The organism is Nocardia sp. CA-120079 (genome assembly GCF_050955745.1).
Classification (GTDB): domain Bacteria; phylum Actinomycetota; class Actinomycetes; order Mycobacteriales; family Mycobacteriaceae; genus Nocardia.
Window position 1 is genome coordinate 3,089,702 of record NZ_CP192088.1, and the last position, 110,373, is coordinate 3,200,074.

The following is a 110,373-nucleotide window of genomic DNA, read 5'->3' on the forward strand; positions in this document are numbered from 1 at the left end:
GATCTTGCGGCTGGTGATCACCACGTCCGCGCCCGCGGCGGCGAAGGCGCGCACCATTTCCAGGCCGAGGCCCCGGCTGCCACCGGTGACCAGTGCGACCTTGCCGGTCAGATCGAAAAGCTGCGCCGTCATCCGTTCACCCCGCCGCTGAGGCTGTCGTCATTGATGATGTGCGCGTAGCGCTTTCGCGCCTCCTCCAGCTTCGGCGGAATGTGCTCGCTGGGGAACAGCCCCTCGGCGGGCCGGTATTTCTTCAACATCTGCTTCGCGACCGTGGTGCGGTGCACCTCGGTCGGACCATCGGCCAGGGCGAGGTTCGGGGCGGCCATCCACCACTTCGCCAGCGGCAGTTCATTGGTGGTGCCGAGCGAGCCGTGCAGGTGCAGCGCGCGCTGGATGATGTCGTGCAGCACCTTGGCCATGGCGACCTTGCACATCGCGATCTGCGTGCGGGCGGCGCCGTGCGGCTGGGTGTCGATGATCCAAGCGGTGTTCAGCACCAGCAATCGGTACTGCTGCAATTCGATCCAGGAGTCCGCGATGAACTGCTGGACGGCCTGCTTGTCGGCGAGCAGGGTGCCCTGGGTGCGGCGGGAGATCGCGCGCTCGCACATCATGTCGAAGGCGCGGGTGCATTTGCCCACGGTGCGCATGGCGTGATGGACGCGGCCACCACCGAGGCGGGCCTGGGCGACCTTGAAACCCTCGCCGGGTGCGCCGAGCATGGCGTCGAGCGGGACGCGGACCTGGTGGTAGCGGATGTAGCCGTGGATGCCCTCGTCCAGGGAGTCGCGTTCATCCATGGTGCCGACATTGCGCTTGATCTCGATGCCGGGGGTCTCGGCGGGCACGATCAGCATCGACATGCGGGCGTGCGGCGGCGCGTCCGGATCGGTGACGGCCATGACGATGAGGAATGACGCGTACCGAGCGTTGGACGAGAACCACTTCTCGCCCTCGATTACCCATTCGTCCCCGTCGCGCCATGCGCGACAGACGAACTCCTTCGGGTCGGCGCCCGCCTGCGGTTCGGTCATCGAGAAGGTGGAGACGATCTCGCCGTCGAGCAGCGGCTGCAGGTAGCGGGCCTTCTGCTCCTCGGTGCCGAACATCGCCAGGATCTCCGCATTACCGGTATCCGGTGCGGCGGTGCCGAAAACCGTTGGCGCCCAATAGGACCGGCCGAGGATCTCGTTGAGGTAGGCGAGCTTGACCTGACCGTAGCCCGGCCCGCCCAGTTCGGGGCCGAGGTGACAGGCCCACAGGCCCTGCGCCCGGACCTGCTCCTGCAACGGCCGCAGGATCGCGCGGGCCTTCTCGTTACCGGTGTCGTACGGGTCGCCGCCGTGCGGGAACAGCAGGTCGAGCGGCTCGACCTCCTTGCGCACGAACTCCGCGGCCCAGTCCAGCTTGGCCTGGAACTCGGGTTCGATCGTGAAATCCAGCATCGGTCCTCCGAAAGGGATCAGTGGGTGAGGTAGGTGCGGGCGGCCATGAGCAACGGCGGGATGCCGTGGCGCATCCGTTCCACCCGCTCGGTGACCTGGCCGCGGCGTTCGGCGTTCTTGACCAGCAGCGCCGATGCGGCGGCCTGTTTGTAGCGGACCAGGGCGTCGAACCAGCCGAGATCCGCGACCGGTGCGCCGCTCGCCGTCTCGTACACCGCGAGCAGTTCGCCGGGTTCGAGCGTCGGAGCAGCGGGCGCGACGGCCGTCGGATGGGCGGGATCGGACATCAGTCGCAGCCACGCCAGGTCCAGGCGCGGATCGCCGACCGACCAGATCTCCCAGTCGATCACCGCCCGGATCTCGGCTCCGACGCACTGCATATTGCCCAGCCGCCAGTCGCCGTGCAGGAGCGCGGGCGGCAGCGGCTTCGGAATCGCCGCGGTGAGCAGAGTCCGGCACTTGAGCTCGTCGAGCGCCGCGTCCGGTTCGAGCGCGCAGGTGGCGAAGGCCCGCTGCCACCGCTCGACCTCGGCGTCGAGGGTGACCGCGGGTTCGTCGATACCCAATTCGGCGGGACCGACAGTGTGCAGGGCCGCCAGCATGCGGGCAGCCGCCGCAGCACGCGCGCGCACCTCGTCCGGAGCGGGACGACGTTCGAGCGCGATATGGCGGGGCTCATAACCTTCGCCGTCCGCGAAGGACATGACGAACAGCGGCGGGATCTCCGGCGGTGCGCCGCCGTCGGAACCGAGCACCTTCGGCACGGCCACATCGGGCACCTCGGCGAGTGCGGTGAGTGCGCGGGCTTGGCGAAGCACATCCCGGTTGCGGACGGGCTCGAGACCCGGCGGGGCGACCTTGACCACGACGCGAACCCGCTCGTCGGTCACCGCCGAGTAGGTGAGGCTCGAGGTCCCGCCGGTCAGCTGCGTCAGGTCGTGCAGTGGACGGCCGATCGCCGCGGCCGCGCGACGCGCGATATCGGCGGGATCGGCAATGCCGACCTTCGGTCCTACCACCTGTGACCCGTCGGCCATACCCACTCCGTTCGACAGAACGCCATACCACTGTGCAAGAAAACGATTCTGGTGAATCGGTATTCGAACAGTACACTCTTTTACATGACGAGTCCACACGTCGGGGACGACCCGGTCGGCGGCGAATCCCTGGTGGCCCGCGCGGTGCGGCGGCGTACGGGGGATCGGTACGCGACCGCGCGGGATGAAGTGCGCCGCCTGCTCGACGCGGGCATGGAGCTGATGCGGGCCGATCCGAACGGGAACCCGCGAATCGTCGAGATCGTCCGCCGGGCAAGGGTTTCCAACGACGCCTTCTACCGGGCATTCCGGAGCAAGGACGATCTCATGGCCGCGATCGCCGATGACGGGGCAAGGCGGTTGCTCGGCCATATCCGTCGCCGCTGCGCTCGGCACACCGACCCGGTCGACCAGGTCAGGGCCTGTGTTCAGGTGGTTTTCAAACAGGCGGCCGATCCCGAGGTGGCCGCGACGACCCGTGCGGTGCTGCGGAATACCTCCCGTGACGGCCGGTCGGCCTTCGGTGGTGTCGAGTTGCGCCGCCGGATCGCTGAACTGCTCGCGGCGCCACTCGGCGCGGGTGGCAGCCCGGATCCGGACCGTGACGCCATGGTCGCCGCCTGTGCGATCTTCGCCGTGATGGAGCAGTTCCTGTGGACCGAACAGGTGCCGACGGCCGCGGATGTCGAGCATCTCGTTGCGTGGATAGTGCCACCGAAACCAGGGGCGACCGATGCGGTCTGACCCTGCACAGCCTTGTGATGTCCGTTGAATAGCGGATACTCTTCTTCAAATACCGACGCTAAGAGGAGCTGGTTCGATGCACAAACCGATGCAGGGCGTGCGCGTACTCGAGGTCGCGCAATTCACCTTCGTCCCGGCGGCGGGTGCAGTGCTCGCGGACTGGGGCGCCGACGTGATCAAGATCGAGCACGCGGAACGCGGTGATGCCCAGCGCGGACTGGTCCGGGTGCTCGGTTACGAGGCGAACAGCGCCGGGTCGTCGTTCTTCCCGATCATGGAGGGACCGAACCGAGGCAAACGCAGTGTCGGTCTCGCACTGGAGAAGCCGTCCGCGCGCCGGGTGCTGGAGGAATTGATCCGCAGCAGCGACGTATTCCTCACGAACTTCCTGCCGGAGGCGCGAGCGAAACTGCGGATCGATCTCGAGGACGTGCGCGCGATCAATCCGGACATCATCTACGTGCGGGGCAGCGGCTTCGGTGTGCGCGGCGCGGAGGCGACCAAGGGCGGCTACGACAGCACGGCATTCTGGGCGCGCGGCGGCAGCGCGGCCGGGGTGACCCCGCCTGGCGCCGACCGGATGACCCGGATGCCCGCGGGCGCCTACGGCGATTCGATCGGCGGCATGACCATTGCCGGTGGCATCGCGGCCGCGCTCTACTCGCGAAAAATGACGGGGGAGCCGTCGGTGGTGGACGTCTCGCTGCTCGGCGTCGGCGCCTGGGCCACGCAGTTCACGGTCAATCTGGCATTGATGAACGGTGGTCCGCTGCCGGTGAATCCGCCGCCGCGGCATGGTTCGGCCACGAATCCGCTCATCGGGGCGTACCGCACCTCGGACCAGCGGTGGCTCGAATTGTCGATGCTGCAGCCCGGCCGCTACTGGCCCGAGTTCTGCAGGCTGGCCGGTCGCGAGGAACTGGCCGCCGACGAGCGCTTCGACAACACCGAGAAGCTGATGGCCAATGCGGCGCAGGCCGCCGAGCTCGTCGCCGAGATCATCGCGGCGCGTCCGTTCGCCGAGTGGGTCGAGATCCTCGGCAGCGGCGAGGGGCAGTGGGCGGCGGTGCAGAACGCGTGGGAGGTCGGTCAGGATCCATCGCTGCGTGCCAACGATCTGATCGCCTCGGTCGTCGATGCCGACGGCGTCGACCGTGAACTGGTCGCCAACCCGGTCCAGTTCGACGAAACGCCGGTAACTCTCACGCGGGCACCGCAATTCGCCGAACACACCGACGAGGTCCTGCTCGAGATCGGTCTCACCGAGGAGGAGCTGATCGCGCTGAAGATCGACGGCGCGGTCACCTGATCGCTTCCGCATCGCGAGCATGCGGAAGGAAAGTGTCCTCTTTCAAGCCGAACGTCCATCCCATGGGATGGCGCCCCGACGCGCATCCTCCGTCAAATAGGCTGCTAATTGCGGCTTATTCCGGAGAATGGACAGCGGCAAATTCGTCAACGCGAGGGTAAAAGAGGTTACGAAATAAGAGCTGGCCGGTATATTGGACCAGCACGACGAGTTGAGGCATGCCAGGTCATGGCATGCGCATGACGTACTACGAGGCTGCGACGCGGCACGGGTGCGGCCGCAACGCCCACCGGCCCGCGGAGACGCGAATACAGCGCCCGGCGCGGCGGCCTTCCAGAGAGGATCAGCGATGAGCGAGCGTAGCGAGCGAGCAATAGGCACAGCCACCTCAGTGGTCATGACGGAGCCGAGCGACAGCGAGGCGCAGTCCGACAGCGAGGCGCAGTCATGAGCACTGCGCTCGAGCCCGAGGGTACATACGAGGGTGTGCCCGCGTATCACTTCGACAACCGGCTCGGCGGTCCGGTCCTGAGTCATCAGCTGCGATGGGATGAAATCGCCCGCACCCATTCCGGATTCCGCAGCACCATCGCGCGCGGGTACTGGGTCGTCACGGACGGCCGGGCGGTGCAGGAGGCGCTGCAGGACTGGCGAACCTTCTCGAACACCTCGGTGACCGCGCTCGAGCCGAATCCCCGTTTCCTGTGGATTCCGGAGATGCTCGATCCGCCCGTGCACACGAAATGGCGGCGACTGCTCGGCAACGACTTCTCCCCGAAGACCATCGCCGCCCGTGAGGAGGAGATCCGGCAGGTCGCGATCGAGCTGATCGACCAGCTGAAGGACAGCGGCAGTGCTGATGTCCTGGACGAATTCGCCCGCCGGTTCCCGACCATCATCTTCATGCGGCTGGTCGGCCTGCCCGAGGCGGATCTGCCCATCTTCCTGGACTGGGTGCACGACATGCTGCACCTGACCTACGACGAGGATCCGGAGGGAACCCGGCAGCTCGCCGCGATGCGTGCCGTGTCGGACTACTTCGACGAGCAGATCGCGCTGCGGCGCGAGGCCCCGCGTGACGATCTGCTCTCGCGGGCAATGAATTACGAGATCGATGGCGAGCCGATCAGCGATGCGGATATGCACGCATTCTGCATTCTGCTGTTCCAGGCGGGCTTCGATACGGTCCCGATCTCCATCGGCTGGGCTCTCTATCACTTCGCCACCCATCCCGAGCAGCGTGCGGCGATCATCGCCGACCCGTCGCTGATCGCGACGAGCGTCGAGGAGATCCTGCGCGTCTACTCGTTCGTGGTGCCCGCGCGGAAAGCTATGCAGGACACCGAGATCGGCGGCTGCCCGGTCAAGGCGGGCGAGATGGTGATGCTGCCGCTTGCGGTCACCAATCGCGATCCCGAGCGGTTCGAGAATCCGCTGGAAGTGGATCTGCACCGCACCGCGACCAACCACATCGCCTTCGGCTCCGGCCCGCATCGTTGCCTCGGCTCGCACCTGGCCCGCCTGGAGCTGAATGTCGCGGTCGAGGAGTGGCACAAGCGGATTCCGGAGTATCGGATCGTGGCCGGACAGGAGCTGTCGCAGCACGGCAACATGTACGGCATCCAGTCGCTGCGATTGGAGTGGTGACCGCCATGACGAATTCTCCTGTGACACAAACACTCCGCGCCGCAGATCTGTACCACACCGGGATCGTGGTGCCGGACATCGAGGCATGGAAAGTGCGGATGACCGAGCTCGCGGGCTACCGGTGGACCGCGACCCAAACCGCCGAAGTGCCGGTCCGGCTGGCCGACGGCGAGCGGGTGATGCAGCTGAGCTTCACGTATTCGCTCGACGCCCCGCACATCGAACTGGTGCAGGAGATTCCGGGAACACCGTGGACGGCGGCGCCGCCGCACGTCGCGACGCACCATCTCGGTTACTTCTGCGATGACGTCGCGACCACATCGAAGCGGTTGGCGGCGTCGGGTTTCGCCCTCGAGGCCTGTGCGGTGGTCGACGGTGAGCCGTCGATCTTCGCCTATCACCTGTCGCCCTCGGGGGTGCGGCTCGAGATCGTGGACCGGTCGCGGATGCCGGATTTCGACGTCTACCTGGGCTCGAAGTTGCAGTGATGGCTTTCTCTTTCACAGCGGAGCAGGAAGAACTCCGCGCTACCGTGCGCCGATTCCTGACGGATAAATCGCCGAGTGCGGCGGTGCGGCACTGGATGGAAACCGAACCCGGTCACGATCGCGCGGTGTGGCAGCAGATGGCCGAGCAACTGGGCCTGCACGGGCTGGCGCTGCCGGAGGAGTACGGCGGTTCCGGCGGTGGACCGGTCGAGCTGGGCATCGTGCTCGAGGAGATGGGGCGAGCGCTGCTGCCGTCGCCGTATTTCGCGACGGTCGCACTCGCTGGTCAGGCGCTCGCCACTTGCGGTGACGAGGCGGCCAAGGCGCGTTGGCTGCCCGAACTCGCCGAAGGGTCGCTGACCGCGACACTGGCGCTGGCCGAGGAGAGCGGCTCGTGGCGGCTCGCGGACGTCACCACCGTGGCGACGCGGGTCGGCGCGGCGTGGACCCTGTCCGGCACCAAAATGTTCGTCGTCGACGGTGATACCGCCGATCTGCTGCTCGTCGTGGCAGGCGGCGAGGCCGGAGTCGGACTGTTCGCCGTGCACGGAACTGCGGCCGAAGTGACCAGAACCCGGTTGGAGACGCTCGATCCGACCCGCCGGCTGGCCAGGATCGACCTGAACGACGCTGTGGCGCAACGGATCAGCCCACCCACCGATGCGTCGGCATACCTGCAGAACGTGCTCGATCTCGCGGTCGTCGCGCTGGCCGCCGAGCAGGTCGGTGTGGCGCAGGCATGTCTGGACGCCGCGGTCGAATACGCCAAGATCCGGGTTCAGTTCGACCGGCCGATCGGCTCGTTCCAGGCCGTCAAACACAAGTGCGCGGACATGTTGCTCGAGGTCGAGGCCGCACGCTCGGCCGCCTACCATGCCGCGACCGTGGCGGCCGCCGGTTCGACCGAGTTGCCGACGGCCGCGGCATTGGCGGCGGCCTACTGCTCGCAGGTCGGCACCCATGCGGCCAAGGAGAACATCCAGATTCACGGCGGTATCGGATACACCTGGGAGCATGACGCGCACCTTTATCTGAAGCGCGCGAAGTCTTCCGAGCAGCTGTTCGGCGGCCCCGCTTCGCATCGCGCGCGGCTGGCCGATCTGGTCGGAATTTGAGCGGTCCGGGCCGGGCCGGGGACGTCGACGGCGTTCGCCCGGCCCGGAATCCGCACTGCGCCAGGTCTTCTCGTAGCGACTCGCAGGTAGACATCGGCGCATTGATCGATAGCCTGTCATATCGGTGCCCTGAAATAGATCGCTGAGCGTTGGCGTGTTGGCGCATCGCATCAGTTCGCCACTTGCGTCGCAATCGCATGGACGATGCTCGAATCGTGTGGCAGAGGGGGAATTATGGAGCAGACATCCGCACGTTCACGCCAAGGATGTGATCTATCAGGCTCCATGGTTGTCTGTTAGATCCAATAAATCAGTGTACTCTTATCTCGACGGTGAGCTCGTGGGCTCGATCTTCGCGCATACGGAGCGGTCCGAGCAGCGGCCCGATGCGGCGTTATCGCACGGAGTCGAACACCGTGACCAATGTTCTCGCCGAGCAGGTGCTCGGCCTTCCGAAAGGCTGATCACATGGGAATTCGCGACCGACTGTCCCTGTTGCTCGCCGAGGCGCCCGCCGATGCCGAGGCCATCGAGCACGAGGAGCGCTGGTGGACCTGGGGCATGGTCCAGCAGACGGCGCGGGCGGTGAACGCCGCGCTCGATGCCGCGGGTCTGCATGCCGACGCGCGCGTGGGCGTGGTGCTGGAGAACCGGCCCGAACACGTCGCGGTGGTCGCCGCCGTGATCACCTCCGGGCGCTGTGTGGTGATGCTCAGCCCGCTGCAGCCCCCCGCCCGGCTCGCGGCCGATATCGCCCGCTGCGAGCTCCCGATCGTAATCGCCGGGGCGCAGGCGCTGGCCCGTGCGGGCGTACTCGCCGCGGTGACCGTGCACGGTCTCGCCCTCGAACTCGGTACCGACGGTGGCCTGCGCCCAGCAGGTGGCGCCGCCCCATTCGACGCGCCGACCAATCCTGGTGTTGCCGTCGAAATGCTCACCTCCGGCACGACCGGTCCGCCGAAGCGGGTGCACCTACGGGTCGGACAACTCGACCAGGCGCTCGCCTCCGGCGGGCAGACGCCGAAGCCGGGACGGTTGCTGACGCGGTCGGCGGCACTCGTATCCGCACCGCTGGTGCATATCGGCGGACTGTGGCGGGCACTTGCCTGCCTGGCCACCGGGCGTCGCATGATCCTCATGCCCAAATTCGCCCTCGAGCCGTGGCTGCGCGCGGTGGAACGCCACGAACTGCGAGCGGTGAGCTTGGTGCCCGCGGCCCTGCGCACCGTGCTGGAGGCCGATGTGCCGAAGCAGCGGTTGGCCAGCCTGCAGGTGGTCACCTCCGGCACTGCGCCCTGCCCGCCCGAACTCGCCGACGCGTTCTTTCAGAAATATGGTCTGCGCGTCCTGATGACCTATGGCGCAACGGAATTCGCCGGTGCGGTCGCCGGGTGGACGCTGCCGATGCACGAGCAGTGGTGGGATCGCAAGGTCGGCAGTACCGGACGCGCCCTGGACGGCGTCGAGCTCCGGGTGACCGACGAGAACGGCGCCGAACTGCCGACCGGGAAGACCGGACGGCTCGAGGTGCGCACCGAGCAGACCGCACAGGGCGGCACGGTGTGGGTGCGCACCAGTGATCTGGCGAGGATCGACGCGGACGGCTTCCTGTGGATCGAGGGTCGCGCCGATGACGCCATCATCCGCGGCGGCTTCAAGGTGCAGCCGGAGACGGTTCAGCGCGTGCTCGAAGCGCACGACGCGGTGCGGGAGGCGGCGGTCGCCGGTCTGCCCGATCCGCGACTCGGCGCGGTGCCGGTGGCGGCGGTCGAAGTCGAACCCGGACGCACACCGCCCGCCGTCGCCGAACTGGTCGCCCTCTGCCGTACTCAGCTGATGCCCTACGAAGTGCCCGCGCACATCCTCGTGCTCGACCAATTGCCGCGCACACCGTCGAGCAAGGTGAGTCGCGTGGAGCTACTGGACATCGTGCGAGCCCGGCTCGCCGAACGCACGACGGCCTGACCGCAAAGATCGAGGAGGATCTGTGACGAGCACCGAGGACAAGCCCGCCGAACAGTTCGGCGTGCTCACCGACCAGGCGATCGAGCGGTCCCGCCGCCGTCTCGGCATACCGAATCCGCAGCGCAATCCGCCGCACAACTACCAGGTGACCTGGGACGGCGTGCGCCACTTCGCATTCGGCTACGGCGACGACAATCCGCTGTACTGCGATCCGGACTACGCGGCGCAGACCCGCTGGGGTGCCCTGATCGCGCCGCCGACCTTCCTCTACACGATGGGCGAGGACGCCGCACCGAAGCCGGACGCCGAAACCAAGGCACTGCTGAAGGGCGACCCCTTCGCCGGGCTCGGCTCCTATCAGGCGGTAATGGAATTCGAGTGGTGGCAGCCGCTGCGCCTCGGTGACCGCAGCCGGGTGCTGCAGACTCAGGTCGGCGTTCAGCCCAAGCGCAGTAGCTTCGGCGGCCGCACCGCGCACGTCACCCAGGATTACCTGTACACCAACGGATCCGGTCAGATGCACGCTGTGCGGCGCGGTACCTGGATCAATGCCGAGCGGCACACCTCGAGTAAGCGGGCCAAAGAGAAACTGGAGCAAACCCCCTACACCCCGGCACAACTCGCCGAAATCGACGCGGCGTACGCGGCCGAGACCAGGCGCGGTGCCGAACCGCGCTACTGGGAGGACGTGGCGGTCGGCGAGGTGCTGCAGCCCAAGGTGAAAGGGCCGCTGACCACCACCGACGTGGTCGTCTGGCATCTGGGCTGGGGTATGCAGCTCACCCCGCCGGGCGCATTCAAGATCGCCGCGAATATCCGGCGTAAAGCTCCTGGCCTGTACCCGGCCAATGGGTTGAACATTCCGGATACCGTGCAGCGCTTGCACTGGGAACCCGCGCGGGCGCAGGAACTCGGGCTGCCGAACTCCTACGACTACGGCGGCATGCGCGAGACCTGGTTGTGCCATCTGCTCACCGACTGGGTCGGCGACGACGGCTGGCTGTGGAAACTGCGCTGCGAGCACCGCAAATTCAATTACATCGGCGACACCACCTGGGTGCGTGGCACGGTCGTCGACAAGCGACAGGTGGACGGACGCAACGAGATTCACCTCGAGGTGCGCTGCGAGAACCAGCGGGGTGAGATCACCACACCCGGTACCGCCGTCGTGCTGTTGCCGACACGGGACCACGCCGTCGAACTGCCCGCACCACCCGCCCCGGATCTGGACGGCATGGTGGCCCACGAGCTGGCCAGGTTCAGCGTCAGCGGCTGACCCCGCCGACCGGGACGTGCCGTCGCAGATCTATTGACGGCCTCGCACACGGCGAGACACGGTGTAGCTTGTGCGAGGCCGTCGGTGGCTATACCGCAACGCTCCGATCGCCGAAGCGTCCAGTGGCACAGAGGAGTTCGGTTCCGTGCCGCGCATGTCCCAGCGTGAGGCGCGCGGGTTTGCTCGGCGAATTGGTACGCGGCGTGCGAATACGGGCGTGGCATGATCACGTCGCGCCGAGGTGGTGGCCGACGGGGGTTCAGTGCCACCAGGGGGCGAGTGCGTCGAGGTGGCGGCGCATGCGGTGCCTGGCGATTCCGGCATCGCCCTGGACGATCGCGTCGAGGATGAGCTGGTGCACGTGCTCCACCTCTTCGGCGGCGGTGTCACCGGGCAGCGGCTGATCGTGTCCGGCCGCGTGGCGGCGGAACAGTTCGGTGATGATCGACAGGAACAGCGAAAGCACCGGATTGCCAGCCAAATCGGCCAATTCGGTGTGGAACAGGTCGGCCTTGCGTGGGTCGTCGGCCGGGCCCTCGCTCGGCCAGCGGACCGCCGCCGAAAGGCGCTGCGCAATCTCGTTGTCGCCGTCGGTGTATCGTGCGGTTACCCGGGCGACGATGCCGAGTTCGATGGCATTGCGGACGATTCGCAGATCGTCGGCGGTGACGCCCTCGTATTCCAGGAATAGCGCCATCGTGTCGATACTGGCCTGTGGTTCGGGTTGGGTGACGACAAGTCCACCGCCCGGACCGCGGCGCATCTGGGCGACCGCGTGGTATTCGAGGAGCCGGACCGCCTCGCGCAGCACCGCGCGGCTGATCCCGTAGCGGGCGAGCATATCGGTCTCCGAGCCGAGCACCATGCCGACCTGCCAGCCGCGCGCGGCGATATCGTCGTGGATCCTGGCGGCGACCACCTCGGCCAGCTTCGCCCTTGGCCCCTCGACCATTTCGGGTTCGATCACATTGCCCGCGACCCGCGGCCCGCGACGCACCCGGTGCTTCTCGATCCAGGCGGCCACCGACTCCAGATGTGCGGTCAGATCCGTCTGCGCCCGCGCGCCGTCGCCGTCGATGACGGCCTCGATGATGGCGCGATGCGCGACACGTGAAGTTTCTTTGGAGTCGAGTATCTCGGCTTTCGAGAGTCTGCGTGAGGTGTGCGCGTATCGAGCGGTCAGGCGGGTCAGCACATCGATGAACAAGTGCAGCACCGGATTTCCGGATAATTCGCCGAGCATCGGATGCAGCGGATCCTGCGACTGAACCTCTGTCTCGTCGGCGTGGCGCGACTCGTATTCGAGGGCGGTGCGCAGGGTGTCGATACCCTCCTCGGTGATCCGCTCGGCGGCCAGACCCGCGGCGATCGGCTCGAGCAGCAGCCTGGCCTGGAGCAAGTCCGACACGCTCGTGCCCACGTACTCGAGGTAGATGACCATGGCTCGCGTCGCCGGTCCGGCATCGGGAGCGCAGACGAACAGACCGCCATTGGGACCGCGCCGCATCTTGGCGACCTGGTGATGTTCGACCAGCCGCACCGCCTCGCGCAGCACCGCGCGGCTGACCCCGAAGCGCTCGCGCAGATCCACCTCGGATCCAAGGGACTCGCCGACCGGCCAGCCGCGGCGCATCACATCCGCCTCGATACGATGGGCGATCTGGGCCGCGAGTTTGCCGACCGGTGCGCCGGTCTCGACGGTGGGGAGGTCGGAGTCCTGCTCGCTGTCGGCGGGCTCGACGTCGACGGCAGTCACTATGGGCCAACTCCTCAATGCGGACTTTGCGGATCCTCAGTCTACTGGCCGGTTGGCCAAGAGTGCGTGCGACGTGCGGGGGAAAGTGGTGAGTGACGGGATTAGGGCCACTGTTTATCACTCACTCACCGGGCGTCAAGCGCCCAGCATCTGCAATCCACCGCTGACCGCGATCAACTGGCCGGTCATATAACGCGATCCCGGACCGGCCAGAAATACCATGACGGGCCCCAGGTCCGCGTACGGATCACCGAGTTCGCCACGCAGTGGGATGGTCTGCCGTAGGCGTTCGGCGAGCGCGGCCGAACCCGCGGGGCCGAGATGCTCCCGAAACCGCTCGGTGCCTGGCGTCTCGACCGCGGGTGCGAGTGCGTTCACCGTGACGTCGAATCTTCCCCACGCCGCGGCCGCGGACCTGGTCCACGCCTGCACGCCCGCCTTCGCGGCCGCGTAGTGCGGCGCGAGCGGATTTCCGCGAATCGCCTCGCCCGAACCGAGATTGATGATTCGCCCGCCGGTACCGCGCATGCGCTCGAACGCCGCCTGGTTGGTGACGATCGTGGTCCGGAGATTGGCGTCGAGGACGAAATCGAACTCGTCGTCGGTCAGCGCCTCCGGGGTGCTCGGCTGCCAGACGCCCGCCGCGTTGAGCAGGATGTCGAGTCCGCCGAGGATCGCGGTTGCCGATTCGAAGGCGGCGGCGACCGAAGCGCGGTCGCGTGCATCGCAGGACAACCAGTCGCAGCGCCCCTTCAACTCGTCCGGCGGCGGCGTGTGATGGAACAGGCCGACGACACTGGCGCCGGCATCCAGGAATGCGGCAACTGCCGCGGCGCCGACTCCGGTGGCCGCACCGGTCACCACGGCGCGGCGGCCGGTGAGTTGGCGGCCCGCCGATACCTGCTCGGGCTCGAGGGTCGTGCTCATCGAGGATCCTCTCATTTAAGAAGGAGTATACTCTTTTGAGTGTTCGATCAAGATGTATAGCGGAGAATGGCGCGAATCCTGGGTTGAGCAGTGGGTTAGAGTGGCCCCATCGCGAGGTCGTGGTGCCCGACGATGAGGAGTAGATAGCGATGCAGCTGGAGTCGACGCCGGAACTCGAAGCGTTCCGGAAGAAGGTGCGGGCATTCGTCGCCGAGCACGCGCCGGGAATCAAGACCCACACCGGTGTGCGCGCACCCGAGCCCGAACTCATGCCCGCGATCCGCGAGTGGACCGCGAAGCTGTTCGACGCGGGCTTCCTCGGCATCAACTGGCCCGCCGAATACGGTGGACGGCCCGACGCGCATCCGCTCGAACCGTTCATCGTCGTCGAAGAGATCACCCGTGCCCGCACCTGGCAGCCCATCGGTGCGGCCGCGCTCGCCTCGGCCGCGGTGATCGACTTCGGCACCGACGAGCAGCGGGCGCGCTTCCTGCCCCGCATCCGCACCTGCGAAGACGTGTGGTGCCAGCTGTTCAGTGAGCCGGGTGCGGGCAGTGATCTGGCGGCATTGCAGACACGGGCGCGGCTCGAGGGCGAAGGCGATGACGCGGTATTCGTCATCGACGGCCAGAAGGTCTGGACCACCAACGGACAGCACGCCGATATGGGATATCTGCTCGCGCGCACCGACCGCGATGCGCCGAAACACAAGGGCATCACGGCATTTGCGCTCGATATGCGCAGTCCGGGCGTCGATATCCGGCCGCTGCGCGAGATCACCGGGACCACCGACTTCAACGAGGTATTCCTCGACGGTGTCCGGATTCCGGTGGCGAATGTGATCGGTCGGGTGGACGACGGCTGGCGGGTGGCGATGAGCAGCCTCGGACACGAGCGCTCCGGCGTGGCCGCGCGCGGGGTGGAGTTGTTCGCCGCGCTCGACGATCTGTTGCGGCTGGCCGGTGCGACATCGGTCGGCGGCAGGCCCGCACTGGAGGATTCCGCCACGCGGCAGGCGATCGGTGAGCTCGCCACGCGGGTGTACGTCAACGCGGCAATGGTCGGCCTCGCCCAGTCCCGGATGCTGCACCACACCGAGCAGCCCGCCGACGCACCGATCGGGAAGATCTTCTTCAGCGAACTCAATTACGACCTGGTCGAATTCGGGATGCGGCTGCAGGGCACGGACGGGCTGCTGACCGAGGCCGACCAGGATGCGGTGGCGGCGGGCTGGTGGCAGGACGCGCACCTGTATTCGCGCGCCTACACGATCGCCGGTGGCGCGAACGAGATCCTGCGGACTCAGGTCGCGGAGCGGGGGCTGGGGCTACCCCGGGAATCCCTGTGACAACCGGCGAGATCCGGACGCTGATTTCGGAGATCGAGCGCGGCGCCGCCGAGCAAGGGGGAGTGCCGGTGGTTTTCGCCGGGGCTGAGCAGACGGTTTCGACGACGCTCGGGTACCGGATGAGCGCTACGGCGAGCGCGTCTGTGCCGTGTCGTGCTGCGCGCGGACTGCGCGCTGGATCTCGACGAAATCGGAAAGCACTTCGCCCGAACCGGTTCGACGCGGCAGAAGACGCCCGAGCGGCTCGTCATCGTCGACCAACTGCCCCGAACGGCGGCGGGCAAGGTGCAGAAGTTCGTGCTGCGCGAGCGGATGCGCGGCCAGCGGTAGCCGCGCATTCGCCCGCGATCGGCTGGTGCTGTCAGAACGAGTAGGGGCCGAACCGGCCCCACGCGATCACGGCGGCAAGTACGAACAGCACCACGCTGGGCGCGATTTCGCCCCATTCGCTGCGGCGCGCGTGCGTCAGGGCGGCGCCGATCATGATTATCGCGACGCCGACCGCGGCGATCGGGGTGAGTACCGGGACGATTCCGGTGAGCGCGGGCAGCACGAGGCCGAGTCCGCCCACCACCTCGACCGCGCCGATCGCCTTCACCTGCTGGTCGGTGAAGCTCTCCACCCAGGACATTTTGGCGGCGAGTTTTTCGCGCGGCTGGGCGAGTTTCGTGGCCCCGGCGGCCACCAAGACCACGGCCAACAGGCCCTGGAGGATCCAGAGGAAGACGTTCATCGAGAACTCCTAGTCAATCGCTCGACCAGAGGGGCGGTGAGCGGGCAAACACGAACAGAATCGAAAACGGACTTTACCCCGCTTTCATTCCCGGCGGTAACTTGGAACTCGTGGAACCGACCGCGCTACACCTCGGCCTGCCGCGCAACGAACGCGGCGATGCCGCACGTAATCGACGACATCTGCTGGATGTGGCGCGCCAGTTGGTCGACGAACTCGGCGTCGAAAAAGTCACCATGGACGGACTGGCCGAACGTGCCAGCCTCGGCAAGGGCACGGTGTTCCGCCGATTCCGGACCAGGGCGGGAATCTTCCATGCCCTGATGGACGAGGACGAGAAGGCCTTCCAGCAGTCGGTACTGTCGGGTCCGCCACCACTGGGCCCTGGTGCCGACCCGATCCAGCGATTGATCGCCTACGGCCGAGCTCGCCTGGACTTCCTGTTCGACCACATCGCGATCGCCCGCGCAGCCCTGGATGCCACTCAGCCGATCCCCGTCGGGGCGGCCACCATCTCCCAATTCCACATCGGGATGCTGTTGAACCAGGCACACGTCGATTTTCCGGACACCGACATCCTGGCCATCCAACTGACCGCAGCCCTGGAAGCCCCCGTCTTGCTCTACCTGCACACCGCGACCGCGGCGGATACCGCCGACGCGCGCCGGCAATTGGCCGACGGCTGGCAGCGGCTGGTCGAACGAATCGTCACCCGCAAGATCGCGCGCCGCGAACCGATGAAGGCGTACGAGGACCAGGCGAAGCCCTAGCCTCGACGCTGCTCCAGCGCGGCGCTGATCAGCGTGCGGGCGTGTTCGCCGTAGGCGGCTTGTGCGGCAAGGATCGCGAACGCTTTTTCATAGGTTTTCAGCTCCCGCGGTTGCGTGATGGTCAACTCCGCAGTAGCGGTCTCGACCTGCACCATGCGCTGGTCGTACATGAGAAAACTCGTTGTCGGACAACGAAAATCAGCGGTCAATGGAACGATGCCGACCGACAGTTCAGGGTTGCCCATGACGGTCAGCAGATGCTGGAGCTGACCGGCCATGACTGCGGTGTCGCCAACGGTCCGGTAGAGGCATTGTTCGCTGAGCAGAAATGCGAACCGCTGTGCACTGTTGCCTGGGGCGAGCACGTGTTGCCGAGCCATGCGTGTCGAAACTGCGCTGTCGAGATCGTCGGGTATTTCGCTGAAGTCGATGCAGACCGACAGCACGGCGCGCGCGTAGGACTCGGTCTGGAGTAGACCGGGAACGATCTCGTTCTCCCATCCTCGCACCAGCCGCGTGGCTTCCTCGATCTCCAGGGATTGTTGCTGTCGGCGCGTGAGGCCGCTGGCGGCGATTCGCTGCCATTCCAGATAGGCGGCCCGAACGTTGCGGACACTGGCTATCAAATCCGGGATATGCAGAACCGCGCCGGTGAGTTCACACCACGCGCGGATGTCGTCCTCGGACGGGATTTGGTGACCGCGCTCGATGCGGCTGACCTTCGCCGGATGCCAAGCGGCGAGCCCGGCGAGCTGCTGGCCGTTCAGCCGCGCAGCTCGCCGGAGTTCGCGCAGACGTGCGCCGAGATCACGCTTGGCCTCGTTTACCGCGGTCACCGCTGTGATACGAACTCGCTGCGAACATACTCTGCGTGCGGGATGGCTTTGGGCCACAGTCGATCTCGGACTGTGCGGCACCGTTCGACCAGCACCTCGTCTTGGGTGACGGCGGTTCCGGCAAATCTGCCGTTCGGCTCGAAGATCGTGAATCCGAGCAGATCGTCATCCCACAGCCACCAGTCATCGAGCGTGTACTCGTCAGGTGATACGAGATGCCTTGGCAGCCAGCGGATATCCTCGCCGGCCGCGACGTTCGAGTCGGATACCGCACACAGCCATCGCGTGTAGTCGCTGTTCGGTACGGTGACGATCCGAACACGCTGCACCGCGATGCCACGGCCGGTGGTCTGGGACATGAGGTCGTCCCAGTCCGAATACCATTCGCTGTCCGGTTCGGGTTCACCGGCCAACCATCGCCGTAGGGGCTCGGCTTCCTCGGGTGTGTTGTACACATCCTGGGTCTCCAGATGGAACGCCCGCGTTCGCGCTTCCCGGAACAACTGGTTGAACTCGTCGTCATGCAGGTACTGCATCTGGCCTCTGTTCCTCACCGATATCGACGATCACCGCAGTCTCATGAGCGGGTATGCGCAACTGCTCCAATGCTTCTGAGTCGGTCAATGGCTCACCCGTGAGCAGGAACGTGCCATGGCCGGTGTCGTGCAGACGAGCACCCAAGCACGTATCCGGTTCGAGGAATCCGAGGAGCGGGTGCGGGATCTCGATTTGTCTGGGCTCGTCGGTGCGCCATCCCTGCACGACGTATCGCCGTTCCTCGTCGCTGCTGTACAGCTTCGGCGAACCGTCCTGCTTGGTGTTGGTGCCGAGGTGTCGAAGTTGCATGAAGACCATCCCCCTTGCGATGAAAATTGCGATTGCGGTGTCGATTTTCACGTACTTCTTGGTGCTATGTCGAGCCTTTCGCAATTTGCCGCAAGAATATTGTAGCTGCGAATGGTGTGACTCTAACGTCCGAGGTGGCGCTCGGGATGGGTGCCAACCGTCCCCGTCCCGAGTTGCCTCACCATCAACGACGGAGGGCAAGAGATGGCGCTCACGGAGCCACAGGTCAAAGTGCTTGTCGCGCTCGCGATTGTGGATCCCGCACAGGTGCTCACGGTCCGCGAACTGTGCGGGCACGCGGACCGCAAGGAGTCGGCCACGCGTGCCGCAGTCCAGCGACTCGCCAATGCTGGTCTCGCGCAGGCTTCCCGGAGCGCACCAGTCGGCTGGCGAATCACTGCTCGGGGGCGTTCACTCCTACAAGCGCCGCCCTATCGCGGATACGCACCGAGAAACGATGGCCGGGATGCAAACGGAGCTCACCCATGAGACCGACACCGACAGCCATCGGGATTACTACTTCGCCCGAAAACACTTATGCGCGTTGGGCGATCCCATCGCCGTCGTTACGTGTGGACGGCATGTGAACCCTGCACCGAGACGCCGCGAGGACCGACGCGGCGGCGTAATCGAATGAGACCGCTGATGGCCAGCACGGAGCTTCGGCATGGTGTCGGTTACTGCTACGCCCTCTTCAGCAGCATCGCTCCGGAGGGCACACCCCCGCCTGCGGTAACCACCGCAACTCGCGCGTCTTCGACCTGACGCCCATGGGCATCCCCGCGCAATTGCAGCATTGCCTCGCGGACGAAGCCGTAGCCGTGGAGACGGCCGGCCGAAAGTTGTCCGCCGTGGGGGTTGAGGGGGAGGCGGCCGTCGAGGGCGATGGTTTTGCCGCCTGCGATGAAATCTGTTGCCTCGCCGGGGCCGCAGAAGCCGAGACCTTCGATCCAGGACAGGGCGTTGAAGGTGAAGCCGTCGTAGAGGAGGGCGACGTCTACGTCGGCGGGGGTGAGGTCGGTGCGGGTCCAGAGGTGGGCCGACGGGCCGCGGGACTGCGGTGTGTGCGTCAGGGTGTCCTGGTCCCAGCTGAGCCGTTCCAGGATCGCGGTGCCGACGGCCTCGACGAATACCGGTGGGTGCGGGCGGTCGTCGGCGGTCTCGATCGCCGAGACCACGACCGCGATGGCGCCGTCGCACGGCACATCACAGTCGTAGAGCCCGAAGGGGGTGGTGACCATGCGGGCGTTGAAGTAGTCGTCGATGGTCAGCGGGTCGCGGTAGAGGGCTTCCGGATTGCGGACCGCGCCCGCGCGTGCGGTGACCGCGATAGCACCGAGCGCTTCGCGCCCGACACCGTAGCGGTACAGGTAGTGCGAGGCGTTGCAGCCGATCCACTGCGCGGCCGACATGGCACCGAACGGAGCCCGGAACTCCATCATTCCGGTTGCGCGGCCACCGTCGGGATGCCACTGCCCGGACCGCAGCAGCGCGCTGTGCGACGCCTCCCAAACCGTGCGGAAGCAAAGCACATGCCGACACAGCCCGGCCGCGACCGCGAGCATGGCGGCGGTAATCGAGCCGATCTGCCCCGGCACCTCGCGCGCACCGTTGACCCAGGTCGGAGTCAACTGCAGCGCCTCGGTGAGTGCCGTGATGCCGCCTTCACTCAAACCGCCGGGGACCGTTCCCGGATAGGTGGACAGCCCGTCGATCTCGTTCAGGTCGAGTCCGGCGTCGGCCACCGCGGCCAGGCAGGCGTCGACGGTCAGCGAGATCGGGTCGACCATGAGCCGTCGGCCCACTTGCGACTGCCCGACGCCGGTGAGCGCGACCTTGTCCTCGTACTTGTGTGGGGAAGCCATGGGCCGCAGCGCATTTCGGACTTCGCGCGGCTCGGGTAACGGCCCGGTCCCCTCGGTCTCCGGGTCCGGCTCGAACAGGGGAAGGTACAGATCATCGACCTGTTCGAAACGCACCCGCACCCGCATCCCGATGTGCACGTCGTCGGGCTCGCACCCGACGATATTGGTGGTCAGTCGCGCCCGATCGTCCTCGGCGAGCGCGACCACCGCTACGACGTACGGCGGCGGGAACTTCGGCAACCACGCCTGATGGTTCACGCTCAACCCGACGACCACCGCCTTACCGGAAGTCGGCGCGAGCGACACCGCCCGCCCGCGGCACGACGGACACACCGGCATCGGCGGATGGAAGAACCGCCCGCAGCCGGCGCAATGCGAAATCCTGAGCACGCCGTCGGCACCGGATCGCCAGAACTCGGCGCTCGCGAGTGTCGGTTGCGGAAGCGGGCGATCCGGGGCGGACGACGTCATGATGTGGGATTCCTCGAATTTCAGTGCAGCAGTTCGATAATGGTCGCGTTGGCGGTGCCGCCGCCCTCGCACATGGTCTGCAATCCGTACTGCAGATTCTCGCGCCGCAGCTGTGCCAGCAGTCGCGTCATCAGAATGGCACCCGAACCGCCGAGCGGGTGGCCGACACCGATCGCACCGCCGAGCGGATTGAGCTTTTCGGCATCGGCACCGGTTTCGGCCAGCCAGGCCAGCGGCACCGGCGCGAACGCCTCGTTGACCTCGAACGCACCGATATCGCCGATGGACAGTCCGGCCTTGCGCAGCACCTTCTCCGTCGCCGGGATCGGCCCGGTCAGCATCAGGATCGGGTCCGCCCCGCTCACCGCCCCGGAGTGATAGCGCGCGATCGGCGTGAGACCGAGTTCGCGTGCCCGTTCCGTGGTCGTGATGAGCAGTGCGGCCGCGCCATCGGCGATCTGGGAGGAATTGCCCGCGTGGATCGCGCCGTCGGGCTTGAACGACGGCTTCAGCCCCGCCAGCTTTTCTGCCGTGGTGCCGCGGCGCAGTCCCTCGTCCACGGTGAACTTGGTCCCGTCGACCTCGATCGGCACGATGTGGTCGTCGAAGACGCCTTCGTCTATCGCCGCGGCCGCCTTGGCGTGCGAGCTCGCCGCGAACTCGTCGAGCTGGGTGCGGGTGAAGCCCCACCGTTCCACCATCAACTCGGCGCCGATGCCCTGGTTGAAGTCGAAGTTGTCGTAGCGGGCCAGCACGGCGGGACCGTAGGGCTGCCCCGTGGTCCGGTGCGACCCGAGTGGAACGCGAGTCATCGTTTCCACACCACCGGCGACCACGAGGTCGTATTGCCCGGCCATGACCGCGTGCGCCGCGGAGTCGATGGCCTGCTGGCTGGAGCCGCAGGCCCGGTTGATCGTCACGCCGGGCACATGTTCCGGCCAGCCGGCCGCGAGTACGGCGAATCGGCCGATATTGCTCGACTGGTCGCCGATCTGGGTGACACAGCCCCACATCACGTCGTCCACGATGGCGGGATCGATCCCGTTGCGCTCCACCAGCGCATTGAGCACCTTCGCGGACAGATCGGCCGCGTGTACCGGCCCGAGCGTGCCGTTGCGCTTCCCGATCGGGGTGCGGACCGCATCGACGATGACGGCGTCTCTCATATGGACCTCCTTAGTCCTGCGGGTCGGCACGGTGGCGACCCGGTCTGGTGTTGGTTGCCTCTCGGCTCGACTGCCTGGCGGCACCGCTGTGGACGAGTTCGTCGCCGCTGCCGATGCCCCAATCCTGGAATACCGCACGGGTATCGGCGCCGATGGCCGGTGCGGTCGCGCCGGGTCGCGCCGGGGTGGCCGAAAACCGCGGTGCCGCAGCGGGTTGGACCACACCGTCTCGGGTGATCACACTGCCGCGTGCGGCCAGGTGCGGATGGGCTGCCGCCTCGGTGAGGCCGAGGACGGGGGCGACGCAGGCGTCGGTCCCCTCGAACAGCTGAGCCCATTCGTCGCGGGTGCGCTGGGCGAATCGTTCGGCCAAGATATTTCGCAGCTTCGGCCAGGTTGCCCGATCGTGCTGTTGTTCCGGGTCGACGTCGACGTCGAGCAGTTCGATCAGCTGCCGGTAGAACTTCGCCTCCAGCGCCCCGACCGCCATGTGCCGACCGTCTTTGGTCTCGTAGACGGAATAGAACGGCCAGCCGCCGTCCAATTGATTGACCCCGCGCTCGTCGGTCCACGCGCCACGCGCGAGTTTGGCGAAGGTGCTCGCGAGCAGATGCGCGGTGCCGTCCACGATGGCCGCGTCGACGACCTGGCCGCGGCCGGTCCGCTCGACGGCATACAGCGCGGCAAGCACTCCGATCACCAGATAGCAACCGCCGCCTCCGAAATCGCCGACCAGATTGAGTGGGATCTGCGGTGGCCCGCCCGCGGACCCGATCGCACCCAGCGCCCCCGTAAGGGCGATATAACCGATATCGTGCCCGGCCGCGGCGGCCAGCGGGCCTTCCTGACCCCAACCGGTCATCCGGCCGTAGACCAGCCGGGGGTTGCGAGCCAGGCATTCGTGCGGCCCGATACCGAGACGCTCGGTGACGCCGGGACGAAATCCTTCGATCAATACGTCGGCACGCTCGATCAGGTCGAGCAGTGCGGCCGGACCCGACGGGTGCTTGAGATCGAGCACCACCGATCGCTTCCCGCGATCGGTCACATTGGCCGGGCCGCTCGCGTCCGGCTCATCGGCGCGTTCCGGTCGATCCACTCGGACGACCTCGGCACCGAGATCGGCGAGGAACATCCCGGCGAAGGGACCGGGGCCGATGCCGCCGAGCTCGACCACCCGGCAGCCCGCCAGCGGTCCGCCGGACATCAGCGACCTTTCCAGATCGGTGCCCTCTTTTCCGCAAAGGCGGTGGCACCTTCGACGGCGTCGGCGGAGGAGAACACCGGCTGTGCGATGTCGACCTGCTTGGCCCAGCCCTCCTCCAGGGTCCAGTCGGAGCTGGAACGGGCGATCTCTTTGGTCGCCGCGATCGCCAAAGGTCCGTTCGCCGTAATCGTTTCGGCGAGCGCCAAGGCACCCTCGAGCGCGCCGCCCTCCTCTGTGAGCCGATTGACCAGGCCGATCTCGGCCGCCCGCTCGGCGCCGATCGGATCACCGGTCAGCAGCAACTCCAATGCGATCGCGTACGGCACCCGCCGCGGCAGCAGCAGCGCGGCGCCGCCACGCGCGACCAGCGACCGCTTCACCTCGGGCACACCGACGCGCGCGGTGCGGGCCGCGACCACGAGATCGCAGGCCAGCAGCAGTTCGAAGCCGCCGGCGACGGCCCAGCCCTCGACCGCGGCGATCAGCGGTTTGCGCGGTGGCGTCATCGTGATTCCGCACAGGCCACGGCCTTCGATCGCGGGGCTCTCACCGCGCAGCCACGCCTTCAAATCCATTCCGGACGAGAACGTCCCGCCTGCGCCGGTGAGCACGCCCGCCCATAACTCGTCCGACTGGTCGAGCTCGTCGACCGCGGCGGCCACCCCGGCCGCGACGCCGGCATTGAGCGCGTTCTTCGCCGTCGGGCGATTGATCGTTATGACCTGGACCGCGCCGCGGCGCTCCACAAGCACTTCGTCCGACACATCTTCTCCTTCGCACTGGCCGTCGATCGGCGCCGCTCTCGGGCCGCTCGATTCAGAACAGTATACTTAATTTGGCTAATTTTACGAATGAATGCGTATACTGAATTCGGCGCGGCGGCCCTTGGCGGCCATCGCGACGCGCTTGCCACGAGGAGGTAACCGGATGCGCCGGACGCTGTTCACCCAGGATCATGAGGACTTCCGCCTCCTGGTCCGCGACTACCTCGCCCGCGAGGTGGTCCCGGAGTACGAGCAGTGGCGCGAGGCGGGCCTCGTTCCCCGCGAGCTGTTCACCTCGCTGGGCAAGCTCGGCATCATCGGCACCGCCATCGCGGAGGAATACGGCGGCGGGGGTCAGGACGACTACCGCTACAACGTGGTGCTCCAGGAGGAGTGCGCACGGGCGGGCGTGACGCTCGGTGGCCTGCGCACCCACCTCGACATCGTCGTTCCGTACTTCCTCGGCCTGGCCGACGACGCCCAGCGGTCCCGCTGGTTCCCGGGCCTTGCCTCGGGTGAGCTCTACACCGCGATCGCGATGAGCGAACCGGGTACGGGCTCGGATCTGGCGGGCGTCGCGACCAAGGCGGTTCGCGACGGCGACCACTACGTGCTCAACGGAGCCAAGACCTTCATCACCGGTGGCTACCACGCCGACCTGGTCATCGTCGTCGCGCGGACCAGCACCGATCCGGACAATCGCCGCGCGGGCCTTTCCCTGCTGGTAGTGGAGAAGGGGATGCCGGGCTTCACCGTCGGACGCAAACTCGACAAGCTCGGTCTCACCGTGCAGGACACCGTCGAGCTGTCCTTCGCCGATGTGCGCGTCCCCGTCGCCAATCTGCTCGGCGCCGAAGGCGAGGCGTTCTCCTACCTCGGCCGCAATCTGGCACAGGAGCGGCTGGCCATCTCGGTCGGCGCGGTCGCGCAGGCCAGGGCCGCGCTCGAGATGACTATCACCTACGTCCGTGACCGGACCGTATTCGGTAAACCGGTCGCGCACTTCCAGAACACCAAATTCGAACTCGCGGCCATCGCCGCCGAGGTCGAGGCCGCCCAGACCATGCTCGACGCGGCCATCACAGCATTGGTCGCCGGCGACCTGAGTCCCGTCGACGCGGCCAAGACCAAGCTGTTCTGCACCGAGATGCAGGGCCGTGTGGTCGACCGCTGCCTGCAACTGCACGGCGGCTACGGCTACATCCTCGAATCCCCGATCGCCCGGCTCTACGCCGACGCGCGGGTGAGCCGCATCTACGGCGGCACCAGCGAGGTCATGAAGACCATCATCAGTAAATCCCTTGGCTTATAAGGAGTTTGGTATGTACATCGACGGTTCCTCGGCGCTGGTCACCGGTGGCGCCTCCGGGCTCGGCCTGGCCACCGCGCGTCGGATCATCGACCGCGGCGGCCGCGTCGTCCTCGCCGACATCTCCGAGGAGCAGGGCGCCAAGGCCGTCGCCGAACTCGGCGACGCGGCACAGTTCGTGCGCGCGGATGTGACCGACGAGGCCGAGATCTCCGCCGCCCTCGATGCCGCCGAAAAGAGCGGTCCGCTGCGTTTCGTCGTGCACTGCGCGGGCCGCGGCGGCGACCGGGTCCGGATCATCGACCGCGATCGCAACCCCGGTGACCTGGCGACCTTCGCCGAGGTCGTGCGGATCAATCTGATCGGCACCTACAACGTGCTGCGCCTGGCCGCCGCCCGCATGGCGGCGAACGAGATCGTCGACGGCGACCGCGGTGCCATCGTCCTCACCGCATCGGTCGCCGCATTCGACGGCCAGATCGGACAGACCTCCTACACCGCCTCCAAGGCGGGCGTGCACGGTATCACCTTGGTCGGAGCCCGGGATCTGGCCAGCTGGCAGATTCGGGTGAACACCATCGCGCCGGGCATCATGGACACCCCCATGCTCGCCCGGCTGCGCGATGACATCCGCGAAGGTCTGGCCGCCACGGTGCCGCATCCCAAGCGCCTCGGTGACGGTGACGACTACGCCCGTCTCGCCGTCGAGATGCTGGAGAACCCCTACCTCAACGGCCAGACCATCCGGCTCGACGGCGCCATCCGCATGGCACCGCGCTGACCGCCGCATCGATCGCAACCATGGAGGAGCCAGGTGACTCTCACGTTCACCGAGGAACAGGTCGAGACCGATGAGCAGTTCCGGGCGCGGCTGCGGGCATTCCTGACCGACCATCATCCCGGCCGTCGGCCCAAGGATCCGGCCGAGCGGCTGGCCTGGCAGAAGGCTTGGCTGGCAACGCTTTTCGACGCCGGATACGCCGGTCCGAGCTGGCCGCGGGAATACGGCGGGATGGGCCTGAGCTTCGGCCGCCAGGTGATCTACCAGGAGGAGTACGCGCGGGCCCGGGTCCCGGGTCCGCTGGGGACCGGGCTCGGCATCGCCGCACCGACGATCATCAAATACGGCACGGCCGAGCAGAAGCAGCGCTTCCTGGCTCCGATGTTGCGCGGCGACATGGTTTGGGCGCAGGGCTATTCCGAGCCGGGCGCCGGATCGGATCTGCCCGCGCTGCGCACCTCGGCGCGGCTCGAGGGCGGTGGTCCCGATGATCCCGACGCGGAATATGTGGTCAACGGGCAGAAGGTGTGGAACAGCGCGGCCGATATCGCCGACATCATCTTCACCCTGGTCCGCACCGGCCCGCCGGGATCGCGGCAGGAGGGAATCAGCTATCTGCTGATCGATGCGCACGCGCCCGGGGTGAGCGTGCGGCCGCTGCGCGACCTGACCGGCGACGCGCATTTCTGCGAGATCTTCTTCAGCGATGTGCGGGTGCCGGTCGCCAATCGGATCGGCACGGAAAGCGGCGGGTGGCCGCTGGTGCGCACCAGCCTGGGGCATGAGCGCGCGGCCGGGGCGATGAACCAGGCCGCGATGTACCGTCGCGTACTCGACGAGCTGATCGAGCTGGCGCACGAGCGTGGGGCGACCGCGGATCCACTGGTGCGTGATCGATTGGCGGACTTCGACATCCGGGTATCGATCATGCGGTTGACCGGGATGCGCACAATCGCCGACATCATGGCCAAGGGGGAGCCTGGGCCCGCATCGTCCACATCGCGGCTGTTCATCGTGACCTTCGAACAGGACCTGCACGAATTCGCCGTCGATATGCTCGGCGCCTACGGTGTGCTCGGCCGCCGCGATCCGCACGCCGTGCAGCGCGGACGCTGGGTGTGGGGCTTCCTGCGCACCCGGGCCTCGACGATCGGTGCGGGAACCGCGGAGATCCAACGCAATACGATCGCCGAACAGGTGCTCGGCTTGCCGCGCGATCCGGCGATGCCATCTGTCGGGAGGACCCGATGAGGGCGGCGCGCTGCACCGAATACGGTGCGCCAGGCGGACTCTCGGTCGTCGAGCTCGACGATCCTCAGCCCGGTCCCGGCGAAGTGTTGATCCGGGTGCATGCCGCTGCGGTCAACTACCCGGATGTACTGCTCATCGCGAACAAATATCAGGTATCCCTACCGCTGCCCTTCACCCCCGGAAGTGAATTCGCCGGTGTTGTAACAGCTTTGGGTCCAGGCGTGTCCGGCCCGCCGGTGGGTTCGTCGGTGGCCGGAGCGGTGATGGGCGGTGCGTTCGCAGAACAGGTCGTGGCGCCCGCCGCGGGTTTGCGCCCGATTCCGGACGGTCTCGATATGGTCCATGCCGCCGCGTTCCACGTCACCTACGCCACCGCCTACCACTCGCTGGTCACCATCGGCGAGGCAAAAGCGGGGGAGTGGGCGGTCGTGCTCGGTGCCGCGGGCGGAGTCGGCACGGCCACCGTCGATGTCGGCACCCGGCTGGGGTTGCATATGGTCGCGGCCGCGTCGAGCGAGGATCGGCTCGTGGTCGCGCGCAAGCTCGGTGCCGAGGCCGGAATCGATTATGTCCGTGCGGATCTGAAGAAGCGGTTGCGCGAAGTGACCGGCGGCGAAGGTGTCCACCTGGTGATCGACCCGGTCGGCGGTGACTACTCGGAGGCCGCCCTGCGCGGACTGCGGCGCGGTGGCCGGTTCGTCACGGTCGGTTACGCCGACGGGAAGATTCCCAGCATTCCGCTGAATCTCGTACTGCTCAAAGAAGCGACCGTGCGGGGCTTCGAGATCCGGATGTTGCGCCAGTACGCCAAAGAAGCTGTGGCAGTGGGTGATCGCGCGCTCGCCGCGATGGTTCGCGACGGGATGCGCCCGCTCGTATCCCAGGTCCATTCGCTCGCCGATATCGCTACCGCGTTGACCGATGTGGCCGAACGCCGCACCACCGGAAAGATCGTGCTCGATTTAACCGCGGGCTGAACCGCATCGCACAGGGGTGGCACCACTGGTGCCACCCCTGTGCGAAGCGGGTCACGCCGTGAGGGCGTTGGCGCGGGATTCCACGATATCGGCGAGGGCATTCATCGCCTGGCCCGCGACGATGCCGCCGTCGACCGGCAATATCGTGCCGGTGATGTAGCCGGATCGGTCACCGGCCAAGAACACGGTCGCCTCGGCGATATCGGTCGCCGAGCCCTCGCGCCGCAGCGGTCGGATGGTCTTGATGACCTCGCGCAGTTGCTGCGTCATATCTTCGCCGTCGGTGAGATGGGCGAGGGTGCTGCGCATGATCGGGGTCGGAATCGCGCCCGGCGCAATGCAATTGACCCGAATGCCGTGGGCTGCGAGGTCGATGGCGGCACATTTGGTGAAGTGGATGACACCGGCCTTCGCCGCGCGATAGGTCGCCTCGCCGGCGCCCGCCTGGATGCCGCCGATGGAAGTCGTGTTGATGATCGAGCCGCCGCCGTTGGCGGCCATATACCGGGCCGCGTGCTGGGTGCCGAGCATGACGCCGAGCAGATCGACGGCCATCACCCGCTGGAAGTCGTCGAGCGGATCGTCGAGGAAGTGGGGGTACATCACGGTCGGAATACCCGCGTTGTTCAACATGATGTCCAGTCCGCCGAACTGCGCCACCGTGTAGGCGATCAGCTCTTCGATCTGCGCGGAATCCGCGACATCGGTCTGCTTGAACAGCACCTCGGGCCCGTACTCGGCGGCGACGGCGGCACCCTGTTCGGAGTTGATATCCGCGATGACGACGCGAGCGCCCTCTTCGACGAATTTGTCGACGGTCGTGCGCCCGATTCCCGATGCGCCGCCGGTGACGATGGCAACCTTGCCCATCAGTTCCTTTGTCATGGTGATCAATACCTTTCGTGTGCTACCAGGTGACCGGTAGAGCATGGACGCCGTGGGCGAAGTGGTCTTCTTTGAATTCGATGTCATCGAAGGTGGTGGCCAGCCGGAGGGTGGGAATGCGGCGGTAGAGCGTGCCGTAGACGACCTGCAGTTCCACCCGGGCCAACTGCTGACCGACGCACTGATGGATGCCGAACCCGAAGGCGTGATGTTGGCGCGCCTGTCGGTGCAGATCGAGCGATTCGGGTTCGGGGAAGACATCCGGATCCCAATTGGCAACGGGCAGCGGCACAACGATGCCGTCGCCCGCGCTGATGACCTCTCCGCCGACCTCGATATCTTCCACCGCGATTCGGCGTAGTCCGTGCTGGGCGATGGACAGATAGCGCAGCATCTCCTCGACGCCGCCCGCGATGACCTTCGGATCGTCGCTGTCGCGAAATACCGCGAGCTGCTCCGGATTCCGCAACAGCGCGAGGGTGCCGAGGGCGATCATATTCGCGCTGGTGTCGTGTCCGGCGATGAGCAATACGACGCCCATCTGCGCGGCCTCGTGCACGGTGACCTCCCCGGCCGCGACCCGCTCGGCGAGTTCGGAGATCCAGCCCTCGCCAGGAGAATCCATGCGTGCGGTGACGAGCGCGGCGAGGTAATCCAGAATTTCGGTGGACGAGCGAGCGTTCTCTTCCGGCGTGGCATTCCGGTCGACGGCGACGCCCGCGTGCCGGTGGAAGAACTCCTTGTCTTCATAAGGGACGCCGAGCAATTCGCAGATCATCAGCGACGGCAGGGGCAGCGCCAGCGCGGTGACCAGGTCGGTCGGGTTCGGGCCCGCCAACATATCGTCGATCAGGTCATCGGTGATCTGCTGGATCGCCGGCCGCAGCGCCTCGACTCGCTTGACGGTGAAGGGAAATGTCATCAGCCTGCGGAACCGGCTGTGTTCCGGTGCATCCGAGTTGAAGATGGTCAGCGGGCGACGGTCGACGGTTTCGGCCATGCCCAGGTTCTGATGGGGGAATCCTGGACGACGTTCGTCGGCGCTGAACCGCGGGTCGGACAGGACCACCCGCTGTTCGGCGTGGCCGGTGACGAACCAGTGTGTGCTCCCGTCCCAGATCCGCACGCGGGACAGCGGTTTCGCGGCCTGCAGTTCGCGCTGCCGCTGCGGCGGCCCGAACGGGCAGCCCGCGGTGCGTGCCATCGGGAATTCGGGCAGGTCCGCGGAAATTATGGACTCGGACATGGGTTTTCCTCTCGCGGACGGTTATTCCTGGATGGTGATGACCAGCGCCGGGCAGACCGCGGTGGCCTCCCGGACGTCGGCGGCCAGTTCCGCGGGCGGGTTCGCGTCGAGCAGGATGACGATGCCGTCCTCGTCGCGCTGGTCGAAGACATCGGGGGCGACGGCGACGCACTGCCCGCAGGCGACGCACTTGTCTTCGTCGATGGTGACCTTCATGGGATGCTCCTCGCTGTCAGTGCCGGCTGGTCGCGACCGACCGGGCGTCGATGATTTCCTGCCCGCGCAGGCGGGTCTGTTTGGGCATGTTCCAGCCGACGACGCCGGTGACCCGGCCGTCGAGGGTGTAGCGGGCGACGAATCTGCGCGCTTCGGTGGAACCGTCCACGATCTCCACGGCCGCTCCGGTCGGGAGGGTGCCGTGGACCTGGATCTTGGTGTCGAACTGATCTGTCCAGAAGTAGGGGACCGGGGTGTAGCGCTGTTCGGCGCCGAGCAGATTGGCGGCGACCGCGGCGGCCTGTTCGGTGGCGTTGGTGCGGTTTTCCATCCGGACCAGGCCGCCCGCGTGGTCGTCGTGCCAGCGGGCGACGTCGCCTGCGGCGTAAATGCCTTGGGCCGCACGGCAATAGGAGTCGCACACCACGCCGTTGTCCAGCGTCAGTCCGCTGTCGGCCAGCCAATCGGTCGCCGGGACCGCGCCGACCGCGACCACCACGACATCGGCGGGCAGTTCCGCACCGGTGTCCAGCCGCACGCCACCGACGCGGCCGCCGTCGTCGATGAACTCACCGACTCCGGTGCCGAGCCGCAACCGCACCCCGCGTTCGGTGTGCAGGTCGCCGAGCAGCGGTGCGATCACCGGGCCGAGCTGTCCGGCCATGGGGGCCAACAGTGGACCGACCACGGTCACGTCCAGACCCATAGTCCTTGCGGTGGCGGCGATTTCGGAGCCCAGCACGCCTTCGCCGACGACCACGAGCCGAGTGGCGCGCAGCAGGTCCGCACGCAGGGCGACGGCGTCTTCGAGGGTGCGCAGCACGTGCACGCCGGCCAGGGCGTCCGCGCCGGGCAGGGTGCGGGCGCGCACCCCGGTGGCGATCACGACGGCGTCGGCCTGTACGGACAGTCCGGATTCGGCGTGCACGATGTGGTTCACCGGGTCGAGTGCCACCGCGGTCTCGCCGAGGACCAGGTCCATCGGCATCGCGGCCAGATGCGTGGTGGGGCGCAGTTGCGCCTTCTCGGCTTCCCAGGCGCCGGCCAGGATCTGCTTCGACAGCGGCGGCCGGTCGTAGGGGAGTTCGGGTTCGGCGCCGAGGACGGTGATACTGCCCTGATATCCGTTGCGCAGCAAGGCTTCCGCCGTGGACAGTCCGGCCGCCGAGGCGCCGACTACCAGTACGCTCTCGGGTACATACATGGCTGACTCCCTTTCGTAGTTCTCGTGGTTCGGCTCAGACGAGCTGCAGGCGCCTGCGCAGCAGGGCAGCGCCCGCACCCAGCGAGACCAGACCCATGCCGACGCAGGTGACTGTCTGCTGGACACCCTCGAGGCCGAGGCCCTCGGCCACCGGTTCGAAGCCGGCCGCCAGCGCGATGGCGAGGTTGAACAAGAACAGGAACCAGAGGGTGGGCTTCGCGGAGAGCAGCGTCTGTACGGACTTCATGGCGATTCCTTCGAGATCGGAGCCGGTTAACGTCTGGCGTAAACGATTCCGTCTGCCGCTCGTCGCAACGAGGGAGCGCGGTCCCGAAGTAGGGGTGTACCTGGCTACACCCGTCGGCGGTACCGCGCTACACCGTCAGCGCGGACCGCGTCGCATAGCCTGGTCACATGCGGAAAACGGTGCGACAGGCGGCGCGGGCAACCGTGCAGCTGGCCAACGCCGCGGCGCTGGCCTTCGGCTCGTACCTGTTCATCTCGATGCTGTTGCTGACGCTGGCCGGTGCGCTGTCACTGATCGGTATCGGGATGGTGCCGGTGACGGTCCAGCTGGTGCGCCAGTTCGCGGGCAGCAAGCGGCGCCAGGTGGCGGTATGGACCGGCCGCCCCGTCCCGGAGGCGTATTCGCCGATCAGCGGCCCGCTACGGCAGAGCCTGCGCGCGGTCGTGCGCGACCCGACGACGCTCGCCGACCTGCGCTGGATGCTGGCCTACTACTTCTACGGCGCCCTGGCCTACCTGGCGATACCGCTGTGGCTGATCGGCCTACCCATCGACGGCGTGTGGTGCGGTCTGCTCGGCCGAAAAGCATTGGTACTCCCACTGATCGGTCGACTGGCCGATTTGGACGCCGAATGGTCGCGGTCGTTGCTGCGACCCCCGCCCAAGGCGTGGCTCGCGGCCCGGGTCGACGAGCTGACGCAGACCCGAGCCAGTGCGATCGCCGCGCACGGCGCCGAACTGCGCCGGATCGAACGCGATCTGCACGACGGCACGCAGGCGCGGTTGGTATCGCTGTCCATGCGGATCGGTCTGGCGAAACGCGCGCTGGACCGCGATCCCGCGAACGCGCGCAAGCTGCTCGACGAGGCACAGCAGCTGACCGAGGAAGCGATGACCGAACTGCGCCACATCGTGCGGGTGATCCATCCGCCGATCCTCACCGATCGCGGCCTGGCCGGAGCCATCCTGGCACTCGCGACCGATAGCGGTCTCGACGTCACCGTGGACGTGGACGAGGTGTCGCAGGGGCCGCGCGCTCCGGCGGCGGTGGAGGCCGCGGCATATTTCGTCGTCGCCGAGGCATTGACCAATGTGGCCAAACACAGCGGGTCCGAGCGCGCCGAGGTCCGAATCATCCGGATACACCACGGTTTACGCGTGTCGGTCTGCGACGAGGGTCGGGGCGGAGTCGAGGATATGCTGCGGGGCAACGGTGCTGAGGCGACAGGGTCCGGTGTGCTCGGCATGCAGCGTCGGGTCGCCGCGCTCGACGGAACCTTTTCTGTGACAAGCCCCGTCGGGGGCCCTACCGAAATCGAGGTGGAATTGCCGTGCGCGTGGTGATGGCCGAGGACAATGCCCTGTTACGGGAAGGACTCGTCCTGTTACTGACCTCGGCCGGACACGAGGTCGTGGCCGTGGCGGGCAGCGGACCGGAGATTCTGCCCGCATTGCTCACCCACCGCCCGGATATCGCGGTACTCGATGTCCGGCTGCCACCGGCCTTCCGGGACGAGGGTCTGCGCGCCGCACTGGCCGCGCGCAAGGAATTGCCCGGATTGCCGGTGCTCGTGCTCTCGCAGTACGTCGAGGAGTCCTATGCCGCCGAATTGCTCGGCGGCGGGGCCAGCGGGGTCGGCTATCTGCTCAAGGATCGGGTGGGGCGCGTCGACGAATTCCTGGAGGCACTGGACCGGGTCGCGGCGGGCGGCACCGCACTCGACCCGGAAGTGGTGAGCCAACTGCTCACCCGCCGCCGGAATTCGCCCCTGGACTCGCTGACTCCGCGGGAGCGCGAGGTGCTCGAATTGATGGCGGCCGGACACGACAACGCGACCATCGCCGAGACACTCGTCGTCACCGAACGCGCGGTGAGCAAGCACATCGGCAATGTCTTCCAGAAGCTCGGCCTGCCGACGACAGATAGCGGGCATCGTCGGGTGCTCGCGGTACTCGCGTACCTCAACAACGCCTAGCGGGAGCACGAGCGCCCCGTCCAGAGACCTGCGGCAGGTTCTCGACGGGGCGCCGAGTCTGGCAACGTTGTCACTCGATGGTGATGGCGCGCTCCGGACAGGCCATTTCGCCCTCGCGCGTCGCGTTCTCGAGATCCGCGGGTACCTCACCCGCGAAAGGCAGTGCGTAACCGTCGTCATCGAGTTCGAACAACTCCGGTGCCGCGGCCGCGCACCGGGCGTGTCCGGAACACAGCGAACTGTCGATCGTGATCTTCATCGAACAACTCCGTTCTCGAAAGGAGAGATTTCGCTGAGATCCATCGGCCCGGCATAGGCGATGGCCAGCAGTTCCGAGAGGTCGACGCCCACTTCGGCCGCGACCTCCCGGCAGGCCGCCAGATCCTTGCGCAGGAAAGGACTGACGGTTTCGGCATACTGGTCGGGACTGCCGACGGCGGCGATATGACGCCCCGCATTGCTGCCACCGGCGCTGACCGCGAGGACTTCGAGCAAGGCGCTGTCCTCGATACCCACCGATCGACCCGCCGCGAGACCACGCAATGTCACCTGCGAGATCGTCGCGAACAGCAGATTGTTGAGCAGCTTCACCAGCAACGCCGTACCACGCGCACCCGTCGTGATGACGGGATCGGCATAGGCGCCCACCACCTGACGTGCCGTCGCCACATGGTCGGGGTCGCCGCCGAGGTAGACCACGAGCCGTCCGGCGCGCGCCGAATCCGCTGTCCCACTGAACGGTCCGTCCACGATCGCGGCCTTGCCGGTATGTGCGAACTCGTCGAGGCGACTCAGCGTCGCCGGCGTCCCGGTGGTGTGCGATATGAGAATCGCGTCCGCGCGCATGGCTCCCACGACTTCGGGCAGCACCTCGAGCACCTGGGCATCACTGAACAGACAGCTGACGACGACGTCGGCGTCCGCGATATCACGAACCCGGTCGACGAGTCCGGCTCCCACGAATGTGGCTGCGTCTATTGTTCGCTCGCTCACGGTTTGGTGGTCGACCCCGCGTCGACGGTGAACTGCAGTCCCGTCACGTACCGCGCTTCGTCGGAAGCGAGGAACAGCACGGCATTCGAGATATCCCGCGGCTCGACGTGCGTGTGCAGCGTATTCATCGCGGCCAGCGCGAACAGTGGCTCGCGTTCCTTCAGCTCCTCCATCGGCACGCCCACCGTGATGCCGGTGTCGCTGACGCCGGTGGGATGCACGGTGTTCACCCGGATCCGGTGCTTGGCAAGCTCATTGGACAGCGCCTTCATCAGGCCGACCACACCGTGCTTGCTCGCCACATAATGGGCGTAGGGCACATGGCCCCGGATACCCGCGGCCGAGCTGGTGATGATGATCGATCCGCCCGCATCGGCGGCGATCATGCCGGGCACCGCGGCACGCACGGTGTTCCAGACACCTTTGAGGTTGACGTCCATGGTGACGTCCCACTCCTCCTCGGACAATTCCCACGCGCGACCGGCACTCATCACCCCGGCATTGGCGACAATCGTGTCGAGGTGACCGAATTCGGCCGTCGCCGCGTCGACCGCGGCCCGCATATCGCTGAGCGAGCGCACGTCGGCCTGCAGGGTGACGCACCGGCCGCCGACGGCCTCGACCAGCTTCGCGGTCTCCTCGAGCTGTTCCTTCGTCGCCAGCGGATAGGGCAGCGCCTGGCTGATCTCCTGGCAGACATCGGTGATCACGACGGCGGCCCCCTCTTCCGCCAGCCGCACCGCATGCGAGCGCCCCTGGCCGCGCCCAGCTCCGGTGATGAGTGCGACCTTGCCCTCTACACGCCCCATACCAACCTCAGTTCCTTTGTTGTGCAATGCTTTCCGCGTACCTGACCGATGTGGCCGGTCAGGAGCCGAGTAGATCGGCTGCGGCCTCGCGCAGCGCGCGCAGCCGGGTCTCGAGCAGTTCACGCTCGGCGGCGTCGGCCGCACCGAGTTCGGGCAGCCGCGCCTGCACCTCGCCGATCTCCTCCTGCAGGCGGCCGTAAGCCTCCTCGCGGGTGAGCAGATCCAGTTCCGTCCAGTCGGAGCGCTCCGACTCGGGCTTGCGACTCATGCGGGCAGGTTGTAGAGCCGACGGGTGTTGAGCTCGACCATCGCGTGCACTTCGTCATCCGGTACGTCGGCGAGCACTTCGGCCGCGTAGGCACGGCTCTTGGGCCAGTACGAGTCCGAGTGCGGGTAGTCGCATTCCCAGGTGATGCGCTCGACGCCGATGTGGTGGCGCACCTCGATGCCGAACCGGTCGTCGATGAAGCAGCCGTGGAAATGCTTCTTGAACAGGTCCGAGGGCCGCACTTCCTGATTGATGTTCTGGTAGAAGCGGTGCCGCTCCCACGTTCCGTCCATCCGCTCCAACATGTAGGGCATCCACCCGATGCCGCCTTCGGACAGACCGACCTTCAGCCTGGGGTGCCGGTGGAACACCGGCGAGAACAACAGGTCCGCGGTCGCGAACATGGAGTTGCAGCCGAACAGCGAGATAGTCACCGCGAACGGGGCATCCTCGGAGGTTTTCGGTGGTTTGCCCGAGGTGCCGAAGTGCAGGCATAGCGGCATATCGGTTTCCTCGAGCGCGGAGAACATCGGATCCCAGTAATCGCTGTAGAAGGACGGCAATCCCAATGGCGCCGGATTCTCCGGGAAAGAGATCGCCTTCGAGCCCTTGGCCGCGACGCGGTGGATCTCCGCGACGCACGCCTGCACATCCCACAGCGGCAGAATGCTCAGTGGGATGAGGCGGTCGGCCGGACCGGCCGTGCACCACTCGTCGAGCACGAAGTCGTTCCACGCCTGTACACACAGCAGCGCGAGTGCTTTGTCCTGGCCCTCCAGGAATACCGTGCCCGCGAAGCGCGGGAATGATGGGAAGCACAGCGCGCCCCAGACGCCGTCGAGGTCCATATCGCGCAGCCGGGCCTTCGGGTCGTAGCAGCCCGGGATCATCTCGTCGTAGCGCGTCGGCTCGGTGCCGAATTCCTCGGGGTTCTTGCCCGACACGGCATTCAGGCCGATGTAGGGGTAGATGCGACCCTCATAGGTCCACACCTCCGCCGGTGCGGCGTTGCCCTCTCGAGTCTGCTCCACGATCCGCGGACCGGCCTCCCGGTACTTCGCGGGCAACCGGTCCACCCACAGCCGCGGGGGCTCGATCAGGTGGTCATCGGTCGACAGCAGCTTCATCCATGGCTGCAATGGCATCGTTGTGCTCCCTCGTCCAGATCGCCGCGCGCCGGGGAACCGCCTCCCGCAGGGGGCTTGCTCCGCCCTCGACACACGCAGTGCAGAGCCGCAAGCCAGCTGTGTGCTGGCCCACAAACTCTATATCACTCGGTTTATTGTGTACACCTGATTACTTCTCACTCAGCGGAAACTGTGCCTTAGTCAACTAGTCAGTCAATATTCAGTCTACCCATTTCCGGTGGAACTCACTATGCTCATGGCACCGGCTCGCCGGGATCGTGCGGCCGCGCCGTGTCCACGGCAGCGCCGGAGTAGCGCCGCGCCCATATTCGAGGAGTCCCGCCGCGCCGCGAGAGTCGATGGAAGGAAAACCCACGATGGGTCGAGTACAGGACAAAGTCGTCTTCATTACCGGAGCCGCCCGCGGCCAGGGGCGCGCGCACGCGCTGCGGCTTGCGGAAGAGGGCGCCGACATCATCGCCGTAGATCTGTGCGAGAACATCGCCACCAACGGCTATGCATTGGCGAGTCAGGACGATCTCGACGAAACCGCCCGCCTGGTGGACAAACTCGGGCGACGCATTGTCGCCCGCAAGGCCGATGTGCGCGATCCCGCCGCGCTGAAGGCGGCGGTGGCCGAGGGCGTGGCCGAGTTCGGTCGGCTCGACGGCGTGGTCGCACAAGCCGGCATCGCCCCGCTGGGGCCGCAGGACAGTGCGCTGGCCTTCATCGATGCCATCACCGTCGACTTCAACGGCGTGGTCCATGCCGTCGAGGCCGCCCTGCCGCATCTGCGGGCCGGTGCCTCGATCGTCGCGACCGGATCGCTCGCGGCACTGATTCCCGCGAGCGTCGACAATCCGGCCAACGGTCCCGGGGGTCTCGGTTACTCCTTCGCCAAGCGCACCGTCGCCGCCTTCATCCACGATCTCGCGACCGTGCTGGCATCCCGGCAGATCAGGGCCAATGCGGTACACCCGACGAACGTCAATACCGACATGCTCAACAACGAGCTGATGTACCGCTCGTTCCGGCCCGATCTGGAGAATCCGACGCGCGAGGACGCCTTGGTTTCCTTCCCCGCGACCACCGGCATGGGTAACCCCTACGTCGAGCCGGAGGACATCGCCGACGCCGTGCTCTTTCTGATTTCCGAGGAATCCCGCTGGGTCACCGGCATGCAGATGCGCGTCGACGCGGGTGGTTACGTCAAGAAGCGTCCCCAGTTGCCGACCTTCTGACCGGGTGGGTGGGCAGTGGTCGGCTGCCCACCCGCCGCTTTCAGGCTCGCGCCGAGCGCGCCACATATCGCGCGATCACATTGCGCTGAATCTCGTTGGTGCCCTCGCCGATTTCGAGGATCTTGGCATCGGCATAGAAGCGCGAGATCTTCGACTCGCGCATGTAGCCGTACCCGCCGTGGATCTGCACGCTGGCGCTGGCCACGCGATTGGCCACCTCGGAGGCGTACAACTTGGCCATGGCCGCCGCCTGGCCGAACGGCCTGCCCTGGTCGGCGAGCCATGCGGCGCGGTAGACGAGGGCGCGGGCCGCTTCGACCTCGGTGGCCATATCGGCGAGCTTGTGCTGTACCGCCTGGAACGCGGAGAGTGTCTTGCCGAACTGCTCGCGCTGGGACGCGTGGGTCGCCGCGAGATCGAGCGCCTCTTGGGCCAGTGACAGTGCCAATGCGGCGACGCTGATGCGGCCACCGTCGAGCACATCGAGGAACTGCCGCAGCCCGTTGCCCTCGTCGCCGATCAGGTTCTCGCCCGGGATCCAGCAATCGTCGAAGATCAGTTCCCGCGAATCCATCGCATGCCAGCCGAGCTTCTTCATCGGATGGCCGAGGCTGTAGCCCGGCGTGCCGGTGGGCACGAAAAACGTTCCGTACCTTCTGGTTCCGTCGTCGTCGGTACCGGTCACCGCGAGAATCGTGACACCGAGGCTGATCTCGGTGCCCGCATTGGTGATGAACATTTTGGTGCCGTTGACGAGCCATCCGTCGCCGTCACGCTTTGCAGTGGTCCGGATGCCTGCCGCATCCGAACCCGCGGTCGGTTCCGTCAGTCCGAAGGCGCCGATATGGGTACCGCTCGCGAGCGGCGTCAGCCATTCGGCCTTCTGTTGCGCGGTGCCGAAAGTGGCCAGGGGGAGTGAGGCGATGGTGGAGTGGGCGTTCCAGCAGGCGGCCAGTGACTGATCCGCCGCGCCGATCATCTCCATCGCGGCCACGTAGGAGACGAACCCGGCATCGGTGCCGCCGTACTCCGGTGCGACGAGCAGCCCGGTCAGGTCCAACTCGCCCATTTTCAAAAAGACCTCGGACGGGAATCGTTCCTGCTCCGACCAGGACTCGGCGTGCGGCTCGATCTCCCGTTCGGCGAAGTCACGGCACAGCTTCTGTAGCTCGATCGCCTCGACGGGCAGGTCTAGATCCATAGCGAGTCCGTCCTGTCATCTGGTCGCCAACAGCGACTCTTGTTTTTTCGAACACTCGGTATAATATTGACTGTCGGTGCCGCACGTCAACAGTCGCACCGAGTGCGAGGCCGTCGAGCGATCGGTGAGAAACCATGACAATGACTGAATCCAACTTGCGGACAACGGACTTGGGGAATGCGGCGACGCTGACCGAGATGTACCGGAGAATGCTGACGATTCGGCGGTTCGAAGAGCACGCCGCCCGGCTTTACCGCGACAGCCGGATACCTGGATTCCTGCACCTTTCCATCGGTCAGGAGGCCTCCGCGGTCGGCGCCTGCTGGCCACTCGACGACCGTGACGTGGTGACCTCGACCCATCGCGGCCACGGCCACTGCATCGCCAAGGGCCTCGATGTCGACGGCATGTTCGCCGAGCTGATGGGCAAGGAGACCGGAACCTGTAAGGGCCGCGGCGGCTCCATGCACATCGCGGATCCGCGCAAGGGCATCTTCGGTGCGAACGGCATTGTGGGCGCGGGCCTCCCGATCGCCGTCGGCGCCGGTACCGCCGCCCAGCTGCGCCGGGACGGCGGCGTGGTGGTCGCCTTCTTCGGCGACGGCGCCATCGCACAAGGCGTGTTCCACGAATCGGTCAACCTGGCCGCGGTGTGGGACCTGCCCGTCATCTTCTTCTGCGAGAACAACGGCTACTCCGAATTCTCCGCGGCGGCCGACCAGCACCGGGCGACCCTGCGCGAGCGCGCGGCGGGCTACGGCGTCGAATACCACGGGGTGGACGGCAACGATGTGGTGCAGGTCGCGGCGCTACAGCGCGAGCTCGTCGCTCGGCTGCGCGCAGGCGCGGGCCCGATGATCGTCGAGGCCACCACCTACCGCTGGCACGGGCACTACGAGGGCGATCCCGAAAGCTACCGGGACGCCGAAGAACTCGCCGAATGGAAGAAGCGCGACCCGCTGATCCTGCTCGGCGACACCATGCGCGGGCGCGGGCCGGCCGAGCAACTGGCGGTCGTCGAGCGCGAGGTCGATGCTGTGATCGAGCACGCGATCGAGCAGGCCACCGCCGCACCGTATCCCGCCGCCGAGACGGTCGGCGATTTCGTCACCACGCCGCGTGCCGAAATCCCGGAACCGCCCACCCCGGCCGGCGGAACGCTGAAGATCATGCATGCGATCACCAATGCGCTGACCCGCGAGCTCGACGACGATCCGACCGTCTTCCTGGCGGGTATCGATGTCGGAAAAGGCGGCAATGTATACGGTTTGACTCGCGGTCTGGCCGAGAAATTCCCGGGCCGCGTCCGCGACACCCCGATTTCCGAAAGCGCGATCATGGGGACCGCGGTGGGCGCGGCGATGGCGGGCTACCGCCCGGTCGTCGAACTGATGTATTTCGACTTCGTCGGCGTCTGCCTGGATCAATTGATGAACCAGGCGGCCAAATTGCGCTTCATGACCGGCGGTGCGGTGACCATGCCCCTGGTCGTGCGCACCCAGTTCGGCGCGGGCAAGTCCTCCGGCAGTCAGCATTCCCAGAGCCTGGAGGGTCTGCTCGCGCATATCCCCGGGTTGACGGTGGTGATGCCGTCGACTCCGGCCGACACCTATGGTTTATTGCGGGCCGCGATCCAGGATCCCAATCCGGTGATCTTCATCGAGAACCGCCTCCTGTACGGCAAGAAGGGGCCCGAGCCGTCGGCGGATCATCTTGTGCCACTCGGCAAGGCGATCGTGCGACGTCCGGGTGTGGATGCGACCGTGGTGTCGTATTCGAAGATGATGTACGACTGCATCGCCGTCGCCGATCGCCTGTCCGCCGAGGGCATCGAGGTCGAGGTCATCGACCTGCGGACCATCAGTCCACTGGACTTCGATACCGTCCTGACTTCGCTGAAAAAGACGAATCGTCTGGTGGTCGTCCATCAGGCCGTCGGCGAATTCGGTGTCGGCGCCGAACTGGCTGCCCGCGCGGTCCGCGAGGGATTCTGGTACCTGGACGCGCCGGTGATCCGGGTGACCGCCGGTGCGACACCCGCGCCGTACACTCCGGCGCTGGAGCAGATCTGGCTGCCCGACGAGGCGCGCATCGAGGCCGCGATTCGCGAATCGCTGGACGCCCACCCGTGACAGACACCCACACGGTAGTTTCTACCGACCGTTCACTCTGCGTATACTCGGTTCGCACGCGACCGCGGGAGGGATGAGATGGCTCGACCACCAGGACACGGACCCGCCTACGAGGTCAAGCGACAGGAAATCATCGATACGGCCGCGGCGCTGTTCGCCAAAAAGGGCTATGCCGCGACCGGGATCATCGAGATCGGTGACACGGTCGGCTTGGCCAAGGGTGCGCTGTACTACTACATCGGCTCCAAGGAAAATCTGCTCGTCGAAATCCAGGGCCGGGTTCTCGATCCGTTGCTGGCGGTCGCCGCGCGTATCCAGGAGTTGGATGCGCGGCCACTGGTCAAACTTCGGCTGTTGTCCGAGGAATTGCTGAACGTCATCTTCGAACGCTTGGACCACATCTGGGTGTACGAACACGACTATCGCCAACTGACCGGCGAAAATCTGTCTCGCATGCTCGAGAAGCGCAAAGAAGTCGAGCATGTCGTGCGGTCGCTGCTGGTCGACGCGATGGACGACGGATCGCTGCGCAAGGCCGACCCGACCCTGGCCATGCTGCAATTTCTGAATATGCACAACCGCACCTATCAGTGGCTGGACCCGGATAAGCGCTGGGATGCGAAATTCCTGTCGAAGTCCTACTGCCACACGCTCTTCAATGGCTTCGCCGACGGCAAATGCGATCTCGATGCGCTGGAAGCGCAGGTCGAGGCGCAGACAGCAGCGAGTACCGCCTAGCACCTCACCGACAGAACGCCGCGTTCGGCAACCACGTGTTGTCCGACGCGGCGTTCGGCATTTCCGGGCCGGCACGCGAAACCTTGACAGATTTGCGGTTTTGGTTTTGTATACCGAGTGTTCTAATTAATTCACTGTCCCGACTTGGGAGGCCGACATGGGTTCGAGGCTCGAAGGCAAGACCGCGGTGGTGACCGGCGCGGGTGGCGCGCTCGGCTCGGCGGTCGCGCTGCGCTGCGCCGAGGAGGGGGTTCGCGATCTCGTCCTCGCCGATCTCGATGTCGATGCCATGGCATCGCTGGCGGATACATTGCACGACAAGGGAATTGCCGTGGCAACCGAACGGCTCGACGTCGCCGACGGTGACGAGTTCGACGCGCTCATCCGGTCCGCAGTCGAGCGCAGCGGCACCGTCGATGTGCTGGTGAATACCGCGGGCATCGTGTCGCCGAACGCTCGCATCCACCATCTGTCCACCGAGGACTGGCAGCGCACGATGTCGGTCAACTTGACCGGCACCTTCCATGGCATCCGCGCCGTCGCCCGTGCGCTGCGCAAGAAGGCGAATGTCTCCATCGTCAATATCGCCTCGGTCAGCGGGCTGACCGCTTGGGCGTATGCCGCGCCCTACTGCGCCTCGAAGGCTGGAGTGATCCACCTGACCCGGGTCGCCGCACTCGAGTACGCCAAGGAGGGAATTCGGGTCAACGCCGTATGTCCCGGCACCTTCCCGACGGCTGTGCACGACGGCCTGCCCGCCGAGGCGATGAATGCGATCGAGGCCAAGCATCCGCTCGGATTCGGCGCACCTGCCGACATCACCGGCGCGGTCGTCTATCTCGCCGGCGATGAATCCCGTTGGGTAACCGGGCATTCCCTGGTCGTCGACGGCGGCTACTCATTGCCGTGATGCGGCGGAACCGTCGCCGGTGGTTGTCTGTCGCGCCACAGTTGATTAGTCTGACCGGTACAGAAAACTTACAGCTTCCTCTTCACAGCGAAGGCCCTGAATGTTCAACTTCGCCGCCGTGTTCGACCGGAACGCGCAACAATACGCAGCCGAAATCGCATTGTCCGAAGGCGATCGGGCCCTGACCTACGCCGAGTTGCGCAGCCGAGTGCATGCGCTTGCCCTCGCGCTGCGTGAACTGGGCGTCGACGCGGGCGATATCGTCGCCGTGCTGTTGTACAACCGGGTCGAATTCGTGGAAACCATGCTCGCGGCCAATCAGATCGGCGCCGCGATCATGCCGCTGAACTATCGGTTGTCTCCGGCGGAATGGCAGTACATTCTCGAGCATTCGAACGCCGGCGCCATCGTGACGGAGTCGGAGTTCACGACGGGGATCGATGCATTGGCGCCATCGCTGCCGCTGTTGCGACACCGCGTGACGCTGGATGCCGCACCGGATCCGTCGTGGCTGGAATACGACGCGCTGGTCGGGCCGAATATCGGCCGGACGATCGAGGTCGTCGATGTGGAACCAGATGCGCTGCAACGACTTATGTACACCTCGGGCACGACCTCGCGCCCGAAGGGTGTGATGATCTCGCATCAGAATCTGACCTGGAAGAACCTCGCGCACATCCTCGAGTTCTCGCTGACCGCCGCGGACAACACTCTGGTGTGCGGCCCCCTCTACCACGTGGGCGGTATGGATCTGCCGGGTCTGGCCACCTTCCACGCCGGCGGCCGGCTGAGCCTGATCCGCCGGTTCGACGCCGCCGAGGTGATGGACGCGATCGAACGGCTGCGCCCGACCAATGTCTGGCTGGCGCCGTCGATGATGAACGGCCTGCTGCAGCTGCCCGATATCGCCGATCGCGACACCTCATCGATCCGCTTCATCACCGGCGGTGGTGAGAAGATGCCCATTCCGCTGCTCGACCGGATCGCCGATGCGTTTCCGGGTGTCTGGTTCGCCGACGCCTACGGCCTCACCGAAACCGTTTCCGGTGACACCGTCAACGATGCCGAGCACATGCGATCGAAGGTCGGCTCGGTCGGGCGGCCGGTGGCCGATGTCGAGGTCGCCGTCGTCGACGAGCGCGATACCCATGTTCCGGCAGGACAACTGGGTGAGATCGTCATCCGCGGGCCCAAGGTGACCTCCGGCTACTGGCGGGACGAGGCGGCCACCCGCTCGGCCCTGCGCAACGGGTGGTTCCACACCGGCGATATCGGCCGTCTCGACGAAGACGGCTACCTCTACATCGAGGACCGCAAGAAGGACATGATCGTCTCGGGCGGGGAGAATATCGCCACCCCGGAGGTCGAGCGGGTGCTGTACGAGAACCCGGACGTCGTCGAGGCGGCGGTCGTCGGCATGCCGCATCCGCGCTGGGGTGAGGTACCGAAGGCATTCGTCGTGCTGCGTGCGGGCAGCCACTTCGACGCCGAGGCGCTGAAGGATTTCTGTCGCACCCGCTTGGCCAAGTACAAAGTGCCCGCGGAGATCGAATGCATCGACACCTTGCCGAGAACCCCTTCCGGGAAGGTGCTCAAGCGCGTATTGCGCGACGGTACCGCCTGATTGGCAATTCGTGTGCCCAGCGCATGGTCGATTCGGTGGACGTGCTGCTGCTCGTCGACCGGGACGAAGCGACGGTGACCGCAGCGGCCGAGGAACTGGACCAGGCCGGGCGCGCCAGCGTCGAACCGTTCGTCCTCGATATCACCGATGTCGACGGTTTGGCCCGGCTCGCGGCGCACACAGGCGAACTCGGCACTCTGCGTGCGGTGGCGCACGCGGCGGGCATCTCGCCGACGATGGGGGATTGGCGCCGGATCTTCGAGGTCGACTTGATCGGCACGGCTCGGCTGGCCGAGGCGCTGCGGCCGCTCGCCACGACGGGGACGGCGCTGGTGTGCTTCGCGTCGATGTCGCCGATGCTCGATCCCAGCGTGCCCGACCCGGCGGCATTGGCGATCCTGGATGATCCGCTCGACGAGAGGTTCCTGGAGCGCATGCGCGAGACACTCGGCGTGTCCGTCGAGAATTCGGGCATCGCGTACAGCTGGGCCAAGCGCGGCGTGCACCGGTTCGTGCGGCAGGAGGCACTGCGCCTCGGTCCGGCCGGCGCGCGCATCTGCTCGGTATCGCCGGGTGTCATCGCAACGCCCCAGGGCAAACAGGAAGCCGAAGCGCATCCGATCATGGGCAAGCTGGTCGAGGGCACGCCGCTGCGGCGAATGGGTAAATCGGGTGAGGTTGCCGCCGTGGTCGCCTTCGCGCTGTCGGATCAGGCGAGTTTCCTCAATGGCATCGACCTGCTCGTCGATGGCGGCGCGTATGCCGCCGTGCAGGTCGCGGCCGGGAATTAGGTCCACTCTTTGGCGGGCTCGGCCGAGCCCGCTCTGTTGCGGGGACAGACGACAGTTGATTGTACCGACCGATAGGTCTAACATTTGATTGTTGCCTGGCACGAGGCAGTCGAACGGGAGTCGCAGATGAGGTATGTTCGCGAGGCAGTCGCGTGACCGCGCCGGATCGGGTGCTGGTGGTCGGTGCGTCGGCGGCTGGACTGTCGACGGTGGAATCACTGCGGCGCAAGGGTTTTCAAGGGCGGATCACGGTGCTCGGCGATGAGCCGCATGTGCCCTATGATCGGCCGCCGCTGTCCAAGCAGGTGCTTTCGGGTGCGTGGGAGCCGGATCGGGCCGCACTGCGCAAGCAGGAGATGCTGGCGGCATTGGATGCCGATTTCGTACTCGGGGCCGAGGCGACGGGGCTGGATCCGAGCACCCGAACCGTGCGCACTGCTGCCGGGCACGAATTGCAGGCGGAGGCGGTCGTCCTCGCCACGGGTGTGCGGGCGCGTACATTGCCCGGTCAGGGTGACCTGATCGGTGTGCACGTATTGCGTACCCTCGACGACGCGCTGGCGCTACGGGCGGACCTACTGATCAGCTCGCGGTTGGTCGTCGTCGGCGAGGGTGTCCTCGGTGCCGAAATCGCCGCCACCGCACGCACACTCGGGCTGGATGTGACGATGACCGGTCCGCAGTCGGCCCCCATGGCTCTGCAGGTCGGCCCGATGGTGTCGAAACGGTTGGCGGACTTGCACAGCGAGCGTGGTGTGCGGCTGCGGCTGGGCACCGGTGTCGTCGGCTTGGACGGCGTGGACGGTCGGGTCACCGGCGTGCGGCTCAATACCGGCGAAGTACTGCCCGCCGACGTGGTGGTCGTCGCGATCGGCGCGGCCCCCGCGACCGAGTGGCTGAAAGACAGTGGGCTGCAGCTCGATAACGGTGTGGTCTGCGATTCCCGCTGCCGCGCCGCCGAGGGAATCTACGCCGTCGGCGACCTGGCCCGGTGGCATCACGAGCAGTTGGGCGGGCTGATCCGCGTGGAGAACCGGACCAATGCCACCGAGCAGGCCGCGGCCGTCGCCGGAGTGATCATGGGGGAGGACCACCCCTATGTGCCGGTGCCCTACTTCTGGACCGATCAATTCGACGTGAAGATCCAGGTGCACGGCAGGCTCCCCATCGGCGCCGAGGTCGACATCGTCGACGGTGACCCGGCGGCCGGGAGGTTCGTGGCGCGGTACCGCGACGCGGGTGTTGTCACCGGAGTCCTCGGCTGGAATATGCCCAAGCAGACTCGCCTGCGCCGACAGGAGATCGTCGATGCGCTCCCGAGTCTCGCGGCCACCAGCCCTCGCCGCTGATCGCCTTCAGCCCCAGCCCAATTCACCGAAAGACCCAGGAGAGACCCCCGATGAAGGTTGTTATCGACGAAGACAAGTGCGTCGCGGCCGGGAATTGTGTTGCCGCCGCTATCGAGGTGTTCGATCAGCGCGACGAGGACGGCATCGTGGTGCTGCTGAACGAACACCCATCGGCCGAACAGGCCGAGGACGTCCGTCAGGCGGCGGCCGTCTGTCCCGCGATGGCGATCTCCATCGAGGAATGAAATGTCGACCCAAGGAGAGCCGATCATGACCGAGACCGTGGATATCCCGGAATACCCGACGCCGCGAGATGCCAAGTGCCCGTTCCTGCCCTCACCGGAACTGCGTGAGCTGCACGCCGCCGGTGTCCCGCTGTCGCGAGTGCGCACCTGGGATGGTCTGACCCCGTGGCTCATTTCATCGCACGCCGTCCAGCGACAGGTAATGGCCGATCCGCGGGTCAGCGCCAATGATCATCTGCCCGGGTTCCCGTATATGACCCGTGCCATCGCCGAGACGATCCACGAACGGCCGAAGACCCTCTTCGACACCGACGGCCCCGAGCACGCGCGATTGCGCCGGATGCTGACGAATTCGTTCACGCGCGGGCGGATGGAGAAGGTTCGCCCGGCGATCCAGCGGGTCACCGATGACCTCATCGATAAGATGCTGGCGGGCCCGAACCCGGCCGACCTGGTGGAGGCGCTCTCGCTACCGCTGCCGTCGCTGATGATCTGCGAACTCCTCGGCGTGCCGTACGAGGATCACGACTTCTTCGAGGCGCACGCCAAGATCACCAATGGTCGGGAGGTGACCCCGGAGGAGAGCAACGCTTCGAATGCGGAACTCGGCGCCTACCTGGGCAAGCTGATCGTGGCCAAGATGGAAAAGCCCGAAGAGGATGTGGTCTCCGACCTCGCGGCGCGGGTCAAGGCGGGCGAGCTGGATATGCCCGGCGCCACCATCATGAGCATGATCATGCTCATCGCCGGTCACGAGACCAGCGCGAATATGATCACGCTCGCGACCGCGCTGCTGCTGCAGATTCCGGACCAGCTGGCACTGCTGCGCGAAACCGAGGACAAGAAGGTCATCGCGGGCGCGGTCGAGGAACTGCTGCGCTATCTGACCATCCCGCATCTGCTTCAGCGGCGTATCGCCACCGAAGATATCGAGGTCGAAGGACACACGATCCGTGCGGGGGAGGGCATCATCAGTTCGTTGCCCTCGGCCAACTTCGACCCGGCGGCCTTCCCCGAGCCCGAGAAGCTGGATCTCCTGCGCGAGGCGCGCCACCATCATGCGTTCGGCTGGGGCCCGCACCAGTGCATCGGCCAGCAGCTCGCGCGCATCGAACTCGAGGTCGTATTCGGCACCCTCTACCGTCGGATCCCGACGCTGCGGTTGGGCGTCGACTTCGATCAGTTGCGGTTCAAGGGTGATTCACTCGCGTACGGCATCTACGAACTGCCCGTTGCCTGGTAACGAACAGTATCCTCATTTCTAAGACTAGACCGACCGGTACAAGTAACCTTGGGTGCGGATCCCTGAACCGATTGCCACCCGCGCATCGAGGGACAAGAGAGGTACCGCATGTTCAAGGAGTTCGTCGCCTCCGGTGACTCGCACATCATCGAACCGGTCGATCTGTTCAAACCCGGCTGCCGTCAAGGCCCGGCACATCACCGGATTGACGACCATCATGTGGGGCAACGATTACGCGCATGCGGAGGGAACTTTCCGCGGCAGCGCCGAATGCATCGCCGAGAATTTCGACGGGGTTCCCGATGAGGATCGCGCGGCCATCCTGGGCGGCACCCTCGCCGACATCGTCGGTTTCGACAAGTCCGAGAAGCTCGCCGAGGTCCCCGAGGGCGTCTGACCCACACCTGCCGTCGGCCGGATTCGCCTCCAGATCCACATCATCGGGGACCAGCACCGGCGCCGTTGCCGGGAAGCGGGAGTGTCGAGCACTCCCACCAGGCGAATCCATCCGGCCGCGCGGCTTCGGCGGATCGAGTTGTCAGAACAGGTAGCGTCCGCCGTTCACGCTGAGCGTCTGACCCGTGACGTAACCGGCTTCGTCGGAGGCGAGATAGGCGACCGCGTGGCCGATCTCTTCCGGCTGCCCGGCCCGCTTCATCGGCATATGCGCCGCCGCCGCTTCCACGTCGATGGTCTGGCGGGTCAGCGGGGTGTCGATGAATCCGGGCGGAACATGGTTGACGGTGATTCCCTGTTCGATGAACTCGACCGCCAACGCCTTCGTCAGGCCGATCACGCCGCCCTTGGAAGCCGCGTAGTGGGCCATGCCCGGTGCTCCGGTCTGTGCGGAGGATGAGGAGATATTGATGATCCGGCCCCAACCAGCCGCGAGCATATCGGGGACCAGCGCCTTGGTGACCAGGAAGGGGCCCTTGAGATTGATCCCGATCATGCGATCCCAGGAATCCTCGGACAGGCTCGTGAAGGGCTCGTACGTGGTGATTCCGGCATTGTTGACCAGCACGGTGACGGGTCCGAGCTCGGCGTGGGTGCGGGCCGTCGACGCCGCGATGGCATCGGCATCGGCCGCGTCGCCGACGATCGCGATGGCGGTGCCGCCCGCTTCGCGGATCGAGGCGACGGTCTTTTCGGCGTTGTCCAGGTTCAGATCCCAGATCGCGACCGCGGCGCCCTTGGCCGCGAGTACGGTCGCGATGGACTGGCCGATCCCGCTACCGCCGCCGGTGACGACGGCGATCTTGCCTGCGAGTGACATATTCGTTCCTTTGCGTCGAAATCGGTTGCCGGGCAGGTTATTCGCCCGGTGCCGATTCGCCCAGCGCGGCACGGGCGGCGGTGCGTGCCGCGGTCGCGCGCGGGAATCCGGCATAGCCGCTGGCGTGGTAGATGACCTCGGCGATCTCGTCCTTGGTCAGTCCGTTGGTCAAGCCGATGCGGACGTGGTGGCCGAATTCGGTCTCGGACCCGAGCGCGATCAGGATGCCGAGCGTGACCAGGCTGCGATCGCGTGGGGTGAGTCCCTCCCGGCCCCACAGCTGGGCCCACACGCTGACCAGGCCGATCTCGACGAGGTCCTCACCGAGTTGACCGTCGCGCAGGTCGATATCGCCCTCGGGAAAGACGCCGGGCAGGGCCGCGCGCATCACCGCGAGACCCTCGGTGCGCAAGTCGGTGTCCTTGGTTGTCATCAGCGACTCCCATCGCATTCCGTTGTGCTACTGGCTGGCCGTAATGTTAGAACAATCGGTCGGTACAATCAATGAGTTGGCGGCGTTCCCGCGTGCGAAATGTTCGGGCGAGGACGCTGTTGATTCCGATCGGATTCGGCTCTAGTCTCGTGACCAACGTCATAGACCGACCGGTCGAAACATCTTTGGCGTCGTGCAGCAGGCGACCCATTCGAGATTGGAGAACGCATGAGTGGATCGGCGAACGCCGCTGGTACGAAGGCTGACGCGGTCGACGTCCTGGTGGTCGGCGCGGGCGTGACGGGCATCTATCAGCTGTACCGGGCCCGCGAGGAGGGCTTCTCGGTGCAGCTGCTCGAGGCGGGCGACGGCGTCGGCGGGACGTGGTACTGGAACCGCTATCCCGAGGCGCGTTTCGACTCCGAGAGCTATACCTACGGCTACCTGTTCTCGAAGGAACTGTGGGAAGAGTGGGAGTGGTCGGAGCGGTTCACGGGCCAGCCGGAGAACGAGCGCTACTTCAACTTCGTGGTCGACCGATTCGATCTGCGCCGCCATATCCGGTTCGGCGTCCGGGTGACCGCCGCGGAATTCGACGAGTCGGCCGGGATCTGGACGGTGCGCACGGATGACGGTGCGGAGCATCGCGCACGCTTCCTGGTCGCCGCGACCGGCGTGCTCTCGGTGCCGTTCATCCCGGAGGTACCCGGACGCGAGGCCTTCGGCGGCCAACAGCACCACACCGGTCGCTGGCCGAAGACGCCGGTCGACTTCACCGGCAAGCGCGTCGCCATTATCGGCACCGGATCCAGTGGTGTGCAGATTGTTCCGGCCATCGCCGACCAGGTCGCCTCGTTGACGGTGTACCAGCGGACTCCCGACTGGTGCACACCGCTGAACAATGCGCCGCTCACCCCGCAGGAGCGGGCCGAGATCAAGGCCGACTTCGAACGGATCCGCGAGACCCTGAACACCTCGCCGAGTGGGTTCCTGCATGCGCTGCCCAGCCGCTTCTCGACCGACGATACGGCCGAACAGCGGCAGGCTTTCTTCGAAAAGATGTGGAACAGCCCGGGTTTCACGAAGTTGACCGAAAACTACATCGACTTCACCACCAATCCCGAAGTGAACAAAGAGTTCTGCGAATTCATCGCGGACAAGATCCGCGGCATCGTCACCGATCCTGCGACGGCCGATAAGCTCATCCCGAAGGACCACAGCTACGCCGGTCGGCGTCCACCCTTCGTGACCGGATACTTCGAGGCCTACAACAAGCCGAACGTTTCGCTCGTCGCGCTCAAAGAGACCCCGATCGTTCGTATCACCGAGACTGGGATCGAGACGGCCGAAGGCCTGCGTGAGTTCGACATCATCATCTGGGCGACCGGCTACGACTTCGGCACCGGTGCGCTCAATCGGCTCGGCGTCCGCGGCCGCAATGGCCTTGCGCTCGAGGAGTATTGGGCGGATGGGCCCAACACGTACCTCGGCGTCGCGGCGGCCGGTTTCCCGAACTTCTTCTTTCCCGGCGGGCCGCACGGCGCACTCGGCAACAATCCGCGCTATGCCGGCGACCAGGTCGACTGCGTCATCGGGGCGTTGGTGCACGCGCGCGACAACGGCTACGAGGTCATCGAGGTGGACCGGGCCGCGGAAGCGGAGTGGACCGAAACGGTCAACGGCAGTGGCTCGCTGTTCTTGGAGAGCAGCTATTTCTACGGGTCGAACATTCCCGGCAAGGCGGTCAAGCAGCTGCTGAATCCGACCGGGCGGCCCAACCTGCAGCGGCTGATCGCCGAACTCGCCACTAGCGAGTACTCGGCATTCATCCTGTCCAAGGTCGAGGAAGCGGCCGCGTAATAAGCGCTCGAGCAGGTTATTCCGTTCAATGAGAGAGAAGAAAATGAGCGAATCCAACGAAGCCCGCATCGCGGCAGGCGTGCGTGCGGCGATCGGTGCCCACACCCAGGCGCAGGACGCCGGGCAGGCCGATGAAATCGTCGCCCTGTACGCGCCCGACGGGGTGCTCGAGATTCCGGGCATGGACCCGATCAGCGGTCACGACGCGCTGCGCGCGGCATTCGAGGGCTGGGCGCCGACGGCGCCGCAGCGTCACTTCGTCGCCAACACCCTGATCACCGCGCTGACCGCGGAGGAGGCGACGGCCGTGAGCGACGTCGCCTTCTTCCAGCGCGGCGAGGCGGGCTGGGCGGTGCAGGTCGTCGGTCGATACGAGGACACGCTGCGCCAAAACGACGGAGCCTGGCTGTTCCAGCACCGCAAGACGACGTACCTGACCTAGCAGCGTCGAATCCGCCTTAACCAGAACATCTTTGGAGAATAAGTGAGCGAGTCCACCCAGGCGCAGGTCGCGCACGGTGTCCACACCGCCATCGCCGCGTACGCGCATGCGCTCGACGACGGACGAACCGACGATATCGTCGCGCTGTTCAGCCCCGATGGCGTCAGCGAGATCATGGGCGTCGGCACCTTCGAGGGCCACGAAGCCATCCGCCAGGTCTATGCCGGATTGCTGCCGACCCAACCGCAGCGACACCTGGTGGCCAACACCGTCATCACCTCCTGGACCGAGGACGAGGCGACCGCCAACAGCGACCTGGTCTTCCTGCAGCGCGGCGAATCGGGCTGGGCCGTACTGATCGCGGGCCGCTACGAGGACACCCTGCGCCGGGATGACGGCGCATGGCACTTCCAGTACCGCAAAACCACCTACGTGATGTGAGAGAGATCAGGAGCAACCCGTGACCAAACGGTGGAAGCAACGCCCGCCCGGCTCGAACTGGGGCGATTTCGGCGACGACGATGAGTTGGGGCGGGTCAATCTGCTCACCCCGGAGAAGGTTCTGCAGGGGGTGCGCGAGGTCGAACACGGCATCACCTTCAGCCTGAGCCTGCCGCTGGACTACCCGGGCGGTAGCGCGATGAACCAGCGCCGGTATCCGCCGATCCTTCGGCCGACCGAGGATCTGGCGCACAACCAGGACACCTTCTACAACGTCGTCGCCCGCGACAAGATCGCCCCCAGCTTCATCGATCTGTGGAGCGACGATGTCGTGACGCTCTGGCTGCAGTACTCCACGCAGTGGGACTCGCTGGCGCATCAGGGCGCGTTGTTCGACGCGGACGGTGACGGTGTCGCGGAACCGGTGTACTACAACGGATTTCGCCCCGGGACCGATATCGTCGGTCCCCAGGAGGACGCCAAGGGTGATGGCAGCGGAAGTGTCTCCTTCGCCAAGCACCTCGGTTGCGAGCACATGGCAGCGCACGGCATGCAGGGCCGCGGTGTCCTGATCGACGTATCGCACCTCGGAAGCGACTGGCAGCCGGTCGATTTCAAGATGCTCAAAGACATCATGGCCAAGGACAATGTCGTCGTGGAACCGGGCGACATGCTCCTGCTGCACACCGGCTTCGCCACTCAGGTGCTCGCCTGGGAGAAGAACCCCGGTCCCGAGATCCAGGCAATGTACCCCTACCTCGACGCGACGGATGAGTCGCTGCTGGAGTGGATCGCCGAATCGCAGATCTCGGCGCTCGTCTCGGACAACTACGCGGTCGAAGGCTGGGCCCCCGACAGCGAGACGCCGCACACGCTGCTGCCGATCCACAACCTGTGCCTGTTCAAGCTCGGCATCCCGCTGGGTGAGCTCTGGTACACCGAGGAACTGGCGACCTGGCTGCGCGAACACGAGCGCAGCCGCTTCCTGCTGACGGCGCCGCCGCTGCGCCTGCCCGGGACGATGGGCAGCCCGCTGACCCCGGTCGCGACCGTCTGACGCGGGTCGGCCGGATTCCAGATTCGGTTCGGTGCAGGTGAGGCGCTAGGCCTGACCTGCACCGAGCTGTTTTCGCTCGAAGGAAGGGAGCGCCGCGATGCCTGCAACGCGCACGGAACGCGCGAAAACCGCCCGCTACTACCGCAAGCGGGAGCAAGTGGTGGATGTCGCCGTCGAGCTCTTCTCGAAGAACGGCTACGCGAGCACCGGGGTCGCCGATATCGGCACCGCCGCCGGACTTGCCCGGGGTGCGCTGTACTACTACATCGGTTCCAAAGAAGAGCTGCTGGCCGAGATCCACGACCGCGTAATGGATCCACTGCTCACCGAGGCCTCGGCGATCGTCCGGCTGGATATCGGCTTCCAGACCCGTCTGCGATTGCTCTCGGAATCGCTACTGCGCCAGATCGTGCACCGGCAAGATCATGTGTGGGTCTTTCTGCACGAGCACCATCAACTGCAGGGTGAATACCGCATCCGATTCCGGGCCAAGCGCCAGCGTTTCGAGTCGCAGATCCGCGACGTGCTCGCCGACGGGCATCGGCAGGGCAAGCTGCGGGTACGGGATCTGGAACTCACCACACTCGCGTACCTGAACCTGCACAACTACACATATCAGTGGGTGGGCCGGCGCGCGGATCTGCAGGTGGACGAGCTCGCTCGCTTCTATTGCGAGATCTTCTCGAGCGGAATTCTGATCGAGCGGATCGACGAGGCGGCGGCCGAAGCCGAACTGGCGCACGGCCGTTCCGTGCTCGGTGTGCTGCTCGCGAAGGGGGTCGAACACTAGTGAGCCCGTCGCTCGCCGCACCTGTCCCACCAGGTGCGGCAAGCGACGGGCTGCTGCCGGTCGTCGCTATGACGTCGCGTCTGTGCTCATCTGAGCGAACTGATGCTTCAGGAATGTGGCGGACCAATTCATCAGATCCGTCGGCACGTAATACCCGGTCTCGTCATTGATCGCCGTCCAGTGCGCGGCGACATCCTCGATCGTGGCCGGGCCCTGTGCCAGATAGCCTTCCGTCGAGGCCAGGAACAGTCGCGCGAAGCGGCCCGCTCCCGCGGTGTAGATCTCGCCGTTGACCGGGCAGCTCTCGTGGGCCAGGAAGGCGGCCATCGGCGCCACCGACTCCGATGGCATGGCCGCGGCGGCGGCCGCGGCATTCTCGTCGCTGTCGGGATCGCCACCGGCCATGCGGGTATAGGCCGCCGGCGCAAGCAGATTCACCTTGATGCCGTGCGGTTCACCGGCCAGCTTCGCACTGCGCGCCAGGCCGATGAGGCCCGCCTTCGCCGTCGCGTACGGCAGGTTGACGTCCATGCCGAAGATTCCGCTCGAGGTGGTCAGCACGACTCGGCCATAGCTCTGGTTCAGGAAGTGCGGCCAGGCGGCCTTCATGGTGTTGAACGAGCCGAGCAGATGTACGGCGAGGTGCCGCTCGACATTGCCCAGTTCGACGTCGGGCAGGCCCGCATATCTGACGATGCCCGCGTTGTTGATCAGGATGTCGATGCGGCCGAACCGGTTCACCGCGGCGTCGATGATCGCCTGGGCTCCGGCCGGTGTCGAGACGTCGTTGCCGTCGGCGACGGCCGAACCACCGGCCGCGGTGATGCCGTCGACGACCGCCTGGGCGGGTGTGGTGTCGGCGCCGTCGCCCTCGATCGATCCACCGAGGTCGTTGACGACGACGCTCGCCCCGCGTTCGGCCAGGAGCCGGGCGTGGGCCCGCCCGATGCCGCGACCCGCGCCGGTAACCACCGCGACGCGGCCCTGGAAACTCAACTCACTCATTCGCGACTCCTGTCGTACTTCATTGTCGATCCGTGGCCCCGGTCACCGTATTTTAGACCAATCGGTCAGTACATACAATGAAGTTACCGGCCCTGGAAGGTCGCTTTTCGCGGGCCGTCCTGGACGAAGCTGCGCAGACCGTGCTGTCCGTCCTCGCTTGCGAAGCATCGGGTGATCAGATCGGCTTCCAGCGCCAGCCCGTCCTCGATCGGCATGTCGAACCCGTTGTCGATCGCCTGCTTGGCATACCTGAGTGCGAGCGGGCCGCGGGCGTAGTAGAGGCCTCGCTCGACGGCGGCGTCGAACACGTCGGCGTCGTCGAGCAGTTGATCGATGAGGCCGATGCGCAGGGCCTCCTCCGCGCGCACAGGGCGTCCGGTGAGGATCAGATCCTTTGCTCCGGCGAGTCCGACGATCCGCGAAAGACGTTGCGTCCCACCGGATCCGGGCATGATTCCGAGTGTGATCTCGGGCAGGCCGAGTACGGCGCCGCGACCGCCGATGCGGAAGTCGGCGGCCAGCGCCAGCTCGCAGCCGCCGCCGAGCGCGTAGCCGTTGATCGCCGCGATCGTGATCTGCGGAGCCGTAGCCAAGGCGTGAAATGCTTTTTGCAACACCCGGTTTCGCTGTCCGAATGCCTCGGGGGACAGGCCGAGCATCTCCTTCACGTCGGCGCCTGCCGCGAAGTGTTCGCCGCCGGTGATCACGACCGCCCGATAGGTGGTGCTGCTGTGCAGTTCCGTCGCAACGGTTTCGAGTAGATCCCACATCTGCTGGTCGAGCGCGTTCACCGGATGGCGCTGGATGCGCAGAATGGCCAGTCGCTCGTCGCCGGGATGCGGCTCGAGCTCGACCTTGGCGGGCGCTGGATTGCTGGTCACTATTCGATGCCTCCGTTTGTGTGCTACGTTCGCGGTACAGTGTACCGACCGGTCGAAGAATTTATCGGTGGATGGACGGTGAGATGCAATGGGTATGGGGCATGCCGACGTATCGGGGCGACGCGTAGTCATTACCGGCGCCGGACGCGGCTTGGGACGGGTGCTCGCGACCGCCTTCGACGCCGCGGGGGCGCAGCTGGGATTGGTCGCGCGGTCGGAGCACGCGCTGCGCGAGGTGGCCGACTCCGTGCACGGTGACCCGGTGGTGTGCGCGGGTGATGTGCGCGACGACGAGTTCAACGACACCGTGGCCGAACGCATGGTCGAGCGCTTCGGTGGCGTGGACGTGTGGATCTGCAATGCCGGTGTGTCACCGGAGGTTTCGACGGTGACGCAGACCAAGCCCGCGGTGTGGCGCGACATCATCGACGTGAACCTGACCGGAACCTTCCTAGGCGCGCGTGCGGCGGCGTCGGTGATGGGGGAGGGCGGTCGGATCATCGTCACGGGTTCGGTCATCGGTCAGCGACCGCGTGCCGGACTTTCCGCGTACGCGGCCTCCAAGAGCGGTGCCCACGCCCTGGTTCAGGCCCTCGCGCAAGAACTCGGACCACGTGCGATCACCGTCAACGCGGTCGCGCTCGGCTGGTTCGACACCGGGATGGGAGCGCACTGGCACCGAGATGCCGAGCGCGAGAACGATATCGTCGGCCATACCGCCCTCGGGCGCTGGGGAACTCCCGCCGACCTGCCCGGCATCTATCTGTTCCTGGCCGCCGAATCCTCGGCCTATGTCACGGGTACGACGATCACGGTCGACGGCGGATATTCACTGCTGTGACCGCTGCCCCGCGCTACACCGCCGCCCAGGCCGCGGCCGCCGCCGGGGTACCGCTCGCGCGGGCTCGCCGGTACTGGTGCGCGCTCGGTTATCCGGCCGCGGATGCGGCCGATCTCGAATTCACCGAATCCGATATCGAGATGCTGCGCACGATGATCGGGTTCGTCGCCGAAGGTGCGGTGGCCGAACCCGATTCGCTGCGGTTGGCCCGGGTATTGAGTCGCTCCATCGCACATCTGGCGCAGTTGCAGGTGGAGATCGTCACCAGCCGGTCGGGAGCCAACGGTATCGGGCGCGCCGAGGCGGTCCGAGTCCTGACGGACCGGACTTCGGAGGTGCAGTGGTTGCTCGGGCAGATCTGGCGTCGCCAGTTGAGCGTCGCGGTGGCCATGCCCGAGGCCGACGAGTCCACGTCGGCTGTCTCGGGCGTGGGCTTCGCCGATATCGTCGACTTCACGGAACTGAGCCGGGATCGCTCCGATATCGCGCTGACGCGCCTCATCGCGCGATTCGAATATCGCGTCACCGAGATCGTCATCGACTGCGGTGGTGACGTCGTCAAGGCGCTCGCCGGACATCCCGGCTTCGACCTCACAGCGCTGGAACCTGCGGATATTCGAGGATTCGGCCTGATGACACCGATCCTATTGCGCAATAAAGTATCCTGATTTCCGTCGCGGCCGTCACCATCAGCGCATTCCCGACCTCCGGCCGCGTTCGAGGAGATTCCATGAGCGTGTCGCCCGTCCTGCGCGACCGACTGCGCCTGCCCGTTATCGCGTCCCCGATGTTCATCGTGTCGAATCCGGAGTTGGTCATCGCCCAGTCGATCTCGGGCATAGTCGGATCGTTCCCCTCACTCAATGCGCGCCCGGAATCCGAACTGCGGCACTGGCTCACCCGGATCACCGAGGCGCTTGCCGAATTCGATGCCCGAAATCCGCAGACGCCGAGCGCGCCGTACGCCGTGAACCTGATCGTGCACAAGACCAACGATCGGCTCGATCACGATCTTGCGGTGGTCGAGGAATTCCGCGTCCCCATCGTGATCACCTCGCTGGGCGCACGGCCTGAGGTCAACGAACGCATCCACGCCTACGGCGGCATCGTGCTGCACGACGTGATCAACAATGTCTTCGCCCGCAAGGCCGTCGACAAGGGCGCCGACGGACTCATCGCCGTGGCGGCGGGCGCGGGCGGTCACGCGGGAACGCAGTCGCCGTTCGCATTGGTCCAGGAGATCCGGAGTTGGTTCGACGGACCGCTGGTGCTGTCCGGATCGATCGCGCACGGCAACTCGGTATTGGCCGCCCAGGCGGCGGGTGCCGACTTCGCCTACATCGGGTCGATGTTCATCGCCACCGACGAGGCGAACGCGGAACCCGACTACAAGCAGATGATCGTCGATTCGACCGCCTCGGACATCGTCTACAGCAACCTCTTCACCGGCGTGCACGGCAACTATCTGCGCGGCAGCATCATCGCCGCCGGACTCGACCCCGAAGCGCTACCCAGATCCGACTCCGCGGCAATGGATTTCGCCGGCGGCAGCGCCAAGGACGCGAAGGCTTGGCGCGATGTTTGGGGTGCCGGTCATGGCATCGGCAACGTCGATGCGGTACGTCCGGCCGCCGCCGTCATCGACCGCCTCATCGAGGAGTACGAGACGGCTCGGGCCCGTCTGTCGGCCGTACCCGTCCGTACGTGACGTTGGTGCCAGGGAACCCGCACCGATGCTGCGGCGGCCGAGCGGTGGTTGGTGAGTCGCTGCGTAACTGTCATATCGCTGGGTATGGCGGGTTATGACGGCTACTTGCGAAGAAGGTGAGTCTCTGATGTTGATGGATATGTTCTGGATGAGCGTGAACTTCTTGCGTTCCATGCTCGGCATGTGATCACCGACCACATCCACGGCCGGTGCCTGTCGCAATGCGGCAAGGACCGGCCGCTTCATATCCGGTCAGAGTGTCAGCACTCCGTGTGATCTGAGGAGTTTTGTGAGATTGGTGCTGACCAATCCAGCCGCCCGCTTTACCGCTTCGGCCACGGCCGGGATTCGCTGGACTTCGGCCACGGTCGCCGCCAGCGCCGCGACGATCTCACCTGCGGGGCCGTGCACCGGCGCAGCCACACAGGCGAGTCGGAATCGGCTCATATCGGTGTCGTAGGCAAGTTCGGTGTCACTGCTCATGGTGACTCGGCGACGCCACTCTCGCGCCGAAAAACCCTCTGGCGGTGTGGGATTCGGATGACCGAAGGCCAATGCCTGTTCGGCGGCCGTGCCCGGAGGTAGCAGTACTCCCGGCCGCAGGGGAAAGATCTCGTCGATCTCGCGTCCGATGCCGCCGATGAGCATGGTGTGTCCCCGGTCGGTCACCGCGAGGCTGAAGCCGCCGCGATCTGATGTCGCGGTCAGCTGTCGCAGCGGCTGTGCCGAGGCCGCCCGGAGCAGCCGCGCTGGTTGCCAGGTCTGGCCGAGCCGGAACACCCGGGGGCCGATCTGATAGCGGCCCCCACGCCGCTGCACCGCACCCTCGGCCACCAACTGGTTGAGCAGCCGGTACGCCGTTGCCTTCGGTAATCCCGCTGCCACCGCCAACCGGGTCAAACCCATTTCGTTGCCGTGTGCGAGCACCTCGAGCAAGGCGAATGCCCCCTCGAGCACGCTGCGCCCGCCAATGGTCCCCGTGTTGTGCGTGATTGCTTCGCTCACTGTCTGTCCTCCCGTTCAGATAGTGAGAAGCCTCCGACTTCCAGCTCTCATCCGCGTTTCACAGACGTCTCACGGCGCTGCGGGAACCTCGGGCGATCACGAACCAGGTGGTTGATCGACCCGAACGTGCACGGCGGGAGGGACTTCGGGGTTTTCCATGATTGGCATCGACTCACTCCTCGGGGGTGTCGGTGGCTTGTCCACACTGTCGCGGCAGGTAAGTAGGCGTCCAGGGCATAGTCCGCTGGACGAACCGGGCCTTCCGGCGATAACGGTGCAGGTTCGCTCAGCGGACCCGGCCCTCGACGCTCGCTCGCCTGTCGGCGCAGCATTGGCGGCAGCAATCACGCAATCGCCGCGATCGCTCGAATAGTGCCGAGAGGCTATTGACAGGAATCGGGATGGGGGTGCTATACATTAGGGGAGGCTTACCTCTTTAGATGAGGCTAACCTCGTGAAGTGTCCCGCTCGCACAATGAGGCATCCGTGTACGTCTGTATCTGCAACGCCGTCTCCGAATCGGACGTGCACAGCTGTGTCGCCGCAGGCGCCAGCTCGACCGCGCAGGTCAAAAAGGCGTGCGGTTGGAAGCCCGGCTGTGGGAGCTGCACTCGTCGCCTTTCGGAGGTCGTCGGCCGAGCCTGTGCGGCCCCTGCTCAGGGCGTCGAGGTGCCCGCTGCATAGTCCGACACGATAGGCCGTCCTTACCGATTCGCCGCTTGTGAGCTGTGACACCATCACACCCATGGAAGGCGATAAGGAAATCATCACGCTGCTCAACGAGCAGCTGACAGCCGAACTCACGGCCATCAACCAGTACTTCCTGCACGCCAAGATGCAGGAGAACTGGGGTTTCACCAAACTTGCCAAGCACACCCGCCACGAGTCCATCGATGAGATGAAGCATGCGGAGGTGCTCACCGATCGCATCCTCTTCCTCGAAGGGCTGCCCAACTATCAGAAGCTCAACCCGCTGCGCATCGGCCAGACCGTCCCCGAACAGTTGCGGGCCGATCTGAAGATCGAGATGGAGGCTGTGGACCGGCTGCGCGGCGGTATCGAGCTGATGCGCTCGCGCGGTGATGTCACCTCCGCGCGCATCTTCGAGTCCATTCTCGAGGATGAGGAATCGCACGTCGACTATCTGGAAACCGAACTCGACCTGATCGAGAAGCTGGGCGAGCAACTGTACCTGCAGCGTTTTACCGAGACCCCGGAAGGCGATTGACATCGTCACCGGTTCCGGTCCGTCGAGCTCGGCGCCCGGAACCGGTGATCGTCAGGTGCCTGCATTCAGCGGATCGGCTGCGTGACGGCGTCGTGTTCGTCGTTGACCAGATGGAATGCGATCGCGAGATCATCGATTACCGCCTGCCACGCGGCCTGGCTGCCCTCGCCGCGTGGATCGCGGGCCAGCGCCAGCAAAGTGGTGGCGGCGTCGACGGCCTGCACCGCGGCGGCCAATAGCGCGGGCACGGGAGTCGGGGCATTGCGGGAGGCAAGTGTGGCGATGTGGTGACGCAGCCACCGTGCGTCGAACTGCGCCTGCGCCGACACATCACCGACGGCGGCTTGCTCGGCGGTCGCGGCCATCGACCAGTGGCCCATGTACTGCCCGAGTGGGTCCTGGACTACCAAGTCCCGCAGCTCACTACTGATCAAACCGTGTAGCCGACCCGCTAGCTCGGCGCGTTCGACGGGCGGTTCGGCTGACCAGTTGGAAGCGGTTCTTTCCATGTCGGCCTGCAATACCGCCAGCACGGCTCGCAATTGCGCAGCTGTCGCCACCTACGCCCCTCTCCGTCGTTCATTCCGAGCTACCGTTGCGCGACAACACTTCGTGGACCCAAACGACTACTTCGAACCCTCCCGGCACTTCCGCTGCACGGCCGTTCGTGTCGACGTCCGCCACCCGACGATAAGTGCAGACACGACGATACAGAAGCAGACAATCTCGAGCTACCGACAAGCGGCAGCCATTGGTCGCTGTATCCACCAGGGGGAGCGTCGGTTCCGGACATCGTGAACATTCTGGACCAGGTATTGAAACCCTTGCGTTCAATACTTGAATCGAAGCGGTTCAAAAGAACGCCGTGGGAGGCGCCTCGGGTCGGCAGGTCGACCGGGCGAAATCAATTGCGCGAACACACCTCTGGTGCCTGCTGTCCTGCGGCGGGCCCGTCACGTTAATATTGGGATGATTGCTTTCACTCCAAATGCGGCGCGTCCGCCCGACCGAAGGCTGGTGAGTCCGCCGATGTCGGTATCGATGTTCGATGAGGCGCTTCCACGCGGCGAACGTGATGGAGTCGGTCTGCGAGTCGGTGCGATCATCGACCGGGGCGGGGAAGTGTTGCTGCTGGAGGCCCACAGCACCGGACCGCTCCCGCTGACCCGCAAGCTTCCGGGTGCCACGGTGGAACCGGGCGAATCGGTCTCCGCCGCACTGATTCGCGGAGTCCGCCAAGAGACCGGGCTGACCGTCACCGATATCGGCCGCCACATCGGCGACTTCGACTACCTGTCGCCGGCCGGAAAGCCCGTGCGGCGCTTGCATTTCGCCGTCGCGGTGGCAGCCACCAGCCCGATCGTCCTGTCTGCTCACGCCGATTACGTATGGGCGCCGCTGGACGGTGACCTGCTCGTGACGCCATCCATCCGCGGCATCCTCGAAACCTACCGGGACCTCCTCAGCCGCTGAGCGTCGGTCCGATACTCGATATCGGTTGTTCCCGTGCGCTTTTCACGCTGAACGCGCCCGTCGGGCACGTCGACGGCCCACGCCTCCACGCTGGTCGAGTCGCGGGATCGGCGATGCCGGGCTACAACTCACAGGGAGCCGATCGCGGCTGCCCGGCGCGTGCTGCGGATTGTCGATTTCTGCCCAATAATGTTACCCACAATTCGTGAGCCGCCAAGCCGGTGCTTGTGGCAGTGGCCCGCACATTTTCTGAATTTAGCGGCGCGTTTCCGCGCGGTATGCCAGTGCGCCTGCTGGCAATAAGTTACTGTATATTCACGCTGCTTCGGCCTCTTGATCGCCGGGGAAAGGGCTGTATGGTCGTCCGCTGTCAGATCGGGGGAGGAAAACGACAGCACGTCCATACGCATCTCATCGGCCGCTACAGACCCGACAACGGAAGGAATCCGATGACCGCAACCGCTGAACCGCTGCCCACCGTGGGACCGCTGACCACCGAGGAAACCCGGATCCATATTCCGGCCATCCATCGCTCGCAGACCAAGCGGCCGCTGAAACTCGCTGACGCACTGGACTTCTGGAATTTCGCGGGTGCCGCGGCCAATGTGGTGATGCAGATGGCGCGACCCGGTGTCGGCTATGGCGTTTCGGAGAGCCGAGTGGACTCCGGCGCGCTCATGGTGCATCCGTGGAAGCGGGCCAGGACCACCACGCAGTATCTGGCGGTGGCGATCCTGGGTACCCAGGATGAGATCGATGCCTATCGGGAGGCGATCAATGTCGCGCACCGTCAGGTGCGGTCGGGTCCCGATAGCCCGGTCAAGTACAACGCCTTCAACCGTGATCTCCAAAAGTGGGTCGCTGCTTGTCTTTTCATCGGTTTCGAAGACACCTACCAGTTGTTGCACGGCAAGATGAACGATGAGCAGGCCGAGCAGTTCTATCAGACCGCTTCCACTCTGGCGACCGGTGTGCAGGTCACCAAGGATATGTGGCCCGCCACGCGCAAGGACTTCGACCGCTACTGGAACGAGGCGAGCAGCCACGCCGTCCTCGACGACAAGGTCCGCGCCTACCTGGATGATCTGCTCAACCTCCGGATGATCCACTGGTATCTGCGGCTGCCGTTCCGAAACCTGTTGAAGTTCTTGACGATCGGTTTCCTGGCACCGTATTTCAAGGAGCAACTCCAGGTCGAATGGACCGACGCCGATCAACGTCGCTTCGAACACCTCTTCCTGTTCGTCGGGTTCGTCAACCGCTTCATCCCACGCTTCCTGCGCTTCGCACCCACCTACGGGCTGATGCGAGACCTGCGTTGGCGCATCCGCAAGAACAAGAGCCTCATTTGAGAACTCCCTTGCAGGCATCGCCCCATAATTCTTTGCCCCCAAGCCGTCTCGTCCGCCCACGGCTGGCGGCAAGCCGTCCTGGCTTACAACCACTCCACCGTCTACGTCAACCAAGTACGCAGCGCCGCAATCGGTTACGAGAGCTGATGGAGCACGGCCTGGACTTCCCTCAGGGTGGTGGCCCAGCGAAATCTCGGTCGGCCGTCGACACGCATTGATGCCTGAGCGCTGCGACGGTCTATCCTGCGGGTACGGCCGAGGATGATGGCGGAAAGCATCCGGGTTGCGCGAGTGGGTGAGTGATCATGAAGACGAGATCGGCGGAGACGGTGAAATGCCGTGGATGTCGCTGCTGGTGGCCTTTGAGCGCGCACAATGTGTGCCATTGTTCCCAATGCCATCAGACGTTCACCGGTGAGAAGGCTGCGACGCTGCATCTGGTTGTGGATTATCGCCACAAACCGCACGTCATCTGCCGCACGCCGCAGAGCGTCGGCCTCGTTGATGCCGGCCGCGACTACCCCTGCTGGGGCTTGCCGCAGAATTAGCCGGTTCTGATTCCCCGAGCCGGACTACCGGCCGGTCGTGCTTTGGTCCTGCTGGGCGAGGACGAAGGTGCCCTGGCCGTTCGGGTCCAGTTCGGTATCGAGGATCTTGTCGTCCAGGAAGGCGGCGGCCTGCTCGTCCAGGAAGATCCGCGACCCTTCCGCGGTCAGGACCTGGTCCTGCTCGGCCGGCCCCGCGGCGATCGCGAGCGACATCGTCTCTGCGCCATCCGTCGTGGAGATTCGCAGCCCGGCATCCGTCGGCGTGCCGTCTGCGGAGGTGATGGTGCGAACTGCCTCGATGGCATTGGGGGTGAGCATCAGCATGTGTCTGGTTCCTTCCGCTGTCGTGGCAGTCGGCCGAGGTAAGCGGCGGACTGCATGCCCCGCGGGCTAGTCTCCAGCCCCGATCATGAGCCGGCGGCGTCCTCGGCACCGGCGTCCTCCTAGCTGTAACCATGATCTGGCTCGCGCAAACTACCTTTTTCCGAGCGGTCGAAACCGATCTCACGGCCCACACGCGAAAATCTTTACTTACTCTCCAGTCAACTTACTTCTGAGTTACCTTACCGGGCAGTAATGTCGGTGCGGGCTGGAAGATCACCGACGTCGGCACCGATCATCCGGTGAACACCACAACGAAATGAGTACCGACACCCGTTCGACCGTCGCGAAGCGATTCCATGATGTTTGTCCGAAGTAATCCGTTGCTGCTCATGGTCGTTCGCCCAGCGATACCGTGATAGGTGGAAGGGTTCGGTCAGGCCCAGCGAGAAGCCGGTGCAAACCAACAAATCTCAGCAAACTACAAGCGAGGGGCGGATCAACCCTCCAGGACCTATTCAACGTGCCGGCAGCAACTCCGCCGTGCCGAGGACTGCAGAGGAGGAGATCGTGACAACGGTTCAAATTCCCGGTCCCGTCGCCGAGGTCATCCGGCGAATGCACGACATCAAGGACGAGCTCGATCCGCGCGACGGCGTCGCGTGCTTCAACAACATGTATTTGCGCGTCACCGAATTGGTCGGTCAACAGATCACCGCGGGATTCTTCGCCGACCCCGAATTCGTCGAACATCTCGATGTGGAGTTCGCGCAGCTGTATTTCGATGCGGTCGACGCCGACAAGGACGGCAGGTGGCCGAATCCGGTCTGGCAGCCGGTCTTCGATTCCCGGTCCAACCGCACCGTCTGGCCACTGCAGTTCGCGTTGGCGGGCATGAATGCCCACATCAACCACGATTTGCCGATGGCAGTTGTGATGACCTGCAAGGAGCGGTCCACCACACCCGACACCAAACCGGTGCACGCCGACTATCTGAAGGTCAATGAGCTGCTGGCCAGGGTCGAGGCCGAGGTCCGCGCGGAATACGAGCCCCAGTTGCTCCGGCTGACCACCAAGGATGCCGAGACACTGAAGCACATCCTGTGCAGCTTCAGCATCGCCCACGCCAGGGACGCCGCCTGGGCCACGACACAGGCGCTCTGGATGCAACGTAACAACAGCATGCTCCGCCGTATGACCGAGCGCGGACTCGAAGAAGGCGTCGGCGCCACGGGACGGCTGCTCCTCACACCCGTAGTCCGGCCGCCGAAGTAGGCCTCAGCTTGTTCCTTGTCGGCCGGTTCGAAACCGGCTGGCTCGGTTGATATTTCGCAGAACGAGCAGCCAGCCGTAGCGCGGATTGCGGTGGAGTCCCGCATCAAGGCTCCACCGCAATCTCAGCTGACGATCCCCACCGTCCCCGTCGTCTGCTCAGAACGTGCCGGCCGTTGGCACCGGCTGGAAGAAATTCATACTTGTCGGCGGTCCCGGAATCCCGGCCGCCTGGGTTACCCGGGCGATCTTGGGGTTGTTGTCGAAGAACTTGCGGAACGATTCTTCACTCTCCCATTCATCGATGACGACGATCTCTCCGTCGCCCTCCAGGAATCGATGGTGGAGTCCGCCCATGTTTTTCGCATCCTGGGTGATCTCCTGCAACAGATCCCGGTTGGAATCAAGAGACTGCTTGGCTGCGGACAAGTCGTCGGTCTTGAAATGCAACTCTACGACGACAGCCATTATCGGCCTCCTCGGGTCGTCTTCAGAAGCTTTCTCGGACTGTCGAATCATACTGCTGTCGGGTCTCGGCCGTGACCGAAGCGCCACCGTCGTCGAGACCGTGAGATGCCGCGAGAGGGTCTGTCTCGAATGTCCGGAGGGCGTATCGCAGCTCAGTTCCGCTGCTCCGGTAATCATCTCGATTCGTTCGTGGACTTGCTTCTGAACAATTGTCGCAATTGCCGATGCTGCTCCTCAGGTAATCGAGTACATGGGGATCTCGTCGGTGTTCGGCCGCAAATGGGCGAAGTTTGTGTGTGTGCCATGGAGACCGGACACGTCATGGCGTCCGGGGATTTACACCACGACCCGGTCCTTGCCTTTGTCGGCGATACGCTGAGCATTGGCGAAAGGTAAGCGCATGGTGCCCGGTGACCGAAGACATGTCGGTGGGATCGTACTCGGCCGATGACTCAGGACGATCCGCTTCGCACGCACCATGAGGTGGCAACGACCATCATGGCGCAGTTGGCCGCGGCCGGTTTCGAGGATGCGGTGGAGATCGACCGCGGCGGTTTCGGGATGGCCCACATCGCCGGTGGATTCCAAACGGCTGCAGGCATTGTCACCGAATCACCGGCATTCACTGTCCCGGACGTGCTGGACGGGAATGCGCCGACGGCGGCGGCCGTGGACGTGCACAGGCTCGGCGCGACCCTGTTCTGCACGCTGACCGGCCATGCCGCGTTCCAGCGTGGTAGGGGTGAGAACATGGTGACACCGTTTCTGCGGATCACCGCTCAACCGATGCCGGACCTCCGCGACAGTGGTATCCCCGACGATGTGTCGGTGGTGTGGAGACTGCGATGAGCCGCGACCCTGACGAACGCCCTTCTGCGGCGGGCCTGAACGAGAGCAGTAGACAGGTGCGGCAGCGCCATGGTTTCTCGGTTGGTGAGGCGGGCCGGCAGTCGGATTCGATTGGCGAGTATCGGCACCGCGAGCCATCGATGGAGGGACGACGCTCGCCGGCAGCGGGCGCTGAGGACAGTGGTGGCAATCTGCCGTTCGAGCTGACCAGTTTTGTCGGCCGACGCAGCGAGTTGTCGGCGGTAAAAAATCTGCTGTCCACGTCCCGGCTGATCACCTTCACCGGAGTGGGGGGCGTCGGCAAGACGCGGCTCGCGCTGCGGGCCGCATCGCAAGCGCGGCGGGATTTCGCCGACGGGGTGTGGTTGGTCGAACTGGCCGAGGTCTCCGATGCCGCGCTGCTGGTCGACGTCGTGGCGGCTACCCTGGGTTTGCGGGACGCGGCGCCCGGCCCTTTGCGCGATGTTCTGGTCAAGTTTCTGACCGCGCGGGAAATATTGCTCGTTCTCGACAACTGCGAGCACATGGTGGAGGCCGTGGCGAAGTTGGCCGAGGCGTTGCTGCGGACGTGCCCGGAGCTGCGGATTCTCGCCACCAGCCGGGAAGCGTTGAATATCGCGGGGGAGGCGGTGCTGCGGGTGGCGCCGTTGACGGTCCCGGATCAGGACCGGGAGCCGACGCTGACGAGGCTGCCCCGTTTCGATGCGGTGACGCTGTTCGCCGATCGCGCCGCGGCAGCCGTGCCGGGCTTCGAACTCGACGAGCACAACAAGGCTGCCGTGACCCGGATTTGCGCGCGGCTGGATGGGTTGCCGCTGGCGATCGAACTGGCGGCGGCTCGGATGCGTGCGATGTCCTCCGAGCAGATTCTGCAACGTCTCGATGATCGGTACGCGCTGCTCACGCGTGGCAGTCGTACCGCGCCGACCCGACAGCAGACGCTGCGATGGTGTGTCGACTGGGGCTATGAGTTGTGTGCCCCGGCCGAGCAGCGGCTGTGGGCCTGGTTGTCGGTGTTCGCCATGGGTTGCGAACTCGACGCCGTGGAACAGGTATGCGGTATCGGCCTGGCACCGGACAGCTCGCTCGATGTGCTGTCCGCCCTCGTGGACAAGTCGATTCTGATCCGGGAGGAGTCCGACACCATCGTCCGATTCCGAATGCTCGAGACAATGCGTGACTACGGTAGGCAAAAGCTGCGAGAGTCCGGCGAAGACGAGGAGCTGCGCCGACGGCACCGCGACTGGTACCAGCAATTGGCGCTGGACGCCCAGGCCGGGTGGATCAGTGACCAGCAGCCCTACTGGATCGCCCGCCTCGAGCGCGAACTCCCCAACCTGCGCGACGCGCTCGAATCCTGTCTTTCCGAGGACACCGACGAGGCGGCCGCGGCCGGGCTGCGAATCGCCGCCGCGCTGCACGAATTCTGGATCCTTCGCGGAATGTACGGGGAAGGCCGAATCTGGCTCGATCGCGTACTCGCCCACCCCGGCGCGCAATCGATTCCCGACCGCATCGGTGCGCTACGCGCTGCCTGCGAGGTTGCCGCGCCACAGGGTGATTTCCGAGCCACCGCCGCCCTTCTGGAGGAGGGGCGATTGCTCGCCCAACAGGCAGCTACCCCCGCCATCCAGGGACAGCTCGCCTACGCTGCCGGCGTCACCGCACTCGCCAGCGGCGCAGCGGCCGACGCATCCTCCTCCCTTGAACGAGCTGTCGACCTGCTCGGCTCGAACCAGACCGAAGAGCTCTACGTCAGTGCTCTGACCATCCTCGCCTGGTCATACGAACTGCGCGGCCACATGGTCCAGGCGACCGAGCATTACCGCCGAGTACTTACCATCACCGAAGCGCAAGGCGAATTGCTCTATCGCTCTGCCGCGTTGCGCGGCTTGGGCGTTTCGGCATGGCTGCAAGGCGAACGGGACCGCGCCCAAGGGTTGCTCGAGGCGGCATTGCGAATCAACCGACGGCCGAATAGTCCGGTGTTCACCGCATTCAGCCTCGAGGCGCTGGCCTGGACTACCGCCGACCAGGGCGATCCCGAGCGCGCGGCCGTGCTGATGGGGGCAGCCCAGGGAAAATGGCTGGTGGGCAGCAGTGTGCGGGCGGTTCTGCGAAGCATGTCGCGCTTTCACGAGGAATGCGAGGGGACAACACGTCAAACCCTCGGTGCTCGCAGATTCGATGGTGCTTTTCGGCAAGGCCGGGAGATGAGTATGGATGCCGCTATTGCCTATGCGCTCGGGGAACAACCCGCCGATGTGGCCTCCGCGTCGGACACCTCCGCGAAATTGACCAAACGCGAGCGCCAGGTCGCCGCCCTCATCGCCCAAGGACTCACCAACAAGCAAATCGCAGCCGAGCTGGTGATCGCGCAACGCACTGCCGAAGGTCATGTCGAACATATCCTGACCAAACTCGGATTCAGCTCCCGCGCTCAGATCGCGGCTTGGACAGCGGACCAAACCGACGAACACTGATCGGGTCAGGTAACCAGACACCGCGTCCGCGTCTACAAAAACTGCCGCGGCGCCTCCGCGTCCTCCACCGCTCCGCTCGACGGATCATTCGGATTTGCTGAGATCAATTGCTGCGAGCACCGAGACACCGTGCGATACAGCCGAAGACGCTGCTGTGTGCCGCATCTCGTTGCGGTGTGATTCCGCGAATGTCAGCGGCCGCAGCTCGGCGTGCTGCGGCTGGTGTCCGGAGGGGTATCGACCAGTACGCCAACCTCCTGCAACACCGAAAACTGCTGGTCATCGAACGGCAAAGCCGCAGTTCAACGGCCTGCGGCTTTGTTGTGTTCGTGTGGTTATCCGAACCATTTCCGTGCTGCGGCGTGCACAGCCCGGGGCAGAGCGGCATGTCGTGCAAAGCTCCCGGATGGGTTGGTGGCTGTCTGCCTGGCTATACCTGGAACGAGTGCGCGCTCCTTCCGATGACTGGAGTTCGGCCCCGCCTATCGGCCAGCTCGTTGACAATCAGTTGCTAACGGCCGAGCTCGAGCAGCAGTTCGCTGAGTTCGGTTGGCATGGTGATCATGCAGTCGTGGCCGGTCGGCAACTCCCATACCTGTGCAGCGGAACCGTTGGGCTGTATCGCGGGAACGACTCGCCGGGTGATGCCCGCCGGAGTGGCGCCGACGCAGTGGATGTGCGTGCGAGGGATCGCGTGCACGGCCGGATTGTCCAAGCGGGCCGGTTGCTGTAGGCAACGCACCGGCTGATCGGAGAGGATCGTGCGCAGCCAGGCGATGTCCGCCGGGTCGGTAACTCCGAACAGGCCGAAAGGCGCCGGCTGCTCGGGCAGCGGGGGAATGCGCCAACCGCTGCCCGAGGTTGTGGCGAGGTCGATCAGGTGTTGGCTCATGGGTTGGACGTCGACCGCGGTCTCGCCGTCCTCGGGGACCATCGCGTCGAGATACACCAGGTGCGCGATGCGGTCCGGAATCTCGTTGGCCGCCGAGGAGATGACCAATCCTGCGTAGCTGTGCCCCACGAGGACCACATTCGTGAGGTCCTTGTCTTTGATCAGCTCGATGACGTCGGCGACGTGGGTGTCGAGCCCCACGTCGGGGCCGAGGAGATGCGCCTTGTCGCCATAGCCGGTCAGCGATGGCGCGTGCACCTGATGCCCGGCCGATTCCAGCAGCGGTACCACTCGCTGCCAGCAGCTACCACTGTGCCAGGCGCCGTGGACCAGTAGAAAAATTGACATGATCGTCCTTTTCGACGTGCGGTAGCGCACCGACGCGGGTAGTTACTTTTCATACCTCGGTACACTTTGGGAACCGCGATCAGTGTGGTGCGCTCGACATGGATCGGGCAATAAGGCACATTTCGGTGCCCCGGTTCCCAGGAGGTAACCATGACTGCCACAGCGGGCAGGCCGCCGCAGAGCCACGACGATGCCTGCCGGACACGGGAAGTGCTCGACATCGTCGGGGACAAGTGGTCACTGCTGGTCGTGCGACACCTCAGCCAGGGGCCACGCCGGTTCAGCGAACTCAAGCGCGATACCGACGGAATCAGCCAGCGCATGCTCACCGTCACCCTGCGCGCCCTGGAACGCGACGGCATCCTGACCCGGACCGTGCGAAACGTCATGCCACCCCACGTCAGTTACGAACTCACCCCGATGGGCACGAGTCTGCGCGCAGCGGCCCTACCCCTGCTGGAGTGGAGCATTACGCACCTGGCGCACATCGACGCCGCCCGCGCCGAATACGACACACGCGCCGACGCCACGTCCACCTAGTGCGGAACCAGCTCCCGCGCGTCTTACCTCCTGTGCTGACCGACAGTGTGTCCACGCCGTCGACGGCCGCACGGGGTCGATGGAGCGCGAGCTGTTCCCGCTTCTGGCGAGTCTTCAACTCCCGCAACGCTGTTGCCACGTCGTCGGGCATCGGCAGCGATGTCACCGCTGCGGAACATCACCTTTGGACGGTCATTTCACCTCACCGTGCCCCATCACGGCGGGCTGGGTGCCGGCTACCGGCGGGACCCAGGACCACAACCGGGCGGCCTTGCGGGCGGCGACACCGCCACCGGCGAACCGGGTCAGGTTCGTCATCACTGTGTAGACGAGCGGGTTGGTGGACAGGCTGACTGCCGGAACCTGCCGGGCCATGTGCTGCACCCGCTGGCTGCGCGGTCGCCGTGTGCGGTCGAATCGGGTTAGTGCCGTGGAGATTTCGGTAGCACCGGTGAGTTCTGCGGCGAGGACCGCGGCGTCTTCGAGCGCTTGGCATGCACCCTGAGCGAGAAACGGTGTCATGGCATGGGCGGCGTCGCCCAGCAGAGCCACCCGGCCCTCGACGTATGTGCCCTCGCCCGACGGCCCGCATGCCCGCGGACGCGCTCGCGCCTGGGACGGCGGCCACCTTGGCCGCGCCACCCTAGACCGAGTGTGTGCATCGCTGCCCGCGCTGCTCAACCCGCGTGGTATCGCGCTACTGGTGCATTCGGCCCTTTGCGACGCGGATCTGACATTGTCGACGCTGCGCGCTCATGTCCTCAAAGCCTCTGTGGTGCAACGTCATTGGATTGCCTTCGGTCCGGTGCTGCGCGATCGTGCGCAGTGGCTGATCGAGACCGGATGCATGGACCACACTCAGCGATGGGAGGAACTGGTGGTCATCCGAACCGACCGTTGAACCCCGCTGGATCACCTTGTGCCACCGACGGCCCGGCCTTGGTCGCAGGTTTATCAGTTTTTCATGTCACCGCGCGCATCGCAGCTCCTCACTCGAAATCTTCAACTCGCTCTGGCCGTACCCGTGCGGGCGGCAGCGAACCAGCCGAGCGGGAGGCGTCGGCTCGGAGTCCGGTCTCGAGCATCCGGTTTCACCGCGGACGGCGCGGGTATCAGCGCGTCGAGAGCCGTATCGGCTGCTTCGCCGCATCAGCAGGAGGATCGATGGCAGATCAGCACGGACACCGACCCGCCGGCAGCGCATCATCAACCGCGCTGTCCGAACTCGGATCCACGGGCGTCATCGCCAGCCGCCGCCGCGTGATGGGGCTGCTCGAGCGTGCCAACGCGGATGCGGGGGTCCTGACACACATGCGCGCGTTGCCTCGCGAATCCCGTCCGGGCCAACGCAAACTGTCGACCGACATACCAATGCCGGTGACATCGAACGACTTCGGGATCGGGTTCAGTGCGCGCGCCGCACGATTGCCGATCGGTCGAGCGTGGCACGCCGACCGCGAGGCAGCCGCTCAGGACCGTTGATGAACGAGTACACGCGGGCTTCTTCCGGCGAGAACAGCACGATGCCCTCCGATGTCGATGGCAAGCCAGGCCTGTTCGACCGCTTCGCCAGCGGGGCCGCCGCGCTGACCTCCAAAGCGGCGTTTTTCGTATTCTGCGTGCTGATGGTGGTCCTTTGGGCACCGACGTTCGTGATCCTGCCCAGCGTGGACACCTGGCAACTGGTGATCAACACCGCGACCACCATCGTGACCTTCCTCTTGGTCGCACTGCTGCAGAACACCCAATCCCGCTCCGAGGAAGCCCTCCAACAGAAACTGAACGCCATCGCCGACGCACTCGCCGACCTCATGAACGAACTCGGCACCGACTACCCCGAACTCGGCAATCACCGCACCGAACTCATCGACGCGGTCGGACTCGAGAACCGCGAATCGGCGTAGGACGAACGCATCCGCCGAAAGCTGTTTTCGGACAAACTTTTTCATAGGAAGGCCGGAGACCATGTCCGTATCGACCGCAGTCGCACCAGCTCGCCGAGCAGCGATCAGCAGGCGCGATGGCGTCGCTGGGCGCGGGAGGAAAGGAGTGATTTTCTCATGACCGGTCAGAACAGCTCTTGGGATCCACCGCAGGACACCGGCGCGCCGGACCCCGTCGAATCCGATGGGACGGCGCTGACCGGCGCCGAGGATCTCGACGAGGACCGACTGCACGCCGACCCGCTCGAAGCGGGAATGGATCCTCCACAACAGTGGACAGGGGCCACGAAGTACGGAACGACACCGTGGGAGCAGGCCCACGACCGTGGTCTGGAAGAACGGTTGGCCGAAGAGGAACCCGAGGTAGCACCCGAGGCGCCGGCCACAGCGCGCCCCGCGGCGGTGCGGGCGGGCGAGCAAGAGGATCGAGAACCGGATGCCTATGAGCGAGATCTGGGCATCTCGGCTGATGGAACTAACACCACTGCCATACGGAATTCGTAGACGCGCGGGAGGCTGCGTCGAGCGGCGAGGCCGGTTCCTGCGGCACCTGGCCGGCGCAACCCGCTATCTGTTCGGGCTCGCTAACGTTCCGGTACCGAAACCCGTTGCCTGGAGTGCACTTAGTGACTCGGTGCGAGTCCAGCCCACGCCCCGGAAACGACCTGGCGACTTATCGGAAGAAGGCCCATGATGCGGCGAGAGTCCGGCCCCAGGGTGCGGCAGCGTAGCTCTGGCACATTGACGGTCACACTGTCGGTGCCCGGCTACCACGAATTCGCCTTCAGCGCCGACTCGATTCATGTCCCCACCGTCGATGGTGCACGCGTGATCGGGCCCGGACATCGTCGACTGGACATCGCCGTCGACGTCGGGGTGCTTATTGTGCGTGCCGGTGTGAAGGAGTGGCTGGCCGCGTTGCACGGCGGACGGCTGCGGGCCGATGACGACCAGGTTCGTCTCGTGGCTCAGACACTCGAGTTCGCCGAGCGCATCGATGTGGGCCGAGCGCGCGCAGCGCAAGCGGATGCCGCGCAGCGGCTGGAGGCCGATCGTGCGGATACCGACGCCCATGCGGCCTTGCGGCGCGCGAATCTTCGGCTGGCGGTCGCGGCCCGCGTTCACCCTGACCCGGGCTCGTGCGCTGTTTCACCGGCCTGAATCCGGACAACCCGCCTAACGGATCGGATCGACCGACGGCGTGACCATGATCGCTAGCCGCGCATCCCGGTCACCACGAAGACGGGAGAAATCCATGAGCAACCAGGACGTTGTCGCGCAACTCCGCCAAGACATCACCACAGCCGAAGATGCTGGTGATGAGCCGACTGTCGCTCGACTTCGCGCAGAACTGATGGAAGCGATGCGCCACGCAGACAAGCCTGCCGACCAAGATTGTTAATCGCCGCTGAGGATCATGGTGGCGAATGTGCTGCGCGGCTCACCGCGCACGAACAGCCGGTCTCTTGCGAACGGTCCGGGCAGGCAACCGCCACGGCGGTGCGGTGTCGTCGCCACAATGGCGGGTATGTCGCTAACGACCCTCGACGTCGAGCGAAGGAGCGGACATGCGAGTCGTAGTCGTCGGCGCGACCGGGAACGTCGGAACGAGTGTGCTGGAGGCGCTATCGGAGGAAGCGGGAGTCAGCTCGATCGTGGGGGTGGCGCGACGCGTACCGGGCAAGCCCCACGACGGCGTCGAATGGGTGCGTGCCGATGTGCGAACCGACGATCTGGAATCCTGTTTCCATAACGCCGATGTGGTAGTTCACCTGGCATGGTTGTTCCAGCCGACCCATCGCCCCCTGGTTACCTGGCGCGCGAACATCGGGGGCACGGAACGTGTGCTGCGCGCTGTGGCGGCGGCACAAGTACCCGCGTTGGTATACGCCTCCTCGGTCGGTGCGTACTCTCCGTGTCAGGACGACCGGCCGGTACCCGAAAGCTGGCCGACCGATGGCTGGCCTCCGGCCGCGTATATGCGTGAGAAGGCCTACGTGGAACGGCTTTTCGACCGATTCGAGGGCGAGAATCCAGAGCTCCGGGTGGTTCGGATGCGGCCGGCGTTCACCTTCCGCCGGGAGACAGCGAGCCAGCAGCGGCGATTGTTCGCCGGTCCACTGGTGCCGAATCGCCTGATCAGACCCGGAATCACACCGGTCCTGCCGATTCCGCGCGGGCTGCGGTTCCAGGCCGTGCACAGCCGTGACATCGGTCGCGCCTACGCACTGGCGATCAGTTCCGATGCCCGCGGTCCGTTCAACCTGGCCGCAGAGCCGGTGATCGACCGTTTGCGTCTGGCCGAGTTGTTCGGTGCCCGTGTGGTGTCGGTGCCGCCCGCGCTCGCGCGCACGGCGCTCGCGGTGGGATGGCACGCGCGAGCGCTGCCTGCGGCGCCGGAGTTGTTCGATGCGGTGATGCGCCTGCCGATTCTGGATACCGGGCGGGCCCGAGCCGAGCTGGGGCGGACACCTCGTTTCACGGCGGTGCAGGCACTCCGACAGATGTTGGCGGGTCTGCGTGCAGGCGCGGGAGAGGACACCCCACCCTTGACAGCCGACGCGGGCGGATCATGGCGGTGGCGCGAGTTCGTTTCCGGAGTCGGTGGTCGAGACCTCATCGACCAGCGCGGCTGAGACCCGGTCGCCATTGCGGCGGCTGATGCAGTATCGGTTTCGGCCGATATCGGCGGGTACGGCCTGAATGCTTGCTCTGGGTATGGAGCGATTCCGACTTTCGTCGCTCGAACCCTTCCGGCCGGTGGGCGGCGCGCAGCGAGCCCGCTCAAGGTAACGGACCGGGACGCCTACGTCACGCTAGATACGTCTGGTGCACAGGGGAATTCGGGATGACCTACGGGGCGCGAGCCCTATGGTCACGGAGGGTCCGTAGTAGTCGCAGGAGTTACGCACCCGCGACATCAGCTCGCGGAACCCATCGCGGTCGAATCCGAACCGGCCCGACACTCCCAGATCCGCGTCGACCACGACGACCTGCTCGGTGGTTCACCCAATTCGACTGCCACATCGGCCAGACCGTACTGACGCGCCGTCGACTCGGCGTGCTCGCGCACCTGTATCACCGTCGACTGCCGTACATACACCACTGCCATCCGCGACCGATGCGCCGTGGTGATCTTCACCGCCCCGTTCACACCGCCAACATGAATGGTGTTGCGCAGCAACGACTCCACCTGTTCGCCACCGCCTCGCCGCACCAGCCTGCGGCCACCGCACCTCACTCCCGGCTCCACTGAGCCGCCACCGTCAAATCCCTTCACCGCGTTCACCTTTAAGTTTGGATGCCGGAACGGGGTTGAAGAAATGCATACCGATAAAATGGGAGCAATTGTCGACTGCTGCCGACAGGTCGCCGACCGACAGTGAGCTGGTGTTGGTCGCAAGTATCGGGCGAACCGAGACTACCTGGCGGTCGTCAGCGGTCGATGCGCCGGGCCAGGTTGGACAGCGAGATATTGACCAGCAGGTAGATCACGGCGATCAGGGTGTAGACCGGAATGGCGTATTGGCCGCCGAGGTATTCCACCGCGACGCGGCCGCTGCGCAGTAGTTCGGTGTAGCCGATGATGAAGCCGAGCGAGGTTTCCTTCAGGATGGTCACCAGCTGGCTGATCAAGGCGGGCAACATGATTCGCACAGCTTGCGGTACGAGCACCAAGCGGAAGGTCTGCGAGGTCCGCAGGCCGATGGCGGCGGCCGCCTCGCGCTGGCCCTTGGGCAGGGACACGATGCCGGCGCGGAAGATCTCGCTCATGACCGCGCTGTAGGACGGGGGCGATGCGGAGTGCGCCGGCGACGGCGGATGGCGACGGCGTCGACCGCATCGACGAGCACGTCGAGTGCGACGAAAGTTCTGCCGTGCCCTTCTCAGCGGTGGTGCTGGCGAGGCAACAATGCGAACGCGCTCTCCGCAATCGAGGTCAGGCGGGCGGGACTATGGCCGAACGCGCCCACCACATCGATCCCGCGGATGATGGTCAGCAGAAGGTACGCAAGGTCGTCGGGATCCGCGTCGGGGTCGATGTCGCCGTTGCGCTGCGCCGCTCGCACACACTCGGCCACCGCCGTCGCGAGCGCGGAGAAGCAGGCTTTGGCCATGCGTTCCACCTCGGGGTCGGAGGCGCCGAGCTCCAGGGCCATCTTGGCGGCGAAGCAGGCCGCTGCCGCCCGGTCAGGGGCGGGGGGTACGTCGGCGGCGAGTGGCACTCCGTCCACGGCGCGGAGCAAGAACCTGCGTAGTCGTTCCAGGGCGCCCTCGTCCGGTCCGGCGAGCGCCGCAGGCGCAAACTGCCCCAGCCGGGCGGAGTACCCGGCCATCGCCTGCAGCATTACGCCGTGCTTGCCGTCGAACGCGGCGTAGAGGCTGCCGCGGCCCAGGCCGGTGGCGGCGCTGATGTCGTCGACGCTCGTGCCGTTGTAGCCCGCGGTGCGGAACTGCCGTTCGGCGGCATGGAGGACGTGGTCGCGGTCGAAGCTTCGTGGTCTTGCCATACCCAGAAGGTAGCGCCGTCCGCCATTCTTGACAACTTAGTACAGAACTGGGTAGGTTTCTGACAGTTCAGTACATAACCATCCTGAGCATGCCGAACCGGCTTGGTCCGGGCTTGCAGGACCAGTGCCGACCTGAGGCGACCCCGCACAGCGCACGACAAACATGCCCACAACCGGAAGGAACCAAGATGCAGACAGCTCGCCCTGTGGCCCTCGTGACGGGCGCCTCCTCCGGGATCGGGCGGGCGGCAGCGCTCGCCCTCGTGAACGCCGGCTTCGCGGTGGCCGGCACGAGCCGCAACGCGGCGAATGCCGAGCCGCTCGCGGGGGTGACGTTCCTCGATCTCGACGTGACCAGCAACGAGTCGGTCCGCTTCTTGGTCGAGGAGGTGATCGAGCGGTTCGGTCGGATCGATGTCCTGGTCAACAACGCAGGCGTGGGCGCGGTCGGCGCCGGCGAGGAGAGCTCGATCAACCAGGCCAAGGAGGTCTTCGACATCAACGTCTTCGGCCTGATGCGGATGACGAACGCAGTGCTGCCCCACATGCGCGCCCAGGGCAGTGGCCGCGTGGTCAACGTTTCCTCGGTACTCGGTCTGATCCCCGCGCCCTTCATGGCCGTCTACGCTGCCACCAAGCATGCGGTCAAGGGCTACGCCGAGTCCGTCGACCACGAGCTTCGCGAGCACGGCGTCCGGATGCTGCTGATCGAGCCGGCCTACACAAGCACGAGTTTCGAGGCGAGCAGCCTGGCACCCGACTCGCCCCTGCCGGTCTACGCCGCGCAGCGGGAGGTCGCCCGGGACGTGCTGGCCACGGCCTTGCGCAACGCCGACGACCCGGACGTTGTCGCGAAGGTGATCGTCGCGGCCTCCACCGATTCCGAGCCCAAACTCCGGTACACCGCCGGCTCGATGGCCGGACGCGTCAGCCTCCTGCGCCGGATCGTGCCCTCGCGCGCCTTCGACAACCAAATCCGCAAGCTCAACCGACTGGCCGACTGACCCCGCAGTACACCCGGCCCTTGCCTGTGAACTCCCGCCCGGCGTGCGACGCCTTCCAGGCCGGCAAGGCCCGGTCTGATCCTGGCGACGGCGAGTGTCATCGCCGTGCTGGATCTGCACATCGCGAACGTCGGGCTCTCCTACATCGGCCGCGGTGTCCACGAGTCCTCGCTGTCGAACCTGAGCTGGGCGCTCAGCGTGGGACAGCCATAGACGGTCGCCGACCACATCCTGGGCTTCCTGAACGGCGGCCCCCTCCAACCACCCACAACTCGAAGGGTTGACCGAACCATGACTGATCAGGAAAGGCAGGAGGCCATGACTATGACGACTCCTCCGTACGCGAGCGACGCACTGGCCGAGGGGACCGTCGACGTGGTGGTGATCGGCGGGGGCGCCGCGGGGCTCAACGGTGCACTGATCCTCGCCCGCTCCCGCCGCTCGGTCGTCGTGATCGACAGCGGCTCCCCGCGCAACGCGCCCGCGGAAGCGATGCACGGCTTCATCGTCTTCGACGGCACTCCGCCGTCAGAGATCCTTCGACGGGGCCGCGAGCAGGTGCGCCAGTACGGCGGACGCGTCGTGTTCGGCGAGGTGGTCTCGGCCGAGTCTGCCGCTCCGTCGGCGGACGGGGACCTGCGGTTCACCGTCACCCTGGCTGACGGCCGCAGCGTCACCGCTCGCCGCGTCCTGGTGGCCACCGGCCTGACGGATGTGCTGCCTGAGGTGCCCGGGCTCGCCGAGCACTGGGGGCACAGTGTGGTGAACTGCCCGTACTGCCACGGCTGGGAGGTACGCGATGAGCCCATCGGTATCCTCGCCACCGGACCGGCCTCCATCGGCCACGCGTTGCTGTTCCGTCAGCTGACCGAGGACCTGACCTACTTCACTCACGGCACCGACCTGGACCAGGACAGCCGCGCCCGCTTCGCCGCCCGCGGCATCCGCGTCATCGACACCCCGGTCACCGAGGTCGTCAACGACACCGGCGGTGCCCTCGCAGGGGTGCGCCTGGCCGACGGCCAGGTCGTGGCCCGCCGCGTCCTCGCGGTCGCCGCGTCGTTGCAAGCCCGCACCCAGGGCCTGGAAGGTCTGGGCCTGCCGGTGCAGGACCTGCCGAACATGGGCCGCGGTTTCGCCTCCGGCATCGCCGGCGCCACCGAGGTGCCGGGTGTGTGGGTGGCCGGCAACGCCACCGATCTGGTCGCCCAGGTCGGGCCCTCCGCAGCGGCCGGCGCGCTGGCCGGCGTCGAGATCAACAAGATGCTGGCCATCGCGGACACCGACGCGGCCCTCCAGGGATCGCCGAGGTAAGCCCCAGAGCGGCCGCACGGCGATCTCGAAGCCCCGACATCTCAGCCCGTCAACCACTCGCCTCACCCTCGCCGACTAGGAAACCGATCCGTTTCCAGACGGTTTTCAGCCATGCCCAGCAACCAAGGAGACAAATGAGTATCAGCATCGACCGCGGGGCGCCCGCCTCTGGAAAAGAAGGAACGGGCCTTCGCGGCTCCCATGCCGTGCGCTGGTGGGCGCTGGTCGTACTAGGCCTGGCACAGCTCATGGTCATGCTCGATGCGACCGTCGTGAACATCGCGCTGCCCGAGGCGCAGCGAGACCTCGGCTTCAGCGACGGCAGCCGGCAGTGGGTCATCACGGGTTACGCCCTGGCGTTCGGCAGCCTGCTGCTGCTGGGCGGCCGACTCGGTGACCTGTTGGGGCGACGTACCCTCTTCGTGATCGGCTTGGCAGGTTTCGGGGCCGCATCCGTTCTCGGCGGCTCGGCCTCCAGCTTCGAGATCCTCGTCGCGGCACGTGTGGCCCAGGGCCTCTTCGCCGCACTGCTCGCGCCCGCGGCACTCGCACTGCTCAGCGTGACCTTTACCGAACCATCGGAACGGGCGAAGGCCTTCGGTATCTTCAGCGCCCTGGGCGGCGCGGGCGGCGCGATCGGGCTGCTGCTCGGCGGCATGCTCACCGAATGGGCGTCGTGGCGCTGGGTGATGTATGTGAACGTCGCCTTCGCGGTCCCCGCCCTGATCGGTGCATTGCTACTGCTGGCCAAGCCCGTGATCACCACCAAGCCCAAACTCGACATTCCGGGCATCGTCGTGGTGAGCGCCGGACTGTTCGCGATCGTCTACGGGTTCGCGCACGTGGAATCCACCAGCTGGACCAACCCTGTCACCCTCGGCTCCATGATCGTGGGCGCAGTGCTGCTCATAGTGTTCGTATGGTTGGAGTCCAAGGTCGCGCATCCGCTGCTGCCGCTGCGAGTCGTGCTGGACCGGACCCGCAGCGGTTCGTTCGTGGCGGTGTTCGTCATCGGCATGGGGATGTTCTCGATCTTCCTGTTCCTGACCTACTACTTTGCAGCCACTCTCGGCTACTCGCCGATCAAGACCGGTCTGGCGTACCTGCCGATGGTCACAGCCGTCGTCGTTTCATCGATCACGATGCCTTCGCTGGTGCTGCCCAAGGTCGGCCCGAAGGTCGTCGTCAGTGCCAGCTTCCTGGTCGCCGCAGCCGGTATGGCCCTGCTGACCCGGCTCGAGGTGGACAGCACCTACGCCACCCACATCATGCCCGGCATGATTCTGATGGGTCTCGGCATCGGCGGGGCGATGACCACCGCGTTCCAGGGGGCGACCTCAGGCCTGCACCGCGACGACACGGGCGTCGCCTCGGCCCTGATCAACACTGGTCAGCAAATCGGCGGCTCCATCAGTACGGCGCTACTGACCACCGTTGCCACGTCGGCCACGACCGACTACCTGACTTCGCACAAGCCCAGCGCGCTGGCCGCGGCGCAGGCCGGGGTCGAGGGTTACACGGCCACCCTGGCGTGGGGCTCCGGGTTCTTCGTGCTCGGTGCGGTGATCGCGGCGTTCCTGATTCCGAATCGGGCTCTGGAGCCGTCCGAGGGCGAGCTTGTGATGGCCCACTGAGCCTGGATCCACCCTGGAGATGCTCTGCTACCTGCGATGCCTGTTGTTCTCAGGACAACGCAGGAAGCAGGGCATTTCCGGGATGATGGCCGGCCTCTACCGAACGGATGCCTCCTGCCCGCCTTTGCCGTGTGCGACAGCCCGGCCCCACCCTCGAGGAATTGCTTCGCTTCGAGCCGCCCGATCCACACGCCGCCCGGTATGTGACCGAAGATTCGGAGTTTCACGGGACGACCGTGCCGAAGGGCAGCGCTCTGCTGTTGATGCTCGCCTCGGCCAACCGGGACGAACGCAAGTTCGACGACCGGATCGGTTCGACATCCACCGCAGGGCGGGTAGCCATCTGAGCTTCGGGGTAGTGCGCATTTCTGCCTCGGCTCTCCTTTGGCCAGGCTCGAAGGACGGGACGCCCTGGACGAGGTTCTGAACCGATTCTCGGAGTGGGACATCGACATTGCCAACGCCCGCCGCTCGCGCACGTCGACCGTCCGGGGCGGGGATGCGATGCCCGCGGTGATCGGCTGACATGAGGGATCGGATTCTACGGTCGGCCCCGCCCGCGAAAACCCTTGCCAGGGCCGTTGTTCGGCGACTGTTCGGGGCGCTGGCGCGGCAGCCCGTCGGATCGAGGACGTGCTGCCGCGCCGGAATGTCGCCGGAGCTGCGGTCGAGTACTGCTCAGCAGAACATTCCGCGATAGCCGTGCGCCGGATGCCGTGGTGAGACGTGCGTCGACTCCGGCATCCTGGAACTCGGTCAGTCTGGCCGCGATGGTCTCCGGGGATCCCACCACCATTTGCTGCAGCATCGCGATCGCGGTGAGTGGATCACCGGCCACCGTGCTCGTGTACCACAGGGAGGAGAACCCGTCCGCCTCCGCGCGCTGCGCTTGGCCGACGATCTTGTCCACCGATGCACCCATGCCGGTCAATCCGATTCGCATGCCACTCTTTTCCGTCTGGGGTGTCGTCTGCCCTGATGCTGTTGTGGGGGTTTGCCCGATGACCCTTCACGGTCTGCCCTCACCATGGGGTGAGTACGAGTTTCCCTCGCACGCGGCCTGTTTCGCTGACGCGGTGGGCCTCGGCGGCCTCGCCGAGTGACATCGTCCGATCGATGTGTACGCGCACCTGTCCGGCCTCGACCAGCTTCCCGATCACGATCAGGTCCGGCCGAGATGGTCTGCCGGTGACCAGGGCGTATCGGGGATCCTCGCCGACGTCGGACTGTAGTGCGGTGATATAGCGGCCGTCGGGGCTCAATACCCGCAATGAACGCGATCCGTATTCGCCACCGACCAGGTCGAGCGCGACATCGACATCGCTGATGGCGGCGGTGAAATCCGTTGTCGTGTAATCGATCAGCTCCTCGGCGCCGAGGTCGCGCAGGAACTCGTGATTGACGCCGCGGGCGGTGCCGATCACGTGTGCGCCGCGCAGCTTGGCGAATTGCACGGCCAGGTGGCCGACCCCACCGGCGGCCGCGTGGACCAGGATTCGCTCGCCCGCACGCAATTCGGCCAGTTCGAGCGCCTGCCACGCGGTGAGCGCGGCGGTGGGCAGCGCGGCGGCCGTGGCGAGATCCAATCCTGCGGGGCACGGGGCGAGGTTGTCAGCGCGAGCTGTGACGTATTCGCTGTAGGTGCCGGTGCGGGTGTGGACCATACCGAAAACCTGGTCGCCCGTTCGGAATTCGGTGACCCCGTCGGCGACTTCGGCGATGGCGCCGGACAGATCGAAGCCGAGCGTGAAGGGAGGCTCTCCCAGAAAACCGACCAGTCCGGCGCGGAGTTTGCAGTCGACGGGGTTTACCGACGTGGCTGCCAGCCGGATGAGTACCTGGCCCTGCCGCAGCGTGGGCTGGGGGATTTCGACGGTCTCGAGAACGTCCGGGCCGCCCAGGGCCTGCTGGCTCACAGCTCTCACGTTGTGTCCTTTCTCCCGCTGGTTCGCGGTGTGGGCCGGTCGGAGTCCTTCGCGGCCGGGTCGATCGATCGGCGTTACGGGCGACGGTGTCGAACGTCTGTCGAGTTGGATGGGCGCGTCCGCTGCACGAGAGGAAACGCATTGCCCGTCAGTCGGTTCCGAATCGGCGCTGGGTCTTTCCGCACGGCCATGCAGCGCCCGCCCGGCCGCGTGCCTCTGTTGTAACTACACCGGTGCGCGTGGGCCGTACGGTCAGCTCGAGGGGCCGCTGGACGCCAGGGGCGTATCGCTCCAACGGGCCGGGGCGGGGGAGTCCGATCGAAGTGGACGTTGGTAGGACAGATCGGTGGTGTCCCGGGTGCCCTTGAGATACCCCTGTTCGGTGAAGAACCGGGACTGCACGACCCGGGCGTCGGCGGTGAACATCACCTCGACGGTGGAGCGCCGTAATGCGATGCGCCAGTGGCCGTCTCGGTGTTCGAGCCGGTCGATGTAGCGTCCGCTGATGAACTGAGCGGTACGGCCGTCGGTGCCGAGCAGCACCACGATCGAATAGCTTTCGGCGTGTGCGGTGTCCCCGTCGATTTCACAGGTGTGGGTGGTGATGTTGTGGGTGTGCACCTGCGAGGTGGCCGCATGGGCGGCATTGGCCCAGTCCGCGTAGTCGGCACCGCTGTTGGTGGCGTTGCCGTGATGGTCGACGGCGTCGGGATGGTATGCGCTGCCGATCAATTCGGCATCGTGGCGGTCGCAACCGCGTGCGTGCCGGGCGATGCAGTCGAGGATTTCTGTCCGGTCTTCCAGGTAGCGCAGCCGGCGGTGCAGCTCGGCCGGATCGTTGGTGTCGTTACTCATCTCAGGCGACCGCCTCGATACTGCGGGATTTCGAGGGTGGCGCCGTCGATGTGCCAGTGGAAGTTGCCCTGCCGGTAGGAGGCCAGCACGGCGTCGGTCTTCGACGGATCGAGGGTGATCGTCTCGATCTCACCCAGCCGATGCTCGCGGGTCCGGGACATCATCGGATCGCCCAGCAACCGAGTGAACCTCACCAGGTCCTCATCGGCGATGTGCAGGTCCCGGTAGATAAGAACCCCGTACTCGTCCAACGCCGCCCGGCATTGCTCTGCGGCGGCCGGTTCCGCCAGCTCCGCGCCGGTCACTCCCGTGATCTCGGCGCCGAACGAATCCATGGGGTGGAGGTGTAGAGGCATCGAATCCTTCTTTATTGCCTGTCTATTTGATAATGGATTTGACGCTGCAGGAGAGTTGCACTCTCACTCGGCGTGGCGGATCGAGGCTGTGACCTACCTGCTGCCGCAGCTGTCTCCTTCGCTGGTGCGCTGAAATTGCTCCGTTCGAACGGGTTTACGGACACGTCACCTGCCGCGGTCATTCCCTCCGTCGGCGGCGTTTCACGGCATTGTCGGTATCGCCGATGATTGCGCCCCCGATGTGGTTATCGGCGGTCGGTTCTGGCATGGCGCCGCCCTCGACTCCTTCACGACCCACCTGACGCTCGGGGAGGGCGACGAGGTCACCTGCCTCGTTCGTGTCACCGAGGACGAGTACCGCTGCGCCGGCCCGCGAGCTTGGCAATCAGCCGAGCGTGCGGGGTCGGCACGGTACCCGGATTCGTAACCTGCTGAGGAACAAGAGAATTCGTGTGCCGCCGCGCAGCTGGTGGCAGATCTCTGAGCCTCTTCTCAGCGTTTGTCGATGTCGACCACAACCGCGCCCGGCGCGTCGACGTCGATGCCGAGTATGCCGTCCTTCTCGGTGAGGTGTTCGGGTCGGCCGGGAGCGAAGCCGCCATCCGGTGCCACCTGGGTGCCGGCGAAGCTCACTCCTGTGGTGGCTTCCACGGAGGGACCGGACAATCGCTGCATCGTCGCCTCGTGAGTCGCACCGCCCTGGATCCGAACAGCAATGGTGCCCTTCAAGTTACGGTCGAGGTCGTCCACGACAACTCGAATCTTCTTGTCGGGCATCCGCAGAGCGTAGGCCGAAACATTCGTCTTGGTATCGGACAGTTGCACCGGCAGGAAGCGTCCGCCGCGCAGTCCCGCAAGGGCCAACCCGGCGTAATACGGAGGCTGGGCCTGCAGGCGACCACTGGCTGCGGCCTGGTCGTCGGGGAAGCACACCCAGGCATAACTGCCACAATTGTGCGGCCCCTGGTGCATATCGACGCCGGTCACTCCCTGCGCGGCTGCCATGAGCAGGTAGTCGAGGGTCCATAGTGCGGCACCGAAAGTATTTGCCACCCCGGCGTTTCCGCCGTTGGCGACACTGTTGGTCTCGGACAGATGGGGTTCGAGCCCGGCTGCTCGAGCCTGCTGGACGAAGCTCGCGACGAATTGGCGTGAATTCTCCGCGGTAGCACGCGAATCCAGATTGTCGATGGTCGGCGCCGGGTCGACACCTGGGGTGTTGACCAGTGGGTAGTAGTGCTGGTTGAGAAAGCGGGTCTGTTCACCGAAGGCGGTGATATAGGTGGATCGCCACAGCGCCGCCTCCTGTGCCAGGCCGTTGCCGCCCGGTGTGCCGTACAGCGCCGCGACCGAATCGGGACCCGCGAACTGAATGTGCGGTGCCGCGGCCGCGATCGCGGCCCGGTATGCCTTGGCCTGCGGCACATAGGTGTCCGGGGTGTAGTTCGGCTCGTTGCGGAATCTGGTGTACATGTCGGGCTCGTTACCGATCTGCACCGAACGCAGCATTGAACCCAACTCGTGCTGCGCCGCACGAGCTTCGCTCGCCGCCGCGCCTGGGTCGTAGTGGAACAGGTTGACGCCCAGGTCGATCGGCCAGCGGGTGCGCCGTGCCAGTCCACCGACGCGAGCCAGGTCGGCTGGTGTGATGACCTTGCCGGCGGCCCAGGTGGGCGGCGGCACGGCTGGGTCCGGCTGCCACGCGGTTTCGTCGACTCCGTTGGCGGAGAATCGCAAGCTGCCGCCCCCGAGGTTATCCAGTAACTGGGCGATGTTTCCGTGGTCGACGCCCAGCCACGGCTCGTGCAGCACGTTGGCCTCCCACGACAAGCCCAGGAAGTCCGCCGGAATGGTCGGCCCGCCTTCGGCATCGGCTTCGACGGTTACGGTGAGAACTGGGGAGTCGTTGTCGGCGTGGGCAATTGCCGCGCCGGATCCAACTGCGAGCACGGCCGCAGCAAGAACCGATGACAACCTGGTGAAACGCATATGATGCTCCTGAGAGCCGGTCGGCTGATGGACCACGACCCAGATGCGGCCGAGGTTCTGAACTGGGGTGAATTGGTCGTTGGGTCGCCGTCGCCTCGGGAGGTGGCGTAGTTCGGCAAAGTAAGCGTTATCGCGCCACCGGTGACGTCGGTGGGACACACTCTCGGACGGTGATTTTCATCGATCACCTCGGATCCGGCATGAGGGGCGAGGGCGTAGAGACCTGCGGCTTCGGCGTTGAAGGCTCCGGCCATGGATTCCTTGATGTTGTCGAGTCATCTGGAAATCGACCTACTGCGCTGAGAGAGCATAATTCTCTTCTTTGAAGATTGGATTTGCATTTGGTGCAGCTACCGTATCTGAGGCAGATGCATCTGTCTATGATGCATCTGCTGTTGATAGGTTCCATGGATGAACGGCAGACAGCTGCACCGGCTCGCCCTCTACCTGGCCGACATCGGGCGTCAAGCCAGCCTGGAGCCAGGCGATGTGGTGCCCGCCCCGGGCGAAATCGCGGTCTTGGACGACGTCATGGAGCACCCCGGTAGTTCGGTGCGTGAGATCACCGAGCGGACCGGGTTCGTTCAGAGTCACGTGTCGACCTCCGTGGCACGGCTGGTCGACCGGGGCCTGCTCAGCACGTCGAGCGACTCGACCGACCGCCGCCGCACCCTGGCCTATCCCACCGACATGTTGCGGCGCGCGATCGCCAGGCGCACCGCGCGCCCAGTGGATGACGCGCTGGCGGACCGACTCGGAGATGCCGCAAATGCCACCCGAGCAGTCGAACTGCTCGACGAACTGTTTCGCCTGCTGCAGCCGCCCGCTTGACAGATAAAAAGATTCGCTGGGCGAGCGGCTCTCGAGACCATGGTATGAGGACTGGCTTGCCCCGGATCTGGCCCGATACGGCCGAGTGGTGGGCCGCGCCGCTGTCGGCCAGTGACATCAGCCGTCAGTGGCGGGCCGTGCAGTCGCGGCCATGCCCCCCGCAACACCTCTACCAGCTTCGACAGACTCCACACCGGGAATGGCCAGCCCAGATCACGCGGGCAGCAACGGGCGATGGAACAGATCCGATCACGTGTCGCCTGATCGGTCTTCGCCGGCCTGCCCGCGCTCCATTTGGGTCCAGCGCATCGATCCTCTTCTCGTCGAAGTCGTGAATCACCTGCCGCACATACGATTCCGACACCTGCATCAGCTTCGTAATCAACGGCACCGGTTGATGTTGCGCCGAGGCCATCACCGCGACCGCGTGACGCATTCGCACCGGCTGCTTGCTGCGACAGCCGCCGGATCACCGATGCCGGCCTGGTCGGCTCGATGGGTACGGGCCGAGACCCGTCGACGACAACCGACGACTCGACGCCGCGCCGAGCGGCGGGGCGGCCGGAGCTGCCGAGGCGTCGGCGGCAGGCGAGTCTCACACCGCAGCTGACGAACATGCCGGTGACGGCGAGCCCGCCTGCGGGGGAGCAACCGCCGCGCTCGGCGGAGCAGGCGCGGGAGCTTGTTCGGCAATGTTCGTGTGCGTGAGTGGCTGGCGCTGCCGGAGCGGATCGCCCCGATGGCCACCGTGTACATCGGGAAGCCGGGCACCGAGCTCGCGCCGCCGCGTCGGCGTCCCGCGCGTGATGTGACTTTCCGGGAACGATTTTGGCGGACACGAGCTGGCTGGAGCACGTCGCGGATCCGAAAAGTAAAGGGCGTGCGTACTTTTCGATGCTCGATGTCCCGACTGTCCAGGGGCTCATCGACACACGTATCGACTGCCTGCCCTCTGAACTCACCTCGGCGCAGCGATGTATCGATCTGTTCTGGGGGTTCGTGGCCGCGTCGGAACTCGGCGATCAGACCTTGCTGCACGGCGATCTGCACGTCGGCAACGTGTACTTCGACGGTCCGCACGCGGCCATGTGCGACTGGCAAGTTGTCGGTCGAGGCTCGCCCGCATTCGACCTCGCCTATCTGATCGGCTCGGCGATGACCACCGATGGCCGCCGGGAATCCGAGTACGGACTGTTCGCATGGCTCACCAATCGGGAGGCGTTCCAACCGTCCGACATCATCGCCGAGGTGCCGCGGCGGTTCGCCATCGCAGTGGTCGATCTGGACACCGCGGTAGCCGTGGGCCTGCCGCACCGACCGTCCCGATACCGTCATGTACGACACATGTCGCGCAACCGCCGGGTCGAGGAGGAGTGTTGGCCGAAGCATCGGAGCCCGTCATCGAACGGGTGGACGCCCGGATCCTGCGTACCCGGGAGAGCCTCCGGGCCGCCGTCCTCGAACTCGTGGCCGAACGTGACTGGTCCGAGATCTCGATTGTCGATCTGACTCGGCGGGCGCGAGTCAGCCGGCCGACGTTCTATCTCCACTACTCGTCGTTGGACGAACTCGCCGCGGACGCGCTGATCGAGCGCCTCCGCGAATCCGCTGGCAGTGCCGGAGACACGACCGTCGCGGAAGAATCGGTCCCGGAGTGGCTCGTGGGTTTCCTCGGGGAAGTCAATGCGAACCGCGTGGTGTATCGGCGGCTGGTCGGTGCCCGCAGTATCGCCGGCATCGCGCGCGAGATGGTGGCCGCGAAGCTCGTGGAGCGGATCGTTCAATCACAGGCCGCGGCTCCGGATGCCGAGGAGTTCGCCCAATTCCTCGCCGGGGGGATTCTCGGGTTCCTGGCCTACTGGCTGAGATCGGACGAGACCGCGACGGCGGAGGCGGTATCGTCCGCCGCGCAGCGGCTCTGGGCGATGATTCGCGGGATGTTCGTCTGATCCGAAACCGGTGCGGTCACGGTCACACCCGCACGCCATAGATATCTTACATCTGTCGTATAATTTACAGATGTAAGATATCTGACGGGTGAAGGGAAGAACGATGACCCAGTCGCCGAGGGGCGGCCGTCGCGTGGACAGGGCGGTGAAGCCGATGGTCGGTGCTCTGCTGTTCCCGCTGTTCATGGCGCTCGCGTTGCCTGGCATGTACCTCTTCGCGTTCCATCAACCACAGCCACACGACATGCACGTCGAGGTCGTCGGCACAGATCAGCACACGGTGCAGCTGGCCGCCGGGCTCGCCACGAAGATGGCGCCGTCGTTCCGCGTCACTACCGTTCCGGACGTGGCGACCGCGCGGCGGCATCTCGAAAACTTGAGCAGCCGTGGCGCATTCGAGCCCGCTACCGGCGTCTTGTATACCGCCGGTGCGGGCAGTCCGCTTGCCGCGGCGACGGTCGAGAGCGCGTTCGCGGCCGTCGCGGCAGATCTGGGCACCGCCATGACGGTTCAGGATGTAGCGCCGCTACCAGAATCCGACCGGCTCGGCGTGAGTCTGCTCTTCGTCGGTCTGGCCGGAATTCTGGCCGGCTTCGTGACCGCGACGGTGCTGAACGTCGCGGTTCCGGGGCTATCGATTCGCGGTGAACTGCGCGTCCTCGGTCTGGTCGCGGTGCTGGCGGCGGTGGTGACGACATTCATCGCCTACTCGGCCTACGGTGCGCTGCCGGGAAATCTGGCCGGAACCGCCGCCTTGGTGGCATTGGGTACCGTGTGCGCCGGCCTGCTGCAGTCCGGGGGCGTTAAGCTTATCGGGCCGGCAATGACAGTCGTCGGCGTCACGGTCCTCGTCATCCTCGGAGTTCCCGCATCCGGTATCGCGGTGCCGGTCGATATGACCCCGGATCTGGTCACCCACCTGCACTCCTGGCTGCCAACGTCCGCGGTGCTGGACGGACTGCGTCGAACGCTCTACTTCGACGGTAACGGCATCGCCGCCGACCTGCCGATAGTCGGGCTCTGGATCGCTCTCGGCGCGGGTGGGATCTGGCTTTCCACCTTGCGTTCGCCGAAGCCGTCCGGGCGCGCAGCTATCGGGCAGGAGGGCCGATGATGACTACTACCGAAAACCGTTCCCTGGAACGTGGCGTCGCCGATACCGCTGTGCAACAGGATGATCCGGCGCTCATCCGGCGCAGGACCATCACCGGTGTCTTGGTGCTCCCGCTGTTCTTCCTGATCGCACTCCCCGGCCTTTTCCTCGGCGCGCTGCACGCGCCGGCACCGCACGATATGAAGGTGGCGATCATCGGCGACGGCGCGTCGTCGGACGCCATCGCTACGCAACTCTCCGCGCGGGCAACGGGATTCGAGATACACCGTGTCGTGGACGCGGAATCGGCGCGAAACGCGGTGCGGGAACGCGATATTCGTGCGGCCTACGACCCGGCGACCGGCGACCTGTTTCTCGCGTCCGCCGGTGGGGCCCAGGCCACCGAGGCCGCGCGCGCCCTGTTCTCGGCCACGGCACAGTCCAGCGGGACCACGGTCCGGGTGCACGACGTGGTCGCTCTTCCTGCGTCCGACCGTCTCGGCACCAGCGCGCTGTATGTCGGCATCGGGGCGATCGTCGGCGGCTTCCTGTCCGGTCTTGTCATTGCGATGGTGGCACCGACGCTACGGGTGCGGTGGCAACTGCTCACACTCGTGGTGATGTCGATGGTCATAGCCGGTATCGAAACCTGCTACGGCTGGGTAATTTTCGGTATGTTCCCCGGCAATGTCGCGGCGTCCGCGGCGGTCCTGGCCGGGACGGCCGCCGTCGCCGGACTGGTCACGCTGGCCGGTATGCGGGCCATCGGGCCCGCCATGGTCATGGTCTCGATTCTGGTGCTGATACTGGCCGGTGTCACCGCATCCGGGCTGCCGGTGCAACTGGATATGGCGCCCGATTTCTACCGGTGGATGCACGAGATTCTGCCCACCCCTCGTGCGTTGTCCGCGTTGCGTGGCGTCGCCTATTTCGGTGGCGACGGAATCACCGGCGATCTGGTTGTCATGGGGATCTGGGGCCTGGCCGGACTGATCGTGCTGGCACTCACGCGGCACAGAACGACGGTTCCCGGGATGCCGGCTATGACGGACACCTGGGCAGACGAGGCCGTTGTGGTCGGCGCCGCGGCTTCGGCAGCGGCGTGACCGCGGATCCGGGTCACGCGGGCCGCGTTGTCTAGCGGACGGTTCTGACACGGAGGACCGCGAGTGCGCCGAGGCAGGTGAGAACGGCGACCGCCGGGTAGAGCGCGGCGTACCCGCCGAAGACGGTGACGATCGCGGCCGCGGCCACCGGAGCGATCGTGGCCGGCAGGGTTGCGGCGATGTTGATCAGGCCGAGGTCTTTCGCGGCGCTGTCCGGATTCGGCAGCACTTGGGTGACCAGGGCCTGATCGACCGACATGAAGGTGCCGAACCCGACGGTCAGAATGATCGTCGACGCCGCCAATCCCGGCACCGTCGGTACGGCGATCGGCACGAGCACGGCGAGCGTGATGAGCAGGCCCCCAACCAAGACGAAAGGTCTACGCCTGCCGATGCGGTCGGAGAGCGGGCCGGCGACAACTGTGGCCAGAATGAAGCCGGGCAGGCTGATGAGGTTGAGCAGGGACCCCACGCGTGCGGCTTGCGTGACATCGAGTCCGATGTAGTCCTCGGTGATGTAGAGCTGATAGTTCAGCAACATGAAGTAGCCGGCGCAGATGAGAAACCGGCCGAGGAAAACCCAGTAGAAATCCGCATTTCGGCGCGGGTCGATCCACAGCGAGGTCACGACGACGGCGAGCGAGAAGGGCGGGCGAGCCTGAGTGCGATTGTCGCGGTCGGGATTCAGTACCAGGAACACGAGCGCGGCGACCAGTATCGTCGCGGCCGCAACCAGATAGCCGGTGGAGATGCGATGGAGGAAACTCGCCCCGAGCACGGGAGCGAGCACCCCGGCCGTGATCACTCCGAGCCCCGCCAGGGTCGAATAGCGGCCTCGGAGCCGGGGAGGTACTCGGTCCGGCTGGATCGCAGTCAAGGGGCACGCGAAGGTGTTGAATCCGAAATGCGCCGCCATCGCCGTGATGGTGAGCACCGCGATCGACGTGGCGAATCCCGTGCCCGCCAACGACATGCACCCGATGGCCAATCCGACGACCATCCACGGTGTCCGGGCACCGAATCGGGTGCGCGTCCGATCGGACAGTAGGCCGACCAACGGCTGCGCCACGAGCCCGGCGACGGCAGCGGCGGCGTGCACCAGAGCCAGGTTGTGCACCTTCTCCGCATTGTTCATCGACTGCACCTGCAGTGCGGTGAAGTATCCGATGATGCCGTAGGCGAGCTGCGGACAAGCGAAGGCGAACGGCACCGTCGCGAACAAGCGACGGAGCGCGGGTCCGACCGGGGATGTCGTGTCCGCGAACGAATCTCGCGCAGGCGAGGACCGGCGCCCGGCAGCAGGCGCCTTGGACGTGTCGTGCATGTAGAAATCCGTCTAACCGACGGATCGTTCCCGCGGTTCGGTGGCGGCAAGCAGTTGGTCGCAGTGGCGTTCCGCCCACTGGCGGGCTGTGGTGGTGGCATCGAGGCCGTGCGCGGCGGCGTGCTCCGGCCGTGCCGGATAGCCGACCTCGTCGAGCCAGACCTGGGTGGCCGTCCAGGACGCTCTTCCGAGACGATGATCGACCTCGGTCGCCGGCAGGTGCGACGCTGTGATGCGCCGCCCGGTGACCGTGCTGATGATGTCGGCCATCTCCGAAAAGGTCACGGCGTCGCTGCCCAGCTCGATCTCGGCTCCCGCGAAGCGTTCCGGGTTCCGAGCGATCGTCACCACGATGGCGCCGAACTCCTCTGCGCCCATCAGTGCCACCCGGGTGTCCGGCGCGGTCGCCACCACCAGTTCGCCGCTGGAAAGCAGCGGAAACATGTGGGGGGCTTTGGGATCGATGAAGTTCTCGAGGAAGAACGCCGGCTTGACGATCGTGTAGGTGAGTCCGGCAGCCCGGACCGCATCCTCGACGTCCTCCTTGCTCTGCCAATAGTTGGTCATCGCGCCCGGGTCGATATGGGCGTGTTCGGTCCGCCATCCGGTGCCGGACACCGACGTGTGGACGAGGTGTCGGACGCCTGCCTTGGACGCGGCTTCGACCAGGTTCGCCCCTTGCCGCCGCTCCGAGTCCGGGTCCCGCGTCGGGGGCAGTTGTACGGAGAACACTGTGGAACGGCCGGTGCATGCGGCGAGTAGCGACGCGGGGTCCTCCAGATCGCCGACTGCCAGCCGGATGCCGTCTGCTGCGAGTGCGCGGGCGGGCGCCGAGTCCGGGTTTCGTACCAGCGCGGTGACGTCGATGCCGGCTTGCCGCGCCGCTCGGGCGACGCCTCCGCCCTGCATGCCGGTGGCGCCTGTGACGAGCAGCGAAACGGGAGCGATCTCGCTCATTGACATCCTTTCGCGAGTGAACAGCTGTGAGGGCATTGGAAGACGCCGCTTCGGGTCCACCCGCTCTACGCGTCTCCGTGGAGAATTTATAGTGCGATAATATACCTTAGTGCGCCCGCCGCTCTTACGTAGGAGGCGCGACCTTGTTCGGGCGGGCCTTGGTGGCAGGTCTGCTGCCGTCGTTCCATTCCGGCCGGGCCGGCAGCTTCCAGGATTCCCGATGTACGCGCGAACGAATGACCCGAACGGCGGCTCACATCGCTCGATCACGCGTCTGCGGTGGCCTCGCGCAATGCGATTCGGGGCCGTCGAGGCGCATGCGGGGTTGTGCGGCTCGAGCGGCGAGAACGCTTATCGTGTAGATTAATTATATAACTATTACTGCTTCGGCGGATGCTGCATCGAAGAAGGAGTCGAAGATGATGGAGATGTCACCGCGAGGCTCGCGACCCTGGGCTCGATGTGCCGCCGACAAGGGCGAGCGTCGCGCCGGTGGTCGCGAGGGGCGACGACAAGAGGTGCCTGCCGTCCCATCGCCGAGTCGTCCGGCGCGCCCGGAGTACCTGGTCGGGACTTCTGCGCGTGAGGTACTGAACTTCTTCGAGAATTGCCCGAACTGCGGCTACGCCGCTACGGCTACGGTTGTCACGCGCCAGTTCAGCGGTGGAAGCATCGAAACGGAAATGCATTTGAGCTGCGGTCTGCCCTGCGGCTGGACCGGTTCTCGGCGGCCTCTCGCCGCCGGGGCTCAGGTTCCGCCGTCCTGAAACGTGACTCGGGCAGTCGACCGAGGATGCGTCCCCGGTGCGCCGGGCGAACCTCGCATCACGGAGTGCTGCGGCGCAGCGTCACCCGGTAGGTGTAGCGCTCGGGCATGAAGTGGCTGATCGACAGGTCCACGATCTGTCCGGTGGCATCGAAATACAACCGGTCGACGCGGAGCATCGGATGGCTCGGCGCGCAATCGAGTCCGGTCGCGATGACGGTGTCGGCGCACGAAACGGTGATCGACTGTGCGGCCTCGACGATCGGGCTTTCGAGATGGGGTTCGAGTAGGCCGATGACTGTATGCGGACTCGTCCCGCCGGGGCCTATCTCTTCGCGGTCGGCGATGTGCCGGGCGATGTGCTCGGGTAGGTGCACTGTGGTCACCACGAATGGAATCCCCTCGTGCATGCGGCGGAAGGTGATCGTGTACACGACATCCGTGTCGAGGCGCAATCGGCCGGCGGCTTCGACATCGACCCGGCGGTGCAGGGGGGTGAGGACTTCCATGGTGGTATCGGAGGACAGGCTCATCAGGTCCTCGATGGACCCGTGGTGGCGCAGGTAGCGGCCACCGGTTTCGCGGACGAACGTGCCGCGGCCGGGGACGCGGTGGACAGTGCCGTCGGCGACGAGGTCTTGGAACGCGCGGCGCACGGTTTGGCGGCTCACTCGATATTGCTGGGCGAGTTCGGCTTCGGTCGGCAACCTGCCGCCGTCTCGGTAGTTGCCCGCGGCGATGCCGGCGCGCAGCGTCCGGGACACCAGTTGGTGTGCTGGTTCCCCATCTCGTTCCCGGTCTGTCATCGCGCTCTCCTACTACGGTATTTGTACGGCCATTGTGCCAGAAAAATAGTTTAATAGATGTATTAGTATTGACATTTTTCGCTCGGGGCTGCAAGTATCCCCCCAGACGTCAGGGCGGTGCTTCCAGGCGGAGCAGGCCGGGACGAGGTGTATCCAGCGAGAACGGATCGAGGTAATCCGCACGTGGCGACAGAGCAGCCGGTGGACCAGCAATGGGTGGGTGGACCGTATTTCGACGAACTCGAGCGCGGCGCGGTTTTCGATTCGGCTCCGGCGGTCACTCTGACCAGCGGTTTGGCCGCGTCCCACCAGGCGATCATCGGCGACCGGCTCCGATTGCCGCTGGATGTTCGACTGTCGGAGGCGGTAACAGGCGCCTCCGGGCAGGTCGCGCATCCGGCGCTGGTGTGGGACATAGCGATCGGGCAGTCCACCCTCGCGACTCACCACGTCAAAGCGAACCTCTTCTACCGTGGGCTGCGATTCCATCGTTTCCCGCTGCTCGGCGACACCGTTTACACCCGCACCGAGGTAGTGGCGCTGCGCGAGAACTCACGCAAGCCGGGGCGGGCGCCGACCGGGCTCGCCGCGCTGCGGATAATCTCCGTCGACCAGCACGGCCGCACATTACTGGACTTCTACCGCTGTGCGATGTTGCCGTTGAGTTCCGGCGCTGCCACGAACGGGAAGCGGTACGAGGACGACCTCTCCATGATCGGCACCGGAGGTTCCGCAGCGCCCGACGCGGTCGGCGGATGGGATCTCGGCATCTTTCGGCAGCGTGCGGCCGGGCGGCACTTCGAGCCCGAGTTGGTCGGCTCGACATTCCGCAGCAGCGGCGATGTCGTGTCCAGCGCACCTGAACTGGCGCGTCTGACCCTCAATATCGCCGCTGTGCACCACGATGAACGGGTCGGAGAGGGAGGCCGGCTGGTCTACGGTGGGCACACCATCGGGCTGGCACTGAGCCAGGCCACGCGTGCGCTACCGAACCTGGTGACGGTGCTGGGCTGGGAGTCCTGCGAGCACACCGGCCCGGTACGTGAGGGCGACACCGTCACCAGTGAGGTGCACGTCGAAGGCGCGAAACAGCTCGAGGTGGGAACTGTGGTGCGGCTGCGCTCGATCGTGCAGGCGCACAGCGGACATGCCTCGAGCCGGCCTGTTCTGGACTGGCGATTCACGGGGCTGATGGCATGACCGAGTTGCCCGACCTGCGGCCGCTGGCCGGTGTGCGAATCGTAGAGGTATCGAGTTTCGTCGCTTCCCCGCTGTGCGGCCTCACCCTGTCGCAATTGGGCGCGGATGTCATCCGTGTCGATCCGATCGGCGGGGCCGGTGACAAGAACCGCTGGCCGATCACGGAATCCGGGGAAAGCATCTATTGGACCGGGCTCAACCGCGGGAAGCGTTCTGTCACTTGTGATATGCGCAGCTCGGAGGGGCAGCGTCTGGTGCAGCGTCTCGTCACCGCTCCGGGTGGCGGGATTCTGGTGACCAACGCCGGTGGCAGGGATTGGTTGAGCCACGCGGCGTTGAGCGCCGTGCGGTCCGATGTGATCACGCTGCGTCTCACCGGCACCCCGGAGGGGGGTGCCGCTGTCGACTACACGGTGAACGCGGCGTCCGGTTTTCCGATGATCACGGGACCCGAATCGCACGCGGGACCGGTGAACCATGCCCTGCCCGCATGGGATGTGGCGGCAGGTCTGTATGCCGCGCTGGCGATCGTCTCGGCGGTGCGGCGCCGCGAACGGACCGGCCGCGGTGCCGAGATCGACCTCCCGTTGTCGGATGTGGCGCTCGCGGTCGCCGGGTATCTCGGTTACCTCACCGAGGTCCAGGTCAACGGTGTCGGTCGCACAGCTATCGGCAACGCGGTGTACGGCACCTACGGCCACGATTTCGTCACGGCGGATGCCGCGCGGTACATGGTGGTGGCGCTGACGCCCCGGCATATGCGTGACCTGGTACGGGTCACCGGATGCACCGCGGCGGTCGCAGCCCTGGAAACCGCACTGGGCGTGGACTTCTCGGCCGATGCCGACCGATACCGCCATCGCGAGCTGCTCAACGCGCTGTTCGCCTCCTGGTTCGCCGAGCACACCGCTGCCGAAGTCGAGGAGGCGCTGGCGGGCTGCTCGGTGCTGTTCGAGCGCTACCGCAGCTTCGAAGAACTCGTCGGCGGCGGCCAACTCGAGACCAACCCATTGTTCTCGGTCCTGCATCAACCGCGCATCGGTACCTACCTAGCGGCCGGGCTCCCCGCCGCGTTCGACGGCGGCCACCTCTCGGCCGGAGCCGCGCCGCTGCTGGGCGCCGACGGCGCGGCGGTACTGCGTGAACTGCTCGGCGCGTCCGAAGACGACATCGACCAGCTGATCGACGGTGGCCACCTCGGAGTGGCGCAAGGCTGACGGGTTCGCCGATTCGGCCGGCACCCGCTATGTACAGGAACAGGAGCACACAATGACCGGCGAGAGCAACAGCGCCGAAGCGGATTCGGCCGCACAGGTATCGGCCGCGGACTTCGCCGATATTCTCGCGCAGACCCGGGCGTTCGTCCGCGACACAGTCGTACCGCGTGAACAGGAGATCGCGGAGAACGACCGGATTCCCGACGATATCCGCCGCCACGCCGCGGCGATGGGATTGTTCGGATACGCCATCCCTCAGGAATGGGGCGGCCTCGGCCTCGACCTGACCCAGGACGTGGAACTGGCCATGGAATTCGGATACACCACCCTGGCCTTCCGGTCGATGTTCGGCACCAACAACGGCATCGCCGGCCAGGTGCTGGTGAACTACGGCACCGAGGAACAGAAGCAGCGGTGGCTGGAGGGCATCGCCTCCGGTGAGGTGGTCGCCTCGTTCGCGCTCACCGAGCCGGGCGCGGGATCGAACCCGGCGGGCCTGCGTACCGCGGCAGTCCGCGACGGTGACGACTGGATCATCAACGGCGAGAAGCGTTTCATTACCAATGCCCCGTGGGCGAACCTGTTCGTCGTGTTCGCGCGCACCCGACCGGCCGATGCCGACGGCCCGGGTATCGCGGTGTTCCTGGTACCCGCGGATTCGCCCGGGGTCCAGGTGGGCGCCAAGGATCGCAAGATGGGCCAAGAGGGTGCGTGGACCGCGGACGTGCACTTCTCCGATGTCCGGGTGCCCGCCGCCGCGTTGGTCGGCGGGAGCGAAGACGTCGGTTATCAGGCGGCCATGGTCTCGCTGACCCGCGGTCGGGTACATATCGCGGCGCTCGCCGTCGGTGCGGCGCAGCGGGGCCTGGACGAGTCGGTGAACTACGCTGCCACCGCCACCCAGGGCGGGACCGCGATCGGTGACTTCCAGCTGATTCAGGCGATGATCGCCGACCAGTACGCCGGAGTCCTGGCGGGCCGGGCGATGGTCCGCGATGTGGCCGCTCGTTACGTGTCCGGTGAGGACAAGCGAGTCGGTCCGTCGGCGGTGAAGCTGTATTGCACCGAGATGGTGGGGCGAGTCGCCGACCTGGCCGTGCAGATCCACGGTGGTACCGGCTATATGCGCGATGTCCCGGTGGAACGGCTGTACCGGGATGTGCGGCTGCTGCGGCTCTATGAGGGCACCAGTGAGATTCAGCGCCTCATCATCGGCGGTCAGCTGGTGAAACAAGCAAAGCGGCAGACCGGTGGATCACGGTGAAATGTACGGCCTCGCAACGACTGTAGCCGCTCCGTTCAGCGTGACGAATCGCGCGCTCGGGCGCCACGACAGCCGGTCCGGCACGCACGTCCGCTGTCTCGGCGGTGGACCGAGCCCGGCCGCACCCTTCGAAAGGATCACCGTATGACAACCCTCGCCCGGACCGCCGGACTCACCGAGGTCCAATCCGATATTCTCGCGACCGTCCGCGCCTTCGTCGATCGCGAAATCATCCCGCACGCACAAGAACTCGAACACTCCGACACTTATCCAGCCGACATCGTCGAGCGGATGAAGGAGATCGGCCTGTTCGGCATCACGATTCCCGAGGAATACGGCGGGCTCGGCGAATCGCTGCTGACCTACGCCCTGGTGGTGGAGGAGATCGCCCGTGGCTGGATGAGCGTGTCCGGTGTCATCAACACTCATTTCATCGTCGCTCATATGATTGCCCGGCACGGTACGCCCGCGCAGCGCGAGTACTACCTCCCCCGTATGGCGACCGGCGAGGTCCGCGGCTCGTTCTCGATGTCGGAGCCCGACCTCGGGTCGGATGTCGCCGCCATCAGGACCCGGGCCACCCGCTCCGCCGACGACTACGTCATCGATGGAAACAAGATGTGGCTCACCAACGGCTCCACGTCCAATCTCACCGCGGTGCTGGTCAAAACCGATCTGGGCGAGGACAAGCCACACCGCAACCTCACCACTTTCCTGGTCGAGAAGCCCACCGGTTACGGAGAAGTGCTCCCCGGGCTCACCATTCCCGGCAAGATCGACAAGATGGGCTACAAGGGGGTCGACACCACCGAGGCGCATTTCGACGGCTTCCGGATCGGTGCCGATGCGATCCTCGGCGGGCAGCCCGGCCGCGGTTTCGCCCAGATGATGGATGGTGTCGAGGTGGGACGGGTCAATGTCGCCGCACGGGCCTGTGGGGTGGGGATCCGGTCTTTCGAGTTGGCGATCGCCTACGCACAGCAGCGGTCGACTTTCGGGAAACCCATTGCCCAGCATCAGGCGATCTCCTTCAAACTTGCCGAGATGGCGACGAAAGTCGAAGCCGCACATCTGATGATGGTCAACGCCGCCCGGCTCAAGGACTCCGGTGAGCGCAACGATGTCGCGGCGGGCATGGCGAAAATGCTCGCCAGCGAATTCTGTGCCGAGGTGACCCAGGAATCGTTCCGTATCCACGGCGGTTTCGGTTACTCGAAGGATGCCGAAATCGAACGGCTGATGCGGGAGGCGCCGTTCCTGCTCATCGGTGAAGGCACCAGCGAGATTCAGAAAACCATCATCAGCAAGGGGTTGTTGCGCGATTATCGCGCGTAGCCGGAGATCGCTGCCTCGCACGGTGAGCGGGCGTGGTCGGTGGACCGGGGCGGAGTCGGTGACGGCGAGCTGCTCGAGTCGCATTCTCCTCCTCGGCCACCCATTCCAGCGCACCCTCAGGGGCCGCGAGCTGGTGTTCGCCGTCACCGGACCGGGCGGCAGCCCGCCCTCAGCCGAATATGCCGAGGAGCTGCCGCAAGGCGGTACGGTGCCCACCGTCCAGCGATGACGGCACGAGGATCGGAAGGTCGATTCCGGTCTCGAACCACGCCGCCAGCCCTTCGCGGATGCGGGACGCGGGTCCGCAGAGGCAGACATCGTCGATCCACCGATCGGTCATCGCGGCCCGCACACTCGCGTTGTCTCCGTCACGGCGCGCGGCGTCGGCCCTGTCCATCTCCTCGGTGTAGCCGGCCGCTCGCCAGTAGGCGACATAGCCGGCACGGGCCAAGTAGGGGAGCAGGATGTCACGGCAGCGCTCACGTGCGGCCGTGATGTCCGCGCCGACAACGGTCGGGATCATGTCGGCGACCTCGAATCCCGGCGGACGATCGCGGTCACGCAGTTCGGCCATCAGTTCGGGCAGCCGACTGCGGGCCGCGTTCGCCTGGATGAGCCCATTTGCTCGCGTCAGCGCGAGATCCACCATCTTCGGGCCGAGCGCCGCGAGCGCGACCCGGGGTGCGTGCGCCAGCGACAGGCACAGCGAAACAGGATCACCCGCCGATGGCAGGTACAGCCCGGGGAACCCGGCGGCGTCGAACTCTGCGCCCAGCGCGACGGTCTCGGCGAGCCGTCCCGGCACGGAAAGCATCGCGACTGCGGGAAGCATCAGAAGATTCCGAACCCTCCGTCGAGCCGGAAGGTGTCGCCGGTGTGGAACGATGACGCCGGGCTTGCCAGGTAGATGGCGATTCCCGCCCAGTCCTCCGGGGTTCCCCAGCGGCGCAGCGGGATACGGGAAAGGATCTTTTCGCTGACGGCCGGATTTTCGAGCCAGCCCTCGAACACCGGGGAGCGAGTCCATCCGGGGAGTACCGCGTTGGCCCGGATGCGGTGGCGCCCGAACTCTACGGCGAGCGAGCGCGCGAGTGCGAGGAGGCCGGCTTTGGCCGCCGCGTACGCCTCCTCCCGCGGCGAGCCGAACAGCGCGGCGATGCTGGAGGTGAGCACGATGCTGCCGCCGTTGCCGAGGGCTTTCATATGCCGGGCGGCCTCGCGGGTGGTGAGGTAGGCGCCGTCGAGGTCCACTCGCATGAGATTTCGCCACTCGTCGAGGGTGGAGTCCAGATACGGCGGGTTGGTCATGGAGTTGGCGAGTGCGGCGTTGGCGAAGCAGGAGTCGAGGCGGCCGAATTCGTCGACGAGCCGGGTGAACCCGCCGACGACGGCGGCCTCGTCGGCGATATCCACCTCGTAGGCCACGGCCCGGTGACCGTGTTCGAGAAGCTGGTCGACGGCCGCTTTGTTCCTGCCGGCGTTACGCCCCCAGATACACACGTCGGCCCCGGCGCGGGCGAGACCGTCGGCCATGCCGAGACCGACTCCGGAGTTACCGCCGGTGACGAGGGCGACGTGCCCGGTGAGATCGAGCGGATGAGTGGAACCGGTCACGAGGACGCCCCTTGCCGAGTCGTACCGGCCAGCAGTTCGCGGCCGACGATGATTTGCTGAATCTCTGAAACACCTTGGGAGACATCGAAGAACACCGCCTCGCGGTAGAGGCGTTCGACGACCATCTCGCGGGTGAGGCCATATGCGCCACAGACGTGCAGCGCGGCCTCCGCGGACTCGCGCGCGGCACGCCCGGCAACGAGTCTGGCGGAGGCGGCTTCCGCGGTCACGGCAAGACCACGGTCGAGCAGGTCCGCGCAGGTGAGGACGAGCGACTCCGCGGCCAGGGTCGACGCCGCGGCCCGGCCGAGCATGGCCTGGATGGTCGGGAACTTCCGGCCGATCGGCGCGCCCCGGTGTTCGCGGGTCAACGCATAGGCGCTTGCTTCTTCGAGGGCCCGTGCGGCGATACCGGCGCTGATGGTGGCTGCCCGCACCTTGCCGAAGGCCTCGCCGGCGATCATGACGTCGAAACCGCCGTCGATCGCGCCCACCAGGGCATCCTCGGCGAGCCGGATTCCGTCGAGCGTTACCGGCCTCGCCTCGGTGCCCCCCATCGACAGCACTTCGCTCGGCGGGCCGGTCTGCCAGCCGGGGTCAGTGGTGTCGACCAGGAACGCGCCCAGCGCGGTTTCCGATGTCCGCGCGAAGACCAGCGCGACGTCGGCCTGGCCGGCGAAGGAGATGAACTGCTTGGTGCCGCTCAAACGCCATCCCGGGCCATCGGGTTCCGCCCGCGTACTGATCTGGCGCGGATCCGAACCCGTTGCCGGTTCGGTGAACGCCCATGAGGCCATGGACGTGCCGGCGACGAGGCCGGGAACGTAGCGCTCGACCTGTGCGGCCGTTCCGTGCTTCAGCAGCGTCATCGCCACTTGGATCGACGTGCCGGGGTAGAGCGCAGCGACCGGGCAGTGCCGGGCGATCTCCCTGGTGGCGACAACATAGGCGCGGACCGTGCCGCCGTCGCCGCCGTACTCCTCGGCGAACGGCAGCCTGGTCAATCCGATCTCGCGCACCGCATCCCACAGTTCCTGGGAAAAGCCCTGAGCCCGGTCGACCCCCGCGGCGAGCGGACCGACGGTCCTGGCGGCCTGACCGTCCACGGCAGCCCGCAGATCCTCCAGGTCCTGGTCCAGCCGCAACTTCATCGACAACTCCCTTACAGCAGAATTGGTAATATTATTACACTATCGCTCCGCGTTACAGGAGATCGAGCGCCCGCAGGTCGGCGAGGTACTTGACGATCAGGTCGCGGGTGAGGTGGGGGATCTCGGTGCTTCCGGCGATCGGTGTCGCCGCCATGGCCTCCTCCAGTCGCGGTGCGGGTGCGGCGGTGTCGGGGGCCGGCGCCAGCGGGCGCTCGTAGGCCTTCAGCAAGGGCAGCAGGGAGCGTTGCCGTCGCTGCTCGGGGAGGTTGCGCATGGCGGCTTCGGCCCGTTTCAGCCAAGCGCCGTGGTCCAATCGTTCGATCTTGTGGCCGGCCTCGATGAGCCAATCGACGAAAGTATCCAGGGAGATGCCGTCATCGTGCGGGTTGATCAGGTGGTAGGTGCGGTAGCCCTCGGTGTGGCCACTGCCGAGAGTGTCGACCGCGCCGGCGCTGAAATCGACGGGCAGCCCGTCGTAGTGGGCTCGCGCCCGGCCACCGCCCTCGGCGGGTTGGTAGAACGAATCCGGCGCGAGGCCGGTCGCGACAATACTGAACAGCAGCCGGGTGAACATATCGGGCACATTGAGCTGTCCGGTGTAGCGACTGTGGGTGAGGATCATGTCGGACCGGAATACCGTCACCGGGAGACCGCAGAGGTCGTAAGCCTCGCGCAGCAGAACCTCACCAGCCCATTTGCTGTTCCCGTACCCGTTTGCGTAGCCGGCATGGCATGTGCGGACGGGGCTTACCTCGCGGATGTCGGCGACCTCGTCGAACCGGCCCGGTTCGATCTGATGTGAGACGGCGATGGTCGACAGGTTCGTGAACGGCTTGAGCCGGCCGGTGATCGCTATCCGGATCAGTTCGGCCGTGCCGGTGACGTTCGGGCCGAACAGCTGGTCGTAGGGCAGCATGTGGTTGACCAACGCGCCGGGGTGCACGATGACGTCGACCTCGTCCACCAGCCGTTGCCAGGTGTCGTCGTCGAGTCCCAGGCGATATTCGCCGAGGTCGGCGACGAGTACTTCGAGGTGGTTCGCCGCCAGTTCCCGGTAATGCCGGAGCAGGTACTCGTCGCCGGTGTCGAAGGTGTCGTCGAGTCGCCGGCGCGCTGCCGCTTCGTCGGCCGCGCGCACGATACAGATGAGCTTTCCGCCGTGTGCGGCAAGGCGTTCGAGCCAATCCAGGCACAGGAACCGGCCGAGATATCCGGTCGCTCCGGACAGCAGGACCGTTGTCGGCTCGGCACCGAGCGGTGGGGGCAGCTGGGCGGCCGCATCGAGGGTGGCCGCGTCGATGAATCGGTCCAGCCGCAGATCGCTCGCTCGGATCTCGGTCGCTCCTGCGCCGTGTACGGCGGCGAAGGTGGGGCGCGTGTCCGTCTCGGTGCGCCTGGTCTCGATGTAGTCGGCGAGCGTTCGGAGACTGCCGGCCGGACTGATGACCACGGAGACCGGTACGTCGACGCCGAAGATGTCTTGCAGCAGGTTCGAGAACGTCAGTGCGGACAACGAGTCCCCGCCCAGATCGGAGAAGCGAGCATCGGGGTGCAGATCGGTGTTCGCGCAGCCGAGCAAGGCCCGCGCGGCCCGGGTGACCGTCTCGTATACCGGCTGATCGGGACCGCCGGTCCGCAGCGCCTCCAGTTCGTCGGCTTCGCCGCGTGCGAGGGTGGCGTAGAGCTCCTCCAGCTGCTCGCCGTAGCGTTCGCGCAGGCGTGGCCGCAACAGTTTTCCGACCTCCGACAGCAGCCCGTTGGCAGTGCTGAAGGGTTGCTCCTCGATCAGGAAACCGCGCGGGATCTCGTAGGATTCCAGGCTGGCGCGTTTCGCGCTCGACTGCAGTGCCTCGGTCAGCCGGGTTCGCAGGGTCTCGGTGTCGCCGCTGGTCTGCAGGAGCGTCTCGGTCGGCACGATTACCGCCAGCAGGTACGCCTGGGCGCTGTTGCCGTACACATAGATCTGCCGGATCGCCGGGTCGTCGGTGAATACCTCTTCGACCTGCGAAATGGTGACGAATTCGCCCTGGGACAGCTTCTGCACATTGTTGCGGCGGTCGATGTAGACCAGCCGGCTCGGACCGACCTCGGCCATGATGTCGCCGGTCCGATAGAACCCGTCCGCGTCGAACATCGAGGCGGTCAGTTCGGGTCGCCGATAGTAGCCGGCGATGATGTTCTCGCTCTTGACCAGCAGTTCGCCTCGCGGATGCGGTCGGTCGGTGCGGTGGTAGCCGAGGTCAGGCACGTCGGCGAGTTTGTACTCGAGTACCGGTGGACTCGACACCTTGCCGTTGTGCATCACATTGCCGACCTCCGTCGCACCGTAGGAGTCATGGATCGGCACGTCGAGACATGACCGCACGAATTCCTTGATCTCCGCGGAGATCGGTGCGCTGCCGGCGCTCACCTGCTGGACCCGTCCGCCCAGGACGTTGTCGCGGATGTGGGCTTTCACAGCCGCGTCCAGGCTGTCCGGATCGCTGAACTCGGCTCGCCGGGCGACCCGTTCGCTCTGGTAGATCTGGTAGATCATGTCCAGCACTCGCGGCACCGCGTAGAACTCGGTCGGCTTGGCCAGGGCGATGTCCTCGAACAGGGTCGACAGGTTCGAGTATGCGGTGAAATGCGTAGTGCCGCCGCGCTGGAAGGTGCGCCAGAGAGTTGCGAGGCCGAACGTATGCCCCATCGGCATATAACCCACGTTGACCGGCGCCTCGCCGCGACCTACCTGGGGGGCCTTGCCCGTCCAATAGTTCAGTAGGAGATGTTCGGGATACATCGCGCCTTTGGGGGCGCCGGTGCTGCCCGAGGTGTATATCAGCAGCGCCAGCGGGTCTGCACCGGGTTCGGGGACGAACAGCGGTGCGACGGGCAAGGTGCGGCCCAACGATTCGACCGACCCCAGCGGGTCGATCGTGACATCGCCGAATCGGCGATTAGTCGCTTCGAACGACTCGCGCTCGTCGTCGACCTCGGGGTGGTAGTCGAAGACGACTACCGACGGTCGGGGGTCGACCGCCGACACCAACTCGGCCGCCTTCGCCAGATGTTCCGCACTCGCCGCGATGACCCGGGGTGCTGTTTCGGCGACGATCGTGCGCAACTGTTCGACCAGGGCGCCGGCCTGCAGCGGGACGAAAACCGCACCCACAGCGGTGGTAGCGAGATGGACCGTGACGTAATCGATGCTGGCGAACCCGATCGTGACGATGCGGTCGCCGGGCCGCACTCCCTGGGCGGACCACGCCGTGGCGATCGCCCGGGCTCGTGCCCACAGTTCGGCGTAGGTCAGCGCGGCGAACTGTGGGAGCAGCTGCCGGGAACGGCGACCGGAAGTGGGATCCTCCACGATTTCGGCGGCGCGACCGGCGAGTGCCGGGCGATCCGCGTATCTGCTCATGACCGCGTCGACGGTCTGGGCGAGGCCGACAGTCGGATGGCCCTCACTCGCCTGGCGCTCTCCATATTTGCTCTCACGATCGTGGCGCGCCTCAGGCTGCCCAGTACTCATGGCTCACGAACTCCCGTCTGCATTTCTGTACCGACGTCGACTGCGTGGTCGTTCAGCCGGTTCGGGATCTCCGCGAGGCCGCAGCCCGGTCGGCGGCTGTGCCCTCGGCGGTTACGTTCTGGCCCGCACCCCGGAGGGGAGTACCGCCTGCTGCCGCCGTTGCCGGTTCGAAATGCCGGCCTCGAGGGGGCGCGACTGTGAGTGATCGTTGTCGACGTCTTTGTCCTTGCGAAGCAACTCGTGTAGCTCCGACGACTCGAGGATAACGGGTTGATTAGATAACTGTTTGTGTTTTTCTCGACGAGGGTGCGTGTCCCGGGTAGGGCCATCGCCGGCTACTGCGAAGTTCACGAGCGTGTAACCCGCGATGACCAGGCGCATGCCGTCGGTTCAGTACCGGTCCCCGGCTGCTGTCGCCGAGCCGAGGTGGAAGCCGATGTCGGGGCGACAGCTCCCCGAGGAGACGGCTAGGATATAGATAGATATTATGGCTATTTACGGCCCCTAGTTGCTACCTTGGTCCCTTGACGGGGACCGCCCCTGAACTGTTCCGACTCGCTGAGGAGTACTCGACCAATGGGCATGCTCGAAGGAAAGGTCGCCATCGTGACCGGTGGAGGGCGCGGTCTCGGCCGCGCCCATTGCCTCGCCCTGGCGGCCGCCGGCGCCACCGTCGTCGTCAACGACATCGGTGCCGGGCTGCATGGTGAACCCGGCAAGGAAAGCCCGGCCGACGACGTCGTCCGGGAGATCACCGCCGCCGGCGGCACCGCCACTGCGAACGGGACCTCGGTGACGGACTGGGTCGGCGTCGAAGATCTCGTGCGTTCGACGGTCGAGCAGTTCGGCCATCTCGACATCGTGGTCAACAATGCCGGGATCGTGCGCGACCGGATGCTCTTCTCCATGTCGGAGGAGGACTTCGACGCGGTCATCGATGTGCACCTCAAGGGCACCTTCGTTCTCACCCGCCACGCTTGCGCCTATTGGCGTGAGGCGAGCAAGTCCGGCAAGCCGGTCAGCGGGCGAATCATCAACACCACGTCCGGAACCGGGTTGTTCGGCAACGTCGGTCAGGGAAACTACGGTGCGGCCAAGGCCGGCATCGTCTCGCTGACCACGATCACCGCGCTCGAGATGGCTCGCTACGGCGTGACCGCCAATGTCGTATCACCGATCGCCGCCACCCGGATGACCGAAGGCGTCGGCGCGGTGCACGCCGATGTGCGAGCGGACGGCTTCGATCCGCGGGACCCCGCGAACACTTCGGGTGTCGTCGCCTACCTCGCGTCCGACGAAGCAGGGTGGCTCACCGGGCAGGTGGTGCGCGTCGACGGCGATAAGTTCCAGCGGCTGACCGGGTGGGCGATCGAGGGCGAGTACTCCAGCAGCGACGGCCGTGCGCTGGTGCCGGAAGAACTTGTCACCGCCGTGCCGCGCATCTACGGCACGGCACCGCGGGGACGGGCTTTCCACCGTTCGTGAATTCGACGAAATCCAGCAGAGCAGTCAGGCCGGTAGGCCAGGAGAGGTTGAACCGATGATTTCGAACCGCATTACCGAGTTGTTCGGTGTCGATCACCCCATCGTGCAGGGCGGTATGCAATGGGTGGGCCGCGCGGAACTCGTCGCCCCCGTCGCCGAAGCCGGTGCGCTGGGCATGATCACTGCCCTCACGCAGCCGACGCCGGACGACCTCCGCAAGGAGATCGCCCGGTGTCGCGAGATGACCGACAAGCCGTTCGGCGTGAACCTCACGGTGCTGCCGTCGATCCGCCCCATGCCCCACCGCGAGTACGCGGAAACGATCGTGGACTGCGGGATCAAGGTCGTGGAAACGGCCGGCTCCAACCCGGAGCCGTTCATGGATCTGTTCAACGAAGCCGGCGTCAAGGTCATCCACAAGTGCACGAGTGTGCGGCACGCGGTGAAGGCCCAGCAGGTGGGTGTGGCCGCAGTCAGCGTGGACGGCTTCGAATGCGCGGGCCATCCCGGTGAAGACGACGTAACAAATCTCGTGCTGCTCCCGGCCGCCCGGGACGCCCTCGACATTCCGATCATCGCCTCCGGCGGCATCGGCGACGGCCGCGGGCTCGCCGCCGCGCTCATGCTCGGTGCCGAAGGCGTCAACATGGGCACCAGGTTCATGTGCACCGCCGAGGCGCCCATCCACGAGAACGTCAAGCAGGCGATGGTGGATGCCACCGAACGCGATACCGACCTGATTCTGCGCACACTGAACAACACCGCCCGCGTCGCGAAGAACAGCGTCAGCCGAGATGTTGTCCGGATCCTCGCGGAGGGCGGCGAGTTCGAGGATGTCCGTGAACTCGTCGCCGGCGCGCGTGGGCGCACCGTGTACGAGACCGGTGATGTCGAGGCCGGGATCTGGACGGCGGGCCAGGTCGTCGGGCTCATCAAAGACATCCCGACCGTCCGCGACCTCGTCACCAGGATGGTTGCCGAAGCCGAGCAGTTGATCGCTCGTGCGGGCGCGATGGTCAGCGTCACGGTCTGACTCGCGACATTGAGTGGAAAGGAGTTCCCATGTCGTTGACTCCCGAAGAGATGAGCGCCCGCGACGCGTGGTTCCGGGAGCACTGGAGTCATCATGTGCCGTTCAACACGGACATCGGGCTGGAGATTACCGACTGGGAACCGGGGGTGGTCCGTGCCCGGCTGAAATATCAGCCACGGCTTTCCGCGCACGACGGCATCTTC

116 protein-coding genes and 2 pseudogenes (2 of these 118 only partly in view) are annotated in these 110,373 nt (G+C 65.9%); 66 read left to right on the forward strand and 52 right to left on the reverse strand.

The features are described 5' to 3' along the window. The 3 genes in view from ACQPYR_RS13990 to ACQPYR_RS14000 are tightly spaced (at most 17 nt apart) and all read right to left on the reverse strand, a layout consistent with a single transcriptional unit that may run on beyond the window. Positions 1–132, reverse strand: the beginning of a protein-coding gene (locus tag ACQPYR_RS13990) for an SDR family NAD(P)-dependent oxidoreductase (protein WP_433632131.1). The gene continues 615 nt to the left of window position 1, outside the view; only the first 132 of its 747 coding nucleotides appear in the window; it begins with the start codon at positions 130–132; its stop codon lies beyond the left edge, outside the window. Further along, on the reverse strand, positions 129–1,448 hold the full coding sequence (locus ACQPYR_RS13995; RefSeq protein WP_433632133.1) for an acyl-CoA dehydrogenase family protein: 1,320 nt from the start codon (positions 1,446–1,448) through the stop codon (positions 129–131). The genes ACQPYR_RS13990 and ACQPYR_RS13995 overlap by 4 nt, the downstream gene beginning before the upstream one ends. A gap of 17 nt (positions 1,449–1,465) precedes the next feature. Then, complete coding sequence (locus ACQPYR_RS14000; protein WP_433632136.1) at positions 1,466–2,485, reverse strand: phosphotransferase family protein; 1,020 nt, start codon at positions 2,483–2,485, stop codon at positions 1,466–1,468. 84 nt (positions 2,486–2,569) lie between these two features. On the opposite strand from ACQPYR_RS14000, the gene ACQPYR_RS14005 reads away from it, so the two are divergent. The 7 genes from ACQPYR_RS14005 to ACQPYR_RS14035 all read left to right on the forward strand — a co-directional run bounded on the left by ACQPYR_RS14005 (position 2,570) and on the right by ACQPYR_RS14035 (position 11,029). Then, on the forward strand, positions 2,570–3,229 hold the full coding sequence (locus ACQPYR_RS14005) for a TetR/AcrR family transcriptional regulator (RefSeq protein WP_433632139.1): 660 nt from the start codon (positions 2,570–2,572) through the stop codon (positions 3,227–3,229). A gap of 76 nt (positions 3,230–3,305) precedes the next feature. After that, entirely contained in the window at positions 3,306–4,538 is a 1,233-nt protein-coding gene (locus tag ACQPYR_RS14010) for a CaiB/BaiF CoA transferase family protein (RefSeq protein WP_397048403.1), read from the forward strand. A 447-nt stretch (positions 4,539–4,985) separates the two neighbouring features. Continuing rightward, positions 4,986–6,185, forward strand: coding sequence for a cytochrome P450 (locus ACQPYR_RS14015; RefSeq protein WP_433632142.1), 1,200 nt, complete (start codon positions 4,986–4,988; stop codon positions 6,183–6,185). Positions 6,186–6,190: 5 nt separating this feature from the next. Beyond that, positions 6,191–6,673 carry a VOC family protein gene (locus ACQPYR_RS14020; protein WP_433632145.1) on the forward strand — a complete coding sequence of 161 codons (483 nt, stop codon included), beginning with the start codon at positions 6,191–6,193 and terminating at the stop codon, positions 6,671–6,673. Beyond that, complete coding sequence (locus ACQPYR_RS14025) at positions 6,673–7,788, forward strand: acyl-CoA dehydrogenase family protein (RefSeq protein ID WP_433632147.1); 1,116 nt, start codon at positions 6,673–6,675, stop codon at positions 7,786–7,788. Before ACQPYR_RS14020 ends, ACQPYR_RS14025 begins: the two co-directional genes overlap by 1 nt. Before the next feature lie 468 nt (positions 7,789–8,256). Next, positions 8,257–9,753: a class I adenylate-forming enzyme family protein gene (locus tag ACQPYR_RS14030; protein WP_433632150.1), complete on the forward strand. Its 1,497-nt coding sequence runs from the start codon at positions 8,257–8,259 to the stop codon at positions 9,751–9,753. Between the two features lie 22 nt (positions 9,754–9,775). Further along, entirely contained in the window at positions 9,776–11,029 is a 1,254-nt protein-coding gene (locus ACQPYR_RS14035; protein ID WP_433632153.1) for an FAS1-like dehydratase domain-containing protein, read from the forward strand. A gap of 259 nt (positions 11,030–11,288) precedes the next feature. Here the strand turns inward: ACQPYR_RS14035 and ACQPYR_RS14040 are convergent, their stop codons facing one another. Beyond that, the gene (locus tag ACQPYR_RS14040) at positions 11,289–12,689 is read right to left on the reverse strand and encodes a FadR/GntR family transcriptional regulator (protein ID WP_433635127.1); all 1,401 of its coding nucleotides are present in this window, start codon (positions 12,687–12,689) and stop codon (positions 11,289–11,291) included. A gap of 231 nt (positions 12,690–12,920) precedes the next feature. Continuing rightward, entirely contained in the window at positions 12,921–13,712 is a 792-nt protein-coding gene (locus tag ACQPYR_RS14045) for an SDR family NAD(P)-dependent oxidoreductase (protein WP_433632155.1), read from the reverse strand. Positions 13,713–13,861: 149 nt separating this feature from the next. Between ACQPYR_RS14045 and ACQPYR_RS14050 the strand changes: the two genes are divergently transcribed. Continuing rightward, on the forward strand, positions 13,862–15,061 hold the full coding sequence (locus tag ACQPYR_RS14050; protein WP_433632157.1) for an acyl-CoA dehydrogenase family protein: 1,200 nt from the start codon (positions 13,862–13,864) through the stop codon (positions 15,059–15,061). Between the two features lie 153 nt (positions 15,062–15,214). After that, positions 15,215–15,391: a hypothetical protein gene (locus ACQPYR_RS14055; protein WP_433632160.1), complete on the forward strand. Its 177-nt coding sequence runs from the start codon at positions 15,215–15,217 to the stop codon at positions 15,389–15,391. A gap of 31 nt (positions 15,392–15,422) precedes the next feature. Here ACQPYR_RS14055 and ACQPYR_RS14060 read toward each other — a convergent pair whose 3' ends face one another. Further along, the gene (locus ACQPYR_RS14060; RefSeq protein WP_387285542.1) at positions 15,423–15,794 is read right to left on the reverse strand and encodes a DoxX family protein; all 372 of its coding nucleotides are present in this window, start codon (positions 15,792–15,794) and stop codon (positions 15,423–15,425) included. A 110-nt stretch (positions 15,795–15,904) separates the two neighbouring features. Here ACQPYR_RS14060 and ACQPYR_RS14065 point away from each other — a divergent pair, with 110 nt between their 5' ends. Beyond that, a complete protein-coding gene (locus ACQPYR_RS14065) occupies positions 15,905–16,564 on the forward strand; it encodes a TetR/AcrR family transcriptional regulator (protein ID WP_433632163.1) in 660 nt (219 codons plus the stop codon). On the opposite strand, the gene ACQPYR_RS14070 is transcribed toward ACQPYR_RS14065, so the two are convergent. The 7 genes from ACQPYR_RS14070 to ACQPYR_RS14100 form a co-directional block, all read right to left on the reverse strand. After that, positions 16,561–17,400 carry a DUF5753 domain-containing protein gene (locus ACQPYR_RS14070; protein ID WP_433632166.1) on the reverse strand — a complete coding sequence of 280 codons (840 nt, stop codon included), beginning with the start codon at positions 17,398–17,400 and terminating at the stop codon, positions 16,561–16,563. The genes ACQPYR_RS14065 and ACQPYR_RS14070 overlap by 4 nt on opposite strands. Beyond that, on the reverse strand, positions 17,397–17,936 hold the full coding sequence (locus ACQPYR_RS14075) for a DUF6879 family protein (RefSeq protein ID WP_433632169.1): 540 nt from the start codon (positions 17,934–17,936) through the stop codon (positions 17,397–17,399). The genes ACQPYR_RS14070 and ACQPYR_RS14075 overlap by 4 nt, the downstream gene beginning before the upstream one ends. Continuing rightward, complete coding sequence (locus tag ACQPYR_RS14080) at positions 17,920–18,297, reverse strand: hypothetical protein (protein WP_433632172.1); 378 nt, start codon at positions 18,295–18,297, stop codon at positions 17,920–17,922. The genes ACQPYR_RS14075 and ACQPYR_RS14080 overlap by 17 nt, the downstream gene beginning before the upstream one ends. 632 nt (positions 18,298–18,929) lie before the next feature. Then, positions 18,930–20,582 (reverse strand): thiolase C-terminal domain-containing protein, encoded by a 1,653-nt coding sequence (locus ACQPYR_RS14085; RefSeq protein WP_433632175.1) that lies wholly within the window; start codon positions 20,580–20,582, stop codon positions 18,930–18,932. Between the two features lie 20 nt (positions 20,583–20,602). Next, positions 20,603–21,748, reverse strand: coding sequence for a thiolase family protein (locus ACQPYR_RS14090; protein ID WP_433632178.1), 1,146 nt, complete (start codon positions 21,746–21,748; stop codon positions 20,603–20,605). 10 nt (positions 21,749–21,758) lie between these two features. After that, positions 21,759–22,955 (reverse strand): CaiB/BaiF CoA transferase family protein, encoded by a 1,197-nt coding sequence (locus ACQPYR_RS14095; RefSeq protein WP_433632180.1) that lies wholly within the window; start codon positions 22,953–22,955, stop codon positions 21,759–21,761. Further along, entirely contained in the window at positions 22,955–23,719 is a 765-nt protein-coding gene (locus tag ACQPYR_RS14100; protein ID WP_433632183.1) for a crotonase/enoyl-CoA hydratase family protein, read from the reverse strand. The genes ACQPYR_RS14095 and ACQPYR_RS14100 overlap by 1 nt, the downstream gene beginning before the upstream one ends. Before the next feature lie 163 nt (positions 23,720–23,882). Here ACQPYR_RS14100 and ACQPYR_RS14105 point away from each other — a divergent pair, with 163 nt between their 5' ends. Genes ACQPYR_RS14105 through ACQPYR_RS14120 form a run of 4 tightly spaced genes read left to right on the forward strand, consistent with a single transcriptional unit; the run spans position 23,883 to position 28,037 of the window. Then, a complete protein-coding gene (locus ACQPYR_RS14105) occupies positions 23,883–25,031 on the forward strand; it encodes an acyl-CoA dehydrogenase family protein (RefSeq protein ID WP_433632186.1) in 1,149 nt (382 codons plus the stop codon). 10 nt (positions 25,032–25,041) lie between these two features. After that, a complete protein-coding gene (locus tag ACQPYR_RS14110) occupies positions 25,042–25,809 on the forward strand; it encodes an SDR family NAD(P)-dependent oxidoreductase (RefSeq protein WP_433632189.1) in 768 nt (255 codons plus the stop codon). Positions 25,810–25,842: 33 nt separating this feature from the next. Further along, positions 25,843–27,060 carry an acyl-CoA dehydrogenase family protein gene (locus ACQPYR_RS14115; RefSeq protein WP_433632191.1) on the forward strand — a complete coding sequence of 406 codons (1,218 nt, stop codon included), beginning with the start codon at positions 25,843–25,845 and terminating at the stop codon, positions 27,058–27,060. Then, a complete protein-coding gene (locus ACQPYR_RS14120) occupies positions 27,057–28,037 on the forward strand; it encodes an NADPH:quinone oxidoreductase family protein (protein WP_433632193.1) in 981 nt (326 codons plus the stop codon). Before ACQPYR_RS14115 ends, ACQPYR_RS14120 begins: the two co-directional genes overlap by 4 nt. 51 nt (positions 28,038–28,088) lie before the next feature. Here the strand turns inward: ACQPYR_RS14120 and ACQPYR_RS14125 are convergent, their stop codons facing one another. From ACQPYR_RS14125 to ACQPYR_RS14145, 5 genes are read right to left on the reverse strand one after another with little or no spacing between them, the layout of a single operon-like run. Further along, the gene (locus ACQPYR_RS14125; protein WP_433632196.1) at positions 28,089–28,922 is read right to left on the reverse strand and encodes an SDR family NAD(P)-dependent oxidoreductase; all 834 of its coding nucleotides are present in this window, start codon (positions 28,920–28,922) and stop codon (positions 28,089–28,091) included. A 22-nt stretch (positions 28,923–28,944) separates the two neighbouring features. Next, the gene (locus ACQPYR_RS14130; protein ID WP_433632199.1) at positions 28,945–30,168 is read right to left on the reverse strand and encodes a cytochrome P450; all 1,224 of its coding nucleotides are present in this window, start codon (positions 30,166–30,168) and stop codon (positions 28,945–28,947) included. Between the two features lie 21 nt (positions 30,169–30,189). Continuing rightward, positions 30,190–30,384, reverse strand: a complete 195-nt coding sequence (locus ACQPYR_RS14135; RefSeq protein ID WP_433632202.1) for a ferredoxin — start codon at positions 30,382–30,384, stop codon at positions 30,190–30,192. Between the two features lie 16 nt (positions 30,385–30,400). Continuing rightward, positions 30,401–31,588, reverse strand: coding sequence for an NAD(P)/FAD-dependent oxidoreductase (locus tag ACQPYR_RS14140; RefSeq protein WP_433632204.1), 1,188 nt, complete (start codon positions 31,586–31,588; stop codon positions 30,401–30,403). A 34-nt stretch (positions 31,589–31,622) separates the two neighbouring features. Beyond that, entirely contained in the window at positions 31,623–31,835 is a 213-nt protein-coding gene (locus tag ACQPYR_RS14145; RefSeq protein WP_433632206.1) for a hypothetical protein, read from the reverse strand. Positions 31,836–32,002: 167 nt separating this feature from the next. On the opposite strand from ACQPYR_RS14145, the gene ACQPYR_RS14150 reads away from it, so the two are divergent. Both ACQPYR_RS14150 and ACQPYR_RS14155 read left to right on the forward strand, forming a co-directional pair. Continuing rightward, a complete protein-coding gene (locus ACQPYR_RS14150; protein WP_433632209.1) occupies positions 32,003–33,178 on the forward strand; it encodes a histidine kinase in 1,176 nt (391 codons plus the stop codon). Then, positions 33,166–33,810 (forward strand): LuxR C-terminal-related transcriptional regulator, encoded by a 645-nt coding sequence (locus ACQPYR_RS14155; RefSeq protein WP_040701288.1) that lies wholly within the window; start codon positions 33,166–33,168, stop codon positions 33,808–33,810. Before ACQPYR_RS14150 ends, ACQPYR_RS14155 begins: the two co-directional genes overlap by 13 nt. 70 nt (positions 33,811–33,880) lie before the next feature. On the opposite strand, the gene ACQPYR_RS14160 is transcribed toward ACQPYR_RS14155, so the two are convergent. Genes ACQPYR_RS14160 through ACQPYR_RS14180 form a run of 5 tightly spaced genes read right to left on the reverse strand, consistent with a single transcriptional unit; the run spans position 33,881 to position 37,025 of the window. Continuing rightward, entirely contained in the window at positions 33,881–34,069 is a 189-nt protein-coding gene (locus tag ACQPYR_RS14160; RefSeq protein ID WP_433632212.1) for a ferredoxin, read from the reverse strand. Beyond that, the gene (locus ACQPYR_RS14165) at positions 34,066–34,803 is read right to left on the reverse strand and encodes an NAD(P)-binding domain-containing protein (RefSeq protein WP_433632215.1); all 738 of its coding nucleotides are present in this window, start codon (positions 34,801–34,803) and stop codon (positions 34,066–34,068) included. The genes ACQPYR_RS14160 and ACQPYR_RS14165 overlap by 4 nt, the downstream gene beginning before the upstream one ends. Beyond that, positions 34,800–35,612, reverse strand: coding sequence for a mycofactocin-coupled SDR family oxidoreductase (locus ACQPYR_RS14170; protein ID WP_364479182.1), 813 nt, complete (start codon positions 35,610–35,612; stop codon positions 34,800–34,802). Before ACQPYR_RS14170 ends, ACQPYR_RS14165 begins: the two co-directional genes overlap by 4 nt. A gap of 58 nt (positions 35,613–35,670) precedes the next feature. Beyond that, entirely contained in the window at positions 35,671–35,880 is a 210-nt protein-coding gene (locus tag ACQPYR_RS14175; protein ID WP_433632218.1) for a hypothetical protein, read from the reverse strand. Beyond that, positions 35,877–37,025 (reverse strand): amidohydrolase family protein, encoded by a 1,149-nt coding sequence (locus tag ACQPYR_RS14180; RefSeq protein ID WP_433632221.1) that lies wholly within the window; start codon positions 37,023–37,025, stop codon positions 35,877–35,879. Before ACQPYR_RS14180 ends, ACQPYR_RS14175 begins: the two co-directional genes overlap by 4 nt. Before the next feature lie 359 nt (positions 37,026–37,384). Here ACQPYR_RS14180 and ACQPYR_RS14185 point away from each other — a divergent pair, with 359 nt between their 5' ends. Further along, on the forward strand, positions 37,385–38,248 hold the full coding sequence (locus tag ACQPYR_RS14185) for a mycofactocin-coupled SDR family oxidoreductase (RefSeq protein WP_433632223.1): 864 nt from the start codon (positions 37,385–37,387) through the stop codon (positions 38,246–38,248). Positions 38,249–38,288: 40 nt separating this feature from the next. Here the strand turns inward: ACQPYR_RS14185 and ACQPYR_RS14190 are convergent, their stop codons facing one another. Continuing rightward, positions 38,289–39,449, reverse strand: a complete 1,161-nt coding sequence (locus tag ACQPYR_RS14190) for an acyl-CoA dehydrogenase family protein (protein ID WP_433632226.1) — start codon at positions 39,447–39,449, stop codon at positions 38,289–38,291. Positions 39,450–39,589: 140 nt separating this feature from the next. Here ACQPYR_RS14190 and ACQPYR_RS14195 point away from each other — a divergent pair, with 140 nt between their 5' ends. From ACQPYR_RS14195 to ACQPYR_RS14235, 9 genes are all read left to right on the forward strand, one after another. Next, positions 39,590–41,581: an alpha-ketoacid dehydrogenase subunit alpha/beta gene (locus ACQPYR_RS14195; RefSeq protein WP_433632229.1), complete on the forward strand. Its 1,992-nt coding sequence runs from the start codon at positions 39,590–39,592 to the stop codon at positions 41,579–41,581. 78 nt (positions 41,582–41,659) lie between these two features. Further along, positions 41,660–42,319 (forward strand): TetR family transcriptional regulator, encoded by a 660-nt coding sequence (locus tag ACQPYR_RS14200; protein ID WP_433632231.1) that lies wholly within the window; start codon positions 41,660–41,662, stop codon positions 42,317–42,319. A 157-nt stretch (positions 42,320–42,476) separates the two neighbouring features. Further along, entirely contained in the window at positions 42,477–43,229 is a 753-nt protein-coding gene (locus tag ACQPYR_RS14205; protein ID WP_433632233.1) for an SDR family NAD(P)-dependent oxidoreductase, read from the forward strand. A 100-nt stretch (positions 43,230–43,329) separates the two neighbouring features. Continuing rightward, positions 43,330–44,853: an acyl-CoA synthetase gene (locus ACQPYR_RS14210; RefSeq protein WP_433632236.1), complete on the forward strand. Its 1,524-nt coding sequence runs from the start codon at positions 43,330–43,332 to the stop codon at positions 44,851–44,853. Then, entirely contained in the window at positions 44,853–45,644 is a 792-nt protein-coding gene (locus ACQPYR_RS14215; protein ID WP_433635128.1) for an SDR family oxidoreductase, read from the forward strand. Before ACQPYR_RS14210 ends, ACQPYR_RS14215 begins: the two co-directional genes overlap by 1 nt. Positions 45,645–45,796: 152 nt before the next feature. Continuing rightward, positions 45,797–46,993: an NAD(P)/FAD-dependent oxidoreductase gene (locus tag ACQPYR_RS14220; protein WP_433632238.1), complete on the forward strand. Its 1,197-nt coding sequence runs from the start codon at positions 45,797–45,799 to the stop codon at positions 46,991–46,993. A 50-nt stretch (positions 46,994–47,043) separates the two neighbouring features. Further along, positions 47,044–47,238, forward strand: a complete 195-nt coding sequence (locus tag ACQPYR_RS14225; RefSeq protein ID WP_433632241.1) for a ferredoxin — start codon at positions 47,044–47,046, stop codon at positions 47,236–47,238. Between the two features lie 25 nt (positions 47,239–47,263). Then, positions 47,264–48,481, forward strand: coding sequence for a cytochrome P450 (locus tag ACQPYR_RS14230; protein ID WP_433632242.1), 1,218 nt, complete (start codon positions 47,264–47,266; stop codon positions 48,479–48,481). Between the two features lie 133 nt (positions 48,482–48,614). Continuing rightward, positions 48,615–48,878, forward strand: coding sequence for a hypothetical protein (locus ACQPYR_RS14235; protein ID WP_433632245.1), 264 nt, complete (start codon positions 48,615–48,617; stop codon positions 48,876–48,878). A 141-nt stretch (positions 48,879–49,019) separates the two neighbouring features. Here ACQPYR_RS14235 and ACQPYR_RS14240 read toward each other — a convergent pair whose 3' ends face one another. Both ACQPYR_RS14240 and ACQPYR_RS14245 read right to left on the reverse strand, forming a co-directional pair. Further along, the gene (locus ACQPYR_RS14240) at positions 49,020–49,757 is read right to left on the reverse strand and encodes an SDR family NAD(P)-dependent oxidoreductase (RefSeq protein WP_433632247.1); all 738 of its coding nucleotides are present in this window, start codon (positions 49,755–49,757) and stop codon (positions 49,020–49,022) included. 37 nt (positions 49,758–49,794) lie between these two features. After that, entirely contained in the window at positions 49,795–50,190 is a 396-nt protein-coding gene (locus ACQPYR_RS14245; protein ID WP_433632249.1) for a carboxymuconolactone decarboxylase family protein, read from the reverse strand. Positions 50,191–50,418: 228 nt separating this feature from the next. Between ACQPYR_RS14245 and ACQPYR_RS14250 the strand changes: the two genes are divergently transcribed. The 5 genes from ACQPYR_RS14250 to ACQPYR_RS14270 all read left to right on the forward strand — a co-directional run bounded on the left by ACQPYR_RS14250 (position 50,419) and on the right by ACQPYR_RS14270 (position 54,780). Beyond that, positions 50,419–52,050: a flavin-containing monooxygenase gene (locus ACQPYR_RS14250; RefSeq protein WP_433632251.1), complete on the forward strand. Its 1,632-nt coding sequence runs from the start codon at positions 50,419–50,421 to the stop codon at positions 52,048–52,050. A gap of 43 nt (positions 52,051–52,093) precedes the next feature. After that, on the forward strand, positions 52,094–52,492 hold the full coding sequence (locus ACQPYR_RS14255; RefSeq protein ID WP_433632253.1) for a nuclear transport factor 2 family protein: 399 nt from the start codon (positions 52,094–52,096) through the stop codon (positions 52,490–52,492). 42 nt (positions 52,493–52,534) lie between these two features. Then, positions 52,535–52,933 carry a nuclear transport factor 2 family protein gene (locus ACQPYR_RS14260; protein WP_433632255.1) on the forward strand — a complete coding sequence of 133 codons (399 nt, stop codon included), beginning with the start codon at positions 52,535–52,537 and terminating at the stop codon, positions 52,931–52,933. A gap of 19 nt (positions 52,934–52,952) precedes the next feature. Next, positions 52,953–53,990 (forward strand): cyclase family protein, encoded by a 1,038-nt coding sequence (locus ACQPYR_RS14265; RefSeq protein ID WP_433632257.1) that lies wholly within the window; start codon positions 52,953–52,955, stop codon positions 53,988–53,990. A 97-nt stretch (positions 53,991–54,087) separates the two neighbouring features. Then, complete coding sequence (locus ACQPYR_RS14270; RefSeq protein ID WP_433632259.1) at positions 54,088–54,780, forward strand: TetR/AcrR family transcriptional regulator; 693 nt, start codon at positions 54,088–54,090, stop codon at positions 54,778–54,780. A gap of 66 nt (positions 54,781–54,846) precedes the next feature. On the opposite strand, the gene ACQPYR_RS14275 is transcribed toward ACQPYR_RS14270, so the two are convergent. Beyond that, entirely contained in the window at positions 54,847–55,785 is a 939-nt protein-coding gene (locus ACQPYR_RS14275; RefSeq protein WP_433632262.1) for an SDR family NAD(P)-dependent oxidoreductase, read from the reverse strand. 83 nt (positions 55,786–55,868) lie between these two features. After that, the gene (locus ACQPYR_RS14280; protein ID WP_433632264.1) at positions 55,869–56,666 is read right to left on the reverse strand and encodes an enoyl-CoA hydratase/isomerase family protein; all 798 of its coding nucleotides are present in this window, start codon (positions 56,664–56,666) and stop codon (positions 55,869–55,871) included. Positions 56,667–56,754: 88 nt separating this feature from the next. On the opposite strand from ACQPYR_RS14280, the gene ACQPYR_RS14285 reads away from it, so the two are divergent. The 3 genes from ACQPYR_RS14285 (at position 56,755) to ACQPYR_RS14295 (ending at position 59,215) form a co-directional block, all read left to right on the forward strand. Next, positions 56,755–57,507, forward strand: coding sequence for an SDR family NAD(P)-dependent oxidoreductase (locus tag ACQPYR_RS14285; RefSeq protein WP_433632267.1), 753 nt, complete (start codon positions 56,755–56,757; stop codon positions 57,505–57,507). Then, positions 57,504–58,175, forward strand: a complete 672-nt coding sequence (locus ACQPYR_RS14290) for a hypothetical protein (protein WP_433632270.1) — start codon at positions 57,504–57,506, stop codon at positions 58,173–58,175. The genes ACQPYR_RS14285 and ACQPYR_RS14290 overlap by 4 nt, the downstream gene beginning before the upstream one ends. A 62-nt stretch (positions 58,176–58,237) precedes the next feature. Beyond that, positions 58,238–59,215: an NAD(P)H-dependent flavin oxidoreductase gene (locus ACQPYR_RS14295; RefSeq protein ID WP_433632273.1), complete on the forward strand. Its 978-nt coding sequence runs from the start codon at positions 58,238–58,240 to the stop codon at positions 59,213–59,215. Between the two features lie 252 nt (positions 59,216–59,467). On the opposite strand, the gene ACQPYR_RS14300 is transcribed toward ACQPYR_RS14295, so the two are convergent. Further along, positions 59,468–60,220 carry a helix-turn-helix domain-containing protein gene (locus tag ACQPYR_RS14300; RefSeq protein ID WP_433632276.1) on the reverse strand — a complete coding sequence of 251 codons (753 nt, stop codon included), beginning with the start codon at positions 60,218–60,220 and terminating at the stop codon, positions 59,468–59,470. A gap of 486 nt (positions 60,221–60,706) precedes the next feature. On the opposite strand from ACQPYR_RS14300, the gene ACQPYR_RS14305 reads away from it, so the two are divergent. Next, positions 60,707–60,904: a (2Fe-2S)-binding protein gene (locus ACQPYR_RS14305; protein ID WP_084508260.1), complete on the forward strand. Its 198-nt coding sequence runs from the start codon at positions 60,707–60,709 to the stop codon at positions 60,902–60,904. A 61-nt stretch (positions 60,905–60,965) separates the two neighbouring features. After that, complete coding sequence (gene bfr / locus ACQPYR_RS14310; protein WP_387285530.1) at positions 60,966–61,448, forward strand: bacterioferritin; 483 nt, start codon at positions 60,966–60,968, stop codon at positions 61,446–61,448. Positions 61,449–61,513: 65 nt separating this feature from the next. Here the strand turns inward: bfr and ACQPYR_RS14315 are convergent, their stop codons facing one another. Further along, positions 61,514–62,008, reverse strand: a complete 495-nt coding sequence (locus ACQPYR_RS14315; RefSeq protein ID WP_433632279.1) for a hypothetical protein — start codon at positions 62,006–62,008, stop codon at positions 61,514–61,516. Positions 62,009–62,477: 469 nt separating this feature from the next. Between ACQPYR_RS14315 and ACQPYR_RS14320 the strand changes: the two genes are divergently transcribed. Then, complete coding sequence (locus ACQPYR_RS14320; protein WP_433632282.1) at positions 62,478–62,921, forward strand: NUDIX hydrolase; 444 nt, start codon at positions 62,478–62,480, stop codon at positions 62,919–62,921. A gap of 128 nt (positions 62,922–63,049) precedes the next feature. Here ACQPYR_RS14320 and ACQPYR_RS14325 read toward each other — a convergent pair whose 3' ends face one another. After that, a complete protein-coding gene (locus ACQPYR_RS14325; RefSeq protein ID WP_433632284.1) occupies positions 63,050–63,325 on the reverse strand; it encodes a hypothetical protein in 276 nt (91 codons plus the stop codon). A 45-nt stretch (positions 63,326–63,370) separates the two neighbouring features. Between ACQPYR_RS14325 and ACQPYR_RS14330 the strand changes: the two genes are divergently transcribed. Further along, complete coding sequence (locus tag ACQPYR_RS14330) at positions 63,371–64,273, forward strand: oxygenase MpaB family protein (protein WP_433632286.1); 903 nt, start codon at positions 63,371–63,373, stop codon at positions 64,271–64,273. Positions 64,274–64,578: 305 nt separating this feature from the next. Next, entirely contained in the window at positions 64,579–64,821 is a 243-nt protein-coding gene (locus ACQPYR_RS14335; protein ID WP_433632289.1) for a hypothetical protein, read from the forward strand. 24 nt (positions 64,822–64,845) lie between these two features. Here the strand turns inward: ACQPYR_RS14335 and ACQPYR_RS14340 are convergent, their stop codons facing one another. After that, positions 64,846–65,145: a hypothetical protein gene (locus ACQPYR_RS14340; RefSeq protein WP_063038619.1), complete on the reverse strand. Its 300-nt coding sequence runs from the start codon at positions 65,143–65,145 to the stop codon at positions 64,846–64,848. A 567-nt stretch (positions 65,146–65,712) separates the two neighbouring features. On the opposite strand from ACQPYR_RS14340, the gene ACQPYR_RS14345 reads away from it, so the two are divergent. Continuing rightward, positions 65,713–66,417 carry a DUF5995 family protein gene (locus ACQPYR_RS14345; protein ID WP_433632291.1) on the forward strand — a complete coding sequence of 235 codons (705 nt, stop codon included), beginning with the start codon at positions 65,713–65,715 and terminating at the stop codon, positions 66,415–66,417. A 156-nt stretch (positions 66,418–66,573) separates the two neighbouring features. Here ACQPYR_RS14345 and ACQPYR_RS14350 read toward each other — a convergent pair whose 3' ends face one another. After that, positions 66,574–66,882: a hypothetical protein gene (locus ACQPYR_RS14350; RefSeq protein ID WP_433632293.1), complete on the reverse strand. Its 309-nt coding sequence runs from the start codon at positions 66,880–66,882 to the stop codon at positions 66,574–66,576. Positions 66,883–67,329: 447 nt separating this feature from the next. On the opposite strand from ACQPYR_RS14350, the gene ACQPYR_RS14355 reads away from it, so the two are divergent. Next, positions 67,330–67,731 carry a hypothetical protein gene (locus tag ACQPYR_RS14355; RefSeq protein WP_433632296.1) on the forward strand — a complete coding sequence of 134 codons (402 nt, stop codon included), beginning with the start codon at positions 67,330–67,332 and terminating at the stop codon, positions 67,729–67,731. Next, positions 67,728–70,214 carry an ATP-binding protein gene (locus tag ACQPYR_RS14360; RefSeq protein ID WP_433632299.1) on the forward strand — a complete coding sequence of 829 codons (2,487 nt, stop codon included), beginning with the start codon at positions 67,728–67,730 and terminating at the stop codon, positions 70,212–70,214. The genes ACQPYR_RS14355 and ACQPYR_RS14360 overlap by 4 nt, the downstream gene beginning before the upstream one ends. A gap of 511 nt (positions 70,215–70,725) precedes the next feature. Here ACQPYR_RS14360 and ACQPYR_RS14365 read toward each other — a convergent pair. Beyond that, the gene (locus ACQPYR_RS14365) at positions 70,726–71,454 is read right to left on the reverse strand and encodes an alpha/beta fold hydrolase (protein WP_433632301.1); all 729 of its coding nucleotides are present in this window, start codon (positions 71,452–71,454) and stop codon (positions 70,726–70,728) included. Between the two features lie 150 nt (positions 71,455–71,604). Between ACQPYR_RS14365 and ACQPYR_RS14370 the strand changes: the two genes are divergently transcribed. Continuing rightward, the gene (locus ACQPYR_RS14370) at positions 71,605–71,994 is read left to right on the forward strand and encodes a winged helix-turn-helix transcriptional regulator (RefSeq protein ID WP_433632303.1); all 390 of its coding nucleotides are present in this window, start codon (positions 71,605–71,607) and stop codon (positions 71,992–71,994) included. A 192-nt stretch (positions 71,995–72,186) separates the two neighbouring features. On the opposite strand, the gene ACQPYR_RS14375 is transcribed toward ACQPYR_RS14370, so the two are convergent. Further along, complete coding sequence (locus tag ACQPYR_RS14375; RefSeq protein WP_433632305.1) at positions 72,187–72,636, reverse strand: FAD-dependent monooxygenase; 450 nt, start codon at positions 72,634–72,636, stop codon at positions 72,187–72,189. A 10-nt stretch (positions 72,637–72,646) separates the two neighbouring features. Between ACQPYR_RS14375 and ACQPYR_RS14380 the strand changes: the two genes are divergently transcribed. From ACQPYR_RS14380 to ACQPYR_RS14410, 7 genes are all read left to right on the forward strand, one after another. Further along, positions 72,647–72,895 carry a hypothetical protein gene (locus tag ACQPYR_RS14380; RefSeq protein WP_433632307.1) on the forward strand — a complete coding sequence of 83 codons (249 nt, stop codon included), beginning with the start codon at positions 72,647–72,649 and terminating at the stop codon, positions 72,893–72,895. A gap of 263 nt (positions 72,896–73,158) precedes the next feature. After that, positions 73,159–73,476, forward strand: coding sequence for a hypothetical protein (locus ACQPYR_RS14385; protein ID WP_433632309.1), 318 nt, complete (start codon positions 73,159–73,161; stop codon positions 73,474–73,476). After that, positions 73,476–73,898, forward strand: coding sequence for a low affinity iron permease family protein (locus ACQPYR_RS14390; protein WP_433632312.1), 423 nt, complete (start codon positions 73,476–73,478; stop codon positions 73,896–73,898). The genes ACQPYR_RS14385 and ACQPYR_RS14390 overlap by 1 nt, the downstream gene beginning before the upstream one ends. A 156-nt stretch (positions 73,899–74,054) precedes the next feature. Then, on the forward strand, positions 74,055–74,441 hold the full coding sequence (locus ACQPYR_RS14395; RefSeq protein WP_433632314.1) for a hypothetical protein: 387 nt from the start codon (positions 74,055–74,057) through the stop codon (positions 74,439–74,441). Between the two features lie 237 nt (positions 74,442–74,678). Beyond that, a complete protein-coding gene (locus ACQPYR_RS14400; RefSeq protein ID WP_433632317.1) occupies positions 74,679–75,098 on the forward strand; it encodes a hypothetical protein in 420 nt (139 codons plus the stop codon). Between the two features lie 94 nt (positions 75,099–75,192). Continuing rightward, positions 75,193–75,339: a hypothetical protein gene (locus ACQPYR_RS14405; protein WP_433632319.1), complete on the forward strand. Its 147-nt coding sequence runs from the start codon at positions 75,193–75,195 to the stop codon at positions 75,337–75,339. A gap of 166 nt (positions 75,340–75,505) precedes the next feature. Continuing rightward, positions 75,506–76,573: an NAD-dependent epimerase/dehydratase family protein gene (locus ACQPYR_RS14410; protein ID WP_433632322.1), complete on the forward strand. Its 1,068-nt coding sequence runs from the start codon at positions 75,506–75,508 to the stop codon at positions 76,571–76,573. Between the two features lie 284 nt (positions 76,574–76,857). Here the strand turns inward: ACQPYR_RS14410 and ACQPYR_RS14415 are convergent, their stop codons facing one another. The 4 genes from ACQPYR_RS14415 to ACQPYR_RS14430 form a co-directional block, all read right to left on the reverse strand. Then, a complete protein-coding gene (locus ACQPYR_RS14415) occupies positions 76,858–77,217 on the reverse strand; it encodes a hypothetical protein (RefSeq protein WP_433632324.1) in 360 nt (119 codons plus the stop codon). Then, the gene (locus ACQPYR_RS14420) at positions 77,204–77,413 is read right to left on the reverse strand and encodes a 3-hydroxyacyl-CoA dehydrogenase NAD-binding domain-containing protein (RefSeq protein ID WP_433635129.1); all 210 of its coding nucleotides are present in this window, start codon (positions 77,411–77,413) and stop codon (positions 77,204–77,206) included. Before ACQPYR_RS14420 ends, ACQPYR_RS14415 begins: the two co-directional genes overlap by 14 nt. Next, the gene (locus ACQPYR_RS14425) at positions 77,373–77,711 is read right to left on the reverse strand and encodes an ABC transporter permease subunit (RefSeq protein WP_433632327.1); all 339 of its coding nucleotides are present in this window, start codon (positions 77,709–77,711) and stop codon (positions 77,373–77,375) included. The genes ACQPYR_RS14420 and ACQPYR_RS14425 overlap by 41 nt, the downstream gene beginning before the upstream one ends. Positions 77,712–77,824: 113 nt before the next feature. Then, a complete protein-coding gene (locus tag ACQPYR_RS14430) occupies positions 77,825–78,448 on the reverse strand; it encodes a TetR/AcrR family transcriptional regulator (RefSeq protein WP_433632329.1) in 624 nt (207 codons plus the stop codon). Between the two features lie 188 nt (positions 78,449–78,636). Between ACQPYR_RS14430 and ACQPYR_RS14435 the strand changes: the two genes are divergently transcribed. From ACQPYR_RS14435 to ACQPYR_RS14450, 4 genes and pseudogenes are all read left to right on the forward strand, one after another. Continuing rightward, complete coding sequence (locus tag ACQPYR_RS14435) at positions 78,637–79,452, forward strand: oxidoreductase (RefSeq protein WP_433632332.1); 816 nt, start codon at positions 78,637–78,639, stop codon at positions 79,450–79,452. A gap of 318 nt (positions 79,453–79,770) precedes the next feature. After that, the gene (locus tag ACQPYR_RS14440; protein WP_433632335.1) at positions 79,771–80,766 is read left to right on the forward strand and encodes an NAD(P)/FAD-dependent oxidoreductase; all 996 of its coding nucleotides are present in this window, start codon (positions 79,771–79,773) and stop codon (positions 80,764–80,766) included. Between the two features lie 134 nt (positions 80,767–80,900). Then, entirely contained in the window at positions 80,901–82,400 is a 1,500-nt protein-coding gene (locus ACQPYR_RS14445; protein WP_433632338.1) for an MFS transporter, read from the forward strand. 152 nt (positions 82,401–82,552) lie between these two features. Continuing rightward, positions 82,553–82,925, forward strand: a pseudogene (locus ACQPYR_RS14450) (cytochrome P450); the annotation flags it as partial. A gap of 280 nt (positions 82,926–83,205) precedes the next feature. Here the strand turns inward: ACQPYR_RS14450 and ACQPYR_RS14455 are convergent. From ACQPYR_RS14455 to ACQPYR_RS14475, 5 genes and pseudogenes are all read right to left on the reverse strand, one after another. Next, a pseudogene (locus ACQPYR_RS14455) lies at positions 83,206–83,343 on the reverse strand (TIGR03564 family F420-dependent LLM class oxidoreductase); the annotation flags it as partial. Between the two features lie 79 nt (positions 83,344–83,422). Continuing rightward, positions 83,423–84,325, reverse strand: a complete 903-nt coding sequence (locus tag ACQPYR_RS14460; protein WP_433632341.1) for an NADP-dependent oxidoreductase — start codon at positions 84,323–84,325, stop codon at positions 83,423–83,425. Between the two features lie 252 nt (positions 84,326–84,577). Continuing rightward, entirely contained in the window at positions 84,578–85,180 is a 603-nt protein-coding gene (locus ACQPYR_RS14465; RefSeq protein ID WP_433632344.1) for a nuclear transport factor 2 family protein, read from the reverse strand. After that, positions 85,177–85,536, reverse strand: a complete 360-nt coding sequence (locus ACQPYR_RS14470) for a TauD/TfdA family dioxygenase (protein WP_433632346.1) — start codon at positions 85,534–85,536, stop codon at positions 85,177–85,179. Before ACQPYR_RS14470 ends, ACQPYR_RS14465 begins: the two co-directional genes overlap by 4 nt. 492 nt (positions 85,537–86,028) lie before the next feature. After that, positions 86,029–87,525, reverse strand: coding sequence for a glycosyl hydrolase family 79 C-terminal domain-containing protein (locus tag ACQPYR_RS14475; RefSeq protein WP_433632349.1), 1,497 nt, complete (start codon positions 87,523–87,525; stop codon positions 86,029–86,031). 411 nt (positions 87,526–87,936) lie between these two features. Between ACQPYR_RS14475 and ACQPYR_RS14480 the strand changes: the two genes are divergently transcribed. After that, the gene (locus ACQPYR_RS14480) at positions 87,937–88,356 is read left to right on the forward strand and encodes a MarR family transcriptional regulator (RefSeq protein WP_433632352.1); all 420 of its coding nucleotides are present in this window, start codon (positions 87,937–87,939) and stop codon (positions 88,354–88,356) included. Between the two features lie 169 nt (positions 88,357–88,525). Here the strand turns inward: ACQPYR_RS14480 and ACQPYR_RS14485 are convergent, their stop codons facing one another. Further along, positions 88,526–88,792: a helix-turn-helix domain-containing protein gene (locus ACQPYR_RS14485; RefSeq protein WP_433632355.1), complete on the reverse strand. Its 267-nt coding sequence runs from the start codon at positions 88,790–88,792 to the stop codon at positions 88,526–88,528. A gap of 392 nt (positions 88,793–89,184) precedes the next feature. Here ACQPYR_RS14485 and ACQPYR_RS14490 point away from each other — a divergent pair, with 392 nt between their 5' ends. The 4 genes from ACQPYR_RS14490 (at position 89,185) to ACQPYR_RS14505 (ending at position 92,504) form a co-directional block, all read left to right on the forward strand. Continuing rightward, a complete protein-coding gene (locus ACQPYR_RS14490; RefSeq protein WP_433632357.1) occupies positions 89,185–89,865 on the forward strand; it encodes a phosphotransferase in 681 nt (226 codons plus the stop codon). Beyond that, complete coding sequence (locus tag ACQPYR_RS14495; protein ID WP_433632360.1) at positions 89,823–90,305, forward strand: TetR/AcrR family transcriptional regulator; 483 nt, start codon at positions 89,823–89,825, stop codon at positions 90,303–90,305. The genes ACQPYR_RS14490 and ACQPYR_RS14495 overlap by 43 nt, the downstream gene beginning before the upstream one ends. 103 nt (positions 90,306–90,408) lie before the next feature. Then, positions 90,409–91,419 carry a hypothetical protein gene (locus ACQPYR_RS14500; RefSeq protein WP_433632362.1) on the forward strand — a complete coding sequence of 337 codons (1,011 nt, stop codon included), beginning with the start codon at positions 90,409–90,411 and terminating at the stop codon, positions 91,417–91,419. Next, entirely contained in the window at positions 91,416–92,504 is a 1,089-nt protein-coding gene (locus ACQPYR_RS14505; protein WP_433632364.1) for a hypothetical protein, read from the forward strand. The genes ACQPYR_RS14500 and ACQPYR_RS14505 overlap by 4 nt, the downstream gene beginning before the upstream one ends. Before the next feature lie 31 nt (positions 92,505–92,535). Here ACQPYR_RS14505 and ACQPYR_RS14510 read toward each other — a convergent pair whose 3' ends face one another. The 3 genes from ACQPYR_RS14510 to ACQPYR_RS14520 all read right to left on the reverse strand — a co-directional run bounded on the left by ACQPYR_RS14510 (position 92,536) and on the right by ACQPYR_RS14520 (position 96,357). Next, positions 92,536–93,828: an MFS transporter gene (locus tag ACQPYR_RS14510; protein ID WP_433632366.1), complete on the reverse strand. Its 1,293-nt coding sequence runs from the start codon at positions 93,826–93,828 to the stop codon at positions 92,536–92,538. A 12-nt stretch (positions 93,829–93,840) separates the two neighbouring features. Continuing rightward, complete coding sequence (locus tag ACQPYR_RS14515; RefSeq protein ID WP_433632369.1) at positions 93,841–94,785, reverse strand: NmrA/HSCARG family protein; 945 nt, start codon at positions 94,783–94,785, stop codon at positions 93,841–93,843. 825 nt (positions 94,786–95,610) lie between these two features. Next, a complete protein-coding gene (locus ACQPYR_RS14520) occupies positions 95,611–96,357 on the reverse strand; it encodes a GntR family transcriptional regulator (protein ID WP_433632372.1) in 747 nt (248 codons plus the stop codon). Positions 96,358–96,558: 201 nt separating this feature from the next. Here ACQPYR_RS14520 and ACQPYR_RS14525 point away from each other — a divergent pair, with 201 nt between their 5' ends. The 4 genes from ACQPYR_RS14525 (at position 96,559) to ACQPYR_RS14540 (ending at position 101,373) form a co-directional block, all read left to right on the forward strand. Continuing rightward, positions 96,559–97,557, forward strand: a complete 999-nt coding sequence (locus ACQPYR_RS14525) for a MaoC family dehydratase (RefSeq protein ID WP_433635130.1) — start codon at positions 96,559–96,561, stop codon at positions 97,555–97,557. Continuing rightward, on the forward strand, positions 97,554–98,774 hold the full coding sequence (locus ACQPYR_RS14530) for a CoA transferase (RefSeq protein ID WP_433632375.1): 1,221 nt from the start codon (positions 97,554–97,556) through the stop codon (positions 98,772–98,774). Before ACQPYR_RS14525 ends, ACQPYR_RS14530 begins: the two co-directional genes overlap by 4 nt. A 52-nt stretch (positions 98,775–98,826) precedes the next feature. Then, the gene (locus ACQPYR_RS14535) at positions 98,827–100,038 is read left to right on the forward strand and encodes an acyl-CoA dehydrogenase family protein (RefSeq protein ID WP_433632378.1); all 1,212 of its coding nucleotides are present in this window, start codon (positions 98,827–98,829) and stop codon (positions 100,036–100,038) included. A 144-nt stretch (positions 100,039–100,182) separates the two neighbouring features. Further along, a complete protein-coding gene (locus ACQPYR_RS14540) occupies positions 100,183–101,373 on the forward strand; it encodes an acyl-CoA dehydrogenase family protein (protein WP_433632380.1) in 1,191 nt (396 codons plus the stop codon). Between the two features lie 169 nt (positions 101,374–101,542). Here the strand turns inward: ACQPYR_RS14540 and ACQPYR_RS14545 are convergent, their stop codons facing one another. From ACQPYR_RS14545 to car, 4 genes are read right to left on the reverse strand one after another with little or no spacing between them, the layout of a single operon-like run. After that, complete coding sequence (locus ACQPYR_RS14545; RefSeq protein ID WP_433632383.1) at positions 101,543–102,205, reverse strand: LLM class flavin-dependent oxidoreductase; 663 nt, start codon at positions 102,203–102,205, stop codon at positions 101,543–101,545. Continuing rightward, complete coding sequence (locus ACQPYR_RS14550) at positions 102,205–102,987, reverse strand: SDR family NAD(P)-dependent oxidoreductase (protein WP_433632385.1); 783 nt, start codon at positions 102,985–102,987, stop codon at positions 102,205–102,207. The genes ACQPYR_RS14545 and ACQPYR_RS14550 overlap by 1 nt, the downstream gene beginning before the upstream one ends. Further along, positions 102,984–104,138 carry an acyl-CoA dehydrogenase family protein gene (locus ACQPYR_RS14555; RefSeq protein ID WP_433632387.1) on the reverse strand — a complete coding sequence of 385 codons (1,155 nt, stop codon included), beginning with the start codon at positions 104,136–104,138 and terminating at the stop codon, positions 102,984–102,986. The genes ACQPYR_RS14550 and ACQPYR_RS14555 overlap by 4 nt, the downstream gene beginning before the upstream one ends. Before the next feature lie 52 nt (positions 104,139–104,190). Further along, positions 104,191–107,652, reverse strand: coding sequence for a carboxylic acid reductase (car, locus tag ACQPYR_RS14560; RefSeq protein ID WP_433632390.1), 3,462 nt, complete (start codon positions 107,650–107,652; stop codon positions 104,191–104,193). Positions 107,653–108,228: 576 nt separating this feature from the next. On the opposite strand from car, the gene ACQPYR_RS14565 reads away from it, so the two are divergent. The 3 genes in view from ACQPYR_RS14565 to ACQPYR_RS14575 are tightly spaced (at most 55 nt apart) and all read left to right on the forward strand, a layout consistent with a single transcriptional unit that may run on beyond the window. Beyond that, on the forward strand, positions 108,229–109,137 hold the full coding sequence (locus ACQPYR_RS14565; RefSeq protein ID WP_433632393.1) for an SDR family NAD(P)-dependent oxidoreductase: 909 nt from the start codon (positions 108,229–108,231) through the stop codon (positions 109,135–109,137). Between the two features lie 55 nt (positions 109,138–109,192). Continuing rightward, positions 109,193–110,170 (forward strand): NAD(P)H-dependent flavin oxidoreductase, encoded by a 978-nt coding sequence (locus ACQPYR_RS14570; protein WP_433632396.1) that lies wholly within the window; start codon positions 109,193–109,195, stop codon positions 110,168–110,170. Between the two features lie 29 nt (positions 110,171–110,199). After that, positions 110,200–110,373, forward strand: the beginning of a protein-coding gene (locus ACQPYR_RS14575; protein ID WP_433632398.1) for a PaaI family thioesterase. It continues 297 nt past the right edge of the window; 174 of the gene's 471 nt are visible here — the first part of the coding sequence; it begins with the start codon at positions 110,200–110,202; the stop codon falls past the right edge of the window.

Excerpts from the sequence above, each read along its gene's own strand:
- ACQPYR_RS13995 (WP_433632133.1), bottom strand. The coding sequence starts at position 1,448 with ATGCTGGATTTCACGATCGAACCCGAGTTCCAGGCCAAGCTGGACTGG.
- ACQPYR_RS14000 (WP_433632136.1), bottom strand. The coding sequence starts at position 2,485 with ATGGCCGACGGGTCACAGGTGGTAGGACCGAAGGTCGGCATTGCCGAT.
- ACQPYR_RS14005 (WP_433632139.1), top strand. The coding sequence starts at position 2,570 with ATGACGAGTCCACACGTCGGGGACGACCCGGTCGGCGGCGAATCCCTG.
- ACQPYR_RS14010 (WP_397048403.1), top strand. The coding sequence starts at position 3,306 with ATGCACAAACCGATGCAGGGCGTGCGCGTACTCGAGGTCGCGCAATTC.
- ACQPYR_RS14015 (WP_433632142.1), top strand. The coding sequence starts at position 4,986 with ATGAGCACTGCGCTCGAGCCCGAGGGTACATACGAGGGTGTGCCCGCG.
- ACQPYR_RS14020 (WP_433632145.1), top strand. The coding sequence starts at position 6,191 with ATGACGAATTCTCCTGTGACACAAACACTCCGCGCCGCAGATCTGTAC.
- ACQPYR_RS14025 (WP_433632147.1), top strand. The coding sequence starts at position 6,673 with ATGGCTTTCTCTTTCACAGCGGAGCAGGAAGAACTCCGCGCTACCGTG.
- ACQPYR_RS14030 (WP_433632150.1), top strand. The coding sequence starts at position 8,257 with ATGGGAATTCGCGACCGACTGTCCCTGTTGCTCGCCGAGGCGCCCGCC.
- ACQPYR_RS14045 (WP_433632155.1), bottom strand. The coding sequence starts at position 13,712 with ATGAGCACGACCCTCGAGCCCGAGCAGGTATCGGCGGGCCGCCAACTC.
- ACQPYR_RS14050 (WP_433632157.1), top strand. The coding sequence starts at position 13,862 with ATGCAGCTGGAGTCGACGCCGGAACTCGAAGCGTTCCGGAAGAAGGTG.
- ACQPYR_RS14060 (WP_387285542.1), bottom strand. The coding sequence starts at position 15,794 with ATGAACGTCTTCCTCTGGATCCTCCAGGGCCTGTTGGCCGTGGTCTTG.
- ACQPYR_RS14075 (WP_433632169.1), bottom strand. The coding sequence starts at position 17,936 with ATGCAGTACCTGCATGACGACGAGTTCAACCAGTTGTTCCGGGAAGCG.
- ACQPYR_RS14085 (WP_433632175.1), bottom strand. The coding sequence starts at position 20,582 with ATGACGTCGTCCGCCCCGGATCGCCCGCTTCCGCAACCGACACTCGCG.
- ACQPYR_RS14090 (WP_433632178.1), bottom strand. The coding sequence starts at position 21,748 with ATGAGAGACGCCGTCATCGTCGATGCGGTCCGCACCCCGATCGGGAAG.
- ACQPYR_RS14095 (WP_433632180.1), bottom strand. The coding sequence starts at position 22,955 with ATGTCCGGCGGACCGCTGGCGGGCTGCCGGGTGGTCGAGCTCGGCGGC.
- ACQPYR_RS14105 (WP_433632186.1), top strand. The coding sequence starts at position 23,883 with ATGCGCCGGACGCTGTTCACCCAGGATCATGAGGACTTCCGCCTCCTG.
- ACQPYR_RS14110 (WP_433632189.1), top strand. The coding sequence starts at position 25,042 with ATGTACATCGACGGTTCCTCGGCGCTGGTCACCGGTGGCGCCTCCGGG.
- ACQPYR_RS14120 (WP_433632193.1), top strand. The coding sequence starts at position 27,057 with ATGAGGGCGGCGCGCTGCACCGAATACGGTGCGCCAGGCGGACTCTCG.
- ACQPYR_RS14125 (WP_433632196.1), bottom strand. The coding sequence starts at position 28,922 with ATGACAAAGGAACTGATGGGCAAGGTTGCCATCGTCACCGGCGGCGCA.
- ACQPYR_RS14130 (WP_433632199.1), bottom strand. The coding sequence starts at position 30,168 with ATGTCCGAGTCCATAATTTCCGCGGACCTGCCCGAATTCCCGATGGCA.
- ACQPYR_RS14135 (WP_433632202.1), bottom strand. The coding sequence starts at position 30,384 with ATGAAGGTCACCATCGACGAAGACAAGTGCGTCGCCTGCGGGCAGTGC.
- ACQPYR_RS14140 (WP_433632204.1), bottom strand. The coding sequence starts at position 31,588 with ATGTATGTACCCGAGAGCGTACTGGTAGTCGGCGCCTCGGCGGCCGGA.
- ACQPYR_RS14145 (WP_433632206.1), bottom strand. The coding sequence starts at position 31,835 with ATGAAGTCCGTACAGACGCTGCTCTCCGCGAAGCCCACCCTCTGGTTC.
- ACQPYR_RS14150 (WP_433632209.1), top strand. The coding sequence starts at position 32,003 with ATGCGGAAAACGGTGCGACAGGCGGCGCGGGCAACCGTGCAGCTGGCC.
- ACQPYR_RS14160 (WP_433632212.1), bottom strand. The coding sequence starts at position 34,069 with ATGAAGATCACGATCGACAGTTCGCTGTGTTCCGGACACGCCCGGTGC.
- ACQPYR_RS14170 (WP_364479182.1), bottom strand. The coding sequence starts at position 35,612 with ATGGGGCGTGTAGAGGGCAAGGTCGCACTCATCACCGGAGCTGGGCGC.
- ACQPYR_RS14175 (WP_433632218.1), bottom strand. The coding sequence starts at position 35,880 with ATGAGTCGCAAGCCCGAGTCGGAGCGCTCCGACTGGACGGAACTGGAT.
- ACQPYR_RS14180 (WP_433632221.1), bottom strand. The coding sequence starts at position 37,025 with ATGCCATTGCAGCCATGGATGAAGCTGCTGTCGACCGATGACCACCTG.
- ACQPYR_RS14185 (WP_433632223.1), top strand. The coding sequence starts at position 37,385 with ATGGGTCGAGTACAGGACAAAGTCGTCTTCATTACCGGAGCCGCCCGC.
- ACQPYR_RS14190 (WP_433632226.1), bottom strand. The coding sequence starts at position 39,449 with ATGGATCTAGACCTGCCCGTCGAGGCGATCGAGCTACAGAAGCTGTGC.
- ACQPYR_RS14195 (WP_433632229.1), top strand. The coding sequence starts at position 39,590 with ATGACTGAATCCAACTTGCGGACAACGGACTTGGGGAATGCGGCGACG.
- ACQPYR_RS14200 (WP_433632231.1), top strand. The coding sequence starts at position 41,660 with ATGGCTCGACCACCAGGACACGGACCCGCCTACGAGGTCAAGCGACAG.
- ACQPYR_RS14205 (WP_433632233.1), top strand. The coding sequence starts at position 42,477 with ATGGGTTCGAGGCTCGAAGGCAAGACCGCGGTGGTGACCGGCGCGGGT.
- ACQPYR_RS14210 (WP_433632236.1), top strand. The coding sequence starts at position 43,330 with ATGTTCAACTTCGCCGCCGTGTTCGACCGGAACGCGCAACAATACGCA.
- ACQPYR_RS14225 (WP_433632241.1), top strand. The coding sequence starts at position 47,044 with ATGAAGGTTGTTATCGACGAAGACAAGTGCGTCGCGGCCGGGAATTGT.
- ACQPYR_RS14230 (WP_433632242.1), top strand. The coding sequence starts at position 47,264 with ATGACCGAGACCGTGGATATCCCGGAATACCCGACGCCGCGAGATGCC.
- ACQPYR_RS14240 (WP_433632247.1), bottom strand. The coding sequence starts at position 49,757 with ATGTCACTCGCAGGCAAGATCGCCGTCGTCACCGGCGGCGGTAGCGGG.
- ACQPYR_RS14245 (WP_433632249.1), bottom strand. The coding sequence starts at position 50,190 with ATGACAACCAAGGACACCGACTTGCGCACCGAGGGTCTCGCGGTGATG.
- ACQPYR_RS14250 (WP_433632251.1), top strand. The coding sequence starts at position 50,419 with ATGAGTGGATCGGCGAACGCCGCTGGTACGAAGGCTGACGCGGTCGAC.
- ACQPYR_RS14255 (WP_433632253.1), top strand. The coding sequence starts at position 52,094 with ATGAGCGAATCCAACGAAGCCCGCATCGCGGCAGGCGTGCGTGCGGCG.
- ACQPYR_RS14270 (WP_433632259.1), top strand. The coding sequence starts at position 54,088 with ATGCCTGCAACGCGCACGGAACGCGCGAAAACCGCCCGCTACTACCGC.
- ACQPYR_RS14275 (WP_433632262.1), bottom strand. The coding sequence starts at position 55,785 with ATGAGTGAGTTGAGTTTCCAGGGCCGCGTCGCGGTGGTTACCGGCGCG.
- ACQPYR_RS14285 (WP_433632267.1), top strand. The coding sequence starts at position 56,755 with ATGGGTATGGGGCATGCCGACGTATCGGGGCGACGCGTAGTCATTACC.
- ACQPYR_RS14295 (WP_433632273.1), top strand. The coding sequence starts at position 58,238 with ATGAGCGTGTCGCCCGTCCTGCGCGACCGACTGCGCCTGCCCGTTATC.
- bfr (WP_387285530.1), top strand. The coding sequence starts at position 60,966 with ATGGAAGGCGATAAGGAAATCATCACGCTGCTCAACGAGCAGCTGACA.
- ACQPYR_RS14320 (WP_433632282.1), top strand. The coding sequence starts at position 62,478 with ATGTCGGTATCGATGTTCGATGAGGCGCTTCCACGCGGCGAACGTGAT.
- ACQPYR_RS14325 (WP_433632284.1), bottom strand. The coding sequence starts at position 63,325 with ATGGACGTGCTGTCGTTTTCCTCCCCCGATCTGACAGCGGACGACCAT.
- ACQPYR_RS14330 (WP_433632286.1), top strand. The coding sequence starts at position 63,371 with ATGACCGCAACCGCTGAACCGCTGCCCACCGTGGGACCGCTGACCACC.
- ACQPYR_RS14335 (WP_433632289.1), top strand. The coding sequence starts at position 64,579 with ATGAAGACGAGATCGGCGGAGACGGTGAAATGCCGTGGATGTCGCTGC.
- ACQPYR_RS14340 (WP_063038619.1), bottom strand. The coding sequence starts at position 65,145 with ATGCTGATGCTCACCCCCAATGCCATCGAGGCAGTTCGCACCATCACC.
- ACQPYR_RS14350 (WP_433632293.1), bottom strand. The coding sequence starts at position 66,882 with ATGGCTGTCGTCGTAGAGTTGCATTTCAAGACCGACGACTTGTCCGCA.
- ACQPYR_RS14355 (WP_433632296.1), top strand. The coding sequence starts at position 67,330 with ATGACTCAGGACGATCCGCTTCGCACGCACCATGAGGTGGCAACGACC.
- ACQPYR_RS14360 (WP_433632299.1), top strand. The coding sequence starts at position 67,728 with ATGAGCCGCGACCCTGACGAACGCCCTTCTGCGGCGGGCCTGAACGAG.
- ACQPYR_RS14365 (WP_433632301.1), bottom strand. The coding sequence starts at position 71,454 with ATGTCAATTTTTCTACTGGTCCACGGCGCCTGGCACAGTGGTAGCTGC.
- ACQPYR_RS14370 (WP_433632303.1), top strand. The coding sequence starts at position 71,605 with ATGACTGCCACAGCGGGCAGGCCGCCGCAGAGCCACGACGATGCCTGC.
- ACQPYR_RS14385 (WP_433632309.1), top strand. The coding sequence starts at position 73,159 with ATGGCAGATCAGCACGGACACCGACCCGCCGGCAGCGCATCATCAACC.
- ACQPYR_RS14390 (WP_433632312.1), top strand. The coding sequence starts at position 73,476 with ATGAACGAGTACACGCGGGCTTCTTCCGGCGAGAACAGCACGATGCCC.
- ACQPYR_RS14395 (WP_433632314.1), top strand. The coding sequence starts at position 74,055 with ATGACCGGTCAGAACAGCTCTTGGGATCCACCGCAGGACACCGGCGCG.
- ACQPYR_RS14405 (WP_433632319.1), top strand. The coding sequence starts at position 75,193 with ATGAGCAACCAGGACGTTGTCGCGCAACTCCGCCAAGACATCACCACA.
- ACQPYR_RS14410 (WP_433632322.1), top strand. The coding sequence starts at position 75,506 with ATGCGAGTCGTAGTCGTCGGCGCGACCGGGAACGTCGGAACGAGTGTG.
- ACQPYR_RS14425 (WP_433632327.1), bottom strand. The coding sequence starts at position 77,711 with ATGAGCGAGATCTTCCGCGCCGGCATCGTGTCCCTGCCCAAGGGCCAG.
- ACQPYR_RS14430 (WP_433632329.1), bottom strand. The coding sequence starts at position 78,448 with ATGGCAAGACCACGAAGCTTCGACCGCGACCACGTCCTCCATGCCGCC.
- ACQPYR_RS14435 (WP_433632332.1), top strand. The coding sequence starts at position 78,637 with ATGCAGACAGCTCGCCCTGTGGCCCTCGTGACGGGCGCCTCCTCCGGG.
- ACQPYR_RS14440 (WP_433632335.1), top strand. The coding sequence starts at position 79,771 with ATGACTATGACGACTCCTCCGTACGCGAGCGACGCACTGGCCGAGGGG.
- ACQPYR_RS14445 (WP_433632338.1), top strand. The coding sequence starts at position 80,901 with ATGAGTATCAGCATCGACCGCGGGGCGCCCGCCTCTGGAAAAGAAGGA.
- ACQPYR_RS14465 (WP_433632344.1), bottom strand. The coding sequence starts at position 85,180 with ATGAGTAACGACACCAACGATCCGGCCGAGCTGCACCGCCGGCTGCGC.
- ACQPYR_RS14470 (WP_433632346.1), bottom strand. The coding sequence starts at position 85,536 with ATGCCTCTACACCTCCACCCCATGGATTCGTTCGGCGCCGAGATCACG.
- ACQPYR_RS14475 (WP_433632349.1), bottom strand. The coding sequence starts at position 87,525 with ATGCGTTTCACCAGGTTGTCATCGGTTCTTGCTGCGGCCGTGCTCGCA.
- ACQPYR_RS14480 (WP_433632352.1), top strand. The coding sequence starts at position 87,937 with ATGAACGGCAGACAGCTGCACCGGCTCGCCCTCTACCTGGCCGACATC.
- ACQPYR_RS14485 (WP_433632355.1), bottom strand. The coding sequence starts at position 88,792 with ATGCGTCACGCGGTCGCGGTGATGGCCTCGGCGCAACATCAACCGGTG.
- ACQPYR_RS14500 (WP_433632362.1), top strand. The coding sequence starts at position 90,409 with ATGACCCAGTCGCCGAGGGGCGGCCGTCGCGTGGACAGGGCGGTGAAG.
- ACQPYR_RS14505 (WP_433632364.1), top strand. The coding sequence starts at position 91,416 with ATGATGACTACTACCGAAAACCGTTCCCTGGAACGTGGCGTCGCCGAT.
- ACQPYR_RS14510 (WP_433632366.1), bottom strand. The coding sequence starts at position 93,828 with ATGCACGACACGTCCAAGGCGCCTGCTGCCGGGCGCCGGTCCTCGCCT.
- ACQPYR_RS14515 (WP_433632369.1), bottom strand. The coding sequence starts at position 94,785 with ATGAGCGAGATCGCTCCCGTTTCGCTGCTCGTCACAGGCGCCACCGGC.
- ACQPYR_RS14520 (WP_433632372.1), bottom strand. The coding sequence starts at position 96,357 with ATGACAGACCGGGAACGAGATGGGGAACCAGCACACCAACTGGTGTCC.
- ACQPYR_RS14530 (WP_433632375.1), top strand. The coding sequence starts at position 97,554 with ATGACCGAGTTGCCCGACCTGCGGCCGCTGGCCGGTGTGCGAATCGTA.
- ACQPYR_RS14535 (WP_433632378.1), top strand. The coding sequence starts at position 98,827 with ATGACCGGCGAGAGCAACAGCGCCGAAGCGGATTCGGCCGCACAGGTA.
- ACQPYR_RS14540 (WP_433632380.1), top strand. The coding sequence starts at position 100,183 with ATGACAACCCTCGCCCGGACCGCCGGACTCACCGAGGTCCAATCCGAT.
- ACQPYR_RS14545 (WP_433632383.1), bottom strand. The coding sequence starts at position 102,205 with ATGCTTCCCGCAGTCGCGATGCTTTCCGTGCCGGGACGGCTCGCCGAG.
- ACQPYR_RS14555 (WP_433632387.1), bottom strand. The coding sequence starts at position 104,138 with ATGAAGTTGCGGCTGGACCAGGACCTGGAGGATCTGCGGGCTGCCGTG.
- car (WP_433632390.1), bottom strand. The coding sequence starts at position 107,652 with ATGAGTACTGGGCAGCCTGAGGCGCGCCACGATCGTGAGAGCAAATAT.
- ACQPYR_RS14565 (WP_433632393.1), top strand. The coding sequence starts at position 108,229 with ATGGGCATGCTCGAAGGAAAGGTCGCCATCGTGACCGGTGGAGGGCGC.
- ACQPYR_RS14570 (WP_433632396.1), top strand. The coding sequence starts at position 109,193 with ATGATTTCGAACCGCATTACCGAGTTGTTCGGTGTCGATCACCCCATC.